Consider the following 115343-nt stretch of genomic DNA (forward strand, 5'->3'; position numbering starts at 1 on the left):
CGACGCGCGGCGCAGACGATGCGCACGTCCACCGTCACGTCGTGGTCCGCACCCAACGGTCGCACGCTTCGCTCCTGGAGAACGCGCAGCAGGTCGACTTGCATCTTCGCAGGCATGTCCTCGAGCTCGTCGAGGAAGAGCGTCCCCCCAGACGCCCGCACGAACACGCCGTCGCGGGCCCGCTCCGCGCCCGTGAACGCGCCGCGAACGTGCCCGAACAGCTCGCTCTCCAGCAGCGACTCGGTGAGCGCGCCGCAGCCCACCGCGATGAAGGGCGCCGTTCGACGGGGTCCGCTCGCGTGCAACGCGCGGGCGAAGAGCTCCTTGCCCGTGCCGCTCTCGCCGCGAAACACCACGGGGAGATCCGTGTCCCGGACGCGGTCCACGAGCGCGAGCGCATGCCGCAACGCGGGACTGCTCCCCACGATGCCGAGCTCTTCGAAACCGTGGCGTGCAGGATCGGCGACACGCGCCAGCGTGCGCCGCGTGTCGGCCAGCTCCGCGCCCTGACGCTCGAGCGCATCCTCGAGCGCGGCCCGGGTCGCCTCGAGCGCGTCCCGGTGGACACGCAGCTCGTCACGTTGCGACTCGAGCGTCCGGAGCGCGTCGTGCGTCTCGAGCGCGACCGCGGCCTGGTCGGCGAACGCCAAGAGCAGGTCCATGTCGTCGGCGTCGAAGCGGGCGCGCCACATGCGGTGCTCCAGGTAGAGGGCTCCAAGCACCCCGGCGCGGCCACGGATGGGCACGCACGCCACGCTCGTGAGCGCGAGGTGATGCACGCTCTCGAACGACCTCAGGCGTGCGTCGTTCTGCGCGTCCACGGTGATGATGGGCCGACCGTCCTGAATGACCGAGAGCGCAATGCTGCGGCTGAACAACGGATCCGACACCGCGTCCGAAGGCACCGGGCTCTGCGCCGAGGCGGCGATGCCGTCTTCTCTCGCGAGCAGCACCATGCCGCGCTCGGCGCCCGTCAGGTCTACCGCTCCGTCCGTGATGCGCTCGAGGAGACGCGGCAGCTCTCGCTCGCGCGCCAAGCGGGTCAGGGTCTGAAAGAGCCTCGCCAACCGCTCTCGGGCGGGGCTGGGGGCGTCAGGAGAGAGCAAGCCCGAACGCGCGCCCGAGGTGGTGGGTCCAAGCCCCGCGAACAACCCAGCGCGGAGTCGGACCGGGAGGGTGAGGCCGAGCTCTTCCAGCCGGCGTACCAAGCGCTCCTCCACGTCCGCCCGTGAGCTCGGGGCCTGTTCACGCGCGAGGACCGCGGCGGCCCTCAACAGCTCGGCGCCGAGGACCCGCTGGGGCAGCGCCTCGGCGCAGGTCACCATGCGGTCGAGCGCGGCCCCCTCCAAGACGTCGAGCCAGGCGGCCAGGGCGTCACGGACGGCACCATGCGGCAATGAGTGGCACACGTCACGCGCTCGGCGCCGATCCCCGACCCGACGTCGTGACAGGCGCACCATCGCCTCGTGCGCCTCGAGCCTGCGCGCCCCGTGGGGGGTGGCGTGGCCACGGCACCAGGCGGCCCCCTGCTCGAGCTGCAAGAGCGCCTCGTCGATGTCCCCCGTGCGTTGCGCCGTGAGGGCTGCGCGAACCCTCGCGTGCACCGTCGGCACACCGACACCACCGACAAACATCGGTAATCCTTCGACAATTTCGTGAGACTCGTTGACGGACCCGAGCCGCAGCAGCCATGTTGCCCGCAGCTCGGAGGTCCCCCGCTCGCGCTCGGGCCCACCCTCCAGCGCATGCAGCCCTTCCCCCAGCCGCCCATCGATCAGGAGGGCCTCGGCCTTCGCCAGACCGCTCCACCGCCCCTCGGCCAACGGTCCCCGAGCCACCAACCAGGCTTCGCTGACGCCTTCGTCCATCGGCCGCAGCCTACACAACTTGGCACAAGTTTGAGCGACATTCGCCATCCTCACACCAACCTTGCGCCATAGTGTGTCACCGTGACCCTCGGCGCCGACGCCGCGTCGCGGCCCAATCCGTGGTACATCGCGGTGCCGATGAGTCGCGCCTCAGCCCAAAAGAACGCCGCCGCGCTGGCGACCGCCATCTTGTGCGCCGGGGTCGGCGCGCTTCTGCTCCTGGCGAGTCGCCCCGGCGACCCCTTGGCGGCCCTCGGTCATCCCGGGTGGTCCTCGCCGCTGCTCGTGCTGGTCGCGCTGGTGCCCGCGATGCTGTGGCTCGAGCTGGCCCCCCAGCGGGTGCACGCCGGCGTGGGCGCCCTCGGGGCGCTCGTCCTCGGATTCGGCACGAGCGCGCTGGCTGCGTACGGAGCTGCGGCCAGCATCCTCCCAGCGATCATCGCGCAGGGGTACCCAGAGCCCGACGCGTGGGCCAGCGCGCAGATGGCGGCTGCGCTGCAGGCGTCGACCGCCTCGGTGGCGACCCTGCTCGCCTGGTACGCCGTGCGACGCGGGCGACGCGCCACCGGGTTCTTCGCCTTCGCGTGGGTCGCGGCCGAAGGGCTCGCGCCGCTGGGCGCGGAGCGGCTCTCCGTCGCCCTCTTCGAGCACCCGAGCTACATCGCGCTCGCGTCCATCGGCGGACCGTCCCTGGTGAGCTTGGTGTGCGCGCTGGTCAACGGCGCTCTGGCCGAGTGCCTCCTGCTGGCGGTCCCGCCACGCCGCCGGCCCTACCTGGTGTTGGCCGCCATCGCGGGCGTTGGCGGCAGCTTGGCCATCCACCAGGTGCGCGTGGAGGCGTTGTCTGCCGTCCGCGCGAGCGCGCCCGACGTCCGACTGCTGGTGGTCCAGCCCGCTCCGACGGAAGCGCCGACCCTGGTCGAGCAGACTCGCGCGGCCCTCGACGACGTGGTCGGGGATCCCATCACTGCGGTCGTGTGGCCCGCGGTGACCTACGACGAGCCCATCGCCTGGGCCGAGCTGGACCTGGCCCCGCGGCTGCCAGCGGGCGTGGACGAACCTTTCCTGGTCGGGACACGCATGGCACGAGATGCGCCGCCCGAGGGCCCGCTCGCACACGCGCTGGTGCTGACGGACGAGGCCCGTCAACGCAGCGCCGTCTATCAGACCACGGTCCTCGCGCCCTTCTTGGACTTTGCGCCGCTCGAGGAGGTGCTGCCAGACGGCGCGCGCGCGCGCATTCACGACGCGGGGCGCCGTCCTGGTCAGCGGGGCGCGATGTTCGAGATCGGCCGTGTGCCCTTCGGCGTCATGGTGGGCTGGGACGACTTCAGCGGACCAGACCTGCGCCGTCAGCTCAGTGACCAGGACCCGGAGTGGTTGTTGAGCGTGGTCGACGACCGCGCGTTCGCCGACACTCCGCTGCCCACCTACCACGAGGCCTGCGCCGTGTTCCGGGCCGTGGAGCAAGGACGCTACGTCCTGCGCGCCGCAGCGCACGGAGGCTCCACCCTGATCGACCCCGTGGGTGCGCGCTCGGGGACGATGCCGCTCGGAGAAGGCGGCGCCGAAGTGTTCGACGTGCCACGCCTACACGCCGCCACGGGCTACCAGGTGGTCGGTAACTTCGCGACGCTGCTGTGCCTGTTGTTCGCCGTGTCGTTGGTGCTCCTGCGCCCACCACGCGCGACCGGGGAAGCCGGCGACGACGCCGCGGCGGAAGGATGACGCCGCCCCTCCTGGAGCCCCCGCCCCTCTCCATCGGGGACCATGTCGCCCTGATCGCGCCCAGCGGAGCATTCGATCGCGCGGCGTTCTTGCGGGGAGTCGCGCGGCTCGAGGCGTTGGGGTATCGGTGTCGCTACGACGAGGGCATCTTCGAGCGCGTTGGCTACTGCGCAGGCGACGACGCGCGGCGCGCCGACGAAGTCGAACGCGCGCTGGCAGACCCCGAGGTACGCTGGCTGGTGGCTGCCCGTGGTGGCTTCGGCGCCACACGCCTCCTACCCCGGCTGTCGGTCGACGCGGTTCGTCGAGCCGGCAAGGGGCTCGTCGGCTTCAGCGACGTGACGGCGCTGCACGCGCTGTGGGCACGCGCTGGTGTGGCGTCGGTCCACGGCACCATGGTGGCGAAGCTCGACGCCCTCCCGCCCGACGCGCTCGCGCGGTGGGCAGGAGCGCTCGCCGGCGCGTCTCCCGCCCCGTTCACGCAGCTCACGCCGCTGGTTCACGGGCACGCGGAGGGCCCGCTGCGCGGCGGCAACCTCGCCGTGCTCGCCGCGCTGGCCGGGACCCCCTACGCGCCGCCGCTCGACGACGCCGTCCTCTTCTTGGAAGACGTCGGCGAGCGCCCCTATCGCGTCGACCGCATGCTCACGACGCTCCGCCAGGCGGGGTGGTTCGCGCGGCTCCGCGGGGTGGTGTTCGGCGCCTTCACCGAAGCTCCGGCGGGCCCCGATGGCGTCGAGACACGGGACGTGCTGCGCGAGCACGCCGAAGCGCTCGGGCTCCCCGCCGCCTGCGACGCGCCCGTGGGCCACGTGAACGACAACCGCGAGCTGTGGCTGGGTCGACGCGTCACGCTGGACGCGACGTCGGGCACCCTGCGCTGGCTCCCCGTCCCCTGAGCCACAGCCCCAAAGCCCCTGTACTTGGGACGCGATTGGCTTAGGATGCGACGAGGCTACGCAACGTGCGGCTACTCGCGAGCGGAAAGACGGCGACAGGACCCCGGGCGTCCAACGAAGACTGCTACGGCATCGAGCTGGAGCTGGGCTTGTTCGTGGTCGCGGACGGCATGGGCGCAGCCGGGGACGCCGCGAGTCGCTTGGCGGTGGACACGGTCTGCGCCCACTTCCGAGAGGCCGGGCGCCGGGACCCGCTGCTGGAGTTCGACGCAGCCATCGCGTCCGCGGCGGCGCGCATCGACGAGGACCGACGCAGCGAGAGCATGGCGGCCACCGTCGCGGCGCTCGCGCTGTTCGGGAACGGTGCCACCGTCGCCCACGTCGGGGACAGCCGCGTCTACCGCCTCCGTCGGCGGCGCATCGAGAGGCTCACACGCGACCACTCCGTCGTGAGCGAGATGGAGCTGACGCTCGGCCGCCCGATCCACCACCGAGCGTCGCACCCCATGGGCACCGTCGTGACGCGCGCCCTGGGCGGCGGTGGTGACGCGCGGCCCGACGTGCGGTTCCTCGACGTGGCGTCGCACGATCGCTTCTTGCTCTGCAGTGACGGCCTCACCGACGCCATCCTCGAGCCCGACCTGCGTCCGTTGCTGGCGCGCGGCACCCCAGACGACGCCAGCGCCTGCCTGGTGGAGCAAGCGCTGCGCAACGGCGCGCGCGACAACGTCACCGTCGTCGTCGTCGACGTGATGGGCCTGTGAACCCGGTCAGTTCGGGATGAGCTCGTGCATGCCGAGCCCGCGCAGGTCGCTCGTCACGAGTCGTGTGAGTTGATCGTTCCAGTATTCGATCGCGACGCGGTCGGTATCCGCCTCCATGTGCGGATTCCCGACCCCGCTCTCGTCGGTGAGGTACGTGTAGGGAGCGCCCGTCACGGTCGCCATCGCGCGGAAGAGGAACTCCACCTCGCGGTCTGCTCCGCTGGCGGCAACGGGCAGCAGCCGGATACCGCGCCGAGACGCCTCTCGCATGGCCTGCACGTAGGTGAACGACGTCTGATAGCTCTGCGGCGGCGCGTCGGCGATGACGACCAAGACCCGCACCGCGTCTCCCTCGCTCCAGGTCTGGCGCCCGAACGCTGCCGCGAGCCCCGCGTTCATGTCCTCTGGATAGTCCCCGCCACCATCCGCGCGGATGCCCAGCATGGTGCGCGCGAAGCCCTGGATGTCGGACGTGAAGCGGATCTCCTGCAGCGGCTCGCGATCCGTGCGATCACGGTAGAACGTCGCACCGACGCGAATGGCCACCTCGGGGGACGACGCGTGGATGCGCCCGACGATGTCCGCCACCTCGCTGTTCACGTAGCGTAGCTCGTCCTCCATGCTGCCCGTGACGTCGATCAGGAAGGCGAGGTCGAGGCGCTGGGGGGCGCGCGCGGAGACCCCCTGCATGCGGAAGACCACGTCTTGCCCGTCACCGGCCGCGGGGATGCGCGCGGCCACCTGCGCCTGCACGCCGTTGGCCGAGACCGTAGCCTGCACGTCACTGCCGACGTCACCGAGCACCCCGGGAAAGTAGTCCCAGTAGCCGTCGGCCATCGTCGTCCCGCCGACGCGACCGCGCTGCCCGCCCAGCGTGACCTCCGCGCCGCGGAAGGGGCGGCCCTGCGCATCGACCACGCGGAAGCGCACGCGTCGCGACACGTCGAAGCCAGCCCGCTGGGCCTCGAACGGCCGTCGTCCAACGTACTCGAGGTAGTTGCCGCGCCGATCGCTGTCACCCACGGTCGCCGCCGTGAGCACCCGCGCCTGCGGCGCCACCTGCTGCTGTACGACGGGCGGGGGCTCGGGGGCGACGACGGTCTCCTCGAGGGTGACGGTCACGCTCACGTCGATGTCTGCCGCCCCGCCTCCGTGGGGTGGCGGTGGGGCCATGCGCGCCTCGGCCTCGGTCGCGGGCCGGCTGCTCTCGGCGCCGCGCGTGCGGCTGGGCACGGGGCTGGGCGCAGCGCTGGGCACATCCGCGGGGAGCCCCCCGGTGCCGTCGGCCCAGCCATTGCTGAGGCTGTCGCCGCGCCCGCCGGCGCGCCCAGGCGCGCCATGGCCTTCCGACTCGCCCCCAGCGCCCGTGGGGGCAGCGGCGCCGTCGCTGGCGCCCCAGGCGCCGTCGGACGTGGAGGCGTACTCCACGCTGGCCGGCGAGTGAGCTCCTCCCGTCTCTGGCGCGGACTCGTACGAAGAGCCGGACGCGCCGCAGCCCGAGAGGGAGAGCACGAGGGCGAGGCGCAGAGGCAGACGGCGCGCACGAGAATGGGGCAGACGGGACATGACGGAGCTCCTGGGGTGATGGCCGCAACGGACCGGGGTGGGACCCAGGGGGCGTCGGCCACCTTGGGTTGCGCTCTCGAAACGTCCCGCGCCGCGGTGCCCTTACACCGACCGCAGCCATTCGTGCTGCCAGAACGTCGCGCGGCGTGTAAGCGGCTGCGTGAGCACGCGTTACCTCTTCGATGACCGCGCGCTGCACCTCGCCCCTGCCCACGTCCGTCGCTGGCCAACGCGGCGCATGGCTGCACGCGTCGGCGTCCCCCGCCCCACAGGGGAGCGCGGCGGTGATCTCCGGCCAAGGTCGCTGGTGCGCGACGCTGGAAAGGATCCGCAGCTTGCCGTACAAGGCCAGGAGCTCACGGGTCGGCGCAGCATCGACGCGGAGCGGCGAGGCTCGGGTGGCGAACACGGACGCGGCGGATCGAATCGCTTGGGAGCGCAGCCTGCTGCGGCGAATCCGCGGTGGTGAGCGCGCGGCGTTCGGTGAGCTGTATCGCGCCTACGCCCCGGTCCTCTACCGTCGCGTGCTGCTCCCCAAGCTGGGCGCTCCGGGCGCGGCGGAAGACGCCCTGGCGGAGACCTTTCGCACCGCGCTGCAAAAGCTCCACACCTTCGAGGACCAGGGCCTCAGCGTCTATCACTGGCTCGCGCGCATCGCGTCGAACAAGGCCATCGACATGCACCGTGTCCGCGCACGCACGGACCGCGCGCTCACCCGGCTGTCGGACCTTCTTGGTCCCGAGCCGCCCGTGAGCCTGGACCCGTTCGCGCAGGTCAGTGCCCGGGAGGAGCACGCCGCGCTCCACACGCGTGTGCAGCTGACGCTGGGAGCGCTGAACCCACGCTACAGGCGGGCGATCGAGCTGCGGTTCTTCGAGGAGCGCGAGCGACAGGCGTGCGCGGACGCGTTGGGCGTCAAGCTGGGCACGTTCGACGTGCTCCTGCTGCGCGCGTTGCGCGCGTTTCGACGTGTGTGGGACGAGCCGACTGACGGCGCGTCCGCCGAACTCGCGCTAGAGGATGGTGCAGGATGACGGACCATCCAGAGCAGCCCCTGTTCGACGAGGACGAGCCCAGCCCCGAAGAGCTCGCAGAAGCGGCGGCGCTGACGCGCGCGCTCGAGCGCGAGGTGCTGGTCGAGGCACACCACGCCGCCGTCCTGCCAGCGCTCGAGGCGGCTCACGTGCTGCACGCCGCGCAGCACGCGGAGCTGAGCGACGCGCGCCTCGACGCCATCTACGCGAGCCTCGAGGCCTCGCTCCCGGCGCAACCCTCCACCACGGCAGGGGCGACGAGCGGATCGCGTCCCGCGCGCAGCCCGTCGAGGCTGTGGGCGTGGGCGTCAGCCGCGTTCGCGCTGGGGTCGGTCCTGCTGTGGCTCGCCGTCGCGGGCGGGCCGGAGCGGGCCCCCGTCGCCAGCCTCCCTGCGCCGAGCGCAGAGCTCCTGGCCGCGCAGGCGGCCGCCATGGAGCCGCGCGCACGAGCGGAGCAAGGCACACGCACTGCGAGCGGAGAGCAGCTGGGCCGTGCGATGCGGCCCTACCGCGCCGAGCTGCTGGCGCGACTCGAGGCGGAGTACAGGCCATGACCGGCTGGAGACGATGGTGCGCGTGGCTCGTCTGGGGGGCGTTGTCGGTCGGCCTCGGCGTCGGGTGCAAGGAGGCCGACGCACCGCGCGGCGAGGGCTCGGGGGAGGCCACACCGGCGAGCCTCTGGGTCGCCGAGGTGCGCGCCGCGCACGAGGCGGCCGACGACGCCGCGACTCCACAGGAGCGCGCCGCCGCACATCGAGCGCTCGAGAGGCTGGCACTGCAGGACGCCCCTCTCGGGGTCGCGCCCACGCACGCGCGCGCCGTCCGCCAAGACCTCTACTTCCGCATCGCGAGCTCCGCGGCCGGAGCTGGCGACGCCGCTGCCGCGCGCGACGCCGCCACCGCGGGGCTCGCGCTCGGGCGCGCCGACGACGTGCTGACGGCCAACCTGCTCATCGCGCGCGGCGAAGCATACGAGGCGCTGGGGGATGGGACGCGCGCGAGCGCCGACTACCTCGCTGCGCAGCGCATCCACGAGCGGCTCTTGGACGCCGTCCTGGGTGAGGAGGGCGCGCCATGAGCAGACTCGCGCTGGAGACGATGACGACGGGGGCCTCGGCGCCGCGCACCCTGGAACAGACGTCAGCGTGCGCGACGGACGTGACGCAGACCCGCTCGTGCTCTCACGGGCGGGGCGCCCCCCCTCGGCGGACGCGGGGAGGCCGTTCCGTCGGCGCGTGCTGCGTTCCAGACCTCGTGCGCGGCTCGCTCTTGGCGGCGGTGCTCCTCTCCGGGTTCGGCTTCGCGTGCGGGTGCGCGGGCTCGACGCAGCCTGCCCACAGCACGCCGCCGGCGCGCGCGCCCTTGGGCGAGGATCGCTTCGCGTGCGTCCCAGCGGACGCGACCGAGGAGCCGAGTGCTGCGGAGTCTGCGCCGGCTTCGGCCGTCTCTGCCACGGACATGGCCACCGTGGCCGATGGCGCGGTGGCCCCCGAGCGTGAAGCGCCGAGCACCGCAGCGGAGTCGCACGCCCCCGCGTCCGAACACACGAGCCTCGACTGGTTCGAAGCGCAGGGACGTGACCTGGGGGCGTTGGCCTGCGCGCTGGACGCCACGGACTGCGCAACGGCGGCCGCGCTGGGGGACCGCGTGTGTGACTTGGCGCGACGCATCTGCGCGCTCGCGACCCCCAGCCCGCACTGCGCGGAGGCCGCACAGCGCTGCGAGCGGGCGCGCGCGCGCATCCGAGGCGCCTGCCCCACGGCGCGCTGACCCTCGAGAGACGCCCGACCAGCTCGAGCACGAGGGGGAGCGCTGCGCGAAGTCGGCTGGCTGACAACACGCTCGAGAGAGGCCGCGCGACACGGACGGGGCGCTCAGTCTGCGCTGACCCCGAGGCGCCGCAGCTTGTCCAAGAACGTCGTGCGCTTGAGACCCAGGCTCCGCGCCGCCTCGCTCTTGTTTCCGCCGGCGCGCGTCATCGCGCGCTCCAGGATCTTCCGCTCCAACTCGGCGAACGTGCCCACCCACTCGTCGGTGACGGCCTGGTCGCCCGCCTGGGCGCCTTCGTCGCCATCGCCGCGGTCCACGGGGGCGGGTGGCTCGGCGGCGACGCGGGTGTCGCCCGCCGGCAGCAGGTCCGCGAGCGTCAGCTGCGGCCCCTCGGCCCGAGCGACACCCGCCTCGATGCGCTCCGAGAGCCCTCGCACGTCGCCCTCGATCACGTTCTGCAGCACGTGGTCCACGACTGCCTGCGATACCCCGATGGGCTCGCGACCCAGCCGGCGACACGCGACCCCCACCGAGAGCAGCGTCAGTGAGGGGATGTCTGCTGCACGGCGAGAGAGCTCCGGGACGCGCACGATCCGCTCGACGACGAGCGCGGCGAGCGCTGGCGACAAGGTGCCCCGGGAGGCGAGCGTGGACGGATCCGTGCGTGTGACCAGCAGCACACGCGCCGGACGCGCGACAGGGGGAACGGTCGTGCGGGCGGCGGCGGCATCGCCGTCGGGCGGTTCGAGCGCCGACTCACTCAACCAGAGGGCGAGCGCCTCCTGCGCATCGAGCGAGAGCGCTGGCGCGTCCAGCAGCGCCAGCGTCCCTCCGGTGGCGTGCGACACCCAACCAGGGTCCCCCGTGTGGGTGTCGCCCATCAGCGCGACCAACGTCTCCCCCTCCGCCACCGACGCGCAGTCGACCACCACGAGCGGGCCCTCGGCGCGGCCCCCGAGCCGGTGTACGAGCTCGATCAGGTGGAGCACCGGAGCGCCCGTCGGCGCCGACAAGGCGAGGGGAGCCCGACCCTCCGCCAGCTGTCCCAGCTGCGCCTCACACGCTCGCATCGCGGGGCTGTACGCGACACGTGGGAGCTCTGCGCCGCCGACCGATCCGCCGGCTCGCAGAAGATCCAGGCTGCCGCGCAAGCGGGCCACACGGAGCTCGCGCTCATGCAGCTCCTCGAGGAGCTGCTCGTTGGTTTGAGTGAGCTGACCGACGCGTGCTTGCGCGCGGAGCTGACCCGCCATGGCGCCGAGGGTGGACGCGAGCCGCCGCGCGAAGGCCTCCGCGGCGTCGATCTCTTCGAGGGCCAGAGCGCTGCGTCGGCGACCGCGGGGCACCACGAGGATGCCGTCCACGTGACCGTCGTTGGCGAGCGGCAGGAGCGCGAGCGCGTCGTACTGGGAGAGCGCCTCGAGCAGCGGGCGCAGGTCGGGGCGTCGCACCGCCTGCGCTTCCAGCTCCGCGACGAGCGTGAGTGTCCCCGGATGGTCGAACGCGAAGTCCACGAGTCGGGAGGAGAGCGAAGCGGCTTGCACCCGCGGCGTCCCGGCCGCGTCGATGGAGACCACCCGGGCGGGCTCGAGCACATAGAGCACGGGTTGCGCGTCGGACTCGCCTGCTGCCTCGCGCAAGGCGGGCAAGACGGCAGCGCCGAGCTCTGCGAGCGAAGGCACGGACTCGAGCCGCTGGGACGCTACCTCGAGCGCGTCCAGGAACCGCCCGCCGTAGGGCGCGAGCGCGCGACGCACCAGCGGCGCGAGCCCCCCGTCGATGGCGAGCGTCAGGCCCGCAGCGACCGCCCAGGCATACGCCGGGAGCGCCTCGTCCGAGTCGAGCGCGAAGCGCAACAGGGCGAACCCGAGCGTGACCGCGCCGACCGCCAGCGCGGCGCGGACGCTGCGCCGCACCGCCGCCCCCGCGTACACGCGTCGACGCGGGTCGACCATGGCCACGTGGCCGTAGAGCAGCACGCTCGCGAGGATGGCGACGGTCCACGCCTCGGCCGCGGGGTCCGGCACCAGCACGCCCACGCCGAGCAGCCACGTGATCAGGGGGATGGCCACGACGACCACCACCAGCCCCATGACGCCCCAGGCGTTGGATGCCAGCGCTGCAGGCCCGCTCCCCAGCCGACGACGTCCAGCGCGCAACAGCAGCGCTGCCGCGAACGCCGCCCACATGAAGACGCGGGGCGTTCCCCGCAGCGCCGCCTCCGGCAGCAGCAATCCGTCCCCCAACAGCTCGGTCGGCGGGAACACGCCCAAGAGGCCGAGCCCGGCACACGACGCCGCCAGGAGCGAGGCGAGCGGCGCCGTCCGCAGCAGGCCACCCGGCCGGTCTGGCACCACCAGCGCGAGGTGGAACACCCGCACGCCCACGAGCGGCATGGTGAGCGCGAGAAAGGTGAGGCGCACGAGGGCGTCTTGGTCTGGTACCAGGAACGCAGCGAGGACGATGCCCCCGAGCACGCCGACACCGCTCACGCGGCGCGCCCCCGGCGCCACGACGTGGCGCATGAACAGCGGCGTCAGCGAGAGCCCGCAGGCAAACACGCCGAGCAGCGAGCGGCCCTTGTCGAGGGGCCCGGGTGCTGCCGCGGCGCCCGCGAGCAGGTAGAGGACGGCCGCCGGACCAACGACGGGGAGGATGCGGCTGCGCGAGTTCATGGGAGGCCACCGCAGCCCACGCTACGGCGACGGACCATATCACCCACCCGCGCGGGTTCCAGTGCTGGTCAGCCGCCGTCGGTCCCCGTGTCCGCGGGACCCATGTCCTCCGGACCCATGTCCTGTGGGCCCATGTCCTCCGGCCCCGTGTCGGGCGTTCCCATGTCGGGCGTGCCGGTGTCCGGGGTTCCCGTGTCGGGCATGCTCATGTCGACCGTGCCCGTGTCGTCCGTGTTTGCGTCGGGAGTCTGCCCCTGGTCCCGCGGGCCCCCTGCGTCTTGCGTGAGCCGCTCCGAGCACTGGCCCGCCAGACACCGCAGCCCTGGGACGCAGTCGAGATCACGACGACAGTACCCGCCGATCGTGTGCGGCGCCGTCGCGTCGCAGGCCCCGAGGAGCAGCAGCAGGGCCACGGGGAGCACACCGAGCGAGCGACGTGCAGCGAGACGTAGAGGCGATGGGTGCATGACGCGGTATCCCAGGTGTGTCACAGATGGGACCCGGCTGGCAACTCCCCCGTTGCCCCGCGCGCGTCGGTAAGAGAGACTCGGCCGCATGACGCCCCCGTCGAGCGGCGAAGCCCCACGGCCCTCGCCTGCCTCCCTGACCAGCGGAGCCCTGGTCGGGTCTGTCATCAAGGAGCGCTACCACCTGGTGCGGCTCATCGGCGACGGGGGGGTGGGCGCGGTGTACAAGGCCGCAGACCAACTCCTGCGCCGCTTCGTGGCCATCAAGCTCCTGCACCCGACGACGGCGCGCAAGCCCGAGGCCGTGGAGCGATTCCTTCGGGAGGCCCGCGCCGCCGCAGGAATCGGGCATCCGAACGTCACCGACGTGTTGGACTTCGGCGAAGAGCGCGGTCAGCCGTTCCTGGTGATGGAGTACCTGCGTGGACGCAGCCTGTCTCACGCGATCGCGCACGACGGTCGCTTCAGCGTGGAGCGGGCGTGCGCGATCGCCACACACAGCCTGGCAGGTCTCGCGGCGGCGCATCACCGCGGCATCCTGCATCGCGACCTGAAGCCGGCGAACCTGATGCTGATCGCGCAGTTCGGCGACCCGGACTTCGTGAAGGTCTGCGACTTCGGCTTCGCCACGCTGATCGGACCTCGCTCGATCGACGACGCGCGGACGCTCACCCCTGCGCGCACGCTGGTGGGAACGCCAGCCTATGCCGCGCCCGAGCGGCTGCGCGGGGACGACAAACCCGACCCCCGGATGGACGTGTACTCGATGGGCGTCGCTCTGTACGAGATGCTCGCGGGGCGCCGCCCGTTCGACGGGGCGACCTTCCAGGAGCTGTCGCACAAGGTCCGCCACGACCCCCCACCGCCCCTGCGCTACCTGCGCCCCGACATGCCCGAGGTGCTCGAGCGTATCGTGCTGAAGGCGCTCGGCAAGGAGCGCGAGGACCGCTGGAGCAGCGCGGAGGAGTTCGCGGAGGCGCTCGTCCCGTTCGGTGGGAAGCAGGTGCTCCGCGCCGACCAACCATCCGACAGCTTCACCATGGACCTGCTGCGGCTCCGCGCGCGCGAGACCGAGCACCGCGACCGCGTGAAGCGCTCCGACACGGGCGACTGGACGCAAGCGCCAGGAGGCGAGGCCCGCGAGAGCAGCGTGAGCCGCGGCAGTGACCGCATGGACACTGGCGCCCAGGCCAAGAGCCAGAGCCTCGAGATCGACGTCTCGTTCGACACGGCCCCGGGGCTCGGCGACGCGGACGAAGGCGCACGTCAGACGGAACGCGCGCCTGCACCAGACGTCCCGCTGCGCGACACACACGTGGACGCCGTGCCCGTGTTGGTCATGCGGGCGTTCGAGGGGCGCATGGTGCTCGCCGTGTTGCGGTACGTAGGAGACCGCTTCGGGCAGCTGGCGCTGCGTGACCTGCTCACGTACCTCCCGCCCCTCACGCGCGACCTCTTCGCGGCCGGCGTCGCCGAGCACGACATGGTGCCGTACGACGCCGTGCTGGAGCTGCTGGAGCGCATCGACGCCACGATGGGCCGCGACGACCTGCACCTGGTCGTGGAGTGTGGCCGCGAGATGGCAGACGCGCTCGCACCCCAGGTCAGCGCGGAGCTGGGCAGCGCCCCCCCGGAGCTCCTGATCACGAATTTCCCCAAGCTCGCCGCGACGCGCATCCGTGGCGTGAGCTTCCGTGTGAGCCGGGTGGGTCGCGGCTACGCGCAGCTGTCACTCGACGAACAGGGGCAGTCCACGTTGACGGGCGGCGTGTGCACCTTGGGCCTGCTCGAGAAGCTGCTCACTCACGCGGGGGCGGAGGAGGCCGAGGTGACCATGACGCAGTGTCGCGCATTGGGCGACGACGACACGCGCTTCGATCTCACCTGGCTGGGCTGAAGGGACCAGGCGCGCCGCGCGCCCGGATGACCGACGCCCGCGGTCAGGAGCGCTGCGGGACCGCGCCGAACAACGCGCGCCCCTCGGTGTCCCACCACTTGCGGTACTTGCGCTGGGCCACTTCGCGGTCCCGCTTGGGGAGGGCGTGCTGATAGCCGTAATAGGCCTGGGTCAGGTGTTTCAGCTCGTCGCCGGCCAGTCGCCTGAGCTTCGCGTCGTCGTTCATCAGGGCGTCGATCAGCCACTCGATGCGGTGCTCGCCGCTGTGCTCCGCGATCCAGTCCTCCCAGGCATCACGAGCCTTGCCGAAGTCCTGGCGTGTGATGAGCACCAGGCTCTGGTGCGCGGCCTCTCGCAGCTTGGGCTCGTCCACGTCCAACACGCGGCTGAGCAGGTTGAGAGCGCCGTCGTCGCGGAGGTGCCCGAGCGCCTTGAGGGCCGCCAACCGAATGGGGAGCGGCCTCGCAGGGATACGCGCGCTGGCGCGCACGCGGTCGATCACGCGCCCGAACTCGCGCGGGAAGCGACGCAGCGGCCGGAGGACGTCGAGCGCGAGCGCGCGCGTGCCCGAGTCCACGTCGAACACACGCCGCCCCAGCGGCCCCACGAGGTCGCGGTGTACGAGCTCCGCGGACAGCAGCGTGGCGTAGAAGCGCACGTCCGGATCCTCACGGTCCAGCAGGGCCGCGACGTAAGGTACCGCCACGTCCCCGAAGGCCACCATGGCGCGCGCGACCGCAGACACGTCCCGTCCGCGCGGCAAACGCTGGTGCGGCGCATGGCGGTCGAACCAGAGCGGTCCCGGAAACTCGCGCACCAGCGCGGGGAGGATTCCCTCACCTGCCCGCAACGCGGCCTGGACGGCGAACGTGTCCTCGGGTCCCGCGTGAAGCAGCTGCTGCACGGCGTTCTCCACGCCGTCGCCCAGGTCCAGGATCACGGAAGGCATGCCGGGGTCCACCACGACGCGCGCGTTGGCGCTGTGGGACCCCGCGGAGGAGTGCACGGCCGCCTCGGTGACGGTCAGCTCGGGCTCGTCATCGTCGTCGTCGAGAGGCGCGATCGCAGGCCGGGTGGGTTCCCGCTCCGACGTGTTGGGGCTCTCGGCGCGTACAGCGTCCCGCTCGCGGGGCGGTGGCGGACGAGAGGAGCGCGAGGTCGCGACGACGTCCGTCGTGCCCTTCATCGAGTAGACACCACCGGCGGGGCGGACGCTGGCGACCGCGCGGACCGGCGCCTCGGGTGGCGGCGTCGAGCCGACGCTCCCCGTGACCATCTGCTCGGCGATCGCGCGCGCGGTCGCGCGGGCGCGCTCGCTGTCGACGACGCGGATCGCGGGCTGCACCGTGACACCACCGCGTTTCCTCAGGGCGTCGGCGGAGACCACCTCGTCCGGGTCGAGGGCGAGCGCCGGCTCGGTCGGGCGCAGGTTGGTGAGCGGGATGGCCGTGAGGTCGGGCTCGTCTTCGGTCGGCGCGGGGCTCGACTCGACTCCCTCTGGGTCGCTGGACGAGGACCCCTCGTCCAACGCCGCCTCGGCCCCATCCAGGAGCGTCGACCCCGAGGAGGGAGACGCCACGAGGGACTCTCCGGCGGTCCGCTCCGCGGGCTGCGCGTGGCCCACATCATCCTCGGAACCCGGCGCGACCTCGGGAACACCGAGATACGCCGGCTCGGGGTCCTCTGGGGCCTCGGGCACGCCTGGAGCGTCCTGCGGTGGGACCGCGTGCGCGCCCGCGGCGTTCGCCACTGGGGACGGCGGCGGGGGCGCTGTGCGGGGCACCCCCAGCACGTCCATGGCCTGCGTCCGCCGCTTGGGCGCGCGCCCTCGCGGAGTGTGCGAGACCTCGGCGACCCAGTTCCGGCGCCCCCCCTGCCAGCGCTTGGCGGTGCTGCCCTTGGCGTCGTCGGGCTCCTCCGCGGGGGCCGCTTTGCCCATCTTGCGGCGCAGGATGAGGCGCTGGAACGCCTCGCTGATGCGCGGCATGAAGGCCACGAACTCGGGGACATCCGAGATGCCGAAGTCCTCGCCGCCGCGGTCGCCGTAGAACAGCAAGACAACGCGCTGCCGGATCGCAACGGGCGCGACCACGCACGGTTGCGCGGTGTCGCGACCGAGCGCCTTGGCCAATGACTGGTCCGCCCGCGTGCCCGACTCCAGGTCGCCCATCCTGGGCTGCGCCGTGCGAAACGCGTCGCTGAGGATGCCCGCGTCCTCCACCGAGACCGTCGTGCGACGCACGGTCGCGTAGTCTGGACCCGCGCCCTCCACGTCGAGCCCTTCGGCGATGTCGTCCTGCACCAGGAACAGCACCGCGCAGTCGAAGAACTGACGCACGAACGCCAGCGCCACCTGGAGCACCTCCTCGCGGTCGCCCGCTTGCTCCAACAGCTCCACGGCCAGTCGCGCCGTGAACGGCCCGCGGATGCGGCTGAGCAGCTCGGTCCGCGGCGGGCGCTCCATGCGGGGCGAGGCTGCTTCGGTGGAGGAGCTGGCCTCGGGCTCGCGCGACGCTTGCGCGTTGGGCTTGGCCTGCGCGGCGAGGTCCGTCAGGGTCACGCGCGAAGCACGCTCGAACGTCTCGGGGACGTTGGTCACACGCGGCGTCGTCACGTCCGAGCCAGGCTCCGCGAGCTCGGGGGTGGGCGCGTCGGCGGTGAAGCTCTTGCGCTCGAGCGCGTCCGCGCCGACCACCCTGGCGACGTTCACGGCCACCGCCGAGTTCCGCCGAGGGGCCTCGGGCACCTGCCCGTACTTGGCGGTGCTGCCCGTGCGCGCGGCGTACGTGGCCTCCGGGCGCTGGTCCGCCTCGGCGATCGCCTCGGGCGCGAGGTCGTCCGGGACCGTGCGACGGTTGTCGTCCAGCGGAGCCACATCCACCAAGTCGCCCGCCGGTGCGTCCGCGAGCTTGCGCCCCAGGCGCTTCAGCCGCGGGGAGAGCTCGACGCCGTAGTGAGCTCCCAGCGCCGCCTCCAGGCGGGCCTGCGTGGTGACGCGCTGCTCGATGCTGGCGCCCAGCAGAAACGCGAGCTGCTGCTCCACGTCGCGGGCCAGCGGCTCGTGAACCGCGAGGACAACGCGGCCTGCGTGCGACTCGATGGGGACCACGCGGTGTTGCTCCGCCACCTCACGCGGCACCAGACGCACGACCTCGCGCGTGACGTTCATCAGGTCGCCTGCCGCCACCGCTTGCAGCTCGAACACGGCGGCACAGTACGACGCGAGCACGTTCTCGCGTGTGGCGCCGACCTCGAGCAGGACCGTGTCGAGCGCGCCACCCGAGATGACCTGGCGCTGGATGGCCTCCTCGATTTTCTTCAGGGGGACGACGCGGTCCCGCACGAGCAACGACGTCAGGGCCGACATGGGGCTCCCATGGTCGCGTTGTGCACGGAAAGTGTCAACGTTCGGAGCGCCGACATCCAGTCGTCAGCGGGGCTCCGCGCGCACCCGCTGCGTGGGGTCCTCGGGGAAGGGGTGTCGCGGGTAGCGCCGGCGCAGCTCGGCGGCCAGGCGCGGATAGTGGCGCTGCCAGAAACCAGCGAGGTCGGTGGTGACCTGTACCGCCCTCCGGTTGGGCGCGAGCAGGTGCAGCACCAAGGGCACTTCACCGCGCGCGACGCGAGGCCCCTCGGTGAGGCCGAAGAAGTCCTGCATGCGGGACTCGATCCACGGGTCGCGCTCGGCCTCGTAGTGCAGCGGGACCCGGGCCCGACCGGGCAAGGGCACGCTCTCCGGGGCCACGGCGAAGAGGGCCTGCTGCACCTTCGGCTCGAGCATCCCCAACAGCGTCGGCACCAGCGCAAGACCCTTCAGGTCCGCGAAGGTGCGCCTCCCCGCACACAGCAGGCGGAGCGCCTCGACGACGCGTTCGTCATCCACCGGAGGCGCGTCCACGCCGTGCTTGCGCGCGAAAGCCACGCGGTGCTGGAAGAGCATCAGCTCGTCCATGTCGACGAAGCGATGCAGCCCCGCCGAGACTGCCGCCCGCGCGAGGCAGTCGGCCACCTCCTCCCCCTGACCGTCGCGCCGCACGCTCTCGTCCAACACCAGGCCCTCGTAGCGCAGCCCGCTGACCTGCTCTACCTGCTCGAGGCGCGCGTCGAAGCGCGTCTGTACATAGCTCTCGACCTGGTCGGGGAACGCGTCGAGCAGGTCCTCCGCGTCGATGGCGCTGGCACGCGCGACGACCGCGCGCGGCCCCTTCTGCCAGACGTCGACGCAGACCATGAACGTGGCCTCCCGCACGACGCTCTCGGGGGCGAGCTCGCCGCTGCCGCCCCCCGCGAAGACCACCGCAGGACGTCCGGGCTCCCGGCGCTTGCCCACGCGGTCAGGGAAGCCCAGCAGGACGGCGCGCGTGAGTGCGCTGCGCTCTTCGTCGAGCGGCGCCTCGGGCGAACGCGGCAAGCGCAGCGTGCGGGCGAGCTGGTCGCGGCTCTTGCGCACGGTCTGCAGCTGGGCGCCGTCGAGCTCGAGGCGCCGGAGCGCGGCGCCAGAGAACCCGTGCGCTTCCGCTTCCTCGAACGCCTCGAGCTGATCGATCAGGTCACTGTCCTCCACGCGCTCGCGTGCGCGCCCTCCACCTCGTCCGAGGGCGGCGCCCACGCCCCGCCGGATGTCCCGCTCCGCCACGAGCGCCGCCAGGAGCGCCCCACGCGCACCGGCTCCCTGCTCGTTCGCGGACACCAGCAGGCGCCCCAGGCGCGGGTGCGTCGGCAGGGCGGCGAGCTTCCGTCCGAGGGGCGTCGCCGCGCACGTCTCGGCCTCGACCGTGAGCGCGCCCAGACGAGCCAGTAGCTCGAGGGCCGCGCGGCGGGCGGCCTCCGGCGGCGTCTCGAAGAACGCGAAGCGCCGAGGGTCGTGTCCGAGCGTGACGAGCAACAGCAGCGCCTCGGCCAGCTCGGCCCGCGCCACTTCGGGCGCGTCCTGCGCGTCGCGCGCGTCGTAGTCGTGCCGCGTGTAGAGGCGCTCGCACGTACCCGCCGACACGCGCCCCGCTCGCCCGGCCCGCTGGTCGGCCCGCGCCCGGCTGACCCTCTCGGTCACCAGGCTGCTGAGCCCCGTCCAGGGCGTGCTGCGCAGCACCCGCGCCAGCCCGCTGTCGAGCACGTGGGTGACGGTCGGGATGGTGACCGAGCTCTCGGCGACGTTGGTGGACAGGATGACCTTGCGGCGCGCGCCCGCTCGCACGGCTTGGTCCTGCTCGCGCGCGGGCAGGTCGCCATGCAGGAGCGCCAGCTCGGCCCCCACGTGCTGCACCACCTCGGCGCAGCGCTCCGCGGCGCGGCGGATCTCGGCGGCGCCTGGCAGAAACACCAGGACGTCCCCAGGGGACTGCGCGAGGGCACGGCGGACCCCGGCCGCGACGCGCTCTTCGAGAGGCCGCGGATCGTCGCGGTCGGCGAAGCGCACCGCGACCGGGAAGGCGCGTCCGGGCACGCGCACGACGCCGGCGGCGAGGAAGGCCGCGACGGGCGCGGGATCGAGCGTGGCGCTCATGACCACCACCCGCAGGTCCGGACGAGCGCCGCGCCGCGCGTGCTGGACCAACGCGAGGCCCAGGTCGGAGGCGACGCTGCGCTCGTGGAACTCGTCGAACACCACCGCCGCGATGCCGTCCAGCGCGGGGTCTTCGGACAACCGCCGCAGCAACACGCCCTCGGTCACGAACCGCAGACGGGTGCGCGCGGAGGCCACGGTCTCGAAGCGCACTTGGACGCCGACACGCTCCCCGAGCGCCTCCCCCAGCTCTTCGGCCACGCGGGCCGCGGCCATGCGCGCGGCCAAGCGTCGGGGCTCGAGCACCCACACCTCACCGTCGTCGGCGCGCGTCCCCTCCAGCAGCGCCCGCGGCACGCGTGTGGTCTTTCCTGCCCCCGGCTCGGCGACGATCACCACCGCGCCGGTGTCCGCCAGCGCAGCGGTGATGGAGGCCAGGAAGTCGTCGATCGGCAGCGCCATGGCGCCCCGCGCTGATGTCGGCGCCGGCACGCTCCGTCAGCGCGTGAGCTTGCGGTACTTGATGCGGCGGGGGATGTCCGCGTCGTCGCCCAAGCGCTTCTTCTTGTCCGCGGCGTAGTCCGAGTAGCCCCCCTCGAAGAAGACCACGCGGCTGTCCCCCTCGAAGCCGAGGATGTGCGTACAGAGCCGGTCGAGGTACCAGCGGTCGTGGCTGACGATCAGGCAGCAACCGGGGAACTCGAGCAGCGCCTGCTCGAGCGACTGCAGCGTCTCGACGTCGATGTCGTTGGTGGGCTCGTCGAGCAGCAGCACGTTGCCGCCGCTGCGCAGCAGCTTGGCGAGGTGCACGCGGTTGCGCTCACCCCCCGAGAGTGCGCCGACCTTCTTCTGCTGGTCGCTGCCCTTGAAGTTGAACCAGCTCACGTACTGGCGCGCGCGCACGGAGCGCCCACCCACGTCGATCTCCTCGGAGCCGCCCGCGATCTCGTCGTACACCGACGCCGTGGCGTTGAGGTCGCCGCGGCTCTGGTCGACGTAGCTGAGCTTGACGGTGTCGCCCACCTCGATGTTGCCGGCGTCGGGCTGCTCTTGGCCGACCAACATGCGGAAGAGCGTCGTCTTGCCCGCGCCGTTGGCGCCGACGATGCCGAGGATGGCGCCGGGCGGCACCGAGAAGCTCAAGTCTTCGTAGAGCAGCTTGTCGCCGTACGCCTTCTTGATGCCGTTGACCTCGATGACCTTGCGGCCCAGGCGCGGCCCGGGTGGGATCTTGATCTCGCTCGCGTCGCGCTGGTCGCGGCCGGCCTCGGCCACCAGCGTGTCGAACGCCTGCACGCGCGCCTTGCTCTTGGCCTGGCGCGCCTTGGGCGAGGCGCGCACCCACTCCAGCTCGCGCTGGATCTTGCGGCGCCGCGCGCTGTCCGCCTTCTCTTCCTTCTCGAGGCGCTTCTCCTTGTTGTCGAGCCACTCGGAGTAGTTGCCTTGGAAGGGGAAGGCCTTGCCGTGGTCGAGCTCTAGGATCCAGTCCACCACGTTGTCCAGGAAGTAGCGGTCGTGCGTGACGAGGATGACCGCGCCCGCGTACTGCTGCAGGTGCCCCTGGAGCCACGCCACGCTCTCCGCGTCCAAGTGGTTGGTGGGCTCGTCGAGCAGCAGCATGTCGGGCTTCTCGAGCAGCAGGCGGCACAGCGCCACGCGGCGCTTCTCACCGCCGCTCAGCACCTTCGGGTCCGCGTCGGGAGGCGGCAGGCGCAGCGCGTCCATGGCCAGCTCGAGCGTGTGCTCGAGGTTCCAGCCGTCCGCTGCGTCGATCTTGTCCTGGAGCGCCCCCTGCTTGTCGAGCAGCTTGGTCATCTCGTCGTCGCTCATGGGCTCGCCGAGCTTCATGCTGATCTCTTCGAACTCGGTCATGAGGTCGCGGATGGGCTTGACGCCCTGCTCCACTGCCTCGAGCACCGTCTTCGCGTCGCCCAGGTCGGGCTCCTGCTCCAGGTAGCCCACGCTCAGGCCCGGGCGCTTCCACGCCTCGCCCGTGAAGTTGGTGTCCACGCCGGCCATGATGCGCAGCACGGTGGACTTACCCGTACCGTTCACGCCGATGACGCCGATCTTCGCGCCGGGCAGGAAGGACAGGTAGAGGTTCTCGACGACCTTCTTGTCGGGGGGGTGGACCTTGGTCACCCCCTGCATCGTGAAAATGTAGTCGGCCATGGCGGGTACTCGTCAGTGAATGGAGATGAGCGTCACGTCGAACACGAGCGTGCCCTGCGGGCGGCCCGGCTGGCCATCGTAGGCCAGGTTGCCCGGGATCCAGAAGCGGCGCTTCTCGCCCTGCACCATGAGCTGCACGCCCTCGGTCCAGCCGGGGATGACACCGTTCAGGGGGAAGCTGGCCTCACGACCGCGACGCAGCGACGAGTCGAACATCTGGCCGTCCGTGGTCCAGCCGCTGTAGTGCACCGACACGGTGCTCGTCGCGGTCGGGTGCTCGGTCCCGGTGCCCGGCTGCAAGACGACGGACGCAATGCCGCTCTCGGTGCGCTCGGCGTTGCGCGGCGCGGCGGCCACGTTGTCGGGCGTGACCGGGGGCACGGTCTCGATGCCGAGCAGCTCGACGTCGAAGACCAGCATGCCGGCGGGGCGACCGGGCATGCCGCGGTAGGCCAGCTCCTCCGGGATCCAGATGCGGCGCTGCTCACCCACGACCATCAGCTGCAGACCCTCGGTCCAGCCGGGGATCACACCGCGCAGCGGGAACGAGATGGGCACGCCGCGCTGCACGCTCGAGTCGAACATCTCGCCGTTGGTCGTCCAGCCGCTGTAGTGCACGATGACCACGTCTTGGGCGGTCGGATGCTGGGTGCCAGTGCCCGGTCGCAACACGCGCGACGCGATCCCCGACTCGGTGCGCTCGGCGCCCGCCGGGGGTGCGGCAACGTCCTCTGGTGCGGGGAGGCCTGCAGGCTCGGCCGCGGGGGGCTCCGCCTGCTGCGCGCCGTGGGCCCCGGCAGCGGCGCCGTGCGCGCCCGCCTGGGCGCCGGCGTTGCCAGCGGTGTTCGTCCCTGGCGGATCCTCGTGAGTCTGGGCGCGTGGGCCGCGCGGCGCCTGAGCGGGTGGCGTGTCCTCACCACCGAGGCCGTCGCGGTTGGCGCGGCAGGCGCTGGAGAAGACGACGAGCAACGCGCCGAGCGCGAGCGTGGGGGAGGTCCGAGCGGAGAACGACATGGGGCGCTTGGTACCCGAACGGGCGGGCGATGTCGAGACGCCGAGCGGCGGTGGTGCTCCGCCTTTCTGGAGGTCCCGTCCGACTGCGCGGTCGTGCGGTCACGCGCTTTGCGCGGGTCGGGGTGAGCGCGATGAGCCGACTTGCGGGGCAAAGTGTTTTCCAAATTGCCTTGCGGATCGATAACATCGCCGAAGGAACCGCGTGACCCAGCTCGACGACGACCGTCCTACCCTGCTGCTGTTCGGCGACGGCGAGGCCATGCTCGACGCGCTCGTGGCCGCGCTGCGTCCACGCGCTCACGTGAGCGTGGCCGGAGAGTCCGACGCCCTGGTGCCGGCCGTGCTGGCCAACGTCCCCGATCTGACGGTGTTGGTGGGCCAGGCGACCGAGACCGAGACAGCGGGCGGGTTGCTGCGGGAGCTGCGGCAGCACCCGCTCACCGAAGGGAGCCCCGTGGCGCTGTTGGCGACGGACGACAGCCTGGCCGCCAAGCTGCGCGCGTCCGAGTACGGGATGGTCAGCATCCTGCCCCGGGGAGCCAGCGCAGACGGCATGGCGCGTCAGATGGTCCAGCTGGCCGAGCAGCTGTACGAGGATCCCACGGTCACCGAGGCCGGAGACCTCGCCGAAGCCTCCGTGGACGACTTGGTGCAGATCCTGGGACGGGAGCTACAGAGCGGCATCCTCTCCGTCTCGCAGGTCGACGGTCAGCGGGCGGAGCGCTTCGTCGTGCGCGCCGGTCAGCCCATGCGGGCCGCCATCAGCCAGTTCATCGAGCGCGTGCGGCCGCTGATCGCAGAGGCCAAGCCCCTGCAGTACGCGTTCCACGAGGCGCCCTTGACGCCCCTGTTCACGCTCGACGACGCCGAGACCGCGAGCGAAGGCTCGGCCCGGGCGGCGCTCGGCGGGCGCCGCTTTCTGTTGATCGCGAACAACCCGGCGCACGCGGACGCGCTGGCGCAGGAGCTACGGGCCTGTGACGCGCTGGTGGTGGTGGTGTCGGCCGACGGGTCCGGCTGGGATCGCGCGCGCGACCTGGACCCCGAGGTGGCGCTGATCGACGAGGAGGGTCTGAACCACTGGGGTTTCGAAGCGGTCGCCAAGCTGCGCAGCGACCCACAGCTGCGCTGGGCGTCGCTGGTGGTGATGGACAGCAACGAGCTGCTCCCGAGTGACGGGCCACCGCGCATCGAGCGCCTCGCGGCGAACATCGCCCGCTTGAGTGACAGCGAGGGCGCCCTGCGCGCCCGTGCGGCTGCGCGTCAGGAGTTCGTGGCGCGCATCGAGACCGTGGGCCCGACGCGCGTCCTGCGCGCGCTGCTCACGAGCGACGGCGCATGGAACGTGCGCGCCAAGCCGCGGGGCGGTGCGACCGTGACGCTGGCGTTGGCCGAGGGTCTGGTCGCGGGCGCCAGCGCGCAGCTGGGCGACAGCCCAGCCCTGGAGGGTGCCGCGGCGCTCGCATGTCTGCTGGTGGCTGGCTCGGGGCGGCTGCGGGCCACCCCGGCGGCACGGCCCGCGCTGGCGAACATGCTGATGCCGCTGGACGAGGCGGTCCGGGCCGCACACGCCGAGGGCGGCCCGCTGCGCGTCACGCGCAGTCCATCGGCGCCACCGCCAGCCATGGACAAGCGGGACCGCTCCTCCATGGGGCGCCCCCGCATGCCGCTCCCGAGCACGGAGACGGCCGCCCTGGTGGGCGAGCTGGAGGACCTGGTGGGCGAGCTGAACAGCGCGCGAGCCAGCAGCCTGCCGCCACCCGTCCCACGCCCGGCACCGGCTGCACCGAAGGCCGCCGGCGCAGCGGTCAGGCCGCCCGCGACGAGACCCGCGGGCGCCCCACCCGCCGGACGACCACGCGGGGCCACCGCGACCGCCCACACCGCCATCCCACCGACCGCGCCCCCCCCACCACGCGCAGGAGGCGCGAACCCCACGCGGCCTTTGGCGGCGCCTGCGCGTCCTGCGTCGACGGCGACGGGAGCCCGCAGCGGACCCGGCCCGTCCGCCGCCTCTGCGCGCCCCGTGCCACCCGCCGCGCGGCCGCAAGCGGTGCCGAAGACGGCGACCTTGGGCAAGGCGTCGCTCGCGCCCCCAGCGCCAGCTGCGGCTGCCAAGTCGGTCCCGCCGCCGCCCGCGACGGCCGCCAAGTCGCTCCCGCCGCCCCCCTCGACAGCCGCCAAGTCGCTCCCGCCTCCCCCACCACCCGCAGGCGCCAAGTCGCACGCGCCACCACCGTCATCCATCGTGGCCAAGTCGGGTCTGCCCGCCGCGCCCCGCCCGCCCGCGCGTCCGCCCGTGGACGCCCCCACCCAGCGCCCGCCCGGCCCTCCGGCGAAGGCGCTTCCCCCGCCGACGACCGGTGTCACCCGCCGACCGCCCGCCGCACCCACGGGCACGGGGCCCCTCCCCGACGCCGGCGCGACCCATCGCCCTCCCGGTCCGCCAGTGGCGGCGCAGCCCGTCCCGACGGCCGGCCTCACGGGCCGTCCGCCGGCGCCGTCCCCCGTCGCGTCGGACGTCGCCGACCCCGACGTAGCGCTCACGTCCGACAGCGCGCCCACCACCGGCCAGCCTGTCGTCCCCCCGCCCGTCGCGCCGCCATCTCCGCGGGCGGCCACCGCTCCCGCAGACGGGGGCGAGGCGCCACCGTCCGTCTCGCCCCCGGCCATCCCGGTGCCCGTCGTGGCTGCAGTGTCGGCGCCCTCGGCCGCGCACGACGCGCTCACGCCGCACACCCCCACGTCGCTCGCGAGCCATTCCGTGCCGACGTCGTGGACGCAGGGGGTCTCTCCGATGCACGTCGTGATCGGGCTCTGCGTGGTCATCGCGGGTCTGGCCGGCTTCGGGTTGGTGTTCACCCTCGCCACGCGCGACACCCCGCGCGCCGCCGCAGACGAGACCGCCAGCCCCGCGGAGACGTCCGATGCGCCCCCACCGGCGACGCCCCCGGCAGCGCAACAGGCGGCGCAGGCCTCCCCGCCGACGACGCCCGCCCCGACGATGGCGCCCGCGCAAGACGCCACGTCCACCACGGGCACGGCGCCCAGCCCCCAAGCGGTGGCGGCCGACACGGCGCCGCGGCTCCCCTCGATCGACCCGGGGCCCATGCCAGACGAACACGCTGGCGCTGCCGCGACCGTGGAGCGCTACCGAGCGGCCCTCTCCCGGGGGGCGCGCGCGCGCTCACGGGGAGACCTCGGTGACGCCCTCGCCGCCTACCAGTTCGCGCTACACCTCAAGCCGCGGAGCAGCGACGCGGCGCTCGGGATCGCACGGACGTACCTCGAGGCGGAGCAGGGCCAAGACGCGCTGCGCTGGGCCGAGCGCGGACGGGACCTCGAGCGGGACGGCATCGACGGGCGCCTGCTCATGGGCGACGCGCTGCTCCTCATGGGGCAGCTCGAGCGCGCCGTGTCGACATGGGAAGACGCACAGGCGGTGGCCCCGCGCGACCGCGCGCCGAGCGAGCGCATCCGCCGCGCGCAAGACGCGCTGGACGAGTGAGACGAGCCGGACGGGGAGCCATCGCGCCCCGCGCTGACGCGCACTACGATGGTTGGTCGTCGTCGGTCGTGTGGAGCCGCGGCTCACCGCTGCCATCACGGTCCGACGGGACTTCGTAGCCCTCCACGTCGATCACCACGGATGGGCCCGGTCCTGGGTTCCGTCCCGGGCGCCCCGTGTAGCCAGAGGAGCCCCGCTCGCGTGGACGCCTGGGACCCGCAGCGCGTGGGTCCACCCCGAACCCAGACATCGACCCCATGGTCATGACGGTCACGTCGCCCTGCTGAATGCGGCGCTCCAACCAGGCGCGCACCGCACGTGCCCACAGCGCGCGCGTGACGGGGACCAAGAGGGACAGCCCGACCAGGTCCGTGAAGACGCCTGGCGTCACGAGGAGCACGCCTCCGACGAGCACCAGCACCCCGCCTAGGACCCCCTCTTCGGGCATGGTCCCCGAGGCCAGCGACTCGCGCCAGTTGGCGAGCACACGCGCGCCCTGCCGCTTGGCCAGCGTCGCGCCAGCGACGCCCGTGACGAAGACGATGGCGACCGTGGACCAGAAGCCCAGCACGCGTCCGAGATACAGCAGCAGGTACAGCTCGATCAGCGGCACCACGGTGAAGAGCAGCAGCAGCTTGCCCACGGCTACTCCGCCTGGGCGGAGCGACGCGCAGCGCGCCTCGCGGCCTTGGCCTCACGCGCAGCGCGGGCAGCCTCGGCGGCGCCCGGGACCTCACGCTCCGGCGCCCTCCCTGGCGGTGCGGTGACGACGACCTCGAGCAGCATCGGCGTGGCGAACTCGATCAGGTCGATGTCGGGATCGAGCTGCTTGCCGAGGCCCTCGGCCACCAACATGGCGATGTGCACGACGGTGAAGCTGGGATCGATCTGCACCTTGTGCCGGCGCAGGATGTTCATGATGCCCGTCACCACCTCGCTGGCCTCCAGCTCGCCCAGCGGCTTGCCGTAGAACGTGTCGAAGTACTCGGTCACCTCCCGCTCGTACTGCGCGTAGTCCTTGGTGCCCACGGTCGGCGCGTACACGTAGAACAGGCGTGCGGCTGCCTTGCCGTCCTTCTGGCTCAAGGCGTGGAACGTCTCGATGAACGGGCGCATCAGGTCCTTCGGGATCTCCGCGGTGAGGCCGAGATCGATCAGGACCACCTCGCCAGCGTCCGTGAGCAGGATGTTCCCCGGGTGCAGGTCCGCGTGCACGAAGCCGTCCTTGAACACCATCTGCTGGATGGCCCCTGCGCCCCGCCGGGCGAGCAGCTTGCGGTCGCCGCCGACCTTCTCCGGCTCGGTCGCGCGCACGCCATCGACGAACGCCATCGTGAGCACGCGACGGGAGCAGAGGTCTTCGACCAGCGCGGGAACGCCCACGCCGTCGACGTCCGCGAAGTTCGCGGCGAAGCGGCGGTTGTTGCTGGCCTCCTTCTCGAAGTCCACCTGCCGGTGCATGGCCTCGGCGAACTGCGCGACCGAGCCCCGCAGCGACAGCAGCTTGAGCGAGGGGATCCACTCGAGCACGCGCGCCCCGAGGTCCATCAACACGAGGTCGCGCTCGATCTGCGGCGCGGCGAGCGGTCGCTGCACCTTGATGGCCACCACCTGGCCGTCGTCGAGCACGCCTTTGTGAACTTGGGCGACGGACGCCGCCGCCACCGGCACGGGATCGATGCTGACGATGCGGGCGCGCGCGGCAGGCGGCAGGTCCTGGTCGATGACGTGCTGCACCTGCGCGAACGGGATGGGCCGCACGTTGTCCTGCAGGGTCTCGAGCTCGCGCACGATGCCCTCCGGGATGATGTCCGGCCGCGTGCTGAGGATCTGCCCGAGCTTCACGTAGGTGGCGCCGAGCCGGTCGAGCGCGCTCACCAACACCTGACCGCGCAGGTGGTCCCGGGCGTCCGCGTCCATGCGTCCCGACACCAGCCGCCGACCCAGGTAGCGGAACATGGCCCCGGTGAGGACGGCGAGGATGGCAAAGGTCCGGACGACCAGGGACAGGAAGCGCATGGGCTGCATGTAGTGCGGTACTGGCCACTCGTCTACCTGGACGCGTGGGGGCCGGTGCGCGCATCATGCCCGTGATGACCGAGCCCAAGCACGACGAGATCCTCGCGCCCGAGGAAAAGGAAGGCGCCATCTACGGTTACGGGCCCTGGCCGTTGCTCACGCTGCGCTGCATCGTGGGGGGCGTCATGATGGGCATCGCGAACCTGGTGCCGGGGGTCAGCGGGGGGACGATGTTGCTCGCGAGCGGCGTCTACCCGCGCTTCGTCCAGGCCGTCGCCGAGCTCAGCCGCTTCAAGTTCCGGAAGCGCTCGCTGTTCGTGCTGGGCCTGGTGGCGCTCTGCGCGGGGGTCGCCATCGCGGTGCTGGCGGACGTCATCAAGGGCGCCACGGTCGAGTATCGCTGGGCGATGTACAGCCTGTTCATCGGGCTGACGCTGGGGGGCGTGCCGGTGGTGTGGGGCCTCGCGCGCCCCGCCGACGGTCGGGTCTTCGCGGGCGCCCTGCCCGCGTTCGTGCTCATGGTGGTGCTCGCTGGCCTCTCGGACGGCGAGACGGGGTCCGCGTCGGGCTTCGGGGTGATGTTCGTGGCCGGCCTGCTCGGTGCGAGCGCCATGATCCTCCCAGGCATCAGCGGCGGCTACCTGCTCGTGTTGATGGGCGCGTACCTGCCCGTCCTGGACGCGATCGCCACCTGCACCGACGCCGTCCGGGCGGGTACCCCGATGGCCGCGAAGGAGGCGCTGGTCGGGGTCGTCCTGCCCGTGGGACTGGGGGTGGTGCTGGGCGTGCTGGTGGTGAGCAACCTGATCGAGCGGTTGCTCGAGAAGCACGAGAAGCCGACGCTGGGTGCGTTGCTGGGCTTCCTGTGCGGGAGCGTGCTGGGTCTCTGGCCGTTCCGGGAGTTCTATCGCCCCGCGGTCGGGGATGTGGTGAGCGGGGCTCGCCTGACGGCCGAGCGCCTCGCGGAGCTGCCCGCGCACAAGTGGCCCACGCGCGCCTTCGAGCCCACGTTGCTGCAGGCCGCCGGGGCGGTGGGCATCGCGACGCTCGGCTTCCTGCTCACCGCGCTGCTCGCCAAATACTCGAACCGCGAGCCCAGCGAGCTGGCCATCGACCACGAGACGACCCAAGAGCGCTGACGCCGCGACGCATGGACGGCGCGCATCATGCGGGGCGCGTCAGTCGTAGAGCGCGTCCAGCTGGGTCCCGTACAGCGCCCGCACTTGGCTGCGCCGGACCTTCATCGTCGGCGTCAGCGTCCCGTCGGCCGTGCTGAACTCGTCGGTCACGAGCAGGAAACGCCGTACCTTCTCGAACGGTCGAAACGCCTCGCTCTGACGGTCCAGCTCACGCTCGAAGAGCGCGGTCACCCGCGGGTCGCGCACGGCGTCGTGCTCAGTGGCGAGCACCCCGTGCTGCCCGCACCACGGGAGCAGCACGTCGAAGTCCGGGACGATGACCGCGACGTTGTACGCCTGGTTGGCGCCGTGGATCATGACGTTCGAGATGTAGGGGCTCAGCTTGAGCTGCTCTTCGAGCGGCGTCGGCACCACGTACTTCCCGTTCAGCAGCTTGTACTGCTCCTTGATGCGACCCGTGATGTGCAGGAACCCTTCGCCGTCCAGATACCCCAGGTCACCCGTGCGGATGCCGCGCTCGCCCTGGCGCTCGACGAACACGGCAGCGTCGTCCTCTGGGAGGCGGTGATACCCGAGCATGACGTTGTGCCCGAAGACCAGCACCTCGCCGTGCTTGGGATCGTCCGAGACGCTGCGGTCGATCTCGACGCGCACGCCAGGGAGGACCTTACCGACGGTGCCGATCTTGCGTGACCCGGGGTAGTTCATGGCCGTGATGGGCGAGGTCTCGGTCAGGCCGTAGCCCTCGTAGACGTTGATGCCCAGACCGTCGATGAACTCCGCTACTTCGCGCGACATCGCGGCGCCCCCGCTGAACGCGAACTTGAGCCGGCCGCCGAAGCGCGCGCGAATGGGCGCGTACACGGTTCGATCGAAGAACACGTGCTGGAGCTCGGCCCAGCCGCTGACCTGGTTGCGGCTGGCCAGCTCCTTGCGCAGCTGCGAGTTCGCGAGGGCACGCCGGAAGAGCTCCGCCTTGGGCCCAGCCTCGGCCGCCGCTTGCTTGTGCACGCTGTCGTAGATGCGGTTGAAGATGCGCGGCACGCTGAAGAGCAGCGTCGGCTGCACCTCGGCCAGGTCTTGCAGCAGGCGGTCGACCGACTCCGCGATGGCCATCGAGGCGCCCATCGAGACGAGCCCGTGGAGCTCGACTGTCTGACCGAAGCTGTGCGCCCACGGCAAGAAGCTGAGCGAGCGGTCCTCCGGCGCCATGGGGAAGACCTCGTGCACGGCGCTGACATTGAGGGCGACGTTCGCGTGAGAGAGGATGACGCCCTTGGGCATGCCCGTCGTGCCCGACGTGTACAGGAAGGTGGCCGGCGTGTGAGCGTCCACGGAGACGACGGGTACGGCCTCGCGGCGGCCTCGCTCCCTGAGCGCGTCGTAGGTGGTGTCGGCGTGCTCCGAGCGGAGCGCGAGCGTCACGATGTGCTGCAACGCAGGCAGCGCAGCGCGCGCTCCGCTGAGGGACGCGCCGATCTCGCCATCGGCCACGACCACGACGCGAGCGCCGCTGTCGGCGAGGATGTAGCGCCACTCGTCGGCGCGCTGCGCCTGGTACATTGGTACGAACGCGGCGCCCAGCCCATAAGTGGCGTACGCCAGCGCCGCCCACTCGACGCGGTTGTCGGAGACGATGGCCACCCGGTCCCCGGCCTGCACCCCGAGGCTCGCGAGCCCCGCACGAAGGGCATCGACCTCGCGCCCGAACTCGCCGTACGTCGCCCACGACCAGACCCCGCGTCGCTTCGTCCCGAACAGCGGGCGCTCGGCGTACTGCGCGACGCTGCGCTGGAGGAGCTCGTTGAGGTCACGAAAGAGCGGCTCGAAGGGCATGCGCGCGGAAGGGTACCAGTCAGTCGACGATCGCGTAGCGCATCTGTCGCGCGTCGCCGTCGCGCCGATAGTCCACCACCAGCTCGCTGGCGACGCGTAGACCGTCCCACACTTGGAAGGCCTGCTCGGGCCGCTCGATGGGCAGGGCGTTCACCCGTGTCACCACGTCGCCCGGTTGGAGAGCGATGCCTTGGAAACGCGGGTCGTCGGGGTAGAGCCGCACGATGCGCCAACCGACGAAGCGCCCGGCCTCGATCTCCGGCTCCGTGCCGACACCCCCGAGGAAGCGACCGAGCCCGCCTTCCAGGATGGGCAGCAGCTCCTCGCGCGTGATCTCTCCCTCACGCCGCGGCTGTGGCGGCATGCTCGGCGCCTCGACGGAGGGCTCGGCGGCCGAGGCCGTGGCGGGCGCGCTCGTGCTGCCACCACACCCCTGCGCGACGAGGAGCAGAGCGAGCGTGCCGAGCACTCGGCGGTGGCGAGGCGACGCGGAGACGAAAGACGGTGCGAGACGCATACCTCGTTTCTGACCCTGCTCCGGGCTGGTGGTCAAGATTCTCGCGGGAAACGCGACAGCGTCTCCCTGACTGACCCGCGCAACAGGCGAATTTGGACGCAACCGGCCCAGGCTGCTAGCTCTCCGGCCATGTGGAAGAGCGCCCGCGTCGCCGTGGTCATGCCCGCCTACCTCGAGGGGCGCATGATCGATCGTGCCCTGCGCGACGTCCCCACGTTCGTCGATGACGTCGTGGTGGTCGACGACGGAAGCGGTGACGACACCTCGGAGCGCGCGGAGGCCTTCGCCAAGACCGACGGACGCGTGCGCGTGCTGCGACACGAGGTGAACCGCGGGGTGGGCGCGGCGCTCGTGACAGGCTACCGCGCGGCCTTCGAACATGGGGCCGACGTGGCCGTCGTGATGGCCGGCGACGGCCAGATGGACCCCGCAGACATGCCGCCGTTGCTCGACGCCGTCATCGACGGTGGCGCGGGCTATGCCAAGGGCAACCGTCTGGCATGGCCCGGGGCGCGTGACCTGATGCCCCTGCAGCGCTTCGCAGGCAACCACGTGCTCTCGGCGCTGACGCGCGTCGCCACGCAGACCACCGTGGCGGACTCGCAGTGCGGCTACAGCGTGCTGCACCGCGACGCGGCCGCGGCGCTGGACCTGGAGACGCTGTGGCCCCGCTATGGCTACCCGAACGACCTCCTGGCGCAGTGTGCCGCGCGCGGTGTGCGCGTCGTGGACGTCCCGGTGCGGCCCGTATACCGCGACGAGGTCAGCGGCATCGGCTGGCGTCACGCGCTCGTGGTGGTGCCCTACGTCCTTGGCTGCGGTGTCCTGCGACGGCTGGCGGCAGACGGCGGGCCCCCTGGCGTACGCCGGCACCGCGGCGTGGCGCGGCCCGAGCGCGTGGCGGAGCACCCGACCTTCGCGTCCCGGCCGTGAGCGAAGCCCCGCCAGCCCCTCGGCGACTCCCGGGGACCTCGTGACAGGCGGGCGCGGGACCCCCGAGCACCGGCGCCCGCTGCGCGTCGGGGTACTCACCACCAGCTATCCATCGCATCCGGGGGACATCGCGGGCGTGTTCGTCGAAGGCTTCGCGCGCACCCTGCGGGACCTGGGCCACGACGTTCGCGTGGTGGCCCCCGACCTCGATCACGTGCCGCCTTCGTCCGGCCCCCCCGACCCGTCGCAGGCATCACCCCGGGTGGTGCGACTGCGGTATGCGTATCCCCGTGCGCTGCAGCGCACGTTTCATCGGGCCGGGGCACCCGAGAACCTACGGAGTGACCCGCTGGCCGCGCTGGGCGCCCTCACCTACCCGATGGCGCTCGCGACGCATCTGGCGCGTCGTGCTCACGCCTTCGACGTGCTGGTCTCGCACTGGGCCGTCCCCAACGGCCTGCTGGCCGCGCGCTGGCCCCGCGCCCCGCGCGCCTCTGCGGACCCGGTGCGCCGGGTGGTCGTCACGCACGGCGCGGACATCCACCTGCTCGAGAGACTCCCGCTCGGGCGACGGATCGTGCGCACAATCGCACAGGGCTCCGACGCACTCACGTTCGTCTCGCTCAGCCACCGCGAGCGCTTCGAACGCCTCGTAGGGTCGGCGCTCCCGCACGCCACGGTGCTGGCGATGGGGATCCCCAGCCACCACCCCGCCAGCGCGCATGCGCAGGAGCACGTACGCCGGATGGTGGGCATGGACGGACGCGTCGTGCTGGCCCTCGGTCGCCTCGTGCCCATCAAAGGGCTCGACGTGCTGGTGCGCGCGCTGGCAGGCGGGCCGGACGCCACGCTCGTGATCGCCGGAGACGGCCCCTCGAGAGCGTCGCTGATGCGCGAGGCCGCGCGTGTCGGCGTGCGAGTGGTTCTCCCGGGCGTGATCACGGGCGACGAGAAGAGCGCGTGGCTCGAGCGGGCAGACGTGCTCGCGCTCCCCTCGCGGCGCCTCTCCTCCGGTCGTGAGGAGGGTACGCCCACGGTGCTGCTGGAGGCGATGTTGGCTGGAACCCCCGTCGTGGCCACGGACACAGGCGGGATCGCGGAACTGCTCGGGCACGGGGCACGCGGCTCCCTGGTCCCCCCCGACGACGTGGGTGCGCTACGCTCTGCGCTGGGCGAAGCGCTGCGCGGGGGAGAGAAGACCCTCACACGCGCGCGCCTGGCACGAGACGCGGCCGCTGCGCAGACCTGGCACGCGCTGCGAGGAACGCTGGACGCGCTGGTCCGGGGACAATGAGCGCGGTGTCACGCCAGGCGGATCGATGCCGCGCAGCGACCCGCCCCGCAACCGGACCACGCGCAGCGACCCACCCCGCAACCCGACCACGCGTCGCGCCGCACCGCGTGGGCGCACGCACGGCGCCCCACGAAGCGCGACCCGCGAGGGGCGACGCGCTCCCTCGAGGGTCGGCGAGCGCGGCTCAGTTCTGGACGGTGCGCGTGTTGGCCGGCGCGCGGAACGTGAAGCGCTCGTTCGGCACGTCGCGGTTGAACTGCATGTCCGCGAAGGTGAAGCGGTTGGTGTTCCCCTCGCGGTCCCGGATGAGCACGCGCTGCACCACGCCGGCCCGCTGCTCGCCCTCACCCACGATGCGGACGAAGAAGAGCAGCTGCTCGTAGTTGGGGTTCTGCCGCCGCGGGCGGAGCGCCAGCACGTAGCCGTCCGGGAACTGGTGCCGAGCAGCGTTCAGCAAGCGAAAGTTGAAGTCGCGGTCGAGGCGCCCCGTGCCCGTGAGGAACGAGAAGGCCTGCGGCAGCTGATCGCTGTCCATCGCGCGCTCGATCAGCTGGCCCTCTGTCTCGCCCTCCTCGGGCGGCTGATAGACCACCAGGCGCTGTCCGTCGCTGACGAAGACCTGGCCGTTGGGGGCGGCGTAGTCGAAGCGCATGCGCCCTGGCTTCGCGAACACCACACGGCCGCTCGAGCGCTGGCGGCGGTCGTACACCTTGGTGTACTGCTCCTGCTCGAAGTTCGCCTGGAAGCTGGTGGTCTGGTCGTAGAACGACTGCACGAGACCGGCGACCTGAGCGGCCGTCAGCCGAGGCTGCGCAGGCGTGGCAGGTGCGTCCGACGCCGGACGCTGACGGGGCCTCATGCTCGCGCTGTCGGGGGCAGGGTCCTGGGCCTCTGCTCCCGCGATGCAGGCGGCGCTGGTGAGCACCGACAGCAACACGGCGAGGCGCATGCGGGTCGAGCGGCGAGAGAGCGGAAAGTTGCTGTGCATGGTCGGGTTGGCTCCGTGGTCTGAACGACCCAGCCGCGCGCAGTATTCATGGGCCCCAGGGAAATGGCCAGGGGCCCGTTGCAGTCGGGGCGGACGAGGTTGCGCACCCAGCCTTCAAGGGGTAACCGACGGTTGGTCATGGCACCGAGCGGGGGTCGCGCGGTGCGCCTGGGAGAGCGCTCGATGTCGACGGGACAGCACGATGAAGTGGGAGGAGCAGGAAGCGACGCGTTCGCTTTGACACCCATGCAGCACGGAATGCTGGCCGAGACCCTCGCCACCCCAGCGCGTGGGGTGAACGTCCAGCAGATCGTGGTGCGACTCCACGAGGCGCTGGACCCGGACGCGCTGCGTGAGGCCTTTCATCTGGCGAGCTCGCGCCACGAGGCGCTGCGAACCAGCTTTCGGTGGCGCGGTCGCGCTGCGCCGGTCCAGGTGGTGCACCGCGTGGGCCCGCTTTCGTTCGAGGTCGTCGACTGGCGCGACACGGACGGCTCCACACACGAGGTCTCCCTCGGCGCATGGCTCGCGGCGGACAGAGCTCGGGGCGTCGCGCTCGATGCGACGCCCACCACACGCTGGACACTCTTTCGTCTGGATGAGCACGAGTGGACGCTGGTGTGGACGTTCCACCACGCGCTGCTCGACGGGCGCAGCTTCACGCGCGTACTGCACGAGGCGTTCGAAGACTACGCCCAGCTGGCACGGGGCCTGCGCCCGGAGCGCCCGCCTGCGCCGAGCCCGCGCGAACACATCGAAGCGCTGGCGCAGGTAGACCGGGCCGCGACGGAAGCGTTCTTCCGCACGCGATTGATGGGGCTGTCCGAACCCACCCGCCTCGCGCTGGGTGCGCGGCGCGTCGATCTGGATGAGCCGCAGCCGACACACCGTGAACACGAGGTGCGGCTCGCCCAGGGGGACGTGGAACGCATCGCCCAACGTGCCGCGGAGGCGGGGGTGACCTTCTTCACGTGCGTGCAGGCCGCGTGGGCCATTCTGTTGGCACGCTACGCCCGACGTGACGACGTGGTCTTCGGTGTGACACGCGCAGGTAGACACCTCGTCGCGGGCGCAGAGCACATGGTGGGGTGTCTGATCAACACGGTGCCGCAGCGTGCGTCGGTGCGCGAGGAGCGGCCGCTGGTGGAGCTGCTCCAAGCCCTGGGAGACGCGTCGCGAGCCGTGCGTCCCTTCGAGCACGCCCCGCTGGTGGACGTGCAGAGGCTCAGCGGCCTTCCCCAGGGCGAACCACTGCTCACGACGAACGTCGTGCTCGAGCGTTACCTGCTGCAGTCGCACCTGCGCCAGCTGGACCCGTCGTGGCAAGCGCGTGAGGTGGAGGTGTTGGAGCAGAGCTCGTTTCCGCTCAGTCTCGCAGCCTACCTCGACGGCGCCTTGGTCGTGCGGCTGGAGTTCGACCCGCGGGTCTACGCCGCAGCCACCATCGAGGGCATGGCGAAGCACTTGCTGCAGCTGCTCGAAGACATCGGCCACGCGACCGTGATCATCGACCCCGTCCGGCGACTGACGCAGGTCGGGGAGGTCCGCACACTGGGCGACGAGGAGTGCGCCCGGCTCCTCCGAGAGACCGCGCCTGCGCGACCAACCGAGCGTGTGGTGGAGACGTACGCTCCGCTCTTTCGACGTGTGGCCATGGCCCACCCCGAGAGGATCGCCGTATCGTGCCACGTACCGCCGGGCGCAGACGCCCGGTACCCAGACGCCGCTCCGCTCACCTACGCGGAGCTCGACCGACGCAGCGACGCCATCGCCGCTCGGCTGCGCGCACTTGGAGTCACGCGCGAGGACCGGGTGGCCATCTGCCTGCCTCGCACGGTGAAGATGGCGGAGGCGTTACTCGGAGTGTTGAAGGCGGGGGCCGCGTACGTGCCCCTCGACCCCACGTATCCTGCGACGTCGCTCGAGTACATGCTGGCGGACTCGGGTGCGCGCGCGCTGATCTGCCTGTCCGAGCTCGCGCCACTGGACACGCCATCGACCGTCGCGCGTCTCGCGCTGGACCTCGACTGGGGCTCAGACGCAGACCGTGCGAGCGACGACCCGCGATCCGTCCACGCCGACCCGGGCGACCTCGCGTACGTGATCTACACGTCGGGCTCCACGGGGCGCCCCAAGGGCGTGATGGTGGAGCATCGCTCGCTGGTCGCACACAACCGAGCGCTGGCGCGTGAGTTCGCGCTCACCCCTGCAGATCGCGTGCTGCAGTTCGCCAGCTTCAGCTTCGACGTGAGCATGGAGGAGATGCTGCCTACGTGGCTCGCAGGCGCCACGCTGGTGCTGCGCAGCCGAGAGATGGGCGAGTCCCTCGTCACGTTCCAGCGCGCGGTGGCCGAGGAGCGCATCACCGTCCTGAACCTCCCGACCGCTTTCTGGCACGAGCTGGTGCGTCGCATGGACGAGCACGACGAGCGCCTGCCCGCATCCGTACGGCTCGTCATCGTGGGTGGAGAGAAGGCCTCGCGACGCGCCTACGCGACCTGGCGCCGCGTCGCGCCGGGCGTGCGCTGGCTGAACGGCTACGGCCCCACCGAAGCCAGCGTCACCTGCGCCGTGTACGACCCCATGCGCGGCCCCCCCTTGCACGCAGATGACGATGTGCCGATCGGGCACGCCACCGACCACGCTCGCCTCTACGTGCTCGACCGGCGTCGGAGGCTCGCGCCACCCGGGGTCCCTGGGGAGCTCTACGCCGCAGGCCCCTGCGTCGCACGCGGTTACCTGGGGCAGGACGCGCTGAGCGGTGCGCGATTCTTCGACGACCCCTTTGCGCCGGGCGAACGGATGTACGCCACCGGCGACCTGGCGCGCTGGTCGCCGACGTACGAGCTCGAGTTCCTCGGTCGCATCGACCGGCAGGTGAAGCTGCGTGGGTTCCGCATCGAACCCGGTGAGGTGGAGGCGGTGCTGGAGCGCCACCCCGGCGTGACCGAGGCCGTCGTCGGCGCGCGCGAGGACTCCGACGGGCACGTTCGTCTGTGGGCTTGGGTCACCTGCGCGCCCGAGGCTCCTGTGGACGAACGAACACTTCGGCGACACGTGCGCGAGGCGCTGCCGTCGTTCATGACCCCTTCCGCGATCAGCGTGATGTCCGCGTTTCCGCTGACACCAGGCGGCAAGGTCGACCTGAGCGCGCTGCCCGTGCCGGGAACGACCAGCGCCCCATCGAGACGAGGTGCGGCGCGGCACGCCACGGACAGGCGTCTGTGCGCATTGTTCGCCGAGGCCCTCGAGCTGCCACAGGTCGCTCCAGACCAGTCGTTCTACGATCTTGGGGGACACTCCCTCTTGGCGGTGCGCCTCTTGGACCGCGTCAACGAGTCGTTCGGCGTCCAGCTCACGCTGGGCGTGCTCAAGGCGGCCGACACCCCCGCGGACCTCGCCGACCGGCTCCTGGGATCCGTCAGCGTCTCCACCCCGGAGACGATCTTCCCGATCCAGCCGCGTGGAACGCGGCCGCCCGTCTTCGCGGTGCACGTCCTGGGGAGCAACGGCAGCTACTTCGGTCCGCTCTCGGACGCGCTCGGCGCCGACCAGCCGGTGATCGGGGTGACCAGCCCTCCACGGCCGACCGCGCTCCCGAACGACGTAGGAGACATCGCGGCGGCCTACGCACGTGACATCATGCGCTACACGAGCGAAGGACCCATCGCGCTGGTCGCCGTGTCGTTGGGAGGCGTCGTCGCGGTCGAGGTCGCACGGCAACTGCGCGCGGCCGGTCGGGACGTGGAGTTCGTCGGGCTGCTGGACGCGCTGGGCCCCGGCCCCGTCGACCCCCTACGAGGCATCGCACGGATGAGGCGCCACGCGCAGGCGCTGACGCACCAGGGGCCCCGCTACGCGATGGACAAGCTCTCGGACCGCAGCCAGCGCCTGCACCATCATGCGCGGCTGTTGGAGCTGCGCGTGCGTCGTGCGTTGGACCTTGGCGTCTCGGACGAGCTGGGTGCGCTCGAGTTCGTCGAGCGCAACGTGCAGGTCGCCTTGGCGCACTCCCTGCAGCCTTACGATGGACGCGTGACGGTGCTGCGAGCCACCGAGAACGTCTTTTACAGCGACGCGTACCGACGCGGGGGGCTCGGTTGGGGCGATGTGGCGCTCGCTGGCGTCGAGGTGATCGACGTGCCCGGTGAGCACCTGAGCATGCTCGCGCCTCCGCACGTCGGGACGCTCGCGCGAGAGCTCGCCGCCGCGCTGGGGCGCGCGCACGCCTCTTGGGCCGGCTGAGGGCCCCGCGTCACTCGGCCCCGAACACCAAAACGCCTCCGCTCGCTCGATCGCGCGGGCCCTCCGCCTCAGGAACAAGCCCTGCGCGAAGATGGTTGCCAAGCGGAACGAGCCTCTCTAGCCTGGAGTCTCGACAGGCTCTGCGCGCGCTCAGCCGGTTCGCCAGAGCCACCCACCCCCTGGGAGCGCCTATGTCCAAGTCCTCTCTCTCGTCCGAAAAGCTCGAATTCCAAGTCGAGCGCCTCACGAACAAGCACCAGAAGATCGACGCGCGCGTGTGCGAGCTGGACGGTCGCCTGTCGCTCACCGCGGACGAAGAGACGGAACTGCAGCAGCTCAAGAAGGAGAAGCTGGCTCTCAAGGACGAGCTGGCCACGCTGTCGAGCCGCTGAGCACACACACCAACGTGCGGCTTCCTGGGCGAGCACCGACCGTCGCCCAGGTCGCCCAGACGCCTTCCACCGGACGCGAGCTCGAGCGCCACGGATGGCCGCCGCGTGGTCGAAGCGCTCCGCGAGCTGCGGACCTACCGCGCGTCTGCGCCCGGGATCTCCTCACCCAGCTCGTCGAGCGTGATGGCGAGGGTGCGCTGCCACTGGGGCTGGAGCCCCACGCCACGCTCGCCGGCGATCACGTGCGCCAGCGCGAGGTAGTGGCGCGCCTCCCGGCGATGTCCGAGGCGGTACTCGGTCATGCCGCGCAGGTAGTGCCAGGTCGCGCGCTGCGCGGTGGTGGCGGAGGGGATGTCCTCCTCGATGGCCACGAGCCAGGTGTTGGCGTCTTCATAGGCTGCGGCCGCGTAGCTGCGGCGGGCGCGGCGCAGGTCGTCGGAGAGCCCCGCGCACCCGAGGGCGAGGGCCACCGCACACCCGAGGGCGACCGCGCGGCCCGCACACCGCGCGAGCGCACGCGCAGCGAACGGTAGCCTTCGAGCGGGGGCGTGCTTCGGATCTCGCATCGACCCCCCGTGTAGCTCGGCAGCGCGTACGGGATCAAGCGAGCGACGCGCGCGGCGAGCTTTACCTCCTGGCACCTGGGCAGTACACCCAGCGCATGTGGGTCGAGCGCTACGGCGTCCAGCATGAACTCCCAGCGCTCGCCGAGCGCCTCCACGCGCGCGGCGGACTCGCGTGGCTGGACGGCGAGGGACGCAGCGCAGACAGCTGGTCGTTCCTGGGCTGCACCCCCGTCGAGACACTGCGCGCGACCTACGCAGACGGCGACCCGCTTGCGCCGCTGGCGACGACGGTGCCGCGGCGGGACACGTCAGGCGAGCACGCACCGCACTTTCGAGGCCCTGCAGCGGACGCGCCGCTCCCGCCCCTCGGCCGGGTGCCACGCTACATCGGCTACGTGGCGTACGACGCGGCGTTCGCGCTCGAGCGCCGCCTGCGACCGCGGCACCTGCGCGACCCTGCCACGCCAACGCTCCACTTCGCACGCTACGACGCGCTCTTGGCCGTCGCCCACGCTGGCGCCCGAGAGGAGACGAACGCACCGGAGGCGTTCATCCTTGCCGATGACGAGGACGCCGCGGCCCGGCTGCGGGCGGCCCTGGACGCACGCGTGGAGCCTGCGGCGCCCCCTCTCCCGAGCATGGCGTGGGCCCCCGATCCGAACCTGCATGCGGCGGCGGTGCGCGCAGCGCTCGAGCACATTGCGGCCGGTGACTTCTATCAAGTGAACCTCGCGCGCCGCTGGACGGCCAAGCTCGGCGGGAGCGCGTTCCCGCTCTTCCTCGCGATGCGTCGCGCCAGCCCCGTGCCGCTCGGGGCCTATCTCGACGCGGGCGATCACGCGGTCTTGGCGCGCACCATGGAGACCTTCCTGCGCTGGGAGCGAACCGAGCGGCGCCTCAGCACGCGCCCCATCAAGGGCACCGTGCCGCGCGCCGAGGGCCAGGACGAGGCGGCTGCGCGCGCGTTGCGGACGGACGAGAAGGAGCACGCCGAGCACGCGATGATCGTGGACCTGATGCGCAACGACCTGGCGCGTGTGGCCGCGACGGGCAGCGTGCGGGTCGAGGCGCCGTTTTCGGTGGAGCCCTATGCGCGGCTGTCGCACCTGGTCACCACGGTGACGGCCACCACGCGCGAGGACGTCGGGCTGGTGGACATCCTGCGCGCCACGTTCCCTCCAGGGAGCGTCACCGGCGCGCCCAAGCTCGCGGCGATGCAGGCCATCGAGGCGCTCGAGCCGGAGCCTCGCGGGGTCTACTGTGGCGCAGTCGGCCACGTCGATCAGCTGGGGGGGCTGACGCTCGCAGTGGCCATTCGTACGGCGCTGGTACGCCATGACACGATGCACTACTTCGCCGGAGGCGGGTTGGTGGCGGCGAGCGACCCCGAGCGAGAGGTGGCCGAGACCGAGCTCAAGGCACGCGTGTTCCTCGACGCCATCGACGCGCTCCGGCGCTGACGGGGAGACGCGCTGCACCGCGGACGGACCCGCTCCGGCCGTGCCGCCCAGCGCCGCGTGCGCTGGGCCGACTCCCGATGCGCCACTGAACACCGCGCGCGGAGCGCCGCCTCTCGATGCGCTCCGCGACGCGCCTGCGAGCGGGGCATCAGAAGTGCGTCCCGAGCGACACTGCGAAGGTGACTGGGAACAACACGACGACGCGATTGCGATGCTTGATGAGGTCGATGGGGTCGAGCGCCGCCGCGATGAGCCCGCTGACGTGCATGTGCCGGTGGAAGTCGTAGCGCACGCGCGCGACGCCCCCGAGACCCATCGTGACGGCCTCCACCGTGGAGTAGTCCGCGTCGTTGATCCGGAAGGACTGCAGGTGCACGCCCAGGCCCGCGTAGAGGTGGACGTTCTCCGCGAGCTGCTCGTGCAAGCCGACCATCACCGACCCGTCTAGGCCCCAGTGCTGCTCGTAGTCGCGGCGCAGCGAACCGCGGTAGTGCTCGCCGCTGCCAGGCTGAGCGCCGCGCATCGGGAAGTACGCTTCGCCGTGCAGCATCATGCCGAAGCGACGGCCAACCCAATAGTCGAAGGAGAGCGTCAGCGCGTGCAGCGAGTATGCGTCGCCGTCCTCGGTGCGAAAGCGGACGGTGTGAAATCCGAGGCCCGCGTCGTGGGACGGCGCGTTGACGCGGTCGGCCGCCGCCGTGGCCGGATCGAGAGCGAGCGCAACGACCGCGAGGAGCGCGAGGAACGAGGGAGCGGTGGCGAGCGAGAGCGCGGAAGTGGAGCGAGAGCAGCGCATGAGCGTCCTGTGGGGGCGAGTCGTGGTCGCAGGTCGGCGATCATCGACGGCCCCGCGCGGTCTGTTCTTGACATATGTAGCGACGTTACACAAATTCCGACACATGTCGGTCTCCCACTACGGCTGGTTCTCCTCCACGCGCACCGCGCACGACCCCTCCCGGCACACTCGACCCACGTGCCGAGCATCGTCCACCGACGCCGTGTGCCGCGCTGATGCGCTGTGGGTGTGGCTCTCGCTCGGCGTCGTCCTGTCGCTCGCCGCCTGCGACAAGTCGGGCGTGCACGACCTGGCGCGCCGCTCCGACACGCTGAGCACCTGTGACTCGCCCACCTCCACGTGGGTGCGCTCGCTCGAGGGCAGCACGGAGTTGTTCGTGCTGGGCACGCGCCGCGCGGGGCTGGGCAGCGGCAGCGGGTGCTACGTGCGCACGCTGGTGTTCGAGGACAGCACCATCGAGATGGAGACCGGCACGTTCACCGTCGACGGGTCGGGTGCCGGCCAGGCCGCCGTGACCGCGACCTACGACTTTCCGTTCCAGCCCGAGCTCGCACCGCTCCAGCGCCGCGGTGTGCGGCGCGTCGACCACGACGACGAGCCCCTGCTACGCGTGCTGTCGACGTCACGCGACGGCGACCAGCTGCTGCTCACGGTGGACGGCGACGAGCGACGCCTGACGGGCCTGCCCGAAGTGATTCGGCGACTGGACACCCAGACGCAGGCTGGCGCGGAGGACATCTTCCGGCTGGTCAACATGATGTTCTACATGACCCAGGTGCGCGTGGAGGGCTTCGGCGCGTCGGGCATGACGCAGTACACGGCACCGAGCACCTTCGTGGGCATCGCGGCGGGCACGTACCGCGTCGCGGTCACGCCGCAGCGGCTGCGCATCCTCGTCGACCTCACCTACACGGGCCTGCGCGACCTGACGGACATTCAGCTGGACGGCAACCAACACACGGACGTGGCGCTGAGCGGCTCGGGCACCACCAGCGACGTGCTCGTCTACACGCTGGACCACCCGGACCGCGCGACCCCCATCGAGTTCGCCGTCCACTACGATCAGGCCACCATCGTCAACGGCATGGCGGCGTCGGGCTTCTACCCGTGCGACGTGGACGGTCAGCGCTTCGACATCGACTACCCGCTGCAGAACGACGTGCACCTGCGCAACCTGCTGCCCATCGGAGAGTGAACGCCATGCATCGTCCCCTCCGAGTCCTCGTCACAGGCGCCGATGGCTGCGTCGGCAGCGCCATCGCGCATCACCTGCGTGCGGCTGGTCACGACGTGCGCGCACAGGTCTTCGGCCGCGCCGCGGACGACGCGCTCGGCGAGGTGCGGGCGGACCTCACCCGCGACGTGCCGAACGATGCGTTCGGCTGGGAGCCCAACGAACCAGTCGATTCCGTCATCCACACGGCAGGCGTGGTCGACCCACGGGTACCGAACGCGCTGATGTTCGCGGTCAACGCGGGCGGCACGGAGAAGATGCTGCGCTGGGCCGCGGCGCGCCGCTGCCGCCACTTCGTGCAGATCAGCTCCGTCAGCGTGTACGGCGCGCGCGCGCTGGGCCAGGACCGCCACGAGGACACCCATCGCATCCGCTTCGCAGCCCTGGCGTACGCGCGCTCGAAGGCGCTCGCGGAGCGGCACGTCGAGCGCGCGGAGGTCCCGTACACGCTGCTGCGGCTCCCAATGGTCATCGGCCGCGGGGACGTGTTCACCTCTCCCGTGGTCCTCGGCGGGCTGCGCGCCGGCACCCTCTTCATGTCCGGCGCGGGTGACGTGCGCACCAGCATGATCGGGGTCAACAACCTGGGCGCGCTCACCGCGGCGCTGCTCGAAGCTGGCCCCGCGAACGCGCCGCTCAACTTCGCGGACCATCACGTGACCTGGCGCGAGTTGCTCGCCGAGTACGCCCGCGCCGCGGACCTGCCGTTCAGCGTGCGCCGCCCTCCGTTGCCGATGGACATCCTGCGCGGGCGGGCGTCCGAGTACTTCCTGCTCTACGGCATGAGCCGCTTCGGGGGGCACTTCCCGACGGGCCGGCTGATGGCGCACCTCGGACGCCGCTCGAGCGAGGTGCACCGTGGGGACTGGCGGGACGCGGTCAGGGACGCCGTCGCGTCTTAGCAGCCCGTCGTTCGACGCTCGTGGCCGCGCGCCCCTGTCGAGAGCCGCCGGAAGGCCGCCGTCGGAAACCAACCGGAGTCTCTCGGCACGTTCGTTGCTGAGTGCGGCGACGCGCCCACCAGCACCGGCTTCTTCCGTGCCAATCTGTGCCAGAGGTCTTCGATGAGTGTCTTTCGCTTCCCTTCCCCCACGTACGCCACGCTGCTCGCCGCCCTGGGGCTCAGCGCCCCGGGTTGCATATACAGCTGCTTCGCTGCGGGAACCCGGGTCCGGGTCCCCGGCGGGACGCGACGAATCGAGTCGCTCCGCGTCGGTGACGAGGTGCTGGCCTTCGACCCGGTGCGCGGGGTCGTGGCCGAGCGCGTCGTCCGCACGTTTCACCACCGAGACCGGCCGCTGCTGCGCGTGGTCTCGGACCGAGGCACGACTCACACCACCGCCGAGCACCCGTACTTCACGGAGCGCGCAGGCTTCGTGCCGGCCCTCGCGCTGTCAGCGGGAACACGGCTACGTGGACTCGATGTCGGCCCCGCGGTAGGTGATGAGGCGCGGGTGCTCGCCATCACCCCTCTGACGCTTCGAGCCGACGTGTGGAACCTCTCGGTCAGCGGCACGCAGACATACTTCGCCGACGAGGTGTTGGTCCACAACAAGAGCTATTGTGAGCGTTGCAGCGACTCCCCTGCCGTGTGCGAGGGACAGGACCGCGATGGGGATGGGGTCCCGTGGGAGCGGGACTGCGATGACTCGACGACGAGCATCGGTGCGTGCGCGCCGGGACAGGCGCGGGCCGAGGTGTGCGCGCGGGAGTACCGCGATAGCTCGGGAGACGCTGGTCTTCGCGACCTCGGCGGCAGCCCGGAAGACGGCGGCGACGGCGATCAAGGCGATGGCGGTACGGTGCCATCGGGCGACGGAGGTGCTGACGGCGGGTGAGGCGGCCGACCCCAACTGGCGCGCCCTACCGCGCCGAGAGGACACCACCCGCCGCGGCGACGCGCACGAATGCGTCTTCATCCTCCAGAGCGGCGCGGGCGCGATCCGGGTCACCGGCGTCCCACGTGAGCGCGGCGGCCGCGATGCGTCGGTGCGTGGCGCGCGGATCTTGGAGGGCCGCGTCGAGGCGCGTGAGGGCGGCCTCGTCACCGAGCCGCGCGAGCGCCGCGGCAGCCATCACGGCCGGGACGTCGTCGCCCGTGAGCAGGTCCCCGAGCGCCGCACGCCCGACTGTGTCGTCGCTGGCGCGCAGCAGGGTCTGCGCGAGCACCAGCCGCGTCTGCCGCACGGTCTCGCGCTCGAGCTGCGCGGCGAGGGCGCGCTGGAGCCGTGGGGTGTCGTCGTCCGAACCGGCCACGTACAGCGCAGGGAGAGACGAGAGCGCGACGGCGGTCTGGGCGCGCAGCGACTCGTCCGGAGCAGTCAGCGCCGCGAGCAGGTACTCCGTCGCGCGCGTCCTGGCCAGCGCGTCCTCGCTCGACGGGTCGGTCCCCGCCGCACCCGCCGGGACGCGCGTGGCCAGCAGGCGCGCGGCCTCCACGCTGTCCGAGCTCGGCGGCGTCGCGAGGAACCCCTGGTAGATGCCGGCGGCACGCGTGGCGTCGCACACGGCGAGCGCCAACAGCGCGGCCATGCGCACGCTGGGCTCCGGGTCGTGCAAGCGCTCGCGCAAGGGCGCGAAGGCGGGCTCCCCCTGACGCGCGAGCGCCGAGAGAGCCGTGACGCGCACCGTGAGCGCAGGGTCCACGCGGGTCACAAGCTCGAGGTCCACGCGGGTGTCGTCGTCTTCCGCGGCGAGCCGCAGCCGCAGCGCCGCCGCGCGACGCACCCGCGCGCTCGGGTCCGTCAGGGACCCGCGCAGGTGGGCGAGGTCCCCCGCGTGCTGCGGGTCGAGCGCGCTCTGTGCCGACGCGCGCGCGGCCTGGTCGGTGGAGTCCAGCGAGGCCCGCAGCTGCGCGACCGCCAAGGTGTCCCCCGCGGCGGCCTGGAGCTCGAGGGCGGCCGCACGCACCGCCTCGTCGGGGCTGTCGGCCAGGCGCCGGAGCGTTCGGTGGGCGCGCTCACGGGCCCGCCGCAGCTGGGACAAGGCCGCGTCGCGGACCGCGAGGTCCTCCCCCTCGACGGCCTGCTGCAGCACCAGCGCCGCCACGTCGCGCAGCAGCGCCGGGTCCGCGCCGTCCATCGCACGCACCCGCTCGTACGCCTCGAGCGCGCCGGGCAGGTCACGCTGGTCGACCTCGGCGCGCACCGTCGCGCGTGGACCCGAGCTGCACGCGGGGGTTCCCACCGCCAGCGACGTCAGGACAAGCAGGTGCGCGACCCGTCGATGGCTCACGGCAGCCCCTCGACCAACTCGAACAGCCGCTCGAACGCCCGGCCGCGACCCGCCTGCAGCAGGTGCCCCCCGGGGAACACCTCGAGCGGCACGCGGAAGTGCTGCGCGATGCGCTCACCGTGCCGCATGGGCGTGATCGCGTCGCGCTCCGCCACCGCCACGAAGCACCCGGCGCGCGGCGCGCGTAGTGGCCGGCTGAGCGGGCTGGTCAGCGCGTGGGCCTCTTCGATCAGGTGGTGGAGCTCGGCCTGCTGCGCCGCGCTCCCGGGGAGCTGCCCGGCGTCACGCGTCCAGTCGGCCACGGAGGCCAGCGGGATGTACGGCACCGCGAACGCCAGCCGCGGCTCCGTGGTGGCCAGCAGCGCCGTGGCGAAGCCCCCCAGGCTCATCCCCATCATGCCCACGTGCGCGTAGCCCTGCGTGTCGTAGAGCCACGCGACGAGCGCGCGCAGGTCGGCGACCACCTGCCGGTGACCCTCCAGCGAGAACGCCAGCTCGGGCCCGGGCCAGCGCGGGGGCTTGCCTACCCGGCGGTCGTTGCGCGCGCCGTGGAAGGGCAGCACGGCCAGCACCACGTCCACGCCGCGTCGCGCGAACGCGTCGAGGGGCCAGACCCACTCCTCCGCCGCGAAGGCGCCTCCCAGGTAGCCGTGCACCAGCACCGCGACCGAGCGCGCTGGGCGTGCCCCGGCGAGGATGCGGCGCGCGGGGACCGCACGGTTCTTGGCGAACGACGCGAGCCGCGCACCTACCTCACCGAAGTGTGGCTGGTGCGGGCTCTGAAACTGCAGGTCTTCCACCGTACGACCGAGCAGCGCGGCACGGCCCACGCGCACGCGCCGCTGCGTGACGCGCGGCACGAAGGGCGCGCCAAAGAAGCCGTCCACGTCGTCGAACCAGCGCGGCTCGTTCCAGCGCGCCACGAAGGCGCGCAGCTGCTCGATGCCCTCGTCCGGGGCGCGCTCGGGCGGACGCCGTGCCTGCAGCACCACGTCGTTGAACACACGGTCGACCTGCGCCGCGAGCGCGCCCACCACGCGGGGCCCAGGCCCACGAGCGCGCGCGGGTCGTGCACCGGTGCCCGTGGGGCCGTCATGTCGCGGCGAGGGCGCGTCCGTGGTCACTTGCCGGGCGGCGGCGGAGGCGGCGGGGTGGTCTGCTCCACCAGCCAGGCGTCGCTCGAGAGGAACTCGACCCCGTCCACGTCCTCTTGGTCCGCCAGGTCGGGGTGGTCCGTGATGACGCGCTTCACGCCCGCGGCCTTGGCCGTGGCAGCGAGGGCATGGGCCCAGTCGTCCGGACCGTGGTCGGCGATCTTCACCGTCTCCACCAGCGTACCGATGGTCTTCATCTGGGCCGCGACGGCCTCCGGCTTGAAGGCGGGGACCGCGTTCAACATGGCCTCCACGCGCGCCAGCACCCAGGCGGAGGTCTTGACCTTGCCGTGCTTGGCCACGCCGCCCAGCACGCGCTGGACGACCTGCTCGGGGGGCGTCCCGACACTCACGGACGCGTTCACATATACATCGGGGGCGAGGATCACGTTCACGTTCTGATGTCTCCGAGGAGGATGATCCCGCCGGGCCGGGCCGAGGTCAACCCCGTCGTACCTCGAGGTGTAAGCCGACGCGCTCGTCACGCGTTCGAGCGGGTACACCCACACTCGTCCCTTGGAGGTCCCGCATGTCACGTGTCCCCTCGCCGCGCCCGAGGGCGCCACACCGCGCGCTCGTCATCGCGCTGCTCACCGGCCTGTGCGCGCTGGCCGCGGCCGGCATGACACCCACGCGCGCACGCGCATTCTGCGGCTTCTACGTCGCCGGCGCCGACAGCAGCCTGTACAGCGACGCCAGCATGGTGGTGCTCATGCGCGAAGGTCAGCGCACCGTCCTGTCCATGCAGAACGCCTACTCAGGCCCCCCGTCCGACTTCGCCATGGTCGTCCCCGTGCCCGAGGTGCTGCACGAGGAGGACGTGCGGACGCTCCCGCGCGAGATCTTCCAGAAGGTGGACCGCCTGAGCGCGCCGCGCTTGGTCGAGTATTGGGAGGAGGACCCGTGCCGCCCGCAGTACGACTACGCGCTCACCGAAGCCATGCCGACCTCGGCGGCCGTCGCGGACGGGGAGGCCGGTGGGGGCGGCTACCAGGTGCGCGTCGAGGCCCGCTTCAGCGTGGCCGAGTACGACGTCGTGGTGCTCAGCGCGGGCGACAGCAACGGCCTCGAGCGCTGGCTGCACGACGAGGGCTACAACATCCCCGCGGGCGCCGCGCGGGTGCTGAGGCCGTACGTGGAGGGGGGCACCAAGTTTTTCGTCGCCAAGGTGGACGTGCAGCGCGTGCAGTTCGACGCCAACGGGCGCGCGGTGCTCTCGCCGCTGCGCTTCCACTTCGACGACCCGCACTTCCAGTTGCCCGTGCGCCTCGGCCTGCTCAACAGCCAGGGCGAGCAAGACCTGATCGTGCACACCCTCGGCCTCGGCACCCGCTACGAGGTGGCCAACTATCCGAACGCCACCATCCCGACCAACATCGTCGTGGACCAGCAGGTGCGTGAACACTTCGGGCCCTTCTACGAGCGGCTGATCGAGGAGACCCTGCAACAGCACCCGGGCGCCGTGCTGACGGAGTACGCGTGGAGCGCGTCGTCGTGCGACCCGTGCCCCGGTCCGACGCTCGATGGGAGCGACATCATGACGCTGGGGGGCGACGTCATCCCCAGCGGCGCGGGCGGCGACTGGGTGCTGACGCGCCTGCACTTCCGCTACGACGAGCAGATCCTGGGCGAGGACCTGGTGTTCCGCCCCGCCCAGGGCATCCGCGGCGGCAACGGCATTCCGGACGCCGACGGGCGGCTCGAGGAGAGCGGCGCCATCCCGAGCGGCAACTGGAACAGCTTCCAAGGACGCTACGTACAGCTGCACCGCTGGGAGGGCCCCATGGACTGCCAGAACCCTGAGCGCGGCCAGTGGGGCTACAACAGCCCACCCGTGTCCGCACCGGGGCGCCTGCAGGACCCGACGGTGAGCGCGAGCGGGCTACCCGAGGGCATCTCCACCGGGGGCGTCGGCAGCGAGGGCCCACGCGGCTCACGCGGCTGTGGGCGCTGCGTGGTGGACCCGCAGGAGCGCGGCGTGCTCCCGACCGCGCTCGGGGCGCTGTTGCTCGGACTCGCGCTCATGCGTCGCCGTCGGCACTGAAGGCCTTTCGCAAGATCCCGCCGGGGGCGCCCCAGGCTGAAGAGGCTGAAGTCCGGGGTGCCCTGTCCTGCGCGGTCGAGCACAGCTCAGGGGACGAGCACCACCTTGCCCACGTTCTTCCCCTGCTCGAGGTAGCGGTGCGCCTCGGCGGCCTCGGCGAAGGGGAAGACCTTGTCCACGTGCGGCGCGATCTGCCCCTCCTCGAAGTGCTTCATGAGCGCGTTGGCTTGCCCGGCGAGCATGTCGACCTCGTGCCACAGGTGCCCGAGGTTGACGCCCGCCATGCCGCGGTTGTCGTCCATGAACGTGGTGGGCGCGAAGCGCGGCAGCCCCGTGATCTCCTTCAGGATGCGCCCGATGCTGCGCTTCTCGCCCGCGTTCATGTTGGCCCACCCGAAGGCGATGAGCAGGCCCGAGGCGCGCAGCACGCTGTAGCCCTTCTTCCAGTCGCGCCCACCGAGCGCGTCCATGATGAGGTTCACGCCACGCCCTTCGGTCAGCCGCTTGATCTCCGCCACGTAGTCCTGCGTGCGGTAGTCGATGGCGTGGTCGCAGCCGTGCGAGCGCACGTAGTCGTGCTTGCCCGCCGAGGCGGTGCCGTACGTCGTGATGTCCGGGATGGTCTTGCACAGCTGCAGCACGGCCGTGCCCACGCCGCCCGCGGCCATGTGGATGAGCACGTGGTCGCCCGGCTTGATGCGCGCGACCTGGAAGAGCATGTGGTACGCGGTGAGGTAGTTGACCGGCAGCGCGGCGCCCTGCTCGAAGCTCATGTTCGCAGGCATGTGGAAGACCTGGTTCGCAGGGACCACCACGCAGTCCGCGTGCCCACCGAAGCGCGTGAGCGCGGCCACCCGGTCACCAATCGCGACGCCGGTCACCCCGTCGCCCACGGCGTCCACCACGCCCGCCACCTCGTAGCCCGGCACGAAGGGCGTGGGCGGCGCGTCCGGGTACAGCCCCTGGCGCGCCATGACCTCCGCGAAGTTGAGGCCGGCGGCCTGAGCGCGCACGCGCACCTCGCCCGACTTGGGCTCCGGGTCGGGGCTCTCACGGAGCTCGAGGACGTTGGCCTTGCCTGCCTTGGGGATCCAAATCGCGCGCATGATGATCTCGGGATGTGTTGGGGAATGGACGCCTGCGGTGCGGGCGGAGCGACGCGGACGGTGTCCGGTGCACCTCACCAGGGCTCCCGAGGTTCGCAGCGTGCGTCGTCACGTCGCGCGGGAGCGTTACCTCGGTCGGTCACGCCTTGAGCACGACCTTGCCCGTGATGCTGCCGCCCTCGAGGAGCGCGTGCGCCTGCTCGGCGCGCGAAAGGGCCCGCTCTGCCCCGATGAGCGGGGTACGCAGCTTGCCCGCGGCCAGCGCGCACATGAGCTCGGCCCAGTCGGCCCGGCAGGCGGCGGGACCGCACCCGGGGCTCGCCGTGATGCCGTACATGCGCACGCGGATGCCGGGGCGCAGCGCCGCGCCGAGCACGTGCCGCAGCCCACCGACGACGCCGCCCAGCCCGCGCTCGACGTCGCCGGACACGCCCAGCGCCACCAACGTGCCCCCGGGTGCCAGCGCCTGCGCGCTCTTCTTCAGGTGCTCGCCGCCGATGCCATCGATGACCACGTCCACCCCGCGTCCACCCGTCTGCTCGCGCACGGCCGAGACGAAGTCCACCGCGCGGTAGTCGATGGGCTCGCCTCCGCGCTCGCGCACGACGTGGTGCTTGCCCGCCGACGCGGTGCCGTAGACGCGTAGGCCACGCTGGCTGGCGATGTCCAATACGGCGCAGCCCACGCCCCCCGCAGCGCCGTGCACCAGCACGTTGCCTCCCTCGGGCACGCGCGCCACCCGCGTGAGGACCTGCAGCGCCGTGATGGCGTTGAGCCCGAGTCCCAGCGCCTCGCGCGCGTGCACACCGTCGGGGATGGGCACGCACGCGGAAGCGGGCACGACCACGTGCTGCGCGTATCCGCCAAAGCCCGTGAGCGGCATGAGCACGGCCACGCGCTGTCCGGCCATGAGCGGGGTCGCCTCGCCGACCTCGTCGATCTCGCCCGTCACGTCGTAGCCGGGCGTGAAGTCGAAAGGCGGCGCCAAGACCCCTTTGCGCCGCATCACGTCGCCGTAGGCCACGCCGGCGTAGCGCACGCGCACGCGCGCCTCACCCGGGCCGGGCGGCAGGAGCGGCCCCTCCACGTAGCGCATCCGCCGCGCCGCCCCGCGACCGCTGACCTCGACTCTTCCGCTGCTCATGCCACGCGTAGCCTACACGCGGGCGGCGAACGGCGCTGCGCTGGCGCGTCCGTCGCGTGCGGCCGCCTTCCTCAGCGCCACCACGCGCGGGTCGGCCTCGAGCCACTCGATGCGCTTGCCCTCACGGAAACGGCGGCTCACCACGGCCAGGGCCCGCTGCGGGACCAGGTGCAGGGGCACCTGCTCCGGGAACGCCACCGCGCAGTAGTTCACGAAGTCCACCAGGCTGAAGAACTCGGGCGGGAACTCCGCGTCCTCCTCGCTGGGCTTGGGGTAGTCGAAGCGAGCGGCGCGCGCGATGTAGCCGTCCTCGCCCAGGAACAGCCGGAGGTACGCGTCCGGGTCGGCCACGATCCACCCGAGCAGCCGGCGCCGCGCCCGATGCACCCGCGTGCGCGGCGCGAGCAGCGCTTCGGTCTCGGCGCGCAGCGCGTCGAGGCCCCCTTCGTGCGTCTGGATGACCTGCAGGTCCCACACGGGCATGCCCTGGTGGTACGTGAAGTGGAGGTGCCGAATGACCGAGTCGAGCGCGGCCGCGAGCCCGGTGCCCGTCTCGAGGTGGTCACGCCCGATCAGCCCCAAGAGCACCGGCTGCCGCACCACGGGGTGCCCGAGGGGCGTGCCCGCGTAGCACTCCTCCGACGTGGCGTCGCTGCTGATCACGTAGGGCAGCATCTGCAGCTCCCCCTGGCGAACCTGCGCGGCCGTGGGGATGCGCGTGACGAGCCCGGCTTCGACGAACGGCGCGAGGCGAGCGGCGAGGGAGTAGCGGTGCGGCATGGGGGGCTCCTGCGGGTGATGGCGCGCGACGGCGTGTGTCGGACTGTGTTTCACAGTTGTGTATTACAGTCTGTCCGGTGTCAAGGCCGCGGGTGGTTTTCGGAGCCGTACTCGCACGGGCATCAACAAAATGAACTTGACGTCAGTTTCATGTTTTGTCAGAGTGGGTCCACGCGGCGCGCCGGACCCACAGCGCCGAGACCACCACGCCGAACCGAGAGGCCCCGCCATGAAGCAGAGTGCAGAACAACGCCCCATCCCCAGCGTGCAGCGCAAGGCCGCCATCGCCCTCGGCGCGGCGCTCGATCACAGCGGTGACGTGGCCGTGGCGCCCATCCCCGACTTCGACCTCGACCGCACCATCTTCCAGACGCTGGAGAAGGCCGCCCCCCGCTACGTGATCAAGACGCGCATCGCGAAGACCACGGCCTGGGACCGCCCCAAGGCCGAGTCGGTCGAGGCCGCCTACCAAGCCGCGCGCACGCAGTACCCGCTGCCCACCGTGGACCCCGCCCTGCTGCGCTTCATGGTCGACGAGTGCGACTTCGACGTGGAGCACGCGGACGGGTCGTTCCTCGACCACCTGTACTTCTGCTTCGAGTACGGCGTGCAGCACTACCCCGAGCGCTCGCCCCTGGTGCTCCTGCTGCACTCCATCCTCGGCACCGGCACCAACACCTTCGCCATGAGCGCGGACAAGATCCCCACGCTGCGCGGGCTGATGAACGAGTTCGAGTGGCGCCACACGGAGGCGTTCCCGTCCGTGCTGCGGCTGCTGTACGACCTGCCCCTGCGCAAGGAGCTGTGGGCCAACGTCGAGCGCCTCGACCAGCTCGAGTCCATCCGCATGCACCGCGTGATCGACAACGAGCCCATCACGCTGAGCGCGGAGGACTTCTTCGTGCAGCTCAACTACCAGCTCATCCACCTGGTGGACTTCCTGCCAGTGGCCAACTGGTCCACGCACCAGAACGACACGTCGTTCATCGTCTTCCGCGACCTCTACGACCTGCTGCAGAAGGCGGGCAAGCTCGAGGCCAAGATCGACTACGAGCCGGCCAAGCCGAACAAGAAGCAGCGCGAGGCGCACACCTTCGGCGGGTGGCTGACCACGCTCATCCCGGTCCGCGTCAGCGAGACGATGGCGGCGAAGAGCGTGCGGCGGTTCTCCGAGCGTGTGGGCCACTCCATGGAGTACACGCTCACGTTCAAGTGAGCGGGCGCGTACGAGGTGAGGCCCACGTCCGGGTGAACCCGGATGCTCAGGTGAACACCAGCTCCAGTGTCAGCCCGTCAGGGTCACGCACGTAGAGCGAGCTGCGCGCAGGCTCGTGCGGCGCGCCGAGCGCCCGGAGCCGCTGCTCCACGTCCTGGCGCGCGGAGGTGGGCAGCGCGACGGCGACGTGCAGGCCCGCGGCGTGACCTCGGGGGTCGTCGTCGCGCAGGGGCACGACCGCCACGCGCAGCTCGCCGGCCACGACGAGCATGTGCCCACCCAAGGGCTCGCGGCGTCCGTCGAAGAGGGTCTCGTAGAACGCGAGGGTGCGCTCGACGTCGCACGCGGCGACGCCGATGTGGTGAACGTGAAAGGTCATGCTGGGAGCTCCTTGGGAATGGGCGCACGAGGGCGCCGCGCCGCCTTCCACGGGTCCTCGCGCGGGTCCATCCTGCGCTGGACATCTCCCTTCGCCCCGACGGGCCGAGAGCGCCCGGGGCTCACCTGAACCGGGCCGCCTTTTCTGAGAGGTTGGGCGCCCGCAGTGTAGCGCGGCGAGGAGCACGCGCACAGGGTGCTCCACGCCACTGGACACCACCCGAACTGTGTATCACAGCTGCCGGAGAGCATGGCCGACACGGACCGCAGCGAGACCACCGTCGACGTCCTCGAGCGTACGCTCGTGCGGCGGATCCTGCGCCGCGAGTACCCGGCCGGTGCGAACCTGCCCTCGGTGCGCGCGCTGGCAGCGGAGTTCGACGTGACCGCGCCGACCATCCAGCGGGTCACGGCGCGGCTCGAGGCCCACGGGCTGGTCGAGGCCCGCCACGGAAGCGGCGTGCGCGTGCTGGACGCCACGCGCACGGGGGGGCTCTCTCTGCTGCCGCTGTGGTTCGACGCGCTCTCGGACAACCCGCCCGAGGCGGCGCGCGTGTTCCGCGAGTGCATGGAGCTGCGGCGGCTGGTGACGCTGCACCTCGCGCCGCGCATCGACGCCGTGGCGTCCGCACCCGAGCTGGTGAAGGCCGTGCAGCGCACGCTCGGCGCGCAGACGCAGGACGAGCTGATGGAGGCCGACCTGGCCTTCACGCGCGCGGTGCTGGACGCGGCCGGGCACTTCGGCGCGACGGCCCTGTTCAACACGGTCGAGACGGTCATCCGCAGCGTGCCCGGCGTGGCCGACGCGTTCTACGGCGACCCCTCGTTCCTGCGCGACGCGACGCGTGTCATCGTCGACGCGGTGATCGCCAACGCCCCGGAGCGCGACCGCGTGATCATGGATGCGCTGACGCGGTTGGACGAGCGGGCCGCGGAGCGCTTCGAGCGGTCGGTCGCCGCGCGCGGCCAACCTGCTAAGGAGCGCCCATGACCGTCTTCCGCCCGTGCATCGACCTCCACGACGGCAAGGTGAAGCAGATCGTCGGTGGCACGCTGCGCGACGAGGGCGAGGGCCCGCGCGAGAACTTCGTGTCCGAGCAGCCCGCGAGTTGGTTCGCGGAGCGCTACCGCACGGATGGTCTACTGGGCGGGCACGTCATCAAGCTCGGCGCGGGCAACGAGGCCGCCGCCATCGAAGCGCTCGCGGCCTGGCCCAGCGGCCTACAGCTGGGCGGGGGCGTGACGCTGGACAACGCCGCGGAGTGGCTGGCGCGCGGCGCGGCCAAGGTCATCGTCACCAGCTGGCTGTTCGTGGACAAGCGCCTGGACCTCGGGCGCGTGGAGGCGCTGGCGCGCGCCATCGGCCCCGAGCACCTGGTGGTGGACCTGAGCTGCCGCCGTGTCGCGGAGGGCTGGCGCGTGGCGACCGACCGTTGGCAGACCGTCACCGAGACCCCCATCGACGGGCCGACGCTGGCCACGCTCGCGCCCCTGTGCAGCGAGCTGCTGGTGCACGCCGCCGACGTCGAGGGGCGCTGCGAAGGCATCGACGAGGCGCTGGTCGCCGTGCTCGGCGCGGAGTGCCCCCTGCCCTGCACCTACGCGGGGGGCGGGCGCGACATCGCAGACCTCGCGCGCGTGGCCGAGCTCAGCGGGGGTCGGGTGGACCTCACCTACGGCAGCGCGCTCGACCTGTTCGGTGGATCGCTCGTGCGCTACGCCGACTGCGTGGCGTGGAACCGCGCGGTCGACACCGCGGGGTGACGTGCCGTGACGCGCACGCCCACGACGGCGCGAGCGGTCAAGGAGTCGTGTGCTGCTCCGGCGCGACGTCGTTCGTCCACGCGAGCGCCGCCTCGAGGTCGTTGGGGAAGACGCGACGCTCCGGGAAGAAGCGGCTCCCCGCGGCGATGATGCGCAGCAGCAGGCTCATGAGCGGGTGCCCATCGCGGGTGACGACCGCGCTGCGTCGCACACGCAGGCCATGGGGGTTGGCGGACGCCATCTGGGCGAACCGGATGCAGTCGCCGACGGTCGGGAGCTGCGTGGCGCCGCGAACGTCGCTGACGATGGCCCGGACTTCGGGGTCCGAGAGGGCCGTGTTCACGACGGAGAGGTAGCGGTCGAACGCCTCGGGGCCCCGCATCGGGCCGCGCGAGGTGACCACCGCCGACACGCCGCGGCGTGTCCACGTGCAGTCGTACTCGGAGTCGGGAGCGAAGCCCACTGGAGCACCATAGAGCGGGACTCTGCTGCGATGCAACGCCCGCGTCCGAGCGAGGACTCGGACGCGCGCGGTCCCGCTCGCACCCCAGGGTGCGACACTTCGTCGCATGGTCCGTCCGCGCGTAGACGCTAAGCTGCGGCATGGTCAGGAGGTCGCCCCCACCATCTCAGGCTTGCTCGTGGCCCTGCTGTGGGGGTGCGCGGACGCAGGGCTGGTCCCCCCCGACGCCGGCGCAGACGCACGACAGCCCCCACCCCCGTGCGAGGCCATCGCGCCGACGAGCTGTCCCGGGCCGCCTCCGCGCTGGGTCGACGTCCAGCCCATCTTCGCCACACGTTGCGCCGTGTGCCACGGGAACGTGCCGGGTCACTGGCCGCTGGACACCTACACGCACGTCGTCGACTGGAGCGTGGAGATCCGTGGGCTGGTCCTCAGCTGCGAGATGCCGCCGCCCGACTCGGAGTTCAGCATGACCCTCGAGGAGAGGCAGCTGATCCTGCAGTGGCTGCGCTGCAACGCACCGCGCTGAGGGTGACGTTCGAGGCGCGGCGCGCCGAACCAAGCACACGGACCGCCCTGGAGGAGACGGTCCGCGTGTCGTGCTGATCAGGAGCGCCGCCAGCGCCCCGTTCAGCGCAGGTGCGGAGGGCGCAAGGCGCAGGGCACCCTGCCGGGCTCGTCCGGACTCGCGATGGGGTCGGTGGGACGCGGTAGGTCACTGCAGCGCCCCGCGTTACTCGGGGTGTCGTCGCAGCCCGCGGCCAGTGGTGCGAGGGCCATGAGCGTGAGGGTGATGGCCGCCGCCTTCCCGGCCCGCCCGAGGAGCCATCCTGCGCGGTCCATCAGTACAACACCCAGATCTCGGAGTCCGGATGGATCTCCGCGAGGGTGGTGACGTCGGGGTCGCTCTCGATCAGCGCGGCCGTCTCGGCGTTGGCGCTGTACGCGGCCGTCCCCACCCACACGATGCGCGCGTCGGCGAAGATGCTCAGGTCGTGCAGGTGGTCGGGCGCCACGTAGTGGTTCCAGCCCGGCGTGCGCGGCGGGAACACCATGACGCTCGCCGCCGGGTTCTCGTCCGTGGTGTGGTCATCGTGTGAAACCATGGCGCGCCACTCGACCTCGGTCTCCGTGCCCTCGCTGTCACGACAGGTCTGGGTAGCCGGAAAGTAGAGAGTGGTGAACGGTGCGTCTGGCGCGCCGACCCGCAGCGAGAACTGGTAGTACTGGTCGTCGCGCTCGCGCGCCTCGGCCTTCTCGAACGTGACGGCCACCACGCGGTCCGTGTCGTCCCGCTCGAACGTCCCTTCGCCCCACGCGCTCGTGAGCCCACGCACGCTCGTGACGGCCTCGGGGATCTCGATGCGCAAGCGCACCGTGTCGGCGCCGTCGCAGCCGTGACCCACGCCGAACGTCACGATGCCCGAGCTGCCGGCGGTGAGCTGTCCACTCGCGCCGACGTGGGCGTGCGCGACGCCCCCGAATACGCCCGCCACAGCGAGCAAGCTGATGATTCTGTAGAAATGCCTCATGCAGTCGTCCTTCTGCGCCCCAAGGGCGCGACGAATGCGATGCTAGGCCCCGCGCGGTGTGCCGGGTATGCGGCATGTTGTCGCAGCGAGCTGGGGCGCCGCCGTCTCGCTCGGCTGGCGAGCCGCAGGAGAGCCGCGTAGCCCCTCTAGCTGGGGCCTTCGTCAGGGTGCGCCCGGCAGCGGGCCCATGGACGCTCCCTCGAGGGCGCGCGCACCGAGCAGGCGGCACAAGGTGGGCGCCACCTGCAGCGTGCTCATGGTGGACAGCCCCTCGCGCGGCGCGACGCCCGGACCCATGAACAGCACGGGCACGTTGCGGTCGTAGTCCCACGGGCTGCCGTGCCACACGCCGCCATGCACGTACCCAGCGCCGAACAGGAACTGCTCCTCCGGCACGACGTACAGGTCGCCCCCCAGGCCCGCTGCCACCGACTCCCAAATGGCGCGGTCGAGCGGGTCCGTCGGTGCAGACTGTGCGGCGAGCTGGGCCACGTCGAAGACCCGATGGATGCCCCGCTGCGCCTCGAGGAAGGTGCGCGCGAGCGCCTTCACCTCGCCCCCGCGCTCGAGCGCCGCCGGCGTGAGGTAGATGTACACGTCCTCGAAGGCGACGATGTAGTCGGCGGGCCCGAGCTGCGCGTCCAGGTGGGCCTCGAGCGCCGCGACCAGCTCGCTCTCTTGCAGGCTGGGCCCCGTGCCGGCGCGCTCGGGGAGGCGTGGGCTGCCGTGGTCGGAGGTGAGCAGCACGGACACGTCCGCGCGACGTGAGAGCCAGCGATACAGGGCGCCGAGCTGCCGGTCGCTCTCGATCAGCGTGTCGGCGTACTCCCACGACTCCGTTCCGAAGATGTGCCCCGCGTAGTCGGTGGCCGACACGCTCACGGCGAGCAGGTCCTGCACGTCGTCCTCGCCCAGCCCGAGCGCTCGCACGCCCGCGCGCGCCAGGTCGAGCAAGTAGCGCGTGGACTCGGGCGTGACGCGAAACACCGTGGCTGGACGTGAGCTTCCACCCACGTCGTGGGGGAAGGTCGTGCCGAGCCCGTACCAGTCCTGTTCGCCTTCGGCGTCGTCCGTCAGGCCCAGCACCTGCAGCGCGTCCGCGAGTCCCGGGCGAGCGAGCTCCCACCGGCCGAAGCGCGCCGTGAGCGGGTTCTCGCGCAGGAACTGCTCGAACCACGCGGGGTAGCGCTGCGCGTAGAAGGTGGACGTGGTGAAGCCGCTCGCGGTCGACTCGTACCAGAAGGCGTGGGTCGCGCCCGCGCGCGCAGCGGCCGGGATGGCCCCGCGGTCCTTGAGCGACACGGACAGCACGCGCCCCTGCCCCTCCGTGCTGTCGAGGAGCGCGAGCGACACGCTGTCTCCGCGCATGCCGCGGGGGCTGGCGCTGTACTGCGGGGCGCCGATCATGGGGGACTCCGGGTCGCTCAGCGGGGTGCTGAGATCGCCCGTGGCCCGGTCGCGCAGCATGTTGGCCACCACGCCGTGCTCGCGCGGGGAGCGGCCGGTGTAGATCGTCGCGTGCCCGGCGGCGGTCATCGTCGCGCCGTGCTCGTAGCGCACGGTGTGGTGATAGACGCCCTGGGCCGCCAGGGTCCGGATGAGGCCCTGCTCGTCCAGCAGGGGCAGGAAGCGCTGAAGCGTGTTCGAGCCCAGCTGATCGATGACGACCGAGAGCACGAGCCGGCCCCTCGGGGCGGGCGGCGGGGCCGGCTCCTCACAGCGACACCCGGGAGGCAGCAACAAGAACAGCATGAGCAGCCCCAAGAGCGCATAGCGTGCTGTGTGGCGCCCGAGCGCCGCGGCCCCCCAGCGCGAGGCGCGCGTCGGCCGCGAGGTCGTGGGGGGGAGCGAGGTCATCCTGCGGGTGGTAGCTCGTGAGACGGGTGCGGTAAACCCATGTCACGGAAAGGTGACATGGGATCGGTGGGCGCTCGGCCCGGACTCCGGTACGCTACGAGCGATGTGGCGAAGGTCGAAGTCGGCGCGGGCGCGCTTCACGGGAGCGACGCTGGCGCTCGTCGCCACGGGCTGTGTGCGCCCGCCGCTCGACCCGGGGTGTGTGCAGCTCGGCCCCGGCGATCTGGTCGTCTCCGAGCTGCGCGGGCCGCAGAGCGGCACCGACACGCGAGGGCAGTGGATCGAGGTGTACAACGCCAGCGCTGGGAGCGTCGCCCTCACGGGCGTGCAGGTGGTGCTGCGCCCGCTCGCGGCGAGCGCGTCGACCATCACGGTGCGCGACGCCCAGCTGAGCGTCGCCAGCGGCGACTATGTCGTGCTGGCGGTGGACACGACGTGCTCGTCGGACACCTGCGTCACACGGCTCCCCGCAGACGCCGACTACGGCTTCGGCCGGGACTACACGCGCGACCTGCCGAGTGGGGCCATCGTCGAGCTGCGCTCGTGCGGCGCGCTGGTCGACTCGCTGCTGTACCGCGCGCTGCCGAGCGCTGGGACGCTGGCGCTGTCAGGGTCTGCTCCCCCCGACGCCAACGACAACGACGTCGCGAGCGACGACGCCGGCGACATCGTGCCGCCCTTCTGCGCGGACGACGAGCCCAACACGCCGCCGGGGACCGAGACCGAGATAGGGCTCGCCGGGACGCCAGGCACGGCGAACAGGGTGTGCCCATGAGCGGACGCGCGCGTGGTGGCGCCGCGCGGCGCGCGCTGTGGCTCGGCGCGGTCGCCGCGTGTGCGCTCTCGTGCGGCGGCGGCCCGTCGCTCGGGGGCGAGTACGACCGCGGCGCAGCCCAGGCCTCGCTGGCCACCGACGCGGGTCTGGTGCTGGGCGAGTTCCCGCTGCGCGCGAACGGCGTGGTCGACGGCGACACGATCCGCGTGGGCGGGCTCGATGGGTCCCTGCGCCTGCTCGCGCTCGACACCGAGGAGACCTTCAAGTCGGAGCGCGACCGGCGCGACTACGAGGCCGGCTGGGAGTCCTACCTGGCGTCCCGCATGGCGCGCACCAACCGCCCCATCAAGGTCCCCACCCCGCTCGGCGAGGAGGCCAAGTACTTCGCGCGCGCCTTCTTCGAGGGCGTGCAGCGGGTGCGTATCGAGCGCGACCACCCGCGCGAGATCCGCGGTCGCTTCAACCGCTTCCTCGCGTACGTGTTCGTCGAGCGCGACGGGCGCTGGGTCAACTACAACGTCGAGTGCGTGCGCGCCGGCATGAGCCCCTACTTCACCAAGTACGGCTACTCGCGCCGCTTCCACGACGAGTTCGTCGCGGCTCAGCGTGAGGCCCGCGAGGCCCAGCGCGGCATCTGGGACCCGAGCAAGCAGCACTACACCGACTACGACGTGCGCCTCGCGTGGTGGGACGCCCGGGCCGACTTCGTGCAGTCCTTCGAGCGCGACGCAGAGGGGCGCGCCGACTTCGTCGCGCTCACCAACTGGGACGCCCTGCGCCGGCTGGACGCGCTCGAGGGGCAGTACGTGACGGTGCTCGCGACGGTGGGCGACATCCGCCAGGGCGAGCGCGGCCCCACGCGCGTCATGCTGAGCCGGCGCATGTTCTCGGACCTGCCGGCGGTCTTCTTCGACCCGTACGTGCTCGAGGACAGCCGCGCGCGGGACTTCCAGGGGGAGTACGTGCGGATGCGGGGCCGCGTCCAGCGCTGGACCAACCCCTACAACGGCCGCGAGCAGCTGCAGCTGCGCGTGGACCAAGCGTCCCAGGTGGAGGTGCCGACCTACACACCGCCAGGCAACGGGGACGGAGCTGCGGCCGATGAAGACGGCCCCGACGAGGCGCCGCCCGCCGAGACGGGAGCCCCCACCGGCCGCGCCACCGAGCCGCCCGTCACGACCGAAGCGTCACAAGGCCCTCCGCCGCCGACCGAGCCCCTCCCCAGCGCCCCACAGGTGACCCCATGACCCCCGCGCGCCCCATGCCCAAACGCCCTCCATCCTCCCCCTCGCCTTCCATCGCGCTCGAGGTGGTCCATCCGGCACCTGGGCTCACCCGGGCGCTCCGAGTGCTGCAGCTCACGGTGGGGCTCGCGTCCCTGGGTGCCATGAGCGGCTGCGGTGACGCGCCGCCGAGCGGCACCTGCGAGGGGCTGCTGCCGGGAGACCTCGTGATCAGCGAGGTGATGGCCAACCCGAGCGGCGCGGACGACGGCCGCGAGTGGGTCGAGATCACGAACACCACGGCGGCCTCCATCGACCTCGCCGGCATCGAGATCGTGCGCAGTGCGGCCGACGGGACCGGCGCTCGCGCCCACGAGATCACCACCGCGGACGCGCTCGCTGCCGGCGCCTACTACGTGCTGGGCGCCGTGCTCGACGCGGCGCGCCCCACGTACGTGGACTACGGCTTCGGCGCCGACCTGGGAGGGTTCGGGAACACGTCGGGGCGCGTCATCGTCCGCTGCGGGGATCGTGTGCTGGACGAGATGGTCTATCTCGACACGACCGACGGCGCGTCGTGGGCCTACGACGGCGCGCTGCCGCCGAACGCGACCGCCAACGACGAGGTGACGCGGTGGTGCGACAGCACGACGACGTTCTCCACCGGCGACTTCGGGACGCCGGGCATGCGCAACGCGCCCTGCGGCGGTGCCCTCGTCGGTCGCTGCATGGACGACGGCACCGAGCGCGACACGGTGCCGCCGGCCGAGGGCGACCTGGTCATCACCGAGCTGCACCAGAACCCAAGTGCGGTAGCCGACGGCGATGGCGAGTGGTTCGAGCTGCTCGCGCTCGCCGACGTGGACCTGAACGGCCTGCAGCTCGGGCGGGTGGCGGACACCGTGCTCGAGACGCTCGAGTCCGCGGACTGCTTGAGCGTCACGGCGGGGACCTACGTGCTCTTCGCCGCGAGCGATGACGCGCTCACCAACGGCGGGCTCGGCAGCGTGGACCACGTGGTCGACATCGCGCTCTCCAACTCGGGCGGGAGCCTCTTCGTGGGCTACGCGGGCAACGTGCTCGATACGTTCACGTACACGAGCTCGGGCGACGGCGCGGCGACGCAGCTGGACCCGCGCCATCTGAGCTTCGAGGAGAACGACGACGAGTCGCTCTGGTGTCGCGCCACCAGCGTGTACGGGAGCGGGGACCGAGGCACACCTCGCTCGGCCAACACCCAGTGCATGTTCCCCGTCCCGGCCGGGATGTGCGATGACGGTGGCACCCTGCGCGCGATCGTGCCACCCGTGCTCGGCGACGTGGTCATCACGGAGATCATGCCGGACCCCGACGCCGCGAGCGAGACCTCGGGCGAGTGGTTCGAGGTGTACTTCGCGAACGACGCCGACCTGAACGGTCTCGAGCTGAGCACGGAGGTGGGCTCCGTCGGATATCGCGTCGAGCAGCCGGCCTGCCTGCGCGTCACGGGCGGCGCGTACGTGGTCTTCTCTCGGGACGCGACCGGCGCCAACGGAGGTCTCCCGAGCGACGCGATCGACTACGACACGCTCTCGCTCGTCAACAGCGCCACGTCCGTGAACCCGAGGGCGTTGTTCGTTGGGGTCGGGGGCGTGGTCCTGGACACGGCGCTGTGGTTCACCTCCTCCGCCGGCGTAGCGCGGAGCCTCAGCGCCGACGCGCTCGACGCGACGCTGAACGAGACGGAGTCGAACTGGTGCGCGGCGGCGGCGGGCGACACCTACGGCCTCGGCGACCGGGGCACACCCGGGGCGGCGAACCCGGTGTGTCCATTCGTGCTGCCGCCGGGCATGTGCTTCGACGGAGCCACGGCGCGCCCCATCGTGTCGCCCACCGTTGGCGAGGTCGTCATCACGGAGGTGATGGCGGATCCCACCGCCGCCCCAGACCCTCGCGGAGAGTGGTTCGAGCTGCTCGTCTCCGCAGACGTGGACTTGAACGGCCTCCAGGTTGGAACCACCTTCGGGACGCCCGGCTACACGCTCGTGCGGGACGACTGCGTTCGAGTCACGGCGGGCAGCTACGTCGTGCTCGCCAACAACGGCGACGCCAGCATGAACGGCGGCCTGCCGCCGGACGTGGTGGAGCACGGGCGACAGCTCGGGAACGCCAACGGTTCGCTGTTCGTCGGCGTCTCCGACACGCTGTTGGACCAGGTGAGCTGGTCGACGGCCCCGTCCGGCGTGTCGCTGCAGCTCGACCCGGACGAGCTCTCCCACACGACGAATGACGCGTTCGACTCGGTCGCTTGCCTCGGTACGGCGGTCTACGGCGCTGGGGACCGCGGCACGCCCGGACAACCCAACGACGAGTGCCCGGTCGTGCTGCAGCCTGGGCAGTGCTTCGATGGTGGCGTCCCTCGCGCCATCGTGAGCCCAGCGCTGGGCGACCTGGTCGTCACCGAGGTCATGCCGAACCCCAACGCCGTCTCCGACATGGCGGGCGAGTGGTTCGAGGTGTACGCCACGGCGGACGTCGACCTCAACGGGCTGCAGGCCGGCACGTCGTTCGGCTCCCCCAGCTTCACCCTCACGCGCGAGGACTGTGTTCGCGTATCGGCAGGGAGCTACACCGTGTTCGCGCGCAGCACGGTGATGGCAACCAACGGAGGCCTCCCGGCCTCTGCCATTGGATACGGCTTCACCTTGGCCAACGCATCGGGGGCGCTGTTCATCGGGGTGGACGACGCCCTGCTCGACTCGATCACGTGGACGAGCTCGCCGACGGGCGCGGCGCTGCAGCTCGAGCCGTCGGACTACGACCACGCCACGAACGACGTGTTCGCGATGGTCGCCTGTGAAGCCACGTCGCTCTACGGGGCGGGCGACCTGGGCACGCCGGGCGCGGTGAACCTGGACTGCCTCGACGCCGGTGAGTGCTGGGACGGCGAGACGGCACGCGCCATCGTGAATCCCGGCGTAGGCGACCTGTACATCAACGAGGTGATGCCCAACCCAGCCACCCCCGAGTCGACCACGGAGTGGTTCGAGCTGGCCGCCACGGCGGACGTGGACATCAACGGAGTGAGCGTGACGAACGGGACCCAGAGCCACACGTTCGACGCGGAGGACTGCCTGAGCGTCGGGACGGGCGAGCTGCTGGTGTTCGCGCGCAGCACGGACGCGGGGATGAACGGGGGCGTCAGCGGCGTGGACTACACCTACGCCTCGGTGACGATGACCAACGACAACAGCATGTTGTCCATCAGCGTCGGCGCGAGCCCCCTCGACACTGTCACGTGGGGCATGACGCAGAACGGTCGTGCCCGCTCGCTCGTCGCGGGTCAGCCGATGCCCCACGTGGCGAACGACACGCTCACCAACTGGTGCGACTCCACCACCGCATACGGCCCGGCCATGAACAACAACTTCGGCACGCCGGGTGACCCCAACGTATGCCCGTGAGGGGGAACGCACGACGCGCGCCGCGCCGGACACCCCTCGTGCGCGCCTCGCTCACCGCGCTGCTCGTGGTCGGTTCGTCGGCCTGCGCCGCGCCGGAGGGGAGCGCCTGCGGCCCCACGCGCGCCACCGTCGCGCGCGTGATCGATGGGGACACGGTCGAGCTGAGCACCGGCGAGCGCGTGCGCTACCTGCTGGTGGACACCCCCGAGAACACCAGCAGCGTGGAGTGCTTCGGCCCGGAGGCGACCACCTTCAACCAGCAGCTGGTCGAGGGGCGCGAGGTGCGCCTGCGCTACGACGTGGAGTGCACCGATCGCTTCGGGCGCCTGCTGGCCTACGTGGAGGTGGACGGGCGCGTGGTGAACCAGCTGCTCGTCGAGCAGGGCTACGCGTGCGTGCTGCACATCCCCCCCAACGGCGCGGACGAGGCGCCCTTGTACGAAGACCTCGAGACGCGCGCCATCGATGAAGGGCGCGGGCTGTGGTCCGTGTGCGCCGAGGACCCGTGCTGAAGTCCGACCGCACGCTGCTTGGCTGCCGCCATGCGGGAGCGCACCGCGTTGTCGCGACGGCTGTGGTCGCGCTCGTGTGCCTCTTGGCGCACGGATGGGGACCGGGGCGCGCGCGGGCCGTGCAGTACGAGATGCTCATCGACGTGGACACCGAGGAGGACCTCCAGGAGCTCTTCACGACAGGGCAGATCTCGGAGGACACGTGGAACACGCTGGTGCAGATCATGCGCCGCGGCGTCGACCTCGACCGCGCCGACCGCGAGTCGCTCTACGCGCTGCCGAACCTCACGTACGACGACGTGGACGCGATCCTCGCCTACCGCGCCGAGGCCGGCACCATCAACGACCCGGCCGCGCTCGTGCCTGCCGGGGTGCTCACCGAGGCGCAGCTGCTCCAGATCGCGCCGTTCCTGACGGTCAGCGGAGACTTTCGGCCGCTCTCCGCGACCAACGGCCGCCTGCGCTTCCAGATGGTGGGCTCGCCCGTGGACGACCGCCCGCCGTCGATGGCGCTGCAGGCGCGCGTCACCACGCTGCGCAACCTGAGCATGGGCCTCGCCCTGGTCAGCACGCGGCTGCGTCTCGGCGACCCACGCTACGACCCGACACGCGACGCGCTGTCCGTGGACGCCGCCACCAACCGCCTGCACGTGCCGAAGTTCTTCGTGCGCTGGGAGGGCGAGCACGCGGAGGTGCTGCTGGGCACGTTCCGCGCGGGCTTCGGCCAGCGCCTGACGTTCGACAACTCCGACCGCTTCACGCCGAACGGCATCTACGCGGACGACGCGGTCTTCTGGAACCCGGGCATGACCACGCGCTGCCGCGAGAGCACGGGGGAGCTGGCGGACTCGCCCTGCAACACCTTCACCGGCGCGCAGCGCATCACGAGCGACCTGCGCTGGCGCAACAGCCTGATGGGCGCCGCCGTGGGCGCGGAGCACCTCTCGTTGGGCCCCGGTTGGCTGCAGCTCTACGCGTTTGGTTCGTACCAGCCGCAGAGCATCTACCAGTACGAAATCTACGACCGCGGACGCTGCGCCGACCCCCGCAACGACAGCGACCCGAACTGCGCGGCCCCCGACATCTACCGCCGCCGGGACGACCTGCTCGCCCCCACCAGCGAGTACTCGTTCTCGACGCTCAACAACGTCTACGCCGAGGCCCTCGGGGGCGGCAACGTCAGCTACTTCTTCAGCCGCCGCGCGCACGTGGGCGTGACGGGCTACGCGGCCCACGCGCGCTTCCTGACGGAGGGCATCGACCTCGACTTCCAGGAGTGGTCCACGCGGCCCTTCGGTGGCGGCGTGTACGGGGCCGTCGGTGCGGACGCGGCGTTCGGACGCGGCATGTGGGACTTCTTCCTCGAGGTGGCGCACTCGTTCGACCAGCAGGCCGGCGGCGGAGGTGGTCTCGGCGCCATCGCGCGCACCACGCTCACGTGGGACCGACAAGAGCTGGAGCTCAGCGCGCGCTACTACGACGAAGACTTCTCGAACCCCTACGGCCGCCCCATCGCGGCCTCGGACGAGCAGAGCGGCAATCGCGCGCGCGACGAGGTGGGTGGGCGCGTGCGCTACACCGGGAGCATCGCGAACACGCTCAACCTGCGCGCGTCGGCCGACCTGTGGAGCCAGCCCTCGGTGCAGCAGGTGAAGCTGCTCACGTTCGTGCGCGCCGACCTCACGCTGGGGGACGTGGTCAACCCCGGTCTCTGGTTCCAATACCAGAACAAGGACCTGCAGCGTGGGGGGCACCTGGACGTGTGCTTCTCCATGACCACGGACGACGACGAGAACGGCGAGCCCATCCCGTGCACCGGCGAGCAGTACCAGGTCACGGCGCGCCTGCGGCTCGCTCTCGGGCGACGCTACTCGCTGCTGGCGCAGTACCGGCACGAGTGGCTCGACGACGGCTCGACCGTGCACGACCAAGACATGCGTCAGGACGCGTCGGCGTTCATCAGCTTCCGCGGCAACCCCATCGACCCGCTGCGCTTCGTGGTGCGTGCGCGCTTTCTGTTCGAGGACGTCGCGCACCGCGACCGCTTGGAGCAGTCCCTCTGGTACTACGCGGACATCAGCTACCGCTTCCCGGTGCGGCTGACGGTGCGCCTGCGCTACGACGTCCTGCACCTGATCGACACGCGCGACGCCACGGCCGTCCACTCGCCCAACCCCGAGCACTGGGCCCGCATCGAGCTCCAACAGACGTTCTGACCATGACCCCACCCACCTCGGCCCCTCGCAGGCAGCCCTCCCCCCGAGCCGTCCCAGCGCGCCACGGAGGCCCCCCCGCGAGCGCTCCCCGAGGCCGCGTGTCGCGTGCTTTCACGTCCGTCCTCCTCGGCGCCCTTCTGACGTCCGGCTGCGCGACGACGGGCCGCGGCGCGCTCGAGCGTCCGGACGAGCGCGCGGAGGGGAGCGTCCGCCTCATCCTCAACGACCCGACAGGGCGACCCGCGCCGAGCGACAGCTGCGACACCGAGGTCTGTCAGGCGCTGCTCACTCTGCTGGAGGGTGCCCAGCACAGCATCGACTTCGCGGTGTACGGCATCCGCAACCAGACTGCCCTGGTGGATGCCCTCTTGGCGGCGCAGCGGCGCGGCGTGCGCATCCGCGGCGTGGTGGACCGCGACCGCGAGGGCCACAACTACTACGCGAGCACCGACGCCGTGGCCGAGGCGCTGGGCCCCGACGTCGTGCGCAGCGACCACGCCGCCGAGCTGGCCGCCGCCGAAGCCGAGCTGGACCGCGCCGAGTTCGACCGCGTGCCCCAGTGCGAGCGCCCCGAAGGCTTCGAGGGCCCGCTGCAGTGCCTCGTGTACGACCTTGGCGACACGTGCCTGGTGGCGTCGCACGCCGCTCACGGGCAGTTCGAGTCCGAGGGCGACATCATGCACAACAAGTTCTTCGTGGTGGACGGACGGCACGTCTGGACGGGCTCCACCAACATCAGCGACTCGGGCACGGGGGGCTACAACGCCAACCTCGTGACCGTCGTGGACTCCGAGCGCGTCGCTACGTGGTTCACCGAGGAGTTCGAGCAGATGTACGTGCACGGCCGCTACCACCGTCAGAAGCGCAGCCGCCCGGCGATGGAGACGCAGGTGGGCGACACGCAGCTCGAGCTGCACTTCTCGCCGCAGGATCGCCCCATCACCCGCCGCGTGCGGCGGCTCATCCGCGACGCGCGCGAGCGCATCGACGTGGCGGTCTTCTACCTGACCCACAAAGGCATCGCGCAGGACCTGATCAGCGCGCATCTGCGCGGCGTGCAGGTGCGCGTCATCCTCGACGCCACGTCCGCCAGCAACGGCTACACCAAGCACGAGCTGCTACGCGCCGTGGGCATCCCCGTCATCGTCGAGCGCTGGGGCGGCAAGATGCACATGAAGAGCGCCGCCATCGATGGCCAGTGGGTCATCACCGGCTCCATGAACTGGACCTCCGCGGGCGAGGGCGGCAACGACGAGAACACCTTCGTGCTGCGGGACGCGACGTTGGCCGCACAGTACCACGCCTTCTTCGAGCGCATCTGGGCCTTCCAGGGCGAGCAGTTCCTGAGCGGCCGCCCAGGCCCGGAGTCGCGCGACAGCACCACGGCGTGCACCGACGGTGTGGACAACGACTTCAACGACCTCGCCGACGAGCAAGACCCCGGCTGCTCCGCCACGCCCCCGCCTCAGCCGCGGCTCCCCGGCTGGCGCATCGTCCACAAGGAAGAGGGCGTGTGCGCGGTGGACGACCCCGCCCCCGTGCGCGTCTGGACCGATCCGCTGTAGGGCCTCCCGAGACGTCGTCGCGGCGCTCAGCGCGGCGCCATCGCGACCGTGGCCATGCGCAGCTGGGCCTCGTAGGCGCGCGTGGTGCGCGGGTCGGACAGGGGGTCGCTCACGCCCCACGCCACCAGCGTCTGCAGCACACGCGTGTGCACGTCCAGCACCGCCAGCTGGCTGGCCGTGCACGTGGGCTCGTTCGCGCAGCGGTCCTGGGCGTAGCGGGCGGTCGCAAAGGCGTCCAGCACGCGGCCGGTTGCCTCGTAGGCCTGGGCCATGCGGTGGGCCACGATGGGGTCCCGCATGACCTCCGGGTCACCCGCGCGCAGGACCGCGACGGCGAGGCCGGGGCGCTCGAGGTCCAGATACGTCTCGGCCAGCTGGCGGGCCAGGACGCGGTTCCCGGGGTCGAGGGCGAAGGCGTCCTCCAGGTCCGCAAGGGCGGTGGTGCCTGGGTTGCGGGGGTCGAGGTCGGCGGCGGGCTCGGCGTTGTGGAGGGAGGCGATGGTGGCAAGAATTCCAACGAATATCAGGGCGTTACATCTTGCTTCCACGTGACTCCTGCTCTCTTTCGCGCCCGCGGCACGCGGACTTCACGCTCGTTCGACAGTGTTCCCGGCGAAAAGTTCCGTGTCCAACGCGAATTTGTTCGCCTTGGGTACGCGCGCTTCCGCTCCCACCTTCCCTCGGGCTGCTATACCCCACCCCGTGACCTCCTCCCCGCCCGACGCGAACCCCCGCGCGGCCCTCATGGCCGCCATCTTCCTGACCATGGCGGGCGTCTACGGCGTGGGCCAGGGCGTCGAGTCCATGGCCTCCCCGCGAGTCGTCAGCTCCGAGGGGGCCAACCCGGAGCTGCGCGAGGCCCTCTACCGTCTGCAGGCGAACCCCTCGGCGGCCGCGCTGGGCGCGAGCAACATCGTGGTGTCGGTCATGCTCATCGTGTCGAGCATGCTGATCACCACCCGCCGCGCGAGCGCCATGTGGTTCGTGCGGCAGGCCATCCTCGCCAACCTGCTGTTCATCGCTGCGCGCTTCGCGGTGGAGGTGAACTACCTGTGGTCTCTCGGCGCGGCGCTGGATCCCATCGGGCGTGACGCCTTCGAGCGCGCCAGCGGGTGGTTGGCGCCCGACCAGCCAGCGCCCAACTTCACATCCCTCACGCGCTCCAGCATGCTGTTGGGCCAGCTGCTGGCGGCGGGCCTGAGCGGCTCCATCCACCTCTACCTGGGTTGGAAAGCCACCCGACCCGGCGTGCGCGAGTTCATCGAGGAGGGGCCGCGCCGCCGCTGAAGGGCACGGCCACACCCGGTAGACCGAAGAAGCGGCGGGCCTGCTCCTGGTGGCAGCTCATGCAGGGACCGACGCGCCCGGACGACGTGATGGACCCTTCCGGCGTGGCCGTCGCGTAGACCCAGCCCTCGTCGGTGCCGGGCGTGTCCGCCGGCAGCTGGATGAGCATGAAGTACCCCAGGCTGCGCCCAGCGTGGAGGGTCTCGCCGTCGTGGGTCACAGGCAAGAGGAGGCGTTCGCGGCCCCCCTGGGCGCCGGTCCCCGATGTGGGTGCCTCGCGCACGGCCTCGTAGGCGTCCTTGAACAGCACCTGCCGAACCCCGGCGGCAACCAGCGCGCGGTGGGCATCACACGCTTCACACGGCACGTCCGGAGGACCCATGTCGGCCAGGAACACGGAGCGGGGGAAACCGTAGGTCTCGGGGTCCAACGCGAAGACGGTGAACAGCTTGCCGCCGCCGTGCGTCGCGACATCCGCGCTCTGGCTGCGGTGCGCGGGCGGTGGCGGCGGGAGGCGGCAGTCGAAGGGGGCCACCCGCAAGCGGTCGTCCACGCGTCCCCAGCGCTCGTGCGCGGTGATGGCGGAGCGAACGAGCGGATGGAACGTCGGGTCGTTCTCCGCGGGCTCGGCGACCTCCGAGCTTTCCGCTGGGTGGGTGGGAGGCTGGTCGCCCTGGCGGGCCGTACACCCGACGCCAGCCACGCTCGCGATGAAGACAACGAGCACGTGTGAGGCCGCGGCGTGGGCCGTCGCCACTACAGCACGCCAGCCGAGAAGCCGAGATCACGCAGCGCGGCGCAGCGATCGTTTCGGAACGCGTCGTCGACCGAGGCGGGGTCGTCGATCACGAGGTACTCGTGCGCCTCGGTGGTGAAGCGTGGCCAACCGCCCTCGAACTCGGGCACGCCCGCGCGGGCGAACGAGCTCCACGCGGCCTGAACGCGCTCCGACGTACGCTCCTCGCGCTCGGTCAGCATGTCGCGAAACAGGGAGAAGCGATCGAGCGTGCCGAAGATGTACGGGATCTCGAAGCCATGACCCACGCCGAAGGTGTCGGCCTGCTCGCCGACGACGTGCTGGAACTCGTAGAGATACACGTCTCGCCCGGCGCCCGCCGCGGCGTTGGCGATGGACAGCGCGTTGCAGGAGAAGGAGCGGTCGGTGGCGAAGGCGATGAACGCCCGCGGCGCGTCTTCGTCGGTGGTGACGTCGTACAGCGTCATCAGCGCATCGGCGGTATCGGCGTCGTCGCCGCTGGCCGCCAGGAACTCGGCCCGCATCTCGTCGGGCGTCGACGGGCGCGTGGTGCCCAGCAGGAACACCGTCATCTCGTTGAGGTTGGAGCCCACGATGATCGGCACGTCGACCCCCTCTCCAGCGGCCAGCAGCGCGCCGGGCGAGTCGGTGAACGTCGCGCCATCCACGGTCGGCCCATAGGGCGCGAAGCCGAGCCCCGACGCGTCTTGCATGACCGCCTCCAGGATCTGCTGCGTGGTCAGTCCTCGCATGCAGCTCAGCTCGTCGGGACCCTCGCAACCGAGCCGGCTCACCAGCGTGTCGCCCACGTCGAACGTGCCTCGCGAACCGCCACGCAGCGGGCTGGCGTTGCAGCCGCCGCTCTCGATGATGCCACGATGGAACAAGCCCTCTGCGCCCGTCGCCGCCAGCAGCGAACAGACCGCCGACCCACCAGCCGACTCGCCGAAGATCGTGACGTTGTCGGGGTCGCCCCCGAAGGCGGCGATGTTGTCCTGCACCCAGCGCAGCGCGGCGAGCATGTCGAGGATGCCCATGTTGCCTGCGCCGCCGTCCAGCGCTGCGCGCTCTGCCTGCAACGCCTCCGTCGACAGGAAGCCGAGCGCGGCGAGTCTGTAGTTGATGCTGACGACGACGACGTCCCCATCGCGAGCGAGCGACTCCGCGTCATAGACCGAGATGTTCGACGCGCCGTTCACGTACCCACCTCCGTGGATCCAGAACATGACGGGGCGGCGTCCGCGCGAAGCAGACGTCCAGATGTTGAGCGAGAGGCAGTCTTCTGCGGCTGGGCGGGGGCGCAGCACCAGGTCGAGGGGCGTGCGCGTCCCTGGGCAGCTCGGACCGAAGTCGTCGGCCACGAGCGTGTCTGGGTGGGCGGCGGGGGCGACGGGCGGCAGGAAGCGCCGCGCCCCCGACGGGGCGGCCGCGTACGGAATCCCGAGGAAGCGCCGCACGTCTCCGGTCTCGGTGAGCGTGCCTTGGACGGGCCCCTCGGAGGTCTCCACCAGCAGCGGGGCTGGACCACCATCCCCGTCGCCACCGCACCCATGGGCGAGCAGCAGGCCGAGGCCAGCCAGGAGGACGACGGAGCGGGCACCACGGAGCGTTCGCATGCGAGGAGGATGCGGACTGGGCGTGCGGTTGTCTAGCGCGCCCGTCGTTCGACGCGCCCCGCAACAGACCCTCGTTCGGGGCCGGCCTACGACGGGTTCGCCCGTCGCGTGCGGCCCTTCCACCCCGCCGGAACCTACGCGACCGAAGGTTGGCAGTCGCTGGAGCGCAGATCAGGACCGCCGCAAGATGCTGGCGCCGGACGAAGGTTCGCAGGCAAGGCGCGACGACGCGTCGATGCGTGCATCGGCGAGGAGGAGCACCGCCGCCTGCGGGCCTTCGGACGAGCCAGGGCTTGCGCCGAACCTGCATCGCGCTCTGGCGTCGCCCGGGACGAAACTGTTAGCGTGTCAGTCCCCCCTGACTATCGGAACCAGAATGGAGAGGCTATGAGGATCTGCGGTGCGCTCGCGACGCGGAGCGTGTTCCTGGCAGCGTTGCTGGCCGTGAGCGGCCCTCTCCCCGGCTGCCGAGACGCACATGTTGGTGTCGACCTCGGGATCGCCGACGCCAACACGGAGCCGCCGCTAGACTGCGCCGACCTGCCTTGCGGCCGTTTCGGCGAGTGCACCACCGACCCCGTGCTGGGCGGCGTGTGCGAGTGCCTCCCGTGGCGCGCGGGGCGCACGTGCGAGGTCTTCGACTTCTGCTTCGCGGCGCCCTGCACGCACGGCGAGTGCGTGAACGGCGAGGACAGCCGGAGCTGCGTATGCGCGGCCGGCTACACGGGCACGGACTGCGAGGAAGACGTGGACGAGTGCGCGAGCGCGAACGCGTGCAGCGGCCACGGCACGTGCACGAACAGCGTGGGGAGCTTCTCCTGTGCGTGCGACCCCGGGTTTGCCGGAGACCGATGCGAGGTGAACACCGACGACTGCGCCGCGCTGAACTGCAACACCGGCACGTGCGTGGACGAGGTCCAGCGCGCCTACTGCAGCTGCCCCACTGGCTTCGGGGGCGCGAGCTGCGACGTGCCGAGCGAGACCTGCGCCGCGGGCCTGTGCGTGAGCGGCGCGTGCGTGGACGCAGCGGGCGTGTTCGACCACTGCGACTGCCCCGCGGGCCGCACGGGCACCTACTGCGAGCGCAGCGTGGACGACTGCGCGGGCGCGCCGTGTCAGAACGGTAGCCGCTGCGTCGACGGCGACGATGCGCATAGCTGCGTGGGCTGCGTGGGCTTCACCGGAGCGAACTGCGACACGCCCGTCACGTGCGTGGGTAGCCCGCCAGCGGCGCCCACCAACGGCAGCGCGGGCACACCCACCGGCAACACCTTCGGAGCCACCGTGACCTACACGTGCGATGGCGACTTCCGCCTCACGGGCTCCGCCACGAGCACCTGCGGCGCGAACGGGCAGTGGTCTGCGGCGCCGACCTGCGAGTGCGACAGCCACGTGCTCACGTACGACCTCACGGGTGACTACTACATCTTCGCGCCCGTCGTGGCTCCGTTCCGCGCCGCCGCGGGGGAGAACATCGCGGGCATCAACACGCTGCCGTTCGGGCCCGGCTCGATCACGTTGCGTGTCAGCGCGTCCGGCGACGGTCCTTCGGACGGCCCGGTGAGCATCCTCGACATGTTCCTGCCTCTCGAGTTCGACCAGCACATCTCGCTGACACCGGACACGTTCATCGACATCGCGACCGACATCGATGTGCTCGTCCCGCGCCAGGCCTGCGGCCACGCCAGCGGCACCCTGACGGGGGACACCGTCGTGTGGGGGGCGTGCGATGTCACCGTGCCGGGGACCATCACGAACTTCACGCCGGAAGACAGCTTCGACCCCGACGGCGTCGGTTGCTTCCGCGGCTACAACAGCGCCGGCGCCATCACTTGTCAGAACGGTACCAACCGCCTGCTGCAGTGCGTCTCGAGCGGCGCGCTCCAGCCGCTGCCCGCAGTGAACATCCAGAACGGGGAGTGGGACCAGGCGCTCGTCCCCTTCGTGTTCGACTCCACCGATCTGCGGACGGCGAGCTTCCGCGTTGGTGTGCCCGGGCAGGACATCTCCGAGATCACCGCCACATCGCTGCTGGGGACGCACCTCCTCATCCCGAACCAGAACCCGGGGACCGCTACGTTCATCGCGCTGCGCGGGACCCTGCGCGACGCGGAGCTGTGCGCGCCAGCGCCGACGGGCTGCGCTCCATGACCCGACCGCTGCACATCGTCACGCACTCCGGCTCGTTCCATGCGGACGACGTGCTGGCCGTGGGGCTCGTGCGCGCGTTCGTCGACCCCGCCGCGACCGTCGAGCGCACACGCGACCCCGCTCGCATCGCCGCTGCGGACGTCGTGGTGGACGTCGGCGGCGAGTTCGATCCGAGCACGCGCCGCTTCGACCATCACCAACGCACGTACGAGGGCTCGTACTCCTCGGCCGGGATGGTGCTCGCGTGGCTCGCGGAAGAGGGCCACGTGGAGCCCGAGCTGGCGGAGCGCCTGCGCGCCGAGCTGGTGGACTACGTGGACGCCGTGGACAACGGGCGGCGCACCCCCGAGTTCGGCGTGCCCTGCTTCCCCAGCATCGTCGGCGCGCTGGGCGAGGCGAACGAGACGCGCGGCGGCTACGACGCCTTGTTCGAAGAGGCGGCCCAGCTCGCGCGCGGGCTGGTGCTGGGCATCCAGGCCGGCTACCGCGCGGCACGAGACGCTCACGCGGAGGTCGAGGCGGCCATGAACGCCGCGATCGCCAGCGGGGGATGCGTGGTCGAGCTGTCCCGCTACGTGAAGTGGAAGCCCGCGTACTACGCGCTGGGTGGCGAGACGCACCCGACCGACTACGTGGCGTTTCCTGGCGAGCGCGACTACCGCGTGATCGCCGTCGCGCCGACGCTGGGCAGCTTCGAGGAGAAGCGGCCGTTCCCCGAGTCCTGGGCCGGGCTGGAGGGCGAGGCCCTCTCGGCGGTCACGGGCGTCCCTGGGGCAATCTTCTGCCACAAGAACCGCTTCATCGCGGTCTTCGCGTCGCGCGAGGTGGCGTTCGCCACCCTGTCCCGCTGGGGGCTCACCCACCGTGAGCGGGGCTGCGGCGGGGGCTGAGCGCGGGCGCCTCGGGCGGCAACTGGCAACTCCGACACGCGAAACGTATCTTTGTTTCGACTTGGAGCTGCCAATTCGCCAGTTGGTGATAAGCTGAGGCCCATGACCACAGCGCCCGACGCCCAAGCCGAGCCGCGACGCGAGCAGGAAGAGTTCCGCACCTACTGCCGCGCCTGGCTGCACGACAACCGCCCCCCGCCGGCCCCGGTGCGGCTGCCGCAGCACCCTATCGAGACGATGACGCGCGCGCAGCTGGACTACCTGCAGGCCTGGCAGAAGCGCTGCTACGACGCGGGCCTGGTGGGCGCCGACTACCCCAAGGAGTACGGCGGCGGCGGGAACAAGGGCTTCCAGCGCATCGCCAACGAGGAGATGAACCGCGCTCGCACGCCGTTCTTGGTGAACATGATCGGGCTCGGCATGGCGGCGCCGACCATCTATCACCACGCGCAGGAGGAGCTGAAGCGCGAGCTGCTGCCGGGCATCCTCTCGGGCGAGCAGATCTGGTGCCAGGGCTTCAGCGAGCCGGGCAGCGGATCGGACCTCGCGAGCGTGCAGGCCAGCCTCACGCCGGACGCGGCGTCGCCCGGAGACTTCCTGCTCAACGGGCACAAGGTGTGGACCAGCCTCGCGCACTTCGCGCAGTGGATGATCCTGCTGGTGCGCACCTCGCGCGAGCACAAGCACAAGGGCCTCAGCTACTACGTGGTGCCGGTCGAAGGGCACCGGGGCGTGACGGTGCGGCCGCTGATCAAGATGACGGGCGAGGCGGGCTTCAACGAGGTGCTGTTCGAGGACACGCCCGTGAAGGAGGCCTGGCGCCTGGGCAAGACGGGCGAGGGCTGGAACGTGGCCATGACCACGCTGCTGCACGAGCGCGGCGCGGGCCCGCTGGTCACGCCTGCCGGGGGCGTGGGCAGCGAAGGCTTGGCGCACAACGTGCGTGGCCTCATCGCGCTGGCCAAGACGCAGCGCCGCAACGGGCGGCCCGCCACGGAGGACCCGCAGGTGCGCGCGCGCATCGCGGCGCTGGCCATCCGCGAGCGCGGCCTGGCCGAAAACGGCAAGCGCGCGCGCAGCGGGACGCTGGTGGACCACCCCATGCGGCTGCCCTTGCAGGTCAAGCTGGCCGGCACCGAGCTGCTGCAGGACCTCGCCGCCGCCGCGCTCGAGATCGAGGGGCCGGCCGCGTCGCTCTACCTCAGCGACGAGCGGGCGCCCGCCGAGGGGCAGTGGCCCCTCGCCTACATGAACAGCTTCGGCGCGACCATCGCGGCGGGCACCAGCGAGATCCAACGCAACATCCTCGGGGAGCGCGTCCTCGGGCTGCCCAAGAGCTGACCACCATGAGCCAAGCGACCTACGGTTTCGACGACGACTGCGCCCTCTTCCGCGAGAGCGCACGCAAGTTCCTCGGCGCGAACGCCGACCTCGCCGCGCTGCGGCAGGCGACCGCGCTGGACCCCGAGCCCATGCGCATGCCCACGGCCTGGCCCAGCGACGACGCGTTCCGGGCGGGGGCCGAGCTGGGCTTCGTGGCCGCGGCCGTGCCCGAGGCGCAAGGGGGCCTGCAGCTCCCACGCGCCGCGCTCGCCGCATTGGCGGAGGAGCTGGGCCGCCACGCGTTCCCGAGCGCCATCGAGAGCACGCTGATGGTGGCGTTCTTGGCGCGACGTGTGGCGGACTCCGAGGCGGGCGGCGCGCTGCTCGGGCACCTCGCGGAGGGGGCGCGCGCCACGCTCGCCGTGTGCGATGCCTACGGCGAGTGGGAGCACACCGCGAGCGTGACGCACACGGTGTCGGGCTCCGGCGCGCTCACCCTGACCGGCAGCACGCACTTCGTGCAGGACGCCGGCAAGGCGGAGTGGCTCGTCGTGCGCTCGACGGGGCCCGACGGCGCTGCGCTGGTGGTGCTACCTCGCGACGCCGCGGGCGTGACGCACCGGCGCGACGGCATCGTCGACCTGACGCGCGAGCAGGGCACGGTACAGCTCGAGGGCGTCGTGGCGGAGGCCAGCGCGGTGCTGCCGGGCGGTGACGCGCTGCTCGCGAGCGCCATGCCGGACGCGTGGCTCCTGCTCGCGGCCGACATGGTGGGCACGAGCGAGTGGCTGCTGCAGACCACGGTGGAGTACGCCAAGGTGCGCACCCAGTTCGATCGCGCCATCGGCAGCTACCAGGGGGTCAAGCACCCGCTCGTGAACGCCATGATGAGCGTCGACCGGGCCAAGTCGCTGGTGTACGCGGCGGCCGAGGCGCTCGACGAGGGTCGCGACGACGCGCGCCTCTTGGCGCACATGGCGAAGGCGGCGGCCACGGAGGCGGCCGACTTCACCAGCAGCCGCGCCGTGCAGCTGCATGGTGGCATCGGCTTCACGTGGGAGTCGGACGTGCACTTCTTCTTCAAGCGCAACAAGCACAGCGAGCTGCTGTTCGGCGACGCCGCCTACCACAAGGCGCGCGTGGCGGACCTGCTCATCGACGGCTGAGCCTGACGACTCGACGCCTGCGTCGCGCTCACCCGCGGCGCAGCGCGCTCAGGCCCATGGCCAGCGCGAAGAACGTGCCCAGCAGCAGGATGATGGTGGCGCCGCTCGCGACGTCGAGGTGGTAGCTGGCGATCAGCCCGCTGCCGGCCCCGACCACGCCGAGCGTCACGGCCAAGAGGGACATGCGCCCGATGCTGCGCGCGACGAGCCCCGCCGTGGCGGCCGGGATGACGATGAACGAGCTCACCAGCACGATGCCGACCGTCTTCACCGAGACGACGATCACGACCGCAGTGAGCGCGAGCAGCATGTAGTCGAGCGCGGACACGGGCACGCCCGAGAGGCGCGCGAGGGCCGGGTCGAACGTGGCGTACGCCAAGCGGCTCCACGTGGCGGACAGCACCAGGGCGGCCACCACCGTGACGCCCGCGACGGTGTACAGGTCGACCTGCCCGATGGCGAGGATGCTCCCGAACAACACGCTCTCGACGTCCACCATGGGCGCGTCCGGGGGGCGTAGGCCGAGGAAGAGCACGCCCAGCGCGAACGAGACGGCGAAGAACACGCCGGTGGCCACGTCCCCACCCAGCTTCCCGCTGCGGAGGACGTAGGCGATGCCGAGCGCGACGACCACCGTGAAGGGCAGCGCGACCCACACGGCCTGCTGCACGTTCAGCTCGAGCCACAGGCCGAGGGCGATGCCTCCGAACGTGGCGTGCGCCAGCCCATCGCCGATGAACGACAGGCCGCGCTTCACGACGAACACGCCGATGCAGGCGCAGAGCCCGCCCACGAGCATGCCCGCGATGAACGCGCGCTGCATGAAGCCCTGCGCGAGGGGGTCGAGGAGCCAGCTCACGTGTGCTCCTCCGCGCACTCGGGCACGGGGTCCCAGCGGGTGCTGCGTGCGCCCGGGTCGCTGATGGCCAGCAGGTCGGGGCGGCCGAGCAGCTCGTCGGGCAGGCCCCACGCCACCACGCGGTGCTCGAGGTACAGCACGCGCTCGGCGGTGCGCGCCACCTCGCCCATGTGGTGCGTGACCAGGATGGCGGCCAGCTCGTCGCTGCGGCTGATCTCGAACAGGATCTCCACGAACTCGTCGCGACCGCGGATGTCCACGCCCGCGGTGGGCTCGTCCAGGATGAGCAGCGCTGGCTGCGTCACCAACGCGCGCGCCAGGAAGACGCGCTGCATCTGCCCACCCGAGAGCTTGGAGATCTCCTTGCCCCACAGGTGCTGCCCACCGACGCGCGCCAGCGCGGCCTCGGCGGCGGCGCGCTCGCTCTCGCGGATGCGGTACGGCCAGCGGCCGCGCAGGTTCGCGACGATCAGGTCCTCCACGCGCGCGGGGAAGTCGCGGTGGAACGCCTTGTGCTGCGGCACGTAGCCCACCTCGCGGCTGGTCGCGCGCGTGCCCGCCGTGGCGCCTTGCCCGATGCGCACCTCGCCCGCGTCGGGCTGCTCGAGGCCCAGGATGATCTTCAGCAGCGTGCTCTTCCCCGCGCCGTTCGGGCCGCACAGGCAGAGGAACTCGCCCTTGGGGATCCAGAAGGACACGTCGTCCAGCACGAGGTGGTCGCCGTAGCGCTTCGTGACGCCGGACACCTCGAAGACGCAGGGCTCCTTTTCACGGTCGGGCTTGGTCAGCGAGCCCAGCGACGGACGGCCGCTCATCGCAGCGCCCGCGCGAGCACCGAGCCGTTGTGCAGGAGCAGCGCCTCGTAGCTGGCCACACCCTCCGTGCCACCCACCGGGTCCAGCTCGAACAGGGGCAGGCGTGCGTCGTGCGCGATGACCTGAGCGGGGCGCGGGTCCAGCTGCGGCTCGCTGAAGAGCGCCGCGGGGTGCGTCTCCGCAATGACCGCCAGCACCTCGGCCAGGTAGCGCGCGGTGGGCTCGCGCCCGGGCGAAGGCTCCACCACGGCGGCGATCTCGAGGTCGTAGCGCTCCGCGAAGTACCCGAACGAGCCGTGGAACGTGATGATGCGGTTGCGCGTGAAGGTGGCGCGCTCGGCGCGCAGGCGCTCGTCCAGGGCCCGCAGGGCCCGCTTCACCTCGTCGCCGCGCGAGCGGAACGAGTCCGCCGCCGCAGGGTCCAGACGGGTGAACGCGGCGACCAGCAGGTCCACCGCCTCGATCATGCGCACGGGGTCGAGCCAGAAGTGTGGGTCGAGCCCGCCGTGGTGATGATCATGGTGCTCCTCGTGGTGCGCCTCCGCGCGCGCCGCATGCTGCTGGCCAGCCGCACCGGCGGCCACGTGGGCGGCGTGCTCGTCGTGATCATCGTCGTGGTCGTCGTCCGCGGCGTGGCCAGCGGCAGGGGCGTGTCCTTCCTCGGCGCGTCCTTCCTCCGCGTGTCCTTCCTCCGCGTGTCCGTCTCCGTCGTGACCATCGTCGTGACCATCGTTGGCGCCCTCGTGGTGCTCGCCCTCGCCCGCATGCGCGCCGTGCACCTCGTTCTGCCCGACCTCGCGGCCGCTCATCCGCCTGGGGTGGAGCTCGGGCCCCAGCTCCAGGACCTCGACCTCGGTGTCGGACGCGTTGCGCACCACTTGGGTGAGCCAGGTGTCCAGCTGGAGCCCCGCCCCCACGGCCAGCCGTGTCCCGGACAGGCGCGCGATCTCGCGCGGCGTGGGCCGGTAGGAGTGCTCGGAACGGCCGACCGGAAGCACCAAGACAACCTCCAGCTGGTCCCCTGCGACCCGCCGGGCGATGTCGTACAGGGGAAAGATGGACACCGCTACCTTGGGGCGCCCGGCTGGCGCGTCGTTGCCCCCACAGGCCAGCAGGCTCGTGGGGACGAGCCCGAGCGCGAGCGCGAACGACAGCGCGCGCAGGCAGCGCTGGAACCGGGCGTTCGAGGGCATGCGGGCATTGGACACGATCCCCCTCGACCGTGGAAGCCCCTCATTTGGATACCTCGCCGTTTGCGGACAGGCCATGCCGTCGGTCAGCGCCTGCACGCCGGGGGACGTGCAGGCGCTGACCGAGCCGGGCCAGCTTCCTCGTTCCCCCGCGCGCTCGCGAGAGGGGCCGCGCCACCGCTTCACGACCCGAGCGGCACGGGCCTCTCGAGCAACGCGCTGAGGTCGTGGAGTCGGTTCAGCTCGCGCGTGGCCCGCGGCAGTAGCCACGCGGGCGCGCCGGCCGCGTCACGCTGCAGGGCCCGCATGCGCGCCGCCTCGGCCTGGTTCTCGGCATGCGCTGCCGCGCGCACCGCCAAGAGCCGCTCGGCCAGGGCGTTCAGCGGACCGGGCAGCCCCGAGGACACGTCGACGCGCCCCGGCGCCCGCAAGGGCTCGTACGCGATACTCTGGCTTTCGCCCCCGGCGTCGAGGACGGGCTCCGCCGTGTACGCGCGGTTGAACAGCAGCAGCGAGAGCCTGACGCCCCGCGCGCGCAGCCCCTCGAGGAGGTTCGCCGCGTCGGCCAGCCCGCTCGGCATGGGTGCGGCGGTGAGCACGAACGCCGTCGCCGGGCTCTCGAGCAGCCGCGTGGTGCGGGCCGCGCGCTCGCGGAACCCCTTCTGAAGGTGCGCCAAGACGGAGAAGAACGACACCAACTCCTGCACGACTTCGGGGCCTACCAGGACGCCCAGCAGCTTGACCGCGGCGCGCCCGCCGAGGCCGTCCGATGCGTCACGTGCAGCGCCGCCCTGGGAGCGTTCGCCGCCGCGCGCGCCACCGAGGAACCACTGCACGATGCGCTCGTCGAGGAAGCGCGAGAGCCGCTCGGGGGCATCCAGGATGTCGAGCGCGCTGCGTGTCGGCGGGGTGTCGAGCACGATCAGGTCCCAGCGCTCTTCCTCGAACACCTGCAGCAGCCGCTCCATCGCCACGTAGGCGTGCGAGCGCGCCATGGTGCGCGAGAACGCTTGGTACGCGCGGTTGGCGAAGATGCGGTCACGCGACACTCCGTCCGTGAGGCGCGTGAGGAGCGCGTCGTAGCTGGCCTTGGTGTCGAGCATGGCGGCGTCGAGGCTGCCCATCGCGGGGACCCCGGGGAGCGGCTCGAGGGCGTCGAGACCAGGTACGCGACGCACCTCGTCGTCGAGCCCGTCGAGCCCCAGCGCGTCCGCCAACCGCTTGGCGGGATCGATGGTGAGCACGAGCGCCCGGCGACCCATGCGCGCCGCCCGCAGCGCCATCGCGGCCGAGCTGGTGGTCTTGCCGACGCCGCCCGGACCGACGCACACGATCAAACGTCGCGTGCGCAACAGCTCGTCGATGGGGTGGGATGTCGTGGCGCTCACCCGGGTTCCTCCAGCAGCCGCCGCCCGAGGCCCGCAAGCTCCACGAGGCCGAGGGCCCCCGCCGCCCGAGGCAGCACACGCGGCGTGAGGGGCACACGGCGCACGAGCGCCTCCCCGACGCGGCGCGCCTCGCGAGCCGTCTGCTGAGCGCACCGCGCGAGCGCGATGTCCGCCACGAGCGCTGGGGCTCGGCGCGCGAGATCGTCCAGCTGCGCCTCCTCGTCGGCGCTCAGGGGCGCGATGGGCATGCTGTTCACAATCAGCGCCCCCAGCGGGACGCGCGCGCTCCGCCCAGTGGTCGGGTCCGCGCGCAGCTGCTCGTAGAGCTCCTCCGTCTCGTGCGCGGGGAGCTCGAGCGGCAGCGCGACCAGGTGCAACACGGTGGTCGCCTCGTCGCGCAGCAGCCGCGAGAACCCGTCGAGCAGCGTGCGCAGCGGCCCGCTCTCGGCGAGCCCCTCGAAGACCCGTGGGAGCTCCAGGAACATGAGGGCGTGGCCGGTCGCGTCGAGGTCCACCAAGATGGGCGCGAACCCTCCGGGCTTGCCCAGCGACGCGGTGGCGAGGCGCCCGAGGCGATGCAGCGTGACGACCTCGTTCACCGCGGGCGCCGCGTGGAAGAAGCGGCGCAGCGCTTGGTTCTGGGTGATGGCGCGCGCGACGCGACGGACGCGGACCTGCTGCGTGATGTAGTCCTCGAGCGCGTCGTCGAGCGCCATGTTCATCGCGAAGACGCCGGGCACCAGCTCGACGGGGGCGTAGCCCACCGTGACGTCGGCGCCGGGGGTCAGCACGGTCGGGACACTGGCGCGGTGCCCGAGCTCGACGATCAGCGGCCGCTGCCCACGCTCCGCCGCGGCCAGCGCGAGCCCCGCGATCACGCTGGTCTTGCCCACGCCGCCCTTGCCCGTGAACAGCTGCACGCGCCGATCGAAGGGCGGAGGCAGGGGTCGCGGGGCCGCGGGGGGGCTCGGCATCGGGTGGGCATAGCACACCAGGCCCGCGTAGAGTCCCGAGACCTATGTCCGCCACGCCCCCACCCTCGGTCGCGCCGCCGTATCGCCGCACGCGCGGGTCGGCCTCGTCGCGCGCCCGCGTGTGGCTGCGGGCCGCGCGACCGTTGGCGCAGGCCAACATCGCCCTGCCGATCGCGGTCGGGGTGGCGGCCGGGGTAGGCGAAGGCGCGCGCCTCGAGGCGTGGGCGCTGGCTGCGTGCGCCGCGTTCTCGGTGCTGGACCAGCTCGCCATCGTCTTCGCGAACGACTACGCGGACCGCGACACGGACACCACGACGCGGACGCTGCTGTCGGGCGGCTCGGGGGTGTTGGTCGACGGCTCCCTCACGCCGGCGTCCGTCGGGCGCGCGGCGCTCGCCGCGGCGCTGGGGCTGCTGTCGCTGGGCGCAGCGCTCGCGCCGCGACGTCCCCTCGCGTGGGTGGGCAGCGTCATGGCCCTGGCGCTGCTCCAGCTCTACAGCTTTGCCCCCGCGCGCCTCTCGCACCGCGGCCACGGCGAGTGGCTACAGGGGCTGGGCATCGGCGTGGTGCTCCCGTGGGTGGGCTACTACCTCGTCACGGGCGAGCCGCGGGCGCCCCTCGACGTCCTGCTGCCCATGGTGCTGTTCGGCGTGGCGGGCAACATCACCACCGCCATGCCGGACCTCGAGGGAGACCGCGCTGTGGGTAAGCGCAGCCTCCCCGTGCGGGTGGGGGAAGCGCGCGCGCGTGCGTGGGGCGTCGTCACGTTCCTGTGCGCCGTGGCCCTCGCCAGCGCGCTCGGCGCCGCGCGGTTCACGGCTGACGAGCAGTCGCTGCTAGCCGTGAGCGTGGCGCCGCTGCTTGCGCACCTCCGCTTCCGCACGCGCCTCGGCTACGCGTTGGTGCAGGGCACGGCCATGACGCTGTGGCTGGTCGCCTTCGCGTGGGGGCTCGCTCTGGGCGGGTGACTCGCGGTCGCATCGTGTGCGCAAGACGTGAGGCCCTCGCGCGCATGGCCTACGGCGGAGCCCTCAGCGTGCCCCGTCGCTGCGCACGAGGCCGAGCCTGGCCGCCACCGCCTCCCGCTCCTGATCGAAGTCGCGGTCCCACGTGGGGGTGGCGTCGCACGACCACGCCGGGTTGGGGATGCTCCCCGCGGCGGCGAGCGCCTCGAACAGGGCGCGCTCTTGCGTCGCGGTGCGCGAGAACGAGAAGGGGTTGCGGAACTCCCCCTTGGGCAAGCGTGGGTACTTGGCGTCGTCCGCCTCGATCAGGGCCAGCAGCTCGAGCCCACGCTGGCGCGTGCGGGCCACGTAGCGGGCGTCGAAGGGGCGCACCTGAGCGCGTCCGTCGGGCTCGCGGCGCACCCACTCGGCCCAGTCGAAGCCATACACGAAGTCGTGCACGTACTGGAACTGGATCGGCGACTCGCGACCGAAGAGCGCCATCAGCTCGGCCAGCGCGCGAGCCAGCGCGCGCACCGCGTCGAGCGAGGACTTCGCCGCGCGACGCAGCTCGGCCAGGACGCCGTCCAGGTCCCAGAACAGGTTGTTGGGGAACGCGTCGAGCACGGCTTCACCCACCTCGGCCAGCGCCATCCCCAGCACCAGGCGCTCGTCATGGGGCGCGTCGGCCAGGCGGGCGGCCAGCGTCGCCGCCCGTGTGGCGCGGCGGCCCGGGGTGCTCGGATCCAGGCTGAGGCCCGACCCCGAGGTGGCGTCCACGCGCGCGTCCAGGTCGCGGAGCTGCGCCAAGACCGCGTCCCAGGCATCAGCGGGTGACACGGAGCTCGTATGGCTCATGCTCGTCCCATCAGCAGCGCGCGCGTGATCATCACAGCGACGGAGCCATACCATATCGCCCCGTGGAGGCGCTGCTTGAACAGCGCCTGGGCGGGGAAGGCGTCCGTCACCGCCTCCGCCGACACCGCGCGCATGCGCACAGCTGCGACCGTACAGCTGACGGCGCCCACACCCCCTGCGAGCAGAGCGGCGCTCGCCTCGTCGCCGAGGGCCAGCGCGCGCCACGCCGGGGCCAACACGAAGAGGGCCGCCGCGACCACCGTGCAGCCCAGGACCGCGCTGCGGACGCGCGCGTTCCCGAGCCACGTGGTGAACGTGCGCTTCCCGCCGCGCCGGTCGCTCACCTCGTCGCTCAACCCACTCGCCAGCGCGCTGCCGAGCGAGAGGCACACGAAGGCAGGCAACACGTCGCGCAGGGGCGGCGGCAGCCCTTCGCCGCACTGGACGTACGCGTTCCAGCACGGGAGCGCCGCGCCCACGCCGAGGGCCTCGAGCAGCTCCCCGCCCCCGCGGTAGTTGAGGCGCAGCGGAGGCAACGAGTAGGCGATGAAGACCCCGGCGCAGGCGAGGGCCGAGGCGCCCGCGAGGGGGCGCGGCAGAGCGCGCTCCAGGGCGAACGCAGCCGCGATCGCCACCGCGAGGGACCCGAGGCCCGCGCCGAGCAGCGCACCGCGCGTGAGGAGGCCGTCCGGAATGGTCTTGGGGCTGCACGTCCGCGGATAGAGCGCGCGCTTCACCCGGTCCACGTCGGCGTCGCTCCAGTCGTTCACCAGCACGATGAAGCCAAGCAACGCCAGCGTGAAGGTCGCCCCGAGGAGGAGCCCGTCGATGTGCGCGCCGCCCGCGTGTGCCACCCCTGCCGCCTGGCCCAGCACCGCTGGCACCAACAGCTTGGGCCAGCTCGCGGGCTTGAGCGCATACCACCAACGCGCCCAAACAGGCTGCGCGCGCAGCGCATCGGCGCGGGGGTCTTCCCAGGTGGTGGGGAGAGGCGCGTCTGCGGGTGGCATCGTCCGAGTGTCGCGCGCCGCTCCGCGGGCGGCAACGCGAGCGGGCGGGTGCACGAGCGCGTCTGCTACCCTTCCCGCGTGCTGCCCACCGACCTCCGCGAACGATCCCATCACGAAGCCGCTCGTCGCGTCGTGCGCATGTTGGCGCACGGCGTCCTCGCGCAGACCGCCGATCTCGAGCCCCACACGGACGAAGAGGAGTCCCTCGACCACGGCGCCGGTATCGGCGACCCCTCGGGCGTGGCGGCCACGTCGCTCTCCGAGGCGTGCGTCGCGCTGCGCGACGCGCTGTCCATCTTCCACGGGTCGTTGGTCGCCTCGCGTGACGAGCACGCCGGGCACGCGGACGCGCGACTGGGCAAGCGCGCCGCGAAGCAACACCGCCGCGCGCGGGCCTTGCTGGGGCGCGCACGCCGACGCCTCTCGGCCGTCGCCTCCGCGGAGGAGCTCGCGGGCTGGGTGGAGGCGCGCCTCGGCCCAGAGACGGCGCCCATCGTGGACGGCTACCTGCGCATGGAGCACACGCGCTATGCACACGACGTCGCGCGCGCACGCCGCGACGCCCAGCGCGCCGCCGACGGCGTGCTCGAGGCGTACGCTTGCGTGAGCGTGCAGTTCGCGACCGCGCCCCCCGAGCGCTTCGACCAGGTGCTCTCGGGTCACCTGCGCCACTCGCTGGCCGACGCCACCGAGGCCCTCTCCGCGCCCAGCATCGACGCTCGTCAGGCGGCGAAGCACACGCGTCGGCTGAGCCTGCTGCTGGGCCTGTGCGCCGCGTCTGGCTTCTCGGACGAGGTGAACGACGACGCGGAGAAGGCGCTGCGCACCTGCCACACGCTGACGCGCGCCCTGCGCCCGAAGGTCAGCGCAGAGGCGATCGAGACCGTGCTGGGAGCGGCCGGGCTGAGCGCGCTGATCGACGCGCCGCAGGTCGCTGCGCTGAACCCGGCACGCGATCGTGAGGCCATCGGGGCCCAGCACCTCGAGCTGCTCTCGCGCGTCGAGGGTCTCGTGAGCGCCTTGGAACGCACGCCGCGAGACGTGGAGATCGAGCGGAAGTACCTGCTCCATGCGCTCCCACCGAAGGCCGCCGAGGTGACGCCGCTGCACCTGCGCCAGGGGTACATCCCGGGGGAGCGCCTGCACGAGCGCGTGCGCGCGGTGGAGAGTGAGGCGGGCACGACCTACCTGCGCACCATCAAGCTGGGTCGCGGTGTGCAGCGGGTCGAGCTGGAGGAAGCCACGACCGAGCCCATCTTCAGCGCGCTGTGGGCGCTCACCGAGGGCCAGCGCGTGGTGAAGCGTCGCTACGAGGTGCGGGACGGTGACCTGCTGTGGCAGGTGGACGCGTTCGACGATCGGGAGCTCTTTCTCGTGGAGGTCGAGCTGGAGAGCCCGCACCAGGTCCCCACCCTGCCCGACTGGCTCTCTCCATTCGTCGTGCGCGAGGTCACGCACGAGCGCGAGTACGTGAACCTTTTCCTGGCGCGCTGACCCTCGGCGTGCTGCGGCTGACAGCGGTGAGCGGGCGGCCAGCGGACGACGCGCACGATGACCCTCGGGCGAGGGGTCTGTTCACTTGCCCCCGTGCAGGCCTCCGTACCAGAACACGGCCGCGCCCGGCCCGGACGGCGCGGCGCGCACCTCTGGCGGCATGGTGCGGTGCTCGGTCGAGCTGGCGAACGGGTCGACGCCCATCGTCGCCGTGTAGGTGTAGACGGCGATGACGGTGGCTCCGAAGAGGGGGTAAAGCAGGTGTCGCACGCGCTCGGCCTAGTGGAGGTTGGAGTTCTGGTTGCGGCGACTCTCGAAAGAGCCACGTCGGAAGAAGCTGAAGAGCCAGGGCAGCAGCAGCACGATGAAGCCGCAGCAGAAGCAGCCCATGCCCCGCGAGCCCGACACGATGCGGACGCTGGCGGTGGGAGAGCTCGCCGCTGGAGCGGCGCCCAGCTGCGGGAACGCCTGCCACTCGGGGTCGAAGCGCACGAAGTAGTTGCCTGGGGGCGGCGCCGAGATGTGGATGCTGCCGGTGGTGCTGCCCTCGGTCCACGACTCGCCCTGCGTGTACCCGTGGTAGTAGCCAGCGTCGACGAAGAAGTCGATCACCTCGGCCGTGTTCTGGTTCACGAGGGCACCCGAGACGGCCACCCATTGGTTGTCCGAAGAGGTGGCGATCTCGATGGCCAGCGGCGTGCGCGCCGGCACGGCGAACGTCGTGGAGTACGATGCGTACGCGCCCTCGGGTGTCTCCCCCGGCACCGGCGGCATCGGGAGGGGGGCCTCGTAGACGGTCTGCGTCGGCCGCCCCATGTCCACGACGGCGCCCACGCCGCACATGAGGAGCATGAAGACGAGCGCCATGGCCGACGCCAGCCCCAGCCGCACGGGGTTGGGCTGCGCCACGCCGACGCCCTGGGGCTTGGGCGGGGCTCCCGCGAGGCCGAGCCCCTTCCACAGGTCTTTGCCGGCGATGTACTGCCCGGCGGACCAGTTGACCTCGTTGTCGGTGCGCTCCTCGCTGATGATATGGGGCGGCGCGATGAAGTCGGCGAGATCGGCCGTGTCCCCGACGCGCACGCGCCAATAGAACTCGCCGATCACGAAGTCCACCGTGGCGTGCGCAGTCGAGAACAGTCGGTGCGAGCGACCGTCGTAGCGTGCGTTGAGCCCCTGGACCGCCACCTCGGCGTTGCTGACGGGCTTGATCCACATGAAGTGGCCGTTGTCCTCCATGAGCCAGCGGTAGCCGCCCGGCGCGTGGAAGAGGTACTCGCGCCAGTTGAAGGACTCGCCGTCCGACCACGTGCTGCGCTGCATGAAGCCGATGCAGATGACCTGCTCGCCCAGCACGGTGCCCTCCGTCCCGAGCGGGATGAGCGGCTCGATCTTGGGCTGACGCAGCTGCTCGGCCACGGCCAGGTTGCCCTGGTTGACGTCCACCAGCGCGTGGCAGTACTGGCACGCGGCGCGCTCCGTGGTCTCGGGCGTGCGGATGGGCATGGGCCCGCCGCAGCTGGGGCACTTGAGCTTGCCGAGGTCGACGTTCTGCTCGGGGCGTGGACCGACGGCCGTGCGCACCAGCTCGAAGCGCGTGGGGTCCACCTGGCGGCCCACGAAGAACTTGGGTTGGCCGCTTCCGTCGCCGTAGTCGATGGTGGCGAACGCCGCGTCCGGGCCCTCGAGGTCCACGTAGCGACCGGAGTCACCCGGGCGCGCGGGGAACGGGAGCTCACCCTCGGCGGACACCAACGCCGACGCCCCGCGCTCGGCCACCGTCCAGCTCTTGCCCTCGAGCGTGCCCTGGTTGCCGGGCGCCATCTGTTCCCACGTCGGCAAGGGCCCGCTCAGCGCGACGTCTTGCGTGACGTAGAACTTGCCCTGCGCCTTGGCGACCCAGGCCCAGCGACGCGACTGCGTGAACTCGACGAAGAACTCGTCCCAGGGACCATGCCCGTGGTCCAGCTGCTGACGCCCGCCGACCACGAACTCCTCGCCCTCGATGCGACCGATGTCCCCCACGGCCATGATGGCGGCGGTGGGCACGAGGTCCGCGACCTTGCCGATGGACTGCAGGTCGCGATCGGTGCGGACGACCGAGTAACGGCACCAAGGACACACGCACGCGGCGGAGGAGCCGAGCTTGAATTCGATCGGGCCGCCACAGTTCGGACAGCTCCCTTGTCGTGGTCCCATCATCGTCGACGTCTCGCCGGCATTGGTACCACAGTTCACCGACGGGAGGCACGTCTCGTCAGGGCGCCGAGCCGCGCCACTTCTGGCCGCGGGTACCCACCACGGAACGCCTCTGGCTCATCTCCGTCAAACGCGTCATGGTTAGGCCGCCCATGAGCCAACGGAAGCAAGTCGTCATCATCGGAGGAGGCTTCGGCGGGCTCAACGCTGCGCAGGGTCTCCAGTCCGTCGACGTGGACGTCACGGTCGTGGATCGCGAGAACCACCACCTCTTCCAGCCGCTGCTCTATCAGGTCGCCACGTCGGGCCTCAGCCCGGGGGCCATCGCGATGCCCATCCGCTCGGTGGTGGGGCGGCAGCCCAACACGCGCGTGGTGCTGGCAGAGGCGCTCACGGTCGACAAGGCACGCAAAGAGCTGCACCTCTCGAGTGGTGCCGCCCTGCGCTACGACTGGCTGGTCGTCGCGGCGGGCGCCAAGACCAACTTCTTCGGCAACGACCACTGGGCCGAGCACACCGTGGGCCTCAAGAACCTACGCGACGCCATCCAGGTGCGCGAGCGCGTGCTGCTGGCGTTCGAAGCCGCAGAGCAAGAGCTCGACGACGAGGTGAGGCGGCGCCTGCTGACCTTCGTGGTCATCGGCGGCGGACCGACCGGCGTCGAGATGGCTGGCGCCATCAGCGAGCTGGGGCGCACCGTGCTCGTGGACGAGTACCAGCGCATCCACGCGAGCGACGTGCGGGTCGTGCTGGTGGAGATGGGTCCGCGCGTCCTCGCCCCCTTCCGACCCGACCTGTCGGTCTCGGCGGCCGACCAGCTGCGCGAGCTGGGCGTGGAGCTGCGCCTGGGCCAGCGGGTGACGGATGTGACCGCGGACGGCGCCGTGGTCGACGGCGAGCTGATCCCGTCGTCGCTCGTCGTGTGGGCCTCGGGCGTGCAGCCGGTGTCGTTGGCGCAGCGCCTCGGCGTGGAGCTCAACCGACGCGGGCAAGTGCGCGTGGACGCCCACTGCGCGGTGCTCGGCCAGCCCGACGTGTTCTGCATCGGAGACATGGCCGCCTTCGTGCCCGAGGGAGAGAGTGAGCCGCTGCCGGGCCTCGCGCCCGTGGCCATTCAGCAAGGTCAGTACGTGGCGCGCACCATCCGCTCGGACCTCCGCTCGTTGCCTCGCAAGCCGTTCCGCTACGTGGACAAAGGCATCATGGCCACGGTCGGACGCTCCCGCGCCGTGGTGCAGTCGCGCATGCTCACCACCAGCGGCTTGCTGGCGTGGCTCGCGTGGGGCTTCGTCCACATCATCTACCTCATCGGCTTCCGCAACCGCGTCATGGTGCTGGCCGAGTGGACCTGGGCTTACTTCACGTACAAGCGCGGTACGCGGCTGATCTCCCACCTGCCCCGCGGGGCCGACGCGCTGCCCAGCCCCCATGTGCTCGCCCCGGCCCCCGGCACGCGAGGGCCCGGCACGAGCTCACCCCGATGACGCTCTTGCTCGTCTACGCCGGCGTGGCGCTGGTCGTTTCCTTCACGTGCTCGCTGCTGGAGGCGTGCCTGCTCAGCGTCACGCCCACCTTCGTGGCCCACTACGAGGACACCCACCCCCGTGTGGGACAGAAGCTGCGGCGCCTCAAGGAAGACGTCGACCGCCCGCTGGCCGCCATCCTCAGCTTGAACACCGTCGCCAACACCATCGGGGCCGCAGGCGTGGGCGCGGAGGCGGCCCGGCTGTGGGGCGAAGGCGCGCTGGCCGTCGCCTCGGGCGTGCTCACGCTGGTCATCCTGGTCTGCTCGGAGCTGGTCCCCAAGACGCTGGGGGCCGTGTACTGGCAGCGCTTCGTCACGTTCGCCGCGTTCATCCTCCCGCCCATGATCAAGCTGCTGACGCCGCTGGTGCTGCTCGGCGACGTCGTCACCAAGCTCATCAAGCGCGGGCGCGTGCCGACGCCCTCCATCTCGCGCGCCGAGATCGCGGCGCTCGCCGGGCTGGCCGAGGCGGGTGGCACCATCGACCCCACGGAGTCGCGCATCCTGCGCAGCCTGATTCACTGCGGGACGCTGCGCGTGCGCGACATCATGACGCCGCGCACGGTGGTCTTCTGGCTGGACGAGACCACCACACTGGCAGAGGTGCTGGACAAGCCTGGCGCCATGAACTTCTCGCGCATCCCGGTGGGACGCGGGAGCATCGACAACATCCTCGGCTACGTCCTCAAGAACGAGATCCTGCTGCGCGCGGCGCGGCAGGACCAGGAGCGGACCGTGGGCGAGTTCGTGCGCGACCACCTGGTGGTGCCGTCCACCCTCCCCGTCCCGGCGCTGTTCGAGCGCATGCTGGACTCGCGCGAGCACATCGCCGTGGTCACGGACGAGCACGGTGGAGTGGATGGCCTGGTGACCATGGAGGACGTCATCGAGACCGTGCTGGGCATGGAGATCGTGGACGAGGCCGACGCCGTGCAGGACATGCGCGAGATGGCGCGCGCCAAGTGGCAGGACCGCGCCAAGCGGCTCGGCACCGTCCCGCCGCCACAACGGGAGCGCTCCCCCTCGGACCCCCCTGCTCGGGGCTGAGCGGACCCGACCCATGGATTCTCCGCCGCAGCAGATCCCGAAGTGGGCTACCCTGCGGGTCGATGGAAGAGAGGCTCGGACGCTACCAGCTCATCCGTCGCCTGGGCGACAATGACCTGTGCGACACCTTCGCCGCCATCCAGCACGGCGACGGTGGGTTCCTGCGCGACGTGCTGGTCAAGCGTCTGAAGGACGGGCTCGCGTCCGACAGCGTCAGCCTGCGCGCGTTCCAAGGGGAGGCGCTGCTGCTCTCGCGGCTGCGTCAGCGCAGCATTCCCCACGTCTACGAGCTGAGCCGCGACGAGGACACTGGCACGTGGTTCATCGCGCTGGAGTTCATCCCCGGCCCCACGCTCAAGTGGGTCATGGAGATGGAGCGCGAGCGGCAGACCCCACTGCCGATGGGGCTCGCGCTGACGGTCATCAGCCAGTTGTGCGCAGCGGCGCACCACGTTCACGAGTCCACCAACGTCCACGGGCAGCCGAACCACATGGTGCACCGCAACCTGGCCCCGGAGAACGTGGTGCTGGGCCGGGATGGGCTGGCCCGCATCATGGACTTCGGCTGCGCGCTGCCACGAGCGGAGCTGGACGCCACAGGCAGCGACGGGCGTGGCACCGCGGGCTACATGGCGCCCGAGCAGGTGCTGGGGCACGATGCGCCCGACCGGCGCGCGGACGTGTTCGTGCTGGGGGTCCTGCTGTACGAGATGGCCACCGGCACGCGCCTGTACGATGGCCGCGGAGAGCGCCTGCGGCGCGCCCTGATGGACGCGGACGCACCGCCAGCGAGCAGCGCACGGCCGGGCTTTCCCCCCATGCTGGAGGAGATCCTGATGGGTGTGCTCGCGCGAGACCCAGACACGCGACCCGCGAGCGCCGACGTGCTGCAGCGTCAGCTCGAGGGCTTCGCCGCGGGTCAGCGCATCCAGCTCGGGACGGCGCGGGTGGCCGCCTACCTGGCCGACGCGTTCCCTCCGGGGCGCGAGCGCGCCATGTCCTCCGACGCGTCTGCTCCGTTCGCGTTGCCCAGCACGCGCACCAGCGCGCCGCCGCCGCTCTCGCGCGGGTCGTCCAGCGCGCCCCGTGAGCACTCGACTGACCTGGACGGTCTACCGCCCGCGCCCAGTCCGTCCCCGCGGCCCAAGCACTGGACGGGCGAGGGCAGCCTCGCGTTGGCATCGCAGGAGGCCCTGCGAGAGCTGGAGGCCGAAGTCGCCGCACGCGCACGCCAGTCCAGCCGCCCGGCCCAGGGGCTCCAGGACTCGGACAGCGAAGCGGAGGACACGCTGGTGGGTCAGAGCCAGGCGCCGGCCGCCACCGAGCGTCGCCCCAGCTTGAGCCCCGAACGCCCCAGCGTGGGCGTGTACATCCACGTCGGAGGCTCGCCCGACGACGTCAACAAGAAGGGCTGACGAAGGCCCGGTACGGAGCGCTCATCGAGCTGGCGAGGTAGGGTGGCAAGCTGGGGTGGCAAGCTGGGGTGGCAAGCTGGGGTGGCTCGACGCGGCCCTCGAGCATCTGGGGCAAGATCCTCGCAGGGCCACGCCGCGGCCGAGCTCAGGTGAGCAGCGACACGAGCTTCTGCTTCCACTCGCTGTAGGGCGGGTACATCACCGGCGGGTCGACTCGCGTACCCTTGCGCAGCACGGCCTTCTGGTGGCTGAACACGTCGAAGCTGCGCTTGCCGTGGTACGCGCCCATTCCGCTCTCGCCCACACCGCCGAAGGGCAGGTCGGGCACACCCAGGTGCAGCCAGCCGTGGTTGATGGTGACCCCGCCCGACGACGTGCGCTTCAACACGCGGTCGTGCGTGCGCTCGTCGCTCGAGAACAGGTAGAGCGCGAGCGGCTTGGGGCGGCGGTTGATGAACGCCATGGCAGCGTCGACGGTGGCCACCGCGAGCACGGGCAGGATGGGCCCGAAGATCTCGTCCTGCATGACCGGCGAGTCCTCTGGCACGTCCTTGATGATAGTGGGCGCGAGGTAGCGATCTGCCTCTTCGCCCACGCCACCCGTGACGACCTCGCCGGCACCGAGCAGCTTCATGAGCCGCTGGTGATGCCGCACGTTCACCACTCGCGCGAAGTCGGGGCTGTGCTGCGGGTTGTCGCCGTAGAACTCGCGCACATACGACACCATGCGATGCACGAGCGCGTCGTGGACGGCGTCCTCGACCAGGATGTAGTCGGGGGCCACGCAGGTCTGCCCCGCGTTCACGAACTTGGACCACACGATGCGCTTGGCGGCGATGTCGAGATCGGCGGTGCGGTCGACGATGACAGGGCTCTTGCCGCCCAGCTCGAGGGTGACGGGCGTGAGGTGCTTCGCGGCGGCCGCCATGACGATGCGACCGACGCTCCCGTTGCCCGTGTAGAAGATGTGATCGAAGCGCTCGGCCAAGAGCTCCGTGGTCTCCGGCACGCCGCCCTCGACGACGGGAAAGCAGTCGGGGTCCACATAGCGCGGAATGAACTTCGCGAACAGCGCGCTGGTGGCCGGGGCCACCTCGGACGGCTTCAGGACCGCGCAGTTGCCCGCAGCGATGGCACCGACGAGGGGCGCCATCATGAGCTGAAAGGGGTAGTTCCACGGCGAGATGATCAGGACGACGCCGAGCGGGTCCTTGTGGATCTCGCTCTTGCCCGGCTGCACCACCATCGGGGTCGGCACCTCCTCGGGTGCCGCCCACTCGCGCAGGTGCTTCTTCGCGTGATCGATGTCGGTCTTCATGAAGCCGACCTCGGCCAGATACGCCTCGAAGCGCGGCTTGCCCACGTCGGCCGCGAGCGCGTCGTAGATCTCGCTCTCGCGCTCGGCCAAGAAGCGGCTGAGCCCGTCCAGCTGCGCCAAGCGCCAGCGCAGGGAGCGCGTCATACCCGTGTCGAAGCGCTCGCGGGTGCGCTCCACCAGCTCGGCGATGCCGGGGGTGTGAGCGTTCTTGGACGGTGCGGTCTGGGTCTGTTCCATGGGCGGGCTCCTCGTGCGTGGACTGAGGACGTTATCAGACGTCACGCCGGATGGCGAAGGGGGTCTCGCTCGGTGTGTCGGGTGGTGCGCGTGGGGACAGGGGTGATCGCGACGGGAGCGGGGAGGGCCGGCCACGGGCCCGGTCGCGCTGGCGCTCCCTGTGGTGCCTCCCCCGTTTCGACGCGCCGAGGCGCTTGAAACGGGGCCCCCCCAACGCCCGTGGTCGGCCCTCCCCGCTCCCTCGGTGACGTTTGGGCTCGTGGCGCGCGCGGGCCCGGCGGGGCTCGCGGGAGCCCCTTCTGGGCGTGAGGAGGTCGGGGGGCGCGGCTGGGTCGGGGAGTCTGGCGCGACTTGGCTGGTGGGGTCGGCGTGGTCGGGGGGCGCAGCTGGGCGGGGGACTCTTGCGCGACTCGGCTGGTGGGGTCGGCGCTGTGCGCGGATGGGCGGAGTTGTCTGGCGCGACTTGGCGGGTGGGGTCGGCGTGGTCTTCCGGACGCGGCGGGGTCGGTGAGTCTTGCGCGACTTGGCTCGTGGGGTCGGCGTGGTCAGGGGGGGCAGCCGGTGGCGGGGCGGGAGTCCAGGGCGCAGACGGCTTCGAGGACCGGGAGGCAGGTGGTGTTGGACTCGTCTTCGGCGTCGTCCCGGAAGACGACCAGCTCGCGCTCGTTGACCGTGACACGGTAGAGCGGGAAGTAGCCGAAGGTCGAGCGGACGGGCGGGGTGTAGTCGTCGTCGTCGCAGTGGCCGAGGGACTCTTGGATGGTGGGGAGCATGGTCTCGCTGCCGTAGTCGACGGGGCCGAGCACGGCGCTCGCGAAGCAGCGTGGGCGCCGTCCGTCCCAGCCGCAGAGGGAGAGCCGGGCGCTCGCGCTCGCGTCCCAGTCGCAGTCCGAGGCGGAGGCCTCGCCAGCGTTCCACGTGATGGCCACGGAGGCGCGCGGCGTGTCGTCGAGGATCTCGACGGACACGCGGTCGACGTAGGCGTTCTCGCGGCGGCTGTCCCCGTGCTCGCGGCCGAGTTCCTGCAGCACCATGACGCCCGCGGTCGTGCGCGCGACGACGTACTGGGCGCCCTCGGGGCCGTCGTACAGCTCGGGGCTCGTCAGACGCAGGACGGCTACGGCCCAGGTGGGCTCGCCGTCCCGGGCGATGGTGTCCCAGGTGTCCACGTCGCACGCGTGCACGTCGTCGTCGGGCGCGAGCGGCTCGTTGAGGAGGGGCGCGAGGAGGGCGCGACACAGCTCGTCGAGGTTGGGGTAGATGTCCGCGACGCGGGGCACGTCCGCGCTCTCGAGGGCGAAGCGCCGCACGCGGGCCTGCTCGATCTCGGCGACCGCGGCCGCGCCGCGCGCGTCGGGCAGCACGCGCAGCGACTGGGCGTACAGCACGCGCGCCGCGTCCGGCTCGGCTCCACTCTGCGCGTCGCCTGCTGCCCAGAGAGCGCGCGCGTAGTGCTCGCGCACGGTGTCGTCCGGGCGCAGACACAAGGACTGTCGCAGGAGCTCGGCGCCCGTCGCGGGGTCGCGTTGGGCCAACGCCACCCGGCCCGCGTTGTAGAGCAGCATGGCGCGTCGCTCGTCGCTCATGTCCAACGCCAGCGCCGCGTCGAGCTGCAGGACGATGTCTTCGATCAGCGTGGCGCTCAGGCACAGGTGCGCGATGGGCGAGGGCTCCTCGTCAGCCGCCGTGTCCTGGTACGCGAGCTCCTCGAGGTCCTGCGTGAGCTCGCACCACTGCCGCGCACGAAAGCGAGCCCAGGCGGCTTCGCCTTTCAGCCCGGGGTCTTGGTAGCCGGCGACCGCGACGATCTCGAGCGCGGCCGAGAAGCTCTCGACGGCCGTGACCCAGTCGTCCGCAGCCTGGGCGGCGCGCGCACGACGCAGCGGGGCCGCAGCGCGCGCGAGAGCCCGTACGCGCCCTGTACACGCGCCTCGCTCCGCCGCTGGGAGCGCGCGACAGCCCGCCGCCGTCGTGGGGGGCACGGTCTCCGAACGCTCCGGGGGCTCCTGACCGCACCGCAGTGGGTCGGCCACGGCCAACGCCTCCTCGGCGGTCGCGCGACGGGGCTCGGCGCCCTCGCACATGCTCACGAACTCGTCGTCGAGCTCGTCGGCCTCGAGCGCGGGCTCGGCCGTGCGAACGACGGGCGTGTGGCCGCAGCCATGTACGCCCACCAGGAGCAGCAGCGCACAGGATGGGAGCCAGCAGCGTCGATCGCGACGAGCGAGCCCGCACAGCGAACGGGGAGACCGGGCGGTGGACATCTCGCGAAGATATCAGACCAGCGCGCACTCCACGCGGAGGGTCGGCGCCTCGGGCGCACGACGAGACACCCTACCGGAGTCGACGTACGACGCACCGCGTCGCAAGGAATTTCGGCGCGCGGCCCGCAGTGAGCAGGATGCGGGGATGGCTGAACACGAATGGGAACCCCGAGAGCAACCCGCACCGTGGTGGGCGCACCTGCTGCGCTGGTGGCTCTGACATCACGGCTGTACGCGCCGTAGGCTCACGCTCGGACGTCGCGAACGCGCGAAACGCCCGCGCCCCCGGGGAGCATGCGCGCGCGCAGCGCGGCCACACTCCGTCGATGTGCGTCCTACGTTCGGGCGCTCCGCGTGAGGCGCGCGCTCTGGGCCTCGACCTAAAGCTCGCTCAGCCGGGACCGGATCATGTCCGCGTCCCGCGCATTGGGAGCGAGTCGCAAGTAGCGTTCGTACGCGCGACGGGCCTCGGGCGCGCGGCCCATGCGCTGATACGCGAGGCCGAGGCCGCGCCAGGCCGTGGCGTTCCCAGGGTACGCCTGGGTGGCCTCTTGGAACTTGTCGACCGCCGCGGGTAGCCGGCCTGCCACGAGCAGGCTGGTCCCCTCCGACGCGAGCGCCGACGCGCGCTCACGGTCGAGCGAGCGCGAGCTCTGCGCCCCCGAACCGCGGATCTCGGAGTTGTCCGTGGGAGCAGGAGCCGCGCTCGGCGTGGGCGTCACGGCGACCGCCGCGGCCGGGGTCGGCTCGGGGCGCGACGCCGGGGCCGCCGTAGGCGTGCGCCCACGCGCTTCCGCGCGCCGTTCTCGGGCGGACTGCTGGGCGCCCTCCGGGCCCTGATGAGTCGAGGGCGCGGTGGTCACGGGGATGGGCGGGGTAGGCACCGTCACCTCCGTTTCCGGGGCTTCGGGGGCCGTCGGGACCGCCGCGGACACAGGCGTCACCGTCGCGTCCTCGGTCCCGCCGGGCCGCAGGAGCAGACCGCCCGCCGCTCCGACGGCCAGCAACAGCAGCACCCCTGCCACGGCGGCCGCAGCGCGCGCCACGGGGCGTGGCTTCCGCACCGGGACCACGTCACTCGCCTTTTCCTGCCGCATCGGGACGGTCGGATCCACCGCCTCCACGTGGGTGGAGGTGCCCGGGATGACCAAGAGGCGTGGGCTGCCGGTGACAGCGGAGGCCGCCTGGGGTTCGGCGATGCGCTCGAGGTTGGCCTTGGTGAGCCGCAGCACCCGCGGCGCACGGCCGAACGAAGCCTCGATGGCCGCGACGAACTCGTCGGCGAAGTCGCCCGCGCGTTGATACCGCGCCTCGGGGCTGCGCGCGAGACCGCGAGCAATGGCGGCCTCCACCTGCGTGGAGTACGCCTTGCCGTGGGCCGACAGCGGTGGCGCGTCGGCCGACATCTTCTTGAGGAGCTGCGCCGTCGGAGTGGGGCCGTCGATGGGCAGGTAGCCCGTGAGCGCCTCGTAGGCGATGCACGCCAGCGAGTACACGTCCCCTCGGGCGTCGATCATGCGCCCGTCGCCTGCCTCGGGCGGCAAATACTCCGGCGTACCCACGATCATCCCGGCACGAGTGAGGCGTTCGCGCCCATCGCTGAGCAGCGTGGCCAGACCGAAGTCCAGAAGCTTCACGACGTCCGTCCCGTCCGGCTGCTGCGCCAGGAACAGGTTCTCCGGCTTCAGGTCGCGGTGGATGATGTTCTGCGAGTGCATCGCGTCGAGCGCGCTCGCGATGGCGCGCACGATCGCAGCCGTGTGCGTGGGCGGGATGCGGATGTGCTTCTCGAGCACGTCCGCGAGCGACTTGCCGTGCAGCTTGGGCATCACCAGGAACGGGCGCCCGTCGTCCAGCGTCCCCAAGTCGTACACATCCACCACGTTCGGGTGGCCCAGGCCCCCCGCGATGCGAGCCTCCGCCAAGAAGCGCTGCGTGGCGCGACGATCCGAGGCGATGGTGGGCAACAGCACCTTGATGGCGACGTCGCGCTCCATCGCTTCCTGCCGCGCGCTGTACACGGCGCCCATGCCGCCCTGCCCCATGATGCGCTGAACCCGATAGCGGCCCGCCAGCACCGCACCGATCATGGGGTCCGGCTCCTCACCATGAGCGGCGAGCTCGGCGTCGAGATCCAGCTCTCGTTCGGGGGTGGAGCTCATGAGCAAAACACCAGGAAGCAGCAGCGACCATCCGTACACGTGTTGCCGCAAACATTGTTGCAACCGCCGCAGTGCGCCTCGTCCGTGTCGGTGTCCACACACGCGCCCCCGCAGCCCGTCAGACCGGGACCACAGCAGACTCCGCCCGTACAGGTCTGCCCTGCGGTGCAGTCGTTGCCGCAGCTGCCGCAGTGGTCGGGGTTGGCGCCCAGGCTGGTGCACGCGTTGTCGCAACAGCCTTGGCCCGAGGCGCAGAAGTTGCCGCAGCTGCCACAGTTGAGCTCGTTGTTGGCCACGCAGGCGCCATCACAGCACAGGCTCCCCGAGCCGCAGCTGTTGCCGCACGTGCCGCAGTTGGCCGCGTCGTCCGGCACGCATGTGCCGCCGCAGCAGAGCTCACCGGGGTCGCACGCGTTTCCACAGGAGCCGCAGCTCTGCTCATCCGTCTGGGTGTCCACGCACGAGCCCATGCAGCAGGACTCACCGTTGGCAGAGCAGTCCGTTGGGCACCCCTGGCAGAGCGGGGAGCTGGGTGCGCGACAGCCGCCTTGGCAGCACGCCTGACCAGCGTCGCACTCCGCGCCGCACATGCCGCAGTGGTCCGCGTTGCGTGCCGTGTCGACGCACGTGCCACCGCAGCACTGCCGCCCTTCCCCACACGCGCGTCCACACGCCCCGCAGTTGAGCGCATCCGAGTCGAGGTCGGCGCTGCGGCCTGCGCAGCAGGTCAGTCCGTCGCCCGCCGCGCTGCCGCAGGTGCCGCAGTTGGCCCCGTCCACGGCCGTGTTCACGCACTTGCCGTTGCAGCACTCGAGGCCGTTCGCGCACGCGAGGCCGCAGGTGCCACAGTTCGCCTCGTCGCTCAACAGGTCGAAGCCGTTGTCGACCGCGCCGTTGCAGTCGTCGTCGATGCCGTTGCACAGTTCGGCGATGGCATCGGGGGAGACGCACGTGAGCGCGTCGTCCACGCAGTCCATCTCGCCCAACGCGCACCGCCCCTGGCCGTCCCCGACACACGGCTCGTTGCGGCCTTCGATGTCGTCGGTCACGCCGTTGCAGTCGTTGTCAGCCGCGGGGTCGTCTCCGGTCGACATGTTGGCGCAGGTCTCGGCCTCGGGGCCCGCGGCGCTGCACGGCGTCCAGCTGCCGTCCCCCAGACACGTCTGCGCGCCAGTCGCGCAAGCGCCGACACCGATCGTCCCTGGCGGCCCGCCGTAGCAGACCTGGGTGCTGCCCGGGGTCCCGCAGGTGTCGCAGTCTTCGTCGACGAGGCCGTCGCAGTCGTCGTCCACCGCCGTCCCGGCGGTGGTGCAGCCATCGCCGGTCTGCGCGATCACGTGCCCACTGCACGTGCCCGGCGTGCCGCTGTCGCACGTGGACGTGCCAGCCACGCACACTCCCTGACACACGAACTTGCCCGGCGACGTCTCGGTGCAGCCAAGCGCACCAGACGGAAAGCAGTGCACGGCGGCGTCCTCATCCATCTCTCCGTCGCAGTCGTTGTCGATGCCGTCGCAGATCTCGGAGGTGGGGTTGGACACGCGGCGACACACCACGTCGGCCCCTTGACACACGGGCATGCCAGCGTTGCAGGCTCCCATCTGTCCTGTCTCACAGCTCGCCTCGGGCTGCTCGTCGACGTTGTCGTCACAGTCGTCGTTCAGACCGTTGCACGTCTCGATCCCAGGCAAGACCTGTCCACGACAGGGTCCGAAGGACCCGTCGACACAAGCGCGCGTCCCCGGGCGGCACACCCCCCGCGGGGTCGCCATGCCGCCGTCTGCGCCCTGCGCCGTGTAGCACGCCAACGGCGTATCGTCTTCGCACGCAGCGGAGATGCAGAAGCCGCGGTGGCACATCTCGGCCAGGCCGTTGCAGTCCTCGTCGCGCGCGCAGCCCCCATAGTTGGGGTTGGCGTCGAGGGGCACGCTGCAGCCGCTCACGCCGGCCGCCGCGGCGAGGAGAGCGAGCATGCGGGCCACGGGTGCGCGACTGGAGCGCGCAGGAGACCTCGTGCTCACAGGGAACCTCCAATGGAGAGGCCGACGACGCGTGGTCCGATGAGCACGCTGGCGCTCACCGCCGGCTCGTCACGGCGCTGGCTGCGCTTCCGCGCGAGGATACCGCACACCACGGCGCTCACTGCGCTCGCCCCAGCGACCGCCGCCATGCTGGTCGCCGCACGTCCGAGCCGAATCGCGCGCTCACGCTCCCCGAGGGCTGCGTCCACGTCCGCTGGGGTGTCGGTGGTCGCCGAGCGATAGTCGTCTTCAGCCGCGCGATGTTGCGTGCCCGCATAGACGAAGGCTCCCAGGCTCGCGAGAGCAACACCAGCTGAAACGTATGCACCCGCACGAACTCCTTGTGGGCTACGCGGCTCCCGGGGCGATGGCGTGGGTCGAGCGACGGGTGGCGTCGCCTGCTGTGGAGCTGCGACGACCGTGGGCGCTTCCGTTGGCAGCGGCGAGAGCCCGAAGACCTCGCGGACCAGCGGAGGGATGGTGTCCAAGATGGCGGCGTCCGGCGCTGGCGCCTCCACGCCCCGCGTCACGACGCGCACCTGCGACCCGTCGAAGTAGGCCACGGTGAGCAAGAGGCGCGCGCCCGAGCGCTCGAGTGACCCGTACACGAGCCGACTCACGCCCAGCTCCTGCGCCACCACCGTCAGGCACTCCGGGGTCTCGCCCAAGCACCCGAGCGCCATCTGCAGGTCCTCGAGATAGAGCGCTGGTGTGCCCGCCGTGAGGACGACCTGGGCGCGATCGACCTCGACGCGGATGAGCCGACCCGTCGCTTGCGCCAGGTCGCGCAGATCGGCCCCAGACGTCGTCTGCAAGACCACCGCGCTCGGCCGCTCGTCTGCTTGGCCCTGCGCCTCGGCGCTCGGCGTGACCACCAGGCCCAGCCAAGTGAGGGCAGAGCAGAATGACGCGACTCGCACGCAGGACGGCACGAAGCGCGGAACGGAATTAGGGGTCGCGTCCGACATAGGGGGGAACCCGGTGCCACCGGGAACAACGGGATACTAGCCCATAACGGTGACAGACTCCAACCCGCCGGCGACGATTGTCCGACACCAGCTGGTGTTGGACAAATATCCAGTCACACAAGACTCTTGTTTTGTGGGTGTTTTCTGCGCAGCTCCCCTTGGACGAGGCGCCGTACGATTTTTTGCCACGTCGGTTACGCAACCACGCGTCCCACACTGGCCGCGTCTATGAGAGGAGGGCAGCCACGCGGGCGCGCAAGTCCGGCAGGAGCTCCTCTTCGAACCACGGGTTCTTCTTGATCCACATGCGGGATCGCCAGCTTGGATGGGGGGTGGGGAGCAACTCGGGCAGGTACTCCCGATAGCTCGCCACGGTGTCGGTGAGCGTCCCTTTGCGGCGCTTCCCCAGGTAGTGGGCCTGGGCGTACTGACCCACCAGCAGCGTCAGCCCGAGCCGCGGCATGTGCCCCCGCAGCCGCGCGTGCCACAGCGGCGCGCACTCCGGGCGCGGGGGCAGATCCCCTTGGGAGGCTCTTCCGGGGTAGCAAAACCCCATCGGGACGATGGCGACGCGACGCTCGTCGTAGAACGTCTGCTTGGGCATGGCGAGCCACTCGCGCAGGTGATCTCCCGAAGCATCGTCCCATGGGATGCCGCTCTCGTGCACCTTGGTGCCCGGCGCCTGCCCGATGACGAGGAGGCGCGCGGTCGCGCTCGCGCGGAGCACGGGGCGCGGTCCCAACGGGAGGTGCTCCTTGCAGACCTCGCACGCCCGCACCTCCGACAAGAGCTGCTTCAGCGCTCGGCTCATCCCGTCAGCGTAGCGCACGCGTCGGCCGCGAAGAAGCGTCCGCGTTCGTCGCGTGCCACGCGCCCCCACGCGACCTCGGCGTCATGGACGAAGACCACACCGCCGGAACGGCGTTCGAGGCTGGCGAGGAGCAGCTCCTTCTCTTCGATCAAGCGCTCGGGGAATCGGTCGTAGCCCATCGTGATGGGCAGATGCATCCATGGGGCCCCTGGGATGCAGTCGGACGCGTACAGGAGGGGGCCGTGATCCGTCGGGAGCTCCACCATCATCAACCCCGGCGTGTGACCGTCCGAGAAGTAGAGCGGGTAGTCCGCGCCGAGCGTCACCGACGTGGCTGGCGTACCGAGCGGCGCGTCGGGAACGAGCTCGAGCATCCCCGTCGCCCGCAGCAAAGCAGGCAGCGCGGCGATGAACGACGCCCGGTCGCGTGCGTGGGGAGCCTCGGCGCGCTCGAACGCGCGTTGGCCCACGACGTAGGACGCGTTGGGAAAGGCGAGTCGCTCGGGGACGCCAGGCTCGTAGGCAGCCAGCACGCCGCCGGCGTGGTCGAAGTGCAGGTGGCTCAGGACGATCACGTCCACGTCTTCCGGCGCGACGCCGTGCGCGGCGAGGCTCTCGAGCAGCACGTGCCGCTCCTCCTGCACGCCGAAGCGGTCACGCATCCCGGGCTCGAAGAAGGCCCCGATGCCGGCCTCGAACAGCAACGTGCGCTCCCCGTCGCGCACCAACACGGACCTGCACGCGAGGGGGACGCGGTGGCGCGCGTCGGGGGCGATGAAGCGCTCCCACAAGGCACGCGGCGCGTTCCCGAACATGCTGCCTCCGTCGAGGCGCTGGCTGTTGCCGAGGATCGAGACGAACGTGCGCGTGGTGGTGCTGGTCATGACGAGGATGGGACCGTAGCAGCCCACGGAACTCTCCGCTGCACCGGACGCCGAGCCGCGGCGCGAACGGCGCGGCGCAATCGCGAGCACACGAGGCGCGCACCGCCGGGTCGCCGTCTCGCATCGACGTCGCCCTGACGAGCGTCAGGAGCGGCGGAGGGCGGACACGGCAACGATGCGAGTCCCGCGGGCATCGGCCAGCCCCGCGAGCCCCGCGCGTGCCACCTTGCCCAACGACGTGCGAGGCAGCGCATCGACCACCCAATACTCCTTCGGCCGCTTGAAGGAGGCGAGGGCCCCCGACAGGGCCACGTCGACGTCGCGCAGCAGAGCCTGGACGTCGGACCAAGGCGCCTCGTCTTCGCCCGCGCACGTCGGCTCCAGGATCCGCGCGTCGGACGAGGCGAGCTCCGTGGTGCTGCGACGGGTCTCCAACACGCAGACCGCGACCACCCTCTGACCCCAGGTCGCGTCGTGGACACCGATGACGGCGGCTTCGCGCACGGCGGGATGCGCGCTCACCCGCGCCTCGACCTCGGCCGGGTAGACGTTCTCGCCACCAGTAATGATGAGGTCCTGCCGACGCCCCTCGATGTGAACGCATCCGTCGTCATCGACGCGCCCGAGGTCCCCAGTGCGGAACCACCCGTCTTCGTCCAGAGGTTCCCGCTGCCCCAAGTACCCCGAGAAGAGCGTCGGGCCACGCACCTCGAGCACGCCCCCACGGGCTCGCACCTCCACACCGCGCAGCGGGCGCCCGCACCCGGGTTCGCCTGCGTCGCGTTGGGTCGCGATCTGCGAGCACGCCTCGGTCATGCCGTAGGTCAAGCGAATCGGGAAGCCCGCAGCACGCGCTCGCGCGACCAGACCTGCATCTGCGGCGGCGCCTCCCAGCAGGACGACACGGAGTGACGGAGGCGCGCTCCCGGTCTCGTCCAGGCACCGAGCCAGCATCGTCGGTACGAGCGAGAGCTGTGTCACGCCGTACCGACGGACGAGGTCGAGGGTCGTCGCGGGGTGGAACTCGGAGCTGGCCGGCAGCACCAGCGTCCCTCGGTGGACCAGGGCGCGCAGCAGGATGGAGAGACCGCCGACGTGCGCCGGGGTCAGCGACGCGAGCCACACGTCGGGCGCGTCCTGGGTCGCTGACGACGGTCTGGCCGCTCCAGCAGGGAGGGACGAGCTGCGTTGTCGAGAAGCCCACGCGGAGGCCACGAACGCGCGCCGGGAGAGCACGGCGCCCTTCGAGATACCGCTGGTGCCCGAGGTGAAGAGGATGGCCAAGGGCGCCTCGGGCAGCGGCCGCTTCGTGTCTTCGCTGCGCTTGAACGGAAGCCGTGAGGGCCGTTGGTGGATCCAGCGCGCCCCGCTCTCGCGGACGATGGCCTCGTGCTCGTCGGGGGTGCCTCGGGGATGCAGCGGGACCAGCACGATCCCCGCGGCGACCGCGGTGAAGACGGTCACGACCGTGTCGACGTCCAGGCGTGGGATGAACGCGAGGCCGTCCCCAGCGCGCCACCCCAGCTGCTCCAGAGCCCGCCGCTGAGCCTCGCACCGCGTCGCGAGCTCCGCATGAGAGAGCGGGCCGGATGGGCCATCGATCGCGAGGCGCGTGGGATGCTCGCGAGCGGCCTCGGCGATGGACAGATCGCGTTCGAAGTGGCCGCAGCCGGGTGCGTGATGCGGGATGACGGGCTCGTCCCCCTGCCCCGCGTGGGCTTCGAACGCGAAGGGCGGCTGGAGCGCGTGCAGCCCAGCGTGATCGCCGACGCCCGCAGCCGCGCCACCCGCGATGGCGAGCGCCAACTCACGCAGGACCGCGTTCGCGACCGGCCCCTCGAGGGTGTGTGACACGATGGGTTCGATGCCGCGCCTGAGGGCCTCGCGCACGTACGGAGCGCAGCGCAGCAGCCCTCCGAGTGAGGTTGGCTTCAGCACCCATGCGCGTACACCGGGGTGCGGCACGACGTCCGCCGCCGGCACGCCGCGGAGCGACTCGTCCAACGCCAGCGGCACGGGCGCGCCGGTGGGCAGCGTCGCGCTCGGCTCCTCACAGAACTCCGCGTCGAGGGCCGCCAGCGCGAGCAGCACGCGATCGACGTCGCTCGCCCCAAGCGAGCGGTTGGCGTCGAAGCGAAGACGCGCGGCTGGAAACCGATCGCGCAGCTTCCGCGCGAAGGCGAGCTCGGCGTCGAGGTCGCGTCCCAATTTGAGCTTGAACGTGTGGACACCCGCCGCGCTCGCCGCTTCGGCGGCTCGGAGGTCGTCCGGCGCAATCCACGCGGCCACGCCGAGCTGGCTGCCCGACACGTGGGCGCCCGGTGGGCCGAGCTCCAGCCCGTGCCGCAGGGCCGCCCACAAGGGCACACCTCGCGTACGCGCGTAGGCATCGAACAGCGCGCTCTCGAACGCAAAGCGCGCCGCGTGGGCGACCGTCGGGATGGCGTCCGAGGCGCGCGCGACCGAAGCCGTGAACGCCTCCAACGTGTCCATGCCGACTTCCACCGTCGGGCCGAGCCCACGCAACGCGCGCTCGCTCTCCTCGAGACTGTCGTCCGAGTAGCCGGGGAGCGGCGAGGCCTCGCCGAGCCCACACACCCCCGCGACCCGCGCCAGCAGCAGCCAACCGCTGCGCTCCTCGAAGCGCGCTACGGCGTTCTCGACGGGGCGCTCGAAGGTGCCACCCAGGGGCGAGAGCGACAGTGAGACCTTCACGTCGTCACCGAGATCCCCAACGCGAAGAGCAGCCCGAAGGCCAGCAGCAGCTTGGCGGTCCCCGTCAGCGCAGCGTTCAGGGTCGCGCCATCGCGCACCCACACCGCGCGCAGCAGCACCGCCGCCGCCGGAAAGGTCACGAAGACGATGAAGATCAGCGAACCCACGAGCCCCAGCGCGAACAGATACACAGGGATGCCGTACGCCACGGCGATCAACAGCGAATACTCGATGCGCACCCCGGTGGCCCCCAGACGCACGGCGAGGGTGCGCTTGCCGGTGCGCGCGTCGCCGACGCGGTCTCGCAGGTTGTTGACCACGAGGATGGCCGTCGCCAGCGCGCCGACGGGGATCGCGGCGAGCAGCGACAGGGTCGTCGGTAGCCGAGCGAGCGGGACGCTCTGCACCAGCTGCACATACTCGGTGCCGCACACCGCGACGAAGCCGAAGAACAGCATGACGAACACGTCGCCGAGCCCATGATAGCCGAGCGGGTACGGGCCGCCGGTGTAGGCGATGCCGGACAGCACGCTGGCGACGCCGATGGCCACCACGACCCAGCCCCCGATCCACACCAGGTAGAGACCGGCCAACGTCGCCAGGCCGAAGCTGACGACCATACCCCGCTTGAGCTGCGCGGCCGTGAGCAGCCCCGCTTGGGCCGCGCGCACGGGCCCGAGACGCGTCTCGTCGTCGGTGCCCTTCTCGAAGTCGAACACGTCGTTGGCGAAGTTGGTGCCGATCTGGATCATGCAGGCGCCGAAGAGCGCCGCCGCCGCCGCGAGCCAGGCGACCCCACCGGCCGAGCTCGCGCACGCCGTCCCAACCGCGACGGGCACCAGCGCGGCGCTCAGCGTCGCCGGACGGGAGGCCAAGATGAAGGCCTCTTTGGACCCCGGTCGCACATCAGACATCCACAGTCTCCGAGAGCACGCGCGCCAGCTCGCGTGGCGCCTCCAGCGGCACATTGTGCCCGATTGGGTTGGCGTCGTCGCCGACCACGATGACCCGCCCCAGCGGTAGGCGCTCCTGCATGGCAGCGGCGCGCGGCCGAAAGGGTGCGTCCGCGTGACCCACGACCAGCGTCACCGGTAGGTCCAGGGTCGGGAGCGCGTCGACGTACGACGGCATGCGCCCGAGGCTGAGCACGCGCAGCGCCGCCGCGAGGCGCGCCGGGTCCTGCTGCAAGCGCTGTGCGCGCTGCACAGCGAGCACCGCCGGGTCGAGCCGCCGCTGGCTGGCCCACATGGGCAGCGCCTCCCAGCGCGCGACGAAGGCAGCGAGCCCCCCACGCTCGAGGTCGTCGGCCAGCGCGTCGTCGGCGGCGGCGCGCGCGCTGCGCTCGGCCGGATCCACGAGACCGGGGTGGACGCCCACGAGGGTGATGGACTCGAAGCGCACGCGGTGGCGCACCGCGAGGCCCAGGGCCAGGCGCGCGCCGAGGGAGTAGCCCAACAGGTGCAGGGTCCCGCGGGGAAGGCCTCGGGCGATGCGGTCCACCTCGTCCTCGAACGAGGTCGCCGTGGGCGGACTCGCGGGGGCGCTGTCATGCGCAACGGGCGCCACCTGCGTATGGCCGCCTTCCATGAGCGTGGCCGCCGCCCCTTCATGTCCGACCACCGTGGGCGTGAGCACGCGCAGCGGCCTCGCGCCCTGCGCGCGGAGGGCGGCGAGCACCGGGTCCCAGCTGGTAGGACTGCCCGTGAAGCCGTGCAGGCACACGAGCGTCATGTCGGGCCTCCCGCGGCGCGTGCCACGAGCGCCTCGACCTCGGCGTACAGCGCGCGCTGCACGGGTCCGGCGTCGTGCGGCGGGACGACCGCCTCCACCACGTGTAGGCCCGGGCGCCCGACGCGAGCCGCCAGCGCCTCGCTGAGCGCAGCGCGCGTACGCACCACGACGTGGTCGTGGCCGAACACACGCGCCGCAGCGGCCAGGTCCGCGCCGTGTTCGGTGGTGAAGCTGCCCATCGGTGCGCCGGCGTGACGCGCGATGGGCAGCAGCTCGAAGATCCGGCCGCCGCCGTTCTGCAAGACGACGATGGTGAGCGAGCTGTCCGCGTGGTGCGCTCCGAGGCCACCCAGGTCGTGGACGAAGCTCACGTCCCCGACCAGCGCCACCATGGCGCGCCCGGTGGACGCCGCGCCCGCCGCGCCGGCCGAGAGGCCGTCGATGCCCGAGGCCCCGCGCTGCGTGTGCACGCCGCCGACGGGGCGCTCGCGCCGCGCGTAGGCGTCTACGTGGCGGATGGACAGGCTGTTGCCCAGCAGGAACCCGTCGGTCTCTCCCAGTGCATCGACGACCGCCTGCGCCACCGCGCCCTCCGACAGCTCTGTGTCTTCTGCGAAGCGACGATCGAAGATCGCCTGGGCCTCACCGTCGAGCGCGCCGAGGCGCGCGGCATACGGGCGTGTCGCGGCCTCGGAGCGTGCGCCCTCTGCTTCGAGGGCGTCGGAGAGCGCGTCCAGGGCACTGGAGACGTCACCCACCAAGATGTCCGCGGCGTTGCGTGCGGGGTCGGGCCGACCAAAGGGGGCCAGCACGAAGCGCGGGCAGGTGGCCTCCTGCGCGAGCAGCTCGAGGCTCTTCGACGTGGGGGTCGCACCCACCTGGATGACGAGCTCGGGGGCGAGCGCCGCGCGCGCCGCGGGGGCACGCAGCAGCGCGTCGAAGCATCCCACGCGCGTCACGCCGTCGGGCACCGGACCGAAGCGGCACTGACTGCCTGCCTCGGCCAGCAGCGGAAAGCCGCTCGCGCGGGCGAAGCGTAGGACCGCCGCGGGGACGTCGCTCCGACGGGCGAGGGGACCCACGACCAGCAGCCCGCGCGCGCCTCGCGCGTGGCAGGCGAGGACGGCGGCCCGGAGCGGACGGAGGGCATCGTCGCCCACGCTGTCGGGCGCGCAATCCACGATGCGGGGGGTGGCCGAGACCCACGCGTCCACAGCGTGGTGCACGACCAGCGCTTCACCCGTCTCGGTGGGCTCCAAGGGCACGCGTAGCGGGACGTTGAGGTGCAGCGGCCCCACCTCGGGTCCGGCCAGGCCGGCTCGGAGGAACGTCGAGAGGCGAGCACGCCACGCGTCCACGTCGGCGAGCGAGCTCGCGCACCCCAGGTCGAGCTCCTCCCGCACGAACGCGCCGAACAGACCGCGCTGCGTGATGGTCTGGTTCGCGCCCCAACCGTGCAGCTCGGGGGGGCGGTCGGCCGAGACCACCAGCATGGGGAGCCGGGTCTCCGAGGCCTCGATCACGGCCGGCAGGTAGTGGGCCAGCGCGGTGCCGCTGGTGCAGAGCAGCGGCGCCACCCTGCCCGTCTCGCGCGCGACGCCCAACGCGAAGAACGCCGCGGCCCGTTCGTCGATGACGTGGTGCAGAGGGACACCCAGCTGGTGCAGCGCCAGCACGAGCGGTGTGCTGCGGGAGCCAGGGCTCACCACCCAGCGCGTGGTCCCGGTGGCCCGTGTGATGGCGCCCACCAGGAAGCGCGCGGAGGCGTACTGGAGATCACACGCGTGCATGGGGACCCTCAGGCGCCCGAGAGCGTGCCCAGCACGGCCCGCATCTTGAGCTCGGTCTCGTCGTACTCGGCGTCCGGGCGCGAGTCCCGCACAATCCCCGCGCCCGCATAGACGGACACGCGCCCGTCGTGCACGACGCCCGAACGAAGCGCGACGACGAAGCTCCCGTCGCCGCTCGCGTCGGTCCAGCCGAAAGGCGCGCTGTACCAGCCACGCGACACGGGCTCGCGCTCCAGGATCCAGGCGATGGCGGCTTCGCGCGGCACCCCCCCGACGGCGGGGGTCGGGTGTAGGGCGCCCACCAGCTCGAGCACGCTCGCGCCATCGCGCAGGCGGCCCTCGATGGGCGTGCGCATGTGCACCACGTCCGGTAGCTCGCGGGTGCCCGGCTGCGGGTCGTGCGTGACCGCGCTGCAGTGCGGCTCGAGCGCCCCCACGACGGCGTCGACGACGAAGCGGTGCTCACGGCGGTCTTTGTCGCTGGCCAGGAGCTTCGCGCTCTCGCCGCGCGGCATGGAGCCCGCCAGCGCCTCCGTGTGGACGCGGTCTCCGGTGCGGGTCACGAGGCACTCGGGCGTGGCACCGAGGAAGGTCACCACGCTTCCACGGGCGTCGCGGCGGAAGATGGCGAAGCGGGTGCACGACACGAAGCGCGCGTCCAAGCGCGCGAGCATGTCCACCGCGTCGGGCAGGTCGCCCTGCACTCCGGCCGCCTCGGCGCGCCTGGCGAGCACGACCTTCTCCAGCCGACCCGCCGCGATGGCGTCGCGCGCGTCCCCGACCATCTGCGCAAAGCGTTCACGAGGGAAGTGCGTCACCTGCGCCACGGAGGCCGCAGCGGGCTCGCGCGGCTCGCTGGTGAGCGCGGCGACGAGGGCGGGGACCTCGTCCAGCAGCGCCTGACCGGCGCGCTCACCGTCCTCCGGGAGCACGCAGAACGACAGCCACGCTTGGCCACCACTGACCGCGTACTGCACGCGAGGCATGACGAACAGCCCATCGCCCAGCGGCTCGAACGGCGTCCCCACGGACGCCCCCGGGGCGAAGGCCAAGCCCCCGAACACACGCGGCGTCGGGGCCCCTTCGACGGCCACCACGCGCAGCGCAGCAAGGCGCGCCGCGATGGCGTCTCGTTGCGCCGCGAGGCCGTCGTGGTTCGGGCACTCGAAGGCCACCTCGAGACCCGCGATGGCGAGGCCGGCGGGTGGATGAAAGTACACGGACGCACGGGCGCGGTCCGCTTCGAACAGCTGCGCCGGGTGCGCGACGGGGGCAGGCACCGTGACGTGCACGGCGTGACCCGCGTGGCGGCCGAGCGCCTCGGACAGGGCGCGACGCGTCTCGCGCGCCCACTCCTCCGCCGTGCCAAGGACGACCGCTGCTCCCGAACGGGCCTCGGCCTCCCCGAGCGGGGTGCGCGCGTGCTCTCGCTGCGCGGCGCTGCTGCTCATCCGATCACCGCTCCGCGAGCCGGCCCGCCTTCGCCCAGGCTCTCGGCGACGTACAGGCAGCAAACCCCGAAGGTGAGGCGCTCGAGCGTCACCATCTTCATGCCGGCCTCTTCCATCAACGCCGCGAACTCCTCGGGCTCCGGAAAGGCCGCGATGCTCTCTTGGAGGTAGCGGTACTCGGCGCTGCCGGAGAGCCACGCCCCGAGGCGCGGGACCACCTGGCGGATGTGGAAGCGCGCGAACGGGCTGAGCACGCCGCGCTTGGGCTCGCTCAGCTCGAGCACACAGATGCGGCCGCCCGGACGCACCACGCGCGCCATCTCGCGCAAGCCACGGCGCCGATCGGGCACGTTTCGAATGCCGAACGCGATGCACGCCGCGTCGAACGAGCCTGCGTCGAACGGCAGGGACTGCGCGTCGCCCTCCATCAACGTCACGCGCCGCCCGAGCTGCGCCGCGTCCACCTTGCCGCGCCCGACCTTGAGCATGTTGACGGACGGGTCCACGCCCACCACCTCGCACTCGGGGTGCGTCTCGGCGATCTGGATGGCGAGGTCGCCAGTGCCCGTGGCGAGGTCGAGTACGCGGGACCCCGAGCCCACGGAGAGCGCCGCGACCGTCTTGCGGCGCCAGCTCTGATCCACGCCCATGGAGATGATGCGGTTGAGCCGGTCGTAGCGGTCCGCGATGTTGTCGAACATCTGACCGGAGCCCATGCGTGCTTCGGTCATGGCGCTTTTCCCTCGGCGGCGCGCCGCGGCGCCTCCTGCTCCTCGCCCTGCTGCGCCACCTCGGCCTTGCGCGCGTGCAGGCGCATGTGGCCCTCCTGGATGCCCTCGCCCGCCAGCGCCTTGAGCGCGGCCAGGTTGCTGGCCAGGCCCGCCGACGCGATGACCACGCCGAGGTCACCCGCGCGCTCGAGGTCCATCAGCTCGAACGCGGCGCGGACGCCCTGGTGCACGCGCGTGGAGCCACCGACCGTGCCCACGGCCATCGGCATCTCCAGCTCGCCGCGCACGCCCGTCTCCGTGCGGCGCCAGACCGCGAGCGGCCGGTACTGTCCGTCCCGCGAAGCAAAGGCGTGCGCCCCGGCCTCGAGGCTGCGCCAGTCCTGTCCCGTCGCGAGGGCCACCGCGTCGGCCCCGTTCATGATGCCCTTGTTGTGGGTCACGGCGCGGAACGGATCGAGCTCCGCAAAGCGGCTGGCCTTGGCGATGCCGTCCGCCACCTTCGCGCCACCCACGGCGTCCGCCATGACCTCGCAGCTGACCTTGACCGTGCGGCGCAGCGGCAGGTTGCTGAGGATGCGCAGCCCGATCTCGCCGCCGATCTCGGCGTGCACCAGCGGAGCCACGGCCTCCGCCACGGTGTCCACCACGTTGGCGCCCATCGC

Annotated in this window: 91 protein-coding genes (2 of these 91 cut by a window edge); 39 read left to right on the plus strand and 52 right to left on the minus strand. The window is 71.7% G+C overall.

The features are described from left to right. Positions 1–1868 carry the 5' portion of a sigma-54-dependent Fis family transcriptional regulator gene (locus H6726_05370; GenBank protein MCB9657064.1) on the minus strand. It extends 580 nt beyond the left edge of the window, so 1868 of the gene's 2448 nt are visible here — the first part of the coding sequence; the start codon lies at positions 1866–1868; its stop codon lies off the left edge, out of view. 138 nt (positions 1869–2006) lie between these two features. Between H6726_05370 and H6726_05375 the strand changes: the two genes are divergently transcribed. The 3 genes from H6726_05375 (at position 2007) to H6726_05385 (ending at position 5259) form a co-directional block, all read left to right on the plus strand. Further along, positions 2007–3596, plus strand: a complete 1590-nt coding sequence (locus H6726_05375) for a hypothetical protein (protein MCB9657065.1) — start codon at positions 2007–2009, stop codon at positions 3594–3596. Further along, on the plus strand, positions 3593–4495 hold the full coding sequence (locus H6726_05380; protein MCB9657066.1) for an LD-carboxypeptidase: 903 nt from the start codon (positions 3593–3595) through the stop codon (positions 4493–4495). Before H6726_05375 ends, H6726_05380 begins: the two co-directional genes overlap by 4 nt. Positions 4496–4560: 65 nt before the next feature. Further along, on the plus strand, positions 4561–5259 hold the full coding sequence (locus H6726_05385; GenBank protein ID MCB9657067.1) for a serine/threonine-protein phosphatase: 699 nt from the start codon (positions 4561–4563) through the stop codon (positions 5257–5259). Between the two features lie 6 nt (positions 5260–5265). Here the strand turns inward: H6726_05385 and H6726_05390 are convergent, their stop codons facing one another. After that, the gene (locus H6726_05390; protein ID MCB9657068.1) at positions 5266–6825 is read right to left on the minus strand and encodes a VWA domain-containing protein; all 1560 of its coding nucleotides are present in this window, start codon (positions 6823–6825) and stop codon (positions 5266–5268) included. Between the two features lie 398 nt (positions 6826–7223). On the opposite strand from H6726_05390, the gene H6726_05395 reads away from it, so the two are divergent. The 4 genes from H6726_05395 to H6726_05410 all read left to right on the plus strand — a co-directional run bounded on the left by H6726_05395 (position 7224) and on the right by H6726_05410 (position 9629). Further along, positions 7224–7859, plus strand: a complete 636-nt coding sequence (locus tag H6726_05395) for an RNA polymerase sigma factor (protein ID MCB9657069.1) — start codon at positions 7224–7226, stop codon at positions 7857–7859. After that, positions 7856–8413, plus strand: coding sequence for a hypothetical protein (locus tag H6726_05400; GenBank protein ID MCB9657070.1), 558 nt, complete (start codon positions 7856–7858; stop codon positions 8411–8413). Before H6726_05395 ends, H6726_05400 begins: the two co-directional genes overlap by 4 nt. Beyond that, entirely contained in the window at positions 8410–8937 is a 528-nt protein-coding gene (locus H6726_05405; GenBank protein MCB9657071.1) for a hypothetical protein, read from the plus strand. Before H6726_05400 ends, H6726_05405 begins: the two co-directional genes overlap by 4 nt. A 176-nt stretch (positions 8938–9113) precedes the next feature. Continuing rightward, on the plus strand, positions 9114–9629 hold the full coding sequence (locus H6726_05410) for a hypothetical protein (GenBank protein ID MCB9657072.1): 516 nt from the start codon (positions 9114–9116) through the stop codon (positions 9627–9629). A 104-nt stretch (positions 9630–9733) separates the two neighbouring features. On the opposite strand, the gene H6726_05415 is transcribed toward H6726_05410, so the two are convergent. Next, complete coding sequence (locus H6726_05415) at positions 9734–12304, minus strand: sigma 54-interacting transcriptional regulator (protein MCB9657073.1); 2571 nt, start codon at positions 12302–12304, stop codon at positions 9734–9736. Between the two features lie 68 nt (positions 12305–12372). Further along, complete coding sequence (locus tag H6726_05420) at positions 12373–12771, minus strand: hypothetical protein (protein ID MCB9657074.1); 399 nt, start codon at positions 12769–12771, stop codon at positions 12373–12375. 88 nt (positions 12772–12859) lie between these two features. Here H6726_05420 and H6726_05425 point away from each other — a divergent pair, with 88 nt between their 5' ends. Further along, the gene (locus H6726_05425) at positions 12860–14668 is read left to right on the plus strand and encodes a serine/threonine protein kinase (protein MCB9657075.1); all 1809 of its coding nucleotides are present in this window, start codon (positions 12860–12862) and stop codon (positions 14666–14668) included. Between the two features lie 43 nt (positions 14669–14711). Here H6726_05425 and H6726_05430 read toward each other — a convergent pair whose 3' ends face one another. The 4 genes from H6726_05430 to H6726_05445 all read right to left on the minus strand — a co-directional run bounded on the left by H6726_05430 (position 14712) and on the right by H6726_05445 (position 23357). Further along, complete coding sequence (locus tag H6726_05430; GenBank protein MCB9657076.1) at positions 14712–18035, minus strand: hypothetical protein; 3324 nt, start codon at positions 18033–18035, stop codon at positions 14712–14714. 63 nt (positions 18036–18098) lie between these two features. After that, positions 18099–20633 carry an ATP-dependent helicase HrpB gene (hrpB, locus tag H6726_05435; protein ID MCB9657077.1) on the minus strand — a complete coding sequence of 845 codons (2535 nt, stop codon included), beginning with the start codon at positions 20631–20633 and terminating at the stop codon, positions 18099–18101. A gap of 36 nt (positions 20634–20669) precedes the next feature. Further along, a complete protein-coding gene (gene ettA, locus H6726_05440; protein MCB9657078.1) occupies positions 20670–22343 on the minus strand; it encodes an energy-dependent translational throttle protein EttA in 1674 nt (557 codons plus the stop codon). Between the two features lie 12 nt (positions 22344–22355). Continuing rightward, complete coding sequence (locus tag H6726_05445) at positions 22356–23357, minus strand: FKBP-type peptidyl-prolyl cis-trans isomerase (protein MCB9657079.1); 1002 nt, start codon at positions 23355–23357, stop codon at positions 22356–22358. 202 nt (positions 23358–23559) lie between these two features. On the opposite strand from H6726_05445, the gene H6726_05450 reads away from it, so the two are divergent. Beyond that, a complete protein-coding gene (locus tag H6726_05450) occupies positions 23560–26865 on the plus strand; it encodes a hypothetical protein (GenBank protein MCB9657080.1) in 3306 nt (1101 codons plus the stop codon). A gap of 43 nt (positions 26866–26908) precedes the next feature. Here H6726_05450 and H6726_05455 read toward each other — a convergent pair whose 3' ends face one another. Next, positions 26909–27508, minus strand: coding sequence for an FxsA family protein (locus H6726_05455; protein MCB9657081.1), 600 nt, complete (start codon positions 27506–27508; stop codon positions 26909–26911). Between the two features lie 2 nt (positions 27509–27510). Further along, positions 27511–28884 (minus strand): AarF/ABC1/UbiB kinase family protein, encoded by a 1374-nt coding sequence (locus H6726_05460; GenBank protein MCB9657082.1) that lies wholly within the window; start codon positions 28882–28884, stop codon positions 27511–27513. 74 nt (positions 28885–28958) lie between these two features. Here H6726_05460 and H6726_05465 point away from each other — a divergent pair, with 74 nt between their 5' ends. Beyond that, positions 28959–30023, plus strand: a complete 1065-nt coding sequence (locus H6726_05465; protein ID MCB9657083.1) for a DUF368 domain-containing protein — start codon at positions 28959–28961, stop codon at positions 30021–30023. A gap of 39 nt (positions 30024–30062) precedes the next feature. Here the strand turns inward: H6726_05465 and H6726_05470 are convergent, their stop codons facing one another. Together H6726_05470 and H6726_05475 are read right to left on the minus strand one after the other, a co-directional pair. Next, on the minus strand, positions 30063–31859 hold the full coding sequence (locus H6726_05470; GenBank protein ID MCB9657084.1) for a long-chain fatty acid--CoA ligase: 1797 nt from the start codon (positions 31857–31859) through the stop codon (positions 30063–30065). 19 nt (positions 31860–31878) lie between these two features. Then, positions 31879–32328, minus strand: coding sequence for a hypothetical protein (locus H6726_05475; protein MCB9657085.1), 450 nt, complete (start codon positions 32326–32328; stop codon positions 31879–31881). 177 nt (positions 32329–32505) lie between these two features. Between H6726_05475 and H6726_05480 the strand changes: the two genes are divergently transcribed. Both H6726_05480 and H6726_05485 read left to right on the plus strand, forming a co-directional pair. After that, positions 32506–33309: a glycosyltransferase family 2 protein gene (locus H6726_05480; GenBank protein MCB9657086.1), complete on the plus strand. Its 804-nt coding sequence runs from the start codon at positions 32506–32508 to the stop codon at positions 33307–33309. Positions 33310–33349: 40 nt separating this feature from the next. Further along, a complete protein-coding gene (locus H6726_05485) occupies positions 33350–34603 on the plus strand; it encodes a glycosyltransferase (protein ID MCB9657087.1) in 1254 nt (417 codons plus the stop codon). 184 nt (positions 34604–34787) lie between these two features. On the opposite strand, the gene H6726_05490 is transcribed toward H6726_05485, so the two are convergent. Continuing rightward, positions 34788–35591 carry an outer membrane lipoprotein carrier protein LolA gene (locus H6726_05490; protein MCB9657088.1) on the minus strand — a complete coding sequence of 268 codons (804 nt, stop codon included), beginning with the start codon at positions 35589–35591 and terminating at the stop codon, positions 34788–34790. A gap of 246 nt (positions 35592–35837) precedes the next feature. Between H6726_05490 and H6726_05495 the strand changes: the two genes are divergently transcribed. Together H6726_05495 and H6726_05500 are read left to right on the plus strand one after the other, a co-directional pair. Next, the gene (locus tag H6726_05495; protein ID MCB9657089.1) at positions 35838–39836 is read left to right on the plus strand and encodes an amino acid adenylation domain-containing protein; all 3999 of its coding nucleotides are present in this window, start codon (positions 35838–35840) and stop codon (positions 39834–39836) included. 191 nt (positions 39837–40027) lie between these two features. Continuing rightward, positions 40028–40228 carry a YdcH family protein gene (locus H6726_05500; protein MCB9657090.1) on the plus strand — a complete coding sequence of 67 codons (201 nt, stop codon included), beginning with the start codon at positions 40028–40030 and terminating at the stop codon, positions 40226–40228. 134 nt (positions 40229–40362) lie between these two features. Here H6726_05500 and H6726_05505 read toward each other — a convergent pair whose 3' ends face one another. Further along, the gene (locus H6726_05505; protein ID MCB9657091.1) at positions 40363–40698 is read right to left on the minus strand and encodes a hypothetical protein; all 336 of its coding nucleotides are present in this window, start codon (positions 40696–40698) and stop codon (positions 40363–40365) included. 191 nt (positions 40699–40889) lie between these two features. Between H6726_05505 and H6726_05510 the strand changes: the two genes are divergently transcribed. Continuing rightward, positions 40890–42254: an anthranilate synthase component I family protein gene (locus H6726_05510; protein ID MCB9657092.1), complete on the plus strand. Its 1365-nt coding sequence runs from the start codon at positions 40890–40892 to the stop codon at positions 42252–42254. A 148-nt stretch (positions 42255–42402) separates the two neighbouring features. Here the strand turns inward: H6726_05510 and H6726_05515 are convergent, their stop codons facing one another. Then, positions 42403–43050 (minus strand): hypothetical protein, encoded by a 648-nt coding sequence (locus tag H6726_05515; GenBank protein ID MCB9657093.1) that lies wholly within the window; start codon positions 43048–43050, stop codon positions 42403–42405. Between the two features lie 103 nt (positions 43051–43153). Between H6726_05515 and H6726_05520 the strand changes: the two genes are divergently transcribed. The 3 genes from H6726_05520 (at position 43154) to H6726_05530 (ending at position 46122) form a co-directional block, all read left to right on the plus strand. Then, positions 43154–44245, plus strand: coding sequence for a hypothetical protein (locus H6726_05520; GenBank protein MCB9657094.1), 1092 nt, complete (start codon positions 43154–43156; stop codon positions 44243–44245). A 5-nt stretch (positions 44246–44250) separates the two neighbouring features. Then, positions 44251–45186: an NAD(P)-dependent oxidoreductase gene (locus tag H6726_05525; protein ID MCB9657095.1), complete on the plus strand. Its 936-nt coding sequence runs from the start codon at positions 44251–44253 to the stop codon at positions 45184–45186. A 162-nt stretch (positions 45187–45348) separates the two neighbouring features. Continuing rightward, positions 45349–46122 carry a Hint domain-containing protein gene (locus tag H6726_05530; GenBank protein ID MCB9657096.1) on the plus strand — a complete coding sequence of 258 codons (774 nt, stop codon included), beginning with the start codon at positions 45349–45351 and terminating at the stop codon, positions 46120–46122. Between the two features lie 25 nt (positions 46123–46147). Here H6726_05530 and H6726_05535 read toward each other — a convergent pair whose 3' ends face one another. The 3 genes from H6726_05535 to H6726_05545 all read right to left on the minus strand — a co-directional run bounded on the left by H6726_05535 (position 46148) and on the right by H6726_05545 (position 49067). Continuing rightward, positions 46148–47518, minus strand: a complete 1371-nt coding sequence (locus H6726_05535; GenBank protein ID MCB9657097.1) for a hypothetical protein — start codon at positions 47516–47518, stop codon at positions 46148–46150. Beyond that, the gene (locus H6726_05540; GenBank protein MCB9657098.1) at positions 47515–48555 is read right to left on the minus strand and encodes an alpha/beta hydrolase family protein; all 1041 of its coding nucleotides are present in this window, start codon (positions 48553–48555) and stop codon (positions 47515–47517) included. The genes H6726_05535 and H6726_05540 overlap by 4 nt, the downstream gene beginning before the upstream one ends. An 83-nt stretch (positions 48556–48638) precedes the next feature. Next, a complete protein-coding gene (locus H6726_05545; GenBank protein ID MCB9657099.1) occupies positions 48639–49067 on the minus strand; it encodes a hypothetical protein in 429 nt (142 codons plus the stop codon). A gap of 227 nt (positions 49068–49294) precedes the next feature. Here H6726_05545 and H6726_05550 point away from each other — a divergent pair, with 227 nt between their 5' ends. Beyond that, on the plus strand, positions 49295–50716 hold the full coding sequence (locus H6726_05550) for a DUF2330 domain-containing protein (GenBank protein ID MCB9657100.1): 1422 nt from the start codon (positions 49295–49297) through the stop codon (positions 50714–50716). 86 nt (positions 50717–50802) lie between these two features. Here the strand turns inward: H6726_05550 and H6726_05555 are convergent, their stop codons facing one another. The 3 genes from H6726_05555 to H6726_05565 all read right to left on the minus strand — a co-directional run bounded on the left by H6726_05555 (position 50803) and on the right by H6726_05565 (position 53746). Then, complete coding sequence (locus H6726_05555; protein MCB9657101.1) at positions 50803–51822, minus strand: zinc-binding dehydrogenase; 1020 nt, start codon at positions 51820–51822, stop codon at positions 50803–50805. Positions 51823–51961: 139 nt separating this feature from the next. Beyond that, entirely contained in the window at positions 51962–52966 is a 1005-nt protein-coding gene (locus H6726_05560) for a zinc-binding dehydrogenase (protein MCB9657102.1), read from the minus strand. A gap of 12 nt (positions 52967–52978) precedes the next feature. Then, entirely contained in the window at positions 52979–53746 is a 768-nt protein-coding gene (locus tag H6726_05565) for a hypothetical protein (protein MCB9657103.1), read from the minus strand. Positions 53747–53975: 229 nt separating this feature from the next. Here H6726_05565 and H6726_05570 point away from each other — a divergent pair, with 229 nt between their 5' ends. Next, entirely contained in the window at positions 53976–54962 is a 987-nt protein-coding gene (locus H6726_05570; GenBank protein ID MCB9657104.1) for a hypothetical protein, read from the plus strand. 46 nt (positions 54963–55008) lie between these two features. Here H6726_05570 and H6726_05575 read toward each other — a convergent pair whose 3' ends face one another. Then, entirely contained in the window at positions 55009–55341 is a 333-nt protein-coding gene (locus H6726_05575) for a VOC family protein (GenBank protein ID MCB9657105.1), read from the minus strand. A gap of 249 nt (positions 55342–55590) precedes the next feature. Here H6726_05575 and H6726_05580 point away from each other — a divergent pair, with 249 nt between their 5' ends. Continuing rightward, a complete protein-coding gene (locus H6726_05580) occupies positions 55591–56331 on the plus strand; it encodes a FadR family transcriptional regulator (protein MCB9657106.1) in 741 nt (246 codons plus the stop codon). Further along, a complete protein-coding gene (hisA, locus tag H6726_05585; protein ID MCB9657107.1) occupies positions 56328–57104 on the plus strand; it encodes a phosphoribosylformimino-5-aminoimidazole carboxamide ribotide isomerase in 777 nt (258 codons plus the stop codon). Before H6726_05580 ends, hisA begins: the two co-directional genes overlap by 4 nt. 37 nt (positions 57105–57141) lie before the next feature. On the opposite strand, the gene H6726_05590 is transcribed toward hisA, so the two are convergent. Beyond that, on the minus strand, positions 57142–57567 hold the full coding sequence (locus H6726_05590) for an STAS/SEC14 domain-containing protein (GenBank protein MCB9657108.1): 426 nt from the start codon (positions 57565–57567) through the stop codon (positions 57142–57144). A gap of 106 nt (positions 57568–57673) precedes the next feature. On the opposite strand from H6726_05590, the gene H6726_05595 reads away from it, so the two are divergent. Further along, positions 57674–58096, plus strand: coding sequence for a hypothetical protein (locus H6726_05595; GenBank protein ID MCB9657109.1), 423 nt, complete (start codon positions 57674–57676; stop codon positions 58094–58096). Between the two features lie 101 nt (positions 58097–58197). On the opposite strand, the gene H6726_05600 is transcribed toward H6726_05595, so the two are convergent. The 3 genes from H6726_05600 to H6726_05610 all read right to left on the minus strand — a co-directional run bounded on the left by H6726_05600 (position 58198) and on the right by H6726_05610 (position 60956). Beyond that, positions 58198–58410 carry a hypothetical protein gene (locus H6726_05600; protein ID MCB9657110.1) on the minus strand — a complete coding sequence of 71 codons (213 nt, stop codon included), beginning with the start codon at positions 58408–58410 and terminating at the stop codon, positions 58198–58200. Beyond that, positions 58410–59099, minus strand: a complete 690-nt coding sequence (locus H6726_05605) for a DUF1775 domain-containing protein (protein MCB9657111.1) — start codon at positions 59097–59099, stop codon at positions 58410–58412. Before H6726_05605 ends, H6726_05600 begins: the two co-directional genes overlap by 1 nt. A 162-nt stretch (positions 59100–59261) precedes the next feature. Further along, positions 59262–60956 carry an alkaline phosphatase family protein gene (locus H6726_05610; protein ID MCB9657112.1) on the minus strand — a complete coding sequence of 565 codons (1695 nt, stop codon included), beginning with the start codon at positions 60954–60956 and terminating at the stop codon, positions 59262–59264. Between the two features lie 103 nt (positions 60957–61059). Here H6726_05610 and H6726_05615 point away from each other — a divergent pair, with 103 nt between their 5' ends. From H6726_05615 to H6726_05640, 6 genes are all read left to right on the plus strand, one after another. Then, the gene (locus tag H6726_05615) at positions 61060–61731 is read left to right on the plus strand and encodes a hypothetical protein (protein MCB9657113.1); all 672 of its coding nucleotides are present in this window, start codon (positions 61060–61062) and stop codon (positions 61729–61731) included. Next, entirely contained in the window at positions 61728–62978 is a 1251-nt protein-coding gene (locus H6726_05620; protein MCB9657114.1) for a thermonuclease family protein, read from the plus strand. The genes H6726_05615 and H6726_05620 overlap by 4 nt, the downstream gene beginning before the upstream one ends. Beyond that, entirely contained in the window at positions 62975–66397 is a 3423-nt protein-coding gene (locus H6726_05625) for a lamin tail domain-containing protein (GenBank protein ID MCB9657115.1), read from the plus strand. Before H6726_05620 ends, H6726_05625 begins: the two co-directional genes overlap by 4 nt. Further along, entirely contained in the window at positions 66388–66909 is a 522-nt protein-coding gene (locus tag H6726_05630; GenBank protein MCB9657116.1) for a thermonuclease family protein, read from the plus strand. The genes H6726_05625 and H6726_05630 overlap by 10 nt, the downstream gene beginning before the upstream one ends. Then, the gene (locus tag H6726_05635) at positions 66903–69125 is read left to right on the plus strand and encodes a hypothetical protein (protein MCB9657117.1); all 2223 of its coding nucleotides are present in this window, start codon (positions 66903–66905) and stop codon (positions 69123–69125) included. Before H6726_05630 ends, H6726_05635 begins: the two co-directional genes overlap by 7 nt. A gap of 98 nt (positions 69126–69223) precedes the next feature. Further along, a complete protein-coding gene (locus H6726_05640; protein MCB9657118.1) occupies positions 69224–70690 on the plus strand; it encodes a DUF1669 domain-containing protein in 1467 nt (488 codons plus the stop codon). 26 nt (positions 70691–70716) lie between these two features. Here H6726_05640 and H6726_05645 read toward each other — a convergent pair whose 3' ends face one another. Then, positions 70717–71238, minus strand: coding sequence for a hypothetical protein (locus H6726_05645; GenBank protein ID MCB9657119.1), 522 nt, complete (start codon positions 71236–71238; stop codon positions 70717–70719). Between the two features lie 154 nt (positions 71239–71392). Between H6726_05645 and H6726_05650 the strand changes: the two genes are divergently transcribed. Beyond that, a complete protein-coding gene (locus H6726_05650) occupies positions 71393–71977 on the plus strand; it encodes a hypothetical protein (GenBank protein ID MCB9657120.1) in 585 nt (194 codons plus the stop codon). Here the strand turns inward: H6726_05650 and H6726_05655 are convergent. Both H6726_05655 and H6726_05660 read right to left on the minus strand, forming a co-directional pair. Beyond that, on the minus strand, positions 71949–72704 hold the full coding sequence (locus tag H6726_05655; protein ID MCB9657121.1) for a hypothetical protein: 756 nt from the start codon (positions 72702–72704) through the stop codon (positions 71949–71951). The two genes, H6726_05650 and H6726_05655, sit on opposite strands and share 29 nt — an antisense overlap. A 29-nt stretch (positions 72705–72733) precedes the next feature. After that, complete coding sequence (locus H6726_05660) at positions 72734–74350, minus strand: carboxylesterase family protein (protein ID MCB9657122.1); 1617 nt, start codon at positions 74348–74350, stop codon at positions 72734–72736. 387 nt (positions 74351–74737) lie between these two features. On the opposite strand from H6726_05660, the gene H6726_05665 reads away from it, so the two are divergent. From H6726_05665 to H6726_05680, 4 genes are all read left to right on the plus strand, one after another. Further along, complete coding sequence (locus H6726_05665; GenBank protein MCB9657123.1) at positions 74738–76501, plus strand: hypothetical protein; 1764 nt, start codon at positions 74738–74740, stop codon at positions 76499–76501. Beyond that, positions 76498–77391: an MYG1 family protein gene (locus tag H6726_05670; protein MCB9657124.1), complete on the plus strand. Its 894-nt coding sequence runs from the start codon at positions 76498–76500 to the stop codon at positions 77389–77391. Before H6726_05665 ends, H6726_05670 begins: the two co-directional genes overlap by 4 nt. A gap of 102 nt (positions 77392–77493) precedes the next feature. Beyond that, complete coding sequence (locus H6726_05675; GenBank protein MCB9657125.1) at positions 77494–78732, plus strand: acyl-CoA dehydrogenase family protein; 1239 nt, start codon at positions 77494–77496, stop codon at positions 78730–78732. Between the two features lie 5 nt (positions 78733–78737). Beyond that, complete coding sequence (locus H6726_05680) at positions 78738–79880, plus strand: acyl-CoA dehydrogenase (GenBank protein ID MCB9657126.1); 1143 nt, start codon at positions 78738–78740, stop codon at positions 79878–79880. 28 nt (positions 79881–79908) lie between these two features. On the opposite strand, the gene H6726_05685 is transcribed toward H6726_05680, so the two are convergent. The 5 genes from H6726_05685 to H6726_05705 all read right to left on the minus strand — a co-directional run bounded on the left by H6726_05685 (position 79909) and on the right by H6726_05705 (position 85106). After that, positions 79909–80703, minus strand: coding sequence for a metal ABC transporter permease (locus tag H6726_05685; GenBank protein ID MCB9657127.1), 795 nt, complete (start codon positions 80701–80703; stop codon positions 79909–79911). A 32-nt stretch (positions 80704–80735) separates the two neighbouring features. Next, complete coding sequence (locus H6726_05690) at positions 80736–81554, minus strand: metal ABC transporter ATP-binding protein (GenBank protein ID MCB9657128.1); 819 nt, start codon at positions 81552–81554, stop codon at positions 80736–80738. Beyond that, positions 81551–82747: a zinc ABC transporter substrate-binding protein gene (locus H6726_05695; GenBank protein ID MCB9657129.1), complete on the minus strand. Its 1197-nt coding sequence runs from the start codon at positions 82745–82747 to the stop codon at positions 81551–81553. Before H6726_05695 ends, H6726_05690 begins: the two co-directional genes overlap by 4 nt. Before the next feature lie 179 nt (positions 82748–82926). Next, on the minus strand, positions 82927–84132 hold the full coding sequence (locus H6726_05700; GenBank protein MCB9657130.1) for an AAA family ATPase: 1206 nt from the start codon (positions 84130–84132) through the stop codon (positions 82927–82929). Then, positions 84129–85106, minus strand: coding sequence for a hypothetical protein (locus H6726_05705; protein ID MCB9657131.1), 978 nt, complete (start codon positions 85104–85106; stop codon positions 84129–84131). Before H6726_05705 ends, H6726_05700 begins: the two co-directional genes overlap by 4 nt. A 44-nt stretch (positions 85107–85150) precedes the next feature. Here H6726_05705 and H6726_05710 point away from each other — a divergent pair, with 44 nt between their 5' ends. After that, positions 85151–86074, plus strand: coding sequence for a prenyltransferase (locus H6726_05710; protein MCB9657132.1), 924 nt, complete (start codon positions 85151–85153; stop codon positions 86072–86074). Positions 86075–86137: 63 nt separating this feature from the next. On the opposite strand, the gene H6726_05715 is transcribed toward H6726_05710, so the two are convergent. Beyond that, entirely contained in the window at positions 86138–86908 is a 771-nt protein-coding gene (locus tag H6726_05715; protein ID MCB9657133.1) for a ferrochelatase, read from the minus strand. After that, complete coding sequence (locus tag H6726_05720) at positions 86905–87918, minus strand: prenyltransferase (GenBank protein MCB9657134.1); 1014 nt, start codon at positions 87916–87918, stop codon at positions 86905–86907. Before H6726_05720 ends, H6726_05715 begins: the two co-directional genes overlap by 4 nt. Before the next feature lie 78 nt (positions 87919–87996). On the opposite strand from H6726_05720, the gene H6726_05725 reads away from it, so the two are divergent. Then, the gene (locus H6726_05725; GenBank protein ID MCB9657135.1) at positions 87997–89412 is read left to right on the plus strand and encodes a hypothetical protein; all 1416 of its coding nucleotides are present in this window, start codon (positions 87997–87999) and stop codon (positions 89410–89412) included. Between the two features lie 81 nt (positions 89413–89493). On the opposite strand, the gene H6726_05730 is transcribed toward H6726_05725, so the two are convergent. Then, positions 89494–89682 carry a hypothetical protein gene (locus H6726_05730; protein ID MCB9657136.1) on the minus strand — a complete coding sequence of 63 codons (189 nt, stop codon included), beginning with the start codon at positions 89680–89682 and terminating at the stop codon, positions 89494–89496. A gap of 9 nt (positions 89683–89691) precedes the next feature. Next, on the minus strand, positions 89692–91536 hold the full coding sequence (locus H6726_05735; GenBank protein MCB9657137.1) for a DUF4178 domain-containing protein: 1845 nt from the start codon (positions 91534–91536) through the stop codon (positions 89692–89694). A gap of 227 nt (positions 91537–91763) precedes the next feature. Here H6726_05735 and H6726_05740 point away from each other — a divergent pair, with 227 nt between their 5' ends. The 3 genes from H6726_05740 (at position 91764) to H6726_05750 (ending at position 95598) form a co-directional block, all read left to right on the plus strand. Beyond that, positions 91764–93095 carry an NAD(P)/FAD-dependent oxidoreductase gene (locus tag H6726_05740; GenBank protein MCB9657138.1) on the plus strand — a complete coding sequence of 444 codons (1332 nt, stop codon included), beginning with the start codon at positions 91764–91766 and terminating at the stop codon, positions 93093–93095. Beyond that, positions 93092–94183, plus strand: coding sequence for an HlyC/CorC family transporter (locus H6726_05745; protein MCB9657139.1), 1092 nt, complete (start codon positions 93092–93094; stop codon positions 94181–94183). Before H6726_05740 ends, H6726_05745 begins: the two co-directional genes overlap by 4 nt. A gap of 62 nt (positions 94184–94245) precedes the next feature. Next, entirely contained in the window at positions 94246–95598 is a 1353-nt protein-coding gene (locus H6726_05750; protein ID MCB9657140.1) for a serine/threonine protein kinase, read from the plus strand. A 145-nt stretch (positions 95599–95743) separates the two neighbouring features. On the opposite strand, the gene H6726_05755 is transcribed toward H6726_05750, so the two are convergent. From H6726_05755 to H6726_05820, 14 genes are all read right to left on the minus strand, one after another. After that, complete coding sequence (locus H6726_05755) at positions 95744–97153, minus strand: aldehyde dehydrogenase family protein (protein ID MCB9657141.1); 1410 nt, start codon at positions 97151–97153, stop codon at positions 95744–95746. Between the two features lie 545 nt (positions 97154–97698). Continuing rightward, complete coding sequence (locus H6726_05760) at positions 97699–99417, minus strand: hypothetical protein (GenBank protein MCB9657142.1); 1719 nt, start codon at positions 99415–99417, stop codon at positions 97699–97701. Between the two features lie 380 nt (positions 99418–99797). Then, positions 99798–101579, minus strand: a complete 1782-nt coding sequence (locus tag H6726_05765; protein ID MCB9657143.1) for a tetratricopeptide repeat protein — start codon at positions 101577–101579, stop codon at positions 99798–99800. Then, the gene (locus H6726_05770; GenBank protein MCB9657144.1) at positions 101576–103552 is read right to left on the minus strand and encodes a hypothetical protein; all 1977 of its coding nucleotides are present in this window, start codon (positions 103550–103552) and stop codon (positions 101576–101578) included. Before H6726_05770 ends, H6726_05765 begins: the two co-directional genes overlap by 4 nt. A 44-nt stretch (positions 103553–103596) precedes the next feature. After that, the gene (locus H6726_05775; protein ID MCB9657145.1) at positions 103597–104520 is read right to left on the minus strand and encodes a hypothetical protein; all 924 of its coding nucleotides are present in this window, start codon (positions 104518–104520) and stop codon (positions 103597–103599) included. Between the two features lie 274 nt (positions 104521–104794). After that, positions 104795–105379: a uracil-DNA glycosylase family protein gene (locus H6726_05780; GenBank protein ID MCB9657146.1), complete on the minus strand. Its 585-nt coding sequence runs from the start codon at positions 105377–105379 to the stop codon at positions 104795–104797. Then, positions 105376–106263, minus strand: a complete 888-nt coding sequence (locus tag H6726_05785; GenBank protein ID MCB9657147.1) for an MBL fold metallo-hydrolase — start codon at positions 106261–106263, stop codon at positions 105376–105378. The genes H6726_05780 and H6726_05785 overlap by 4 nt, the downstream gene beginning before the upstream one ends. 144 nt (positions 106264–106407) lie before the next feature. After that, the gene (locus tag H6726_05790; GenBank protein ID MCB9657148.1) at positions 106408–108978 is read right to left on the minus strand and encodes an AMP-binding protein; all 2571 of its coding nucleotides are present in this window, start codon (positions 108976–108978) and stop codon (positions 106408–106410) included. Further along, entirely contained in the window at positions 108975–109892 is a 918-nt protein-coding gene (locus H6726_05795) for a 1,4-dihydroxy-2-naphthoate polyprenyltransferase (GenBank protein MCB9657149.1), read from the minus strand. Before H6726_05795 ends, H6726_05790 begins: the two co-directional genes overlap by 4 nt. Next, on the minus strand, positions 109885–110709 hold the full coding sequence (locus H6726_05800; protein MCB9657150.1) for an alpha/beta fold hydrolase: 825 nt from the start codon (positions 110707–110709) through the stop codon (positions 109885–109887). Before H6726_05800 ends, H6726_05795 begins: the two co-directional genes overlap by 8 nt. Further along, positions 110706–112499, minus strand: coding sequence for a 2-succinyl-5-enolpyruvyl-6-hydroxy-3-cyclohexene-1-carboxylic-acid synthase (menD, locus tag H6726_05805; protein ID MCB9657151.1), 1794 nt, complete (start codon positions 112497–112499; stop codon positions 110706–110708). The genes H6726_05800 and menD overlap by 4 nt, the downstream gene beginning before the upstream one ends. 8 nt (positions 112500–112507) lie before the next feature. Further along, positions 112508–113950, minus strand: a complete 1443-nt coding sequence (locus H6726_05810) for an isochorismate synthase (protein MCB9657152.1) — start codon at positions 113948–113950, stop codon at positions 112508–112510. Next, positions 113947–114651, minus strand: coding sequence for a bifunctional demethylmenaquinone methyltransferase/2-methoxy-6-polyprenyl-1,4-benzoquinol methylase UbiE (gene ubiE, locus H6726_05815; GenBank protein ID MCB9657153.1), 705 nt, complete (start codon positions 114649–114651; stop codon positions 113947–113949). Before ubiE ends, H6726_05810 begins: the two co-directional genes overlap by 4 nt. A 26-nt stretch (positions 114652–114677) precedes the next feature. Then, positions 114678–115343, minus strand: partial view of a hydroxymethylglutaryl-CoA reductase, degradative gene (locus H6726_05820; GenBank protein ID MCB9657154.1) — the 3' portion only. The gene runs 549 nt beyond the window's last position; the window shows 666 of its 1215 coding nt (coding positions 550–1215); its start codon lies beyond the right edge, outside the window; its stop codon occupies positions 114678–114680.

This window comes from Sandaracinaceae bacterium, assembly GCA_020633055.1.
Taxonomy (GTDB): Bacteria; Myxococcota_A; Polyangia; order Polyangiales; family Houyiibacteriaceae; genus JADJJE01.

Excerpts from the sequence above, each read along its gene's own strand:
- H6726_05375 (MCB9657065.1), top strand. The coding sequence starts at position 2,007 with ATGAGTCGCGCCTCAGCCCAAAAGAACGCCGCCGCGCTGGCGACCGCC.
- H6726_05380 (MCB9657066.1), top strand. The coding sequence starts at position 3,593 with ATGACGCCGCCCCTCCTGGAGCCCCCGCCCCTCTCCATCGGGGACCAT.
- H6726_05390 (MCB9657068.1), bottom strand. The coding sequence starts at position 6,825 with ATGTCCCGTCTGCCCCATTCTCGTGCGCGCCGTCTGCCTCTGCGCCTC.
- H6726_05400 (MCB9657070.1), top strand. The coding sequence starts at position 7,856 with ATGACGGACCATCCAGAGCAGCCCCTGTTCGACGAGGACGAGCCCAGC.
- H6726_05405 (MCB9657071.1), top strand. The coding sequence starts at position 8,410 with ATGACCGGCTGGAGACGATGGTGCGCGTGGCTCGTCTGGGGGGCGTTG.
- H6726_05415 (MCB9657073.1), bottom strand. The coding sequence starts at position 12,304 with ATGAACTCGCGCAGCCGCATCCTCCCCGTCGTTGGTCCGGCGGCCGTC.
- H6726_05420 (MCB9657074.1), bottom strand. The coding sequence starts at position 12,771 with ATGCACCCATCGCCTCTACGTCTCGCTGCACGTCGCTCGCTCGGTGTG.
- H6726_05425 (MCB9657075.1), top strand. The coding sequence starts at position 12,860 with ATGACGCCCCCGTCGAGCGGCGAAGCCCCACGGCCCTCGCCTGCCTCC.
- H6726_05430 (MCB9657076.1), bottom strand. The coding sequence starts at position 18,035 with ATGTCGGCCCTGACGTCGTTGCTCGTGCGGGACCGCGTCGTCCCCCTG.
- hrpB (MCB9657077.1), bottom strand. The coding sequence starts at position 20,633 with ATGGCGCTGCCGATCGACGACTTCCTGGCCTCCATCACCGCTGCGCTG.
- ettA (MCB9657078.1), bottom strand. The coding sequence starts at position 22,343 with ATGGCCGACTACATTTTCACGATGCAGGGGGTGACCAAGGTCCACCCC.
- H6726_05445 (MCB9657079.1), bottom strand. The coding sequence starts at position 23,357 with ATGTCGTTCTCCGCTCGGACCTCCCCCACGCTCGCGCTCGGCGCGTTG.
- H6726_05460 (MCB9657082.1), bottom strand. The coding sequence starts at position 28,884 with ATGCGCTTCCTGTCCCTGGTCGTCCGGACCTTTGCCATCCTCGCCGTC.
- H6726_05465 (MCB9657083.1), top strand. The coding sequence starts at position 28,959 with ATGACCGAGCCCAAGCACGACGAGATCCTCGCGCCCGAGGAAAAGGAA.
- H6726_05470 (MCB9657084.1), bottom strand. The coding sequence starts at position 31,859 with ATGCCCTTCGAGCCGCTCTTTCGTGACCTCAACGAGCTCCTCCAGCGC.
- H6726_05480 (MCB9657086.1), top strand. The coding sequence starts at position 32,506 with ATGTGGAAGAGCGCCCGCGTCGCCGTGGTCATGCCCGCCTACCTCGAG.
- H6726_05490 (MCB9657088.1), bottom strand. The coding sequence starts at position 35,591 with ATGCACAGCAACTTTCCGCTCTCTCGCCGCTCGACCCGCATGCGCCTC.
- H6726_05495 (MCB9657089.1), top strand. The coding sequence starts at position 35,838 with ATGCAGCACGGAATGCTGGCCGAGACCCTCGCCACCCCAGCGCGTGGG.
- H6726_05500 (MCB9657090.1), top strand. The coding sequence starts at position 40,028 with ATGTCCAAGTCCTCTCTCTCGTCCGAAAAGCTCGAATTCCAAGTCGAG.
- H6726_05510 (MCB9657092.1), top strand. The coding sequence starts at position 40,890 with ATGTGGGTCGAGCGCTACGGCGTCCAGCATGAACTCCCAGCGCTCGCC.
- H6726_05515 (MCB9657093.1), bottom strand. The coding sequence starts at position 43,050 with ATGCGCTGCTCTCGCTCCACTTCCGCGCTCTCGCTCGCCACCGCTCCC.
- H6726_05520 (MCB9657094.1), top strand. The coding sequence starts at position 43,154 with ATGTCGGTCTCCCACTACGGCTGGTTCTCCTCCACGCGCACCGCGCAC.
- H6726_05525 (MCB9657095.1), top strand. The coding sequence starts at position 44,251 with ATGCATCGTCCCCTCCGAGTCCTCGTCACAGGCGCCGATGGCTGCGTC.
- H6726_05530 (MCB9657096.1), top strand. The coding sequence starts at position 45,349 with ATGAGTGTCTTTCGCTTCCCTTCCCCCACGTACGCCACGCTGCTCGCC.
- H6726_05550 (MCB9657100.1), top strand. The coding sequence starts at position 49,295 with ATGACACCCACGCGCGCACGCGCATTCTGCGGCTTCTACGTCGCCGGC.
- H6726_05555 (MCB9657101.1), bottom strand. The coding sequence starts at position 51,822 with ATGCGCGCGATTTGGATCCCCAAGGCAGGCAAGGCCAACGTCCTCGAG.
- H6726_05560 (MCB9657102.1), bottom strand. The coding sequence starts at position 52,966 with ATGAGCAGCGGAAGAGTCGAGGTCAGCGGTCGCGGGGCGGCGCGGCGG.
- H6726_05565 (MCB9657103.1), bottom strand. The coding sequence starts at position 53,746 with ATGCCGCACCGCTACTCCCTCGCCGCTCGCCTCGCGCCGTTCGTCGAA.
- H6726_05570 (MCB9657104.1), top strand. The coding sequence starts at position 53,976 with ATGAAGCAGAGTGCAGAACAACGCCCCATCCCCAGCGTGCAGCGCAAG.
- H6726_05575 (MCB9657105.1), bottom strand. The coding sequence starts at position 55,341 with ATGACCTTTCACGTTCACCACATCGGCGTCGCCGCGTGCGACGTCGAG.
- H6726_05580 (MCB9657106.1), top strand. The coding sequence starts at position 55,591 with ATGGCCGACACGGACCGCAGCGAGACCACCGTCGACGTCCTCGAGCGT.
- hisA (MCB9657107.1), top strand. The coding sequence starts at position 56,328 with ATGACCGTCTTCCGCCCGTGCATCGACCTCCACGACGGCAAGGTGAAG.
- H6726_05595 (MCB9657109.1), top strand. The coding sequence starts at position 57,674 with ATGGTCCGTCCGCGCGTAGACGCTAAGCTGCGGCATGGTCAGGAGGTC.
- H6726_05600 (MCB9657110.1), bottom strand. The coding sequence starts at position 58,410 with ATGGACCGCGCAGGATGGCTCCTCGGGCGGGCCGGGAAGGCGGCGGCC.
- H6726_05605 (MCB9657111.1), bottom strand. The coding sequence starts at position 59,099 with ATGAGGCATTTCTACAGAATCATCAGCTTGCTCGCTGTGGCGGGCGTA.
- H6726_05610 (MCB9657112.1), bottom strand. The coding sequence starts at position 60,956 with ATGACCTCGCTCCCCCCCACGACCTCGCGGCCGACGCGCGCCTCGCGC.
- H6726_05615 (MCB9657113.1), top strand. The coding sequence starts at position 61,060 with ATGTGGCGAAGGTCGAAGTCGGCGCGGGCGCGCTTCACGGGAGCGACG.
- H6726_05620 (MCB9657114.1), top strand. The coding sequence starts at position 61,728 with ATGAGCGGACGCGCGCGTGGTGGCGCCGCGCGGCGCGCGCTGTGGCTC.
- H6726_05625 (MCB9657115.1), top strand. The coding sequence starts at position 62,975 with ATGACCCCCGCGCGCCCCATGCCCAAACGCCCTCCATCCTCCCCCTCG.
- H6726_05630 (MCB9657116.1), top strand. The coding sequence starts at position 66,388 with ATGCCCGTGAGGGGGAACGCACGACGCGCGCCGCGCCGGACACCCCTC.
- H6726_05660 (MCB9657122.1), bottom strand. The coding sequence starts at position 74,350 with ATGCGAACGCTCCGTGGTGCCCGCTCCGTCGTCCTCCTGGCTGGCCTC.
- H6726_05665 (MCB9657123.1), top strand. The coding sequence starts at position 74,738 with ATGAGGATCTGCGGTGCGCTCGCGACGCGGAGCGTGTTCCTGGCAGCG.
- H6726_05670 (MCB9657124.1), top strand. The coding sequence starts at position 76,498 with ATGACCCGACCGCTGCACATCGTCACGCACTCCGGCTCGTTCCATGCG.
- H6726_05675 (MCB9657125.1), top strand. The coding sequence starts at position 77,494 with ATGACCACAGCGCCCGACGCCCAAGCCGAGCCGCGACGCGAGCAGGAA.
- H6726_05680 (MCB9657126.1), top strand. The coding sequence starts at position 78,738 with ATGAGCCAAGCGACCTACGGTTTCGACGACGACTGCGCCCTCTTCCGC.
- H6726_05685 (MCB9657127.1), bottom strand. The coding sequence starts at position 80,703 with ATGCAGCGCGCGTTCATCGCGGGCATGCTCGTGGGCGGGCTCTGCGCC.
- H6726_05690 (MCB9657128.1), bottom strand. The coding sequence starts at position 81,554 with ATGAGCGGCCGTCCGTCGCTGGGCTCGCTGACCAAGCCCGACCGTGAA.
- H6726_05695 (MCB9657129.1), bottom strand. The coding sequence starts at position 82,747 with ATGCCCTCGAACGCCCGGTTCCAGCGCTGCCTGCGCGCGCTGTCGTTC.
- H6726_05705 (MCB9657131.1), bottom strand. The coding sequence starts at position 85,106 with ATGCCGAGCCCCCCCGCGGCCCCGCGACCCCTGCCTCCGCCCTTCGAT.
- H6726_05710 (MCB9657132.1), top strand. The coding sequence starts at position 85,151 with ATGTCCGCCACGCCCCCACCCTCGGTCGCGCCGCCGTATCGCCGCACG.
- H6726_05715 (MCB9657133.1), bottom strand. The coding sequence starts at position 86,908 with ATGAGCCATACGAGCTCCGTGTCACCCGCTGATGCCTGGGACGCGGTC.
- H6726_05720 (MCB9657134.1), bottom strand. The coding sequence starts at position 87,918 with ATGCCACCCGCAGACGCGCCTCTCCCCACCACCTGGGAAGACCCCCGC.
- H6726_05740 (MCB9657138.1), top strand. The coding sequence starts at position 91,764 with ATGAGCCAACGGAAGCAAGTCGTCATCATCGGAGGAGGCTTCGGCGGG.
- H6726_05745 (MCB9657139.1), top strand. The coding sequence starts at position 93,092 with ATGACGCTCTTGCTCGTCTACGCCGGCGTGGCGCTGGTCGTTTCCTTC.
- H6726_05750 (MCB9657140.1), top strand. The coding sequence starts at position 94,246 with ATGGAAGAGAGGCTCGGACGCTACCAGCTCATCCGTCGCCTGGGCGAC.
- H6726_05755 (MCB9657141.1), bottom strand. The coding sequence starts at position 97,153 with ATGGAACAGACCCAGACCGCACCGTCCAAGAACGCTCACACCCCCGGC.
- H6726_05760 (MCB9657142.1), bottom strand. The coding sequence starts at position 99,417 with ATGTCCACCGCCCGGTCTCCCCGTTCGCTGTGCGGGCTCGCTCGTCGC.
- H6726_05765 (MCB9657143.1), bottom strand. The coding sequence starts at position 101,579 with ATGAGCTCCACCCCCGAACGAGAGCTGGATCTCGACGCCGAGCTCGCC.
- H6726_05770 (MCB9657144.1), bottom strand. The coding sequence starts at position 103,552 with ATGCTCGCTCTCCTCGCCGCGGCGGCCGGCGTGAGCGGCTGCAGCGTG.
- H6726_05780 (MCB9657146.1), bottom strand. The coding sequence starts at position 105,379 with ATGAGCCGAGCGCTGAAGCAGCTCTTGTCGGAGGTGCGGGCGTGCGAG.
- H6726_05785 (MCB9657147.1), bottom strand. The coding sequence starts at position 106,263 with ATGACCAGCACCACCACGCGCACGTTCGTCTCGATCCTCGGCAACAGC.
- H6726_05795 (MCB9657149.1), bottom strand. The coding sequence starts at position 109,892 with ATGTCTGATGTGCGACCGGGGTCCAAAGAGGCCTTCATCTTGGCCTCC.
- H6726_05800 (MCB9657150.1), bottom strand. The coding sequence starts at position 110,709 with ATGACGCTCGTGTGCCTGCACGGCTTCACGGGCAGTCCTACCAGCTGG.
- menD (MCB9657151.1), bottom strand. The coding sequence starts at position 112,499 with ATGCACGCGTGTGATCTCCAGTACGCCTCCGCGCGCTTCCTGGTGGGC.
- H6726_05810 (MCB9657152.1), bottom strand. The coding sequence starts at position 113,950 with ATGAGCAGCAGCGCCGCGCAGCGAGAGCACGCGCGCACCCCGCTCGGG.
- ubiE (MCB9657153.1), bottom strand. The coding sequence starts at position 114,651 with ATGTTCGACAACATCGCGGACCGCTACGACCGGCTCAACCGCATCATC.